Source organism: Undibacterium sp. Ji50W (assembly GCF_049340445.1).
Classification (GTDB): Bacteria; Pseudomonadota; Gammaproteobacteria; order Burkholderiales; family Burkholderiaceae_D; genus Undibacterium.
The window spans coordinates 1-115343 of the sequence record NZ_JBMPOX010000008.1 but is presented as its reverse complement, the minus strand read 5'-3'; the positions used below and the strand labels follow the sequence as shown (position 1 = coordinate 115343).

General features: G+C 51.7%; 110 protein-coding genes and 1 other RNA gene (1 of these 111 running past the window's edge). 57 read left to right on the top strand and 54 right to left on the bottom strand.

Going from position 1 to position 115343, the window contains the following annotated elements:
* The 3 genes from ACO0K9_RS13850 to ACO0K9_RS13840 form a co-directional block, all read left to right on the top strand.
* Nucleotides 1-294, top strand: the end of a protein-coding gene (locus tag ACO0K9_RS13850; protein ID WP_422985836.1) for a LysR family transcriptional regulator. 615 nt of this gene lie to the left of the window's left edge; the window shows 294 of its 909 coding nt (coding positions 616-909); its start codon lies off the left edge, out of view; its stop codon occupies nt 292-294.
* Between the two features lie 298 nt (nt 295-592).
* The gene (locus ACO0K9_RS13845) at nt 593-919 is read left to right on the top strand and encodes a YrhB domain-containing protein (RefSeq protein WP_422985834.1); all 327 of its coding nucleotides are present in this window, start codon (nt 593-595) and stop codon (nt 917-919) included.
* A gap of 14 nt (nt 920-933) precedes the next feature.
* Nucleotides 934-1320, top strand: coding sequence for a hypothetical protein (locus tag ACO0K9_RS13840; protein WP_422985832.1), 387 nt, complete (start codon nt 934-936; stop codon nt 1318-1320).
* 194 nt (nt 1321-1514) lie between these two features.
* On the opposite strand, the gene ACO0K9_RS13835 is transcribed toward ACO0K9_RS13840, so the two are convergent.
* Entirely contained in the window at nt 1515-1838 is a 324-nt protein-coding gene (locus tag ACO0K9_RS13835; RefSeq protein ID WP_422985830.1) for a hypothetical protein, read from the bottom strand.
* A gap of 150 nt (nt 1839-1988) precedes the next feature.
* Nucleotides 1989-2735 carry a glycerophosphodiester phosphodiesterase gene (gene ugpQ, locus ACO0K9_RS13830; protein ID WP_422985828.1) on the bottom strand — a complete coding sequence of 249 codons (747 nt, stop codon included), beginning with the start codon at nt 2733-2735 and terminating at the stop codon, nt 1989-1991.
* Nucleotides 2736-2969: 234 nt separating this feature from the next.
* On the opposite strand from ugpQ, the gene ACO0K9_RS13825 reads away from it, so the two are divergent.
* From ACO0K9_RS13825 to ACO0K9_RS13770, 12 genes are all read left to right on the top strand, one after another.
* Nucleotides 2970-4211: a CaiB/BaiF CoA transferase family protein gene (locus ACO0K9_RS13825; protein ID WP_422985826.1), complete on the top strand. Its 1242-nt coding sequence runs from the start codon at nt 2970-2972 to the stop codon at nt 4209-4211.
* A gap of 148 nt (nt 4212-4359) precedes the next feature.
* Nucleotides 4360-5484: a sensor histidine kinase gene (locus ACO0K9_RS13820; protein ID WP_422985824.1), complete on the top strand. Its 1125-nt coding sequence runs from the start codon at nt 4360-4362 to the stop codon at nt 5482-5484.
* A 24-nt stretch (nt 5485-5508) separates the two neighbouring features.
* Nucleotides 5509-6336, top strand: coding sequence for a LytR/AlgR family response regulator transcription factor (locus tag ACO0K9_RS13815; protein ID WP_422985822.1), 828 nt, complete (start codon nt 5509-5511; stop codon nt 6334-6336).
* 137 nt (nt 6337-6473) lie between these two features.
* Nucleotides 6474-6953, top strand: a complete 480-nt coding sequence (locus ACO0K9_RS13810; RefSeq protein WP_422985820.1) for a GNAT family N-acetyltransferase — start codon at nt 6474-6476, stop codon at nt 6951-6953.
* A 48-nt stretch (nt 6954-7001) separates the two neighbouring features.
* Nucleotides 7002-7907: a sulfurtransferase gene (locus tag ACO0K9_RS13805; protein WP_422985818.1), complete on the top strand. Its 906-nt coding sequence runs from the start codon at nt 7002-7004 to the stop codon at nt 7905-7907.
* 166 nt (nt 7908-8073) lie between these two features.
* Nucleotides 8074-10134 (top strand): M13 family metallopeptidase, encoded by a 2061-nt coding sequence (locus ACO0K9_RS13800; protein ID WP_422985816.1) that lies wholly within the window; start codon nt 8074-8076, stop codon nt 10132-10134.
* A gap of 192 nt (nt 10135-10326) precedes the next feature.
* Nucleotides 10327-10770 (top strand): hypothetical protein, encoded by a 444-nt coding sequence (locus ACO0K9_RS13795; RefSeq protein ID WP_422985814.1) that lies wholly within the window; start codon nt 10327-10329, stop codon nt 10768-10770.
* The gene (locus ACO0K9_RS13790) at nt 10770-11594 is read left to right on the top strand and encodes a DUF2145 domain-containing protein (protein ID WP_422985812.1); all 825 of its coding nucleotides are present in this window, start codon (nt 10770-10772) and stop codon (nt 11592-11594) included. The genes ACO0K9_RS13795 and ACO0K9_RS13790 overlap by 1 nt, the downstream gene beginning before the upstream one ends.
* Before the next feature lie 151 nt (nt 11595-11745).
* Complete coding sequence (locus ACO0K9_RS13785; protein ID WP_422985810.1) at nt 11746-13011, top strand: RNA polymerase sigma factor; 1266 nt, start codon at nt 11746-11748, stop codon at nt 13009-13011.
* Between the two features lie 105 nt (nt 13012-13116).
* Complete coding sequence (locus ACO0K9_RS13780) at nt 13117-13539, top strand: VOC family protein (RefSeq protein WP_422985808.1); 423 nt, start codon at nt 13117-13119, stop codon at nt 13537-13539.
* Between the two features lie 27 nt (nt 13540-13566).
* On the top strand, nt 13567-13911 hold the full coding sequence (locus ACO0K9_RS13775) for a YciI family protein (protein ID WP_422985806.1): 345 nt from the start codon (nt 13567-13569) through the stop codon (nt 13909-13911).
* A gap of 11 nt (nt 13912-13922) precedes the next feature.
* On the top strand, nt 13923-14327 hold the full coding sequence (locus ACO0K9_RS13770) for a VOC family protein (protein WP_422985804.1): 405 nt from the start codon (nt 13923-13925) through the stop codon (nt 14325-14327).
* Between the two features lie 71 nt (nt 14328-14398).
* On the opposite strand, the gene ACO0K9_RS13765 is transcribed toward ACO0K9_RS13770, so the two are convergent.
* Together ACO0K9_RS13765 and ACO0K9_RS13760 are read right to left on the bottom strand one after the other, a co-directional pair.
* Nucleotides 14399-14968: an NAD(P)H-dependent oxidoreductase gene (locus ACO0K9_RS13765; RefSeq protein WP_422985802.1), complete on the bottom strand. Its 570-nt coding sequence runs from the start codon at nt 14966-14968 to the stop codon at nt 14399-14401.
* Between the two features lie 77 nt (nt 14969-15045).
* Nucleotides 15046-15747, bottom strand: coding sequence for a pirin family protein (locus tag ACO0K9_RS13760; protein ID WP_422985800.1), 702 nt, complete (start codon nt 15745-15747; stop codon nt 15046-15048).
* Nucleotides 15748-15865: 118 nt separating this feature from the next.
* Here ACO0K9_RS13760 and ACO0K9_RS13755 point away from each other — a divergent pair, with 118 nt between their 5' ends.
* Both ACO0K9_RS13755 and gluQRS read left to right on the top strand, forming a co-directional pair.
* On the top strand, nt 15866-16783 hold the full coding sequence (locus tag ACO0K9_RS13755) for a LysR family transcriptional regulator (protein ID WP_422985798.1): 918 nt from the start codon (nt 15866-15868) through the stop codon (nt 16781-16783).
* A 9-nt stretch (nt 16784-16792) separates the two neighbouring features.
* On the top strand, nt 16793-17677 hold the full coding sequence (gene gluQRS, locus ACO0K9_RS13750; RefSeq protein WP_422985796.1) for a tRNA glutamyl-Q(34) synthetase GluQRS: 885 nt from the start codon (nt 16793-16795) through the stop codon (nt 17675-17677).
* A 112-nt stretch (nt 17678-17789) separates the two neighbouring features.
* Here the strand turns inward: gluQRS and ACO0K9_RS13745 are convergent, their stop codons facing one another.
* From ACO0K9_RS13745 to ACO0K9_RS13710, 8 genes are all read right to left on the bottom strand, one after another.
* Nucleotides 17790-18302, bottom strand: coding sequence for a hypothetical protein (locus tag ACO0K9_RS13745; RefSeq protein ID WP_422985794.1), 513 nt, complete (start codon nt 18300-18302; stop codon nt 17790-17792).
* A 287-nt stretch (nt 18303-18589) separates the two neighbouring features.
* Nucleotides 18590-19267, bottom strand: a complete 678-nt coding sequence (locus ACO0K9_RS13740) for a hypothetical protein (protein ID WP_422985793.1) — start codon at nt 19265-19267, stop codon at nt 18590-18592.
* Nucleotides 19268-19373: 106 nt separating this feature from the next.
* Nucleotides 19374-20786 carry a multicopper oxidase family protein gene (locus ACO0K9_RS13735; protein ID WP_422985791.1) on the bottom strand — a complete coding sequence of 471 codons (1413 nt, stop codon included), beginning with the start codon at nt 20784-20786 and terminating at the stop codon, nt 19374-19376.
* Nucleotides 20787-20839: 53 nt separating this feature from the next.
* Nucleotides 20840-22270, bottom strand: a complete 1431-nt coding sequence (locus tag ACO0K9_RS13730) for a TolC family protein (protein ID WP_422985789.1) — start codon at nt 22268-22270, stop codon at nt 20840-20842.
* Between the two features lie 104 nt (nt 22271-22374).
* On the bottom strand, nt 22375-22770 hold the full coding sequence (locus ACO0K9_RS13725) for a hypothetical protein (RefSeq protein ID WP_422985787.1): 396 nt from the start codon (nt 22768-22770) through the stop codon (nt 22375-22377).
* Nucleotides 22771-22859: 89 nt separating this feature from the next.
* The gene (locus ACO0K9_RS13720) at nt 22860-23264 is read right to left on the bottom strand and encodes a LysE/ArgO family amino acid transporter (protein ID WP_422985785.1); all 405 of its coding nucleotides are present in this window, start codon (nt 23262-23264) and stop codon (nt 22860-22862) included.
* Nucleotides 23265-23270: 6 nt separating this feature from the next.
* Nucleotides 23271-23465: a hypothetical protein gene (locus ACO0K9_RS13715; protein WP_422985783.1), complete on the bottom strand. Its 195-nt coding sequence runs from the start codon at nt 23463-23465 to the stop codon at nt 23271-23273.
* Nucleotides 23466-23560: 95 nt separating this feature from the next.
* Nucleotides 23561-23800: a hypothetical protein gene (locus ACO0K9_RS13710; RefSeq protein ID WP_422985781.1), complete on the bottom strand. Its 240-nt coding sequence runs from the start codon at nt 23798-23800 to the stop codon at nt 23561-23563.
* Here ACO0K9_RS13710 and argP point away from each other — a divergent pair.
* On the top strand, nt 23799-24701 hold the full coding sequence (gene argP, locus ACO0K9_RS13705) for an HTH-type transcriptional regulator ArgP (protein WP_422985779.1): 903 nt from the start codon (nt 23799-23801) through the stop codon (nt 24699-24701). The two genes, ACO0K9_RS13710 and argP, sit on opposite strands and share 2 nt — an antisense overlap.
* Here argP and ACO0K9_RS13700 read toward each other — a convergent pair.
* Nucleotides 24687-26012 carry a diguanylate cyclase gene (locus tag ACO0K9_RS13700; protein ID WP_422985777.1) on the bottom strand — a complete coding sequence of 442 codons (1326 nt, stop codon included), beginning with the start codon at nt 26010-26012 and terminating at the stop codon, nt 24687-24689. The genes argP and ACO0K9_RS13700 overlap by 15 nt on opposite strands.
* Before the next feature lie 9 nt (nt 26013-26021).
* On the bottom strand, nt 26022-27065 hold the full coding sequence (locus tag ACO0K9_RS13695; protein WP_422985776.1) for an ABC transporter substrate-binding protein: 1044 nt from the start codon (nt 27063-27065) through the stop codon (nt 26022-26024).
* A 522-nt stretch (nt 27066-27587) separates the two neighbouring features.
* On the opposite strand from ACO0K9_RS13695, the gene groES reads away from it, so the two are divergent.
* Nucleotides 27588-27878: a co-chaperone GroES gene (groES, locus tag ACO0K9_RS13690; RefSeq protein ID WP_110257032.1), complete on the top strand. Its 291-nt coding sequence runs from the start codon at nt 27588-27590 to the stop codon at nt 27876-27878.
* Between the two features lie 41 nt (nt 27879-27919).
* Entirely contained in the window at nt 27920-29572 is a 1653-nt protein-coding gene (gene groL / locus ACO0K9_RS13685) for a chaperonin GroEL (RefSeq protein WP_422985774.1), read from the top strand.
* A gap of 135 nt (nt 29573-29707) precedes the next feature.
* Here groL and ACO0K9_RS13680 read toward each other — a convergent pair whose 3' ends face one another.
* Entirely contained in the window at nt 29708-29905 is a 198-nt protein-coding gene (locus tag ACO0K9_RS13680; protein ID WP_422985772.1) for a hypothetical protein, read from the bottom strand.
* On the opposite strand from ACO0K9_RS13680, the gene ACO0K9_RS13675 reads away from it, so the two are divergent.
* Complete coding sequence (locus tag ACO0K9_RS13675) at nt 29904-31886, top strand: OPT family oligopeptide transporter (RefSeq protein WP_422985770.1); 1983 nt, start codon at nt 29904-29906, stop codon at nt 31884-31886. The two genes, ACO0K9_RS13680 and ACO0K9_RS13675, sit on opposite strands and share 2 nt — an antisense overlap.
* 45 nt (nt 31887-31931) lie before the next feature.
* Here the strand turns inward: ACO0K9_RS13675 and ACO0K9_RS13670 are convergent, their stop codons facing one another.
* Nucleotides 31932-32564: a tRNA-uridine aminocarboxypropyltransferase gene (locus tag ACO0K9_RS13670; RefSeq protein ID WP_422985768.1), complete on the bottom strand. Its 633-nt coding sequence runs from the start codon at nt 32562-32564 to the stop codon at nt 31932-31934.
* Nucleotides 32565-32675: 111 nt separating this feature from the next.
* Between ACO0K9_RS13670 and ACO0K9_RS13665 the strand changes: the two genes are divergently transcribed.
* On the top strand, nt 32676-33938 hold the full coding sequence (locus ACO0K9_RS13665) for a hypothetical protein (RefSeq protein ID WP_422985766.1): 1263 nt from the start codon (nt 32676-32678) through the stop codon (nt 33936-33938).
* Nucleotides 33939-33953: 15 nt separating this feature from the next.
* Here ACO0K9_RS13665 and ACO0K9_RS13660 read toward each other — a convergent pair whose 3' ends face one another.
* The 5 genes from ACO0K9_RS13660 to ACO0K9_RS13640 all read right to left on the bottom strand — a co-directional run bounded on the left by ACO0K9_RS13660 (nt 33954) and on the right by ACO0K9_RS13640 (nt 39919).
* Nucleotides 33954-35009 (bottom strand): rhomboid family intramembrane serine protease, encoded by a 1056-nt coding sequence (locus ACO0K9_RS13660; RefSeq protein WP_422985764.1) that lies wholly within the window; start codon nt 35007-35009, stop codon nt 33954-33956.
* 52 nt (nt 35010-35061) lie between these two features.
* Complete coding sequence (locus ACO0K9_RS13655) at nt 35062-36540, bottom strand: radical SAM protein (RefSeq protein ID WP_422985762.1); 1479 nt, start codon at nt 36538-36540, stop codon at nt 35062-35064.
* 105 nt (nt 36541-36645) lie between these two features.
* Nucleotides 36646-37410, bottom strand: a complete 765-nt coding sequence (locus ACO0K9_RS13650; protein WP_422985760.1) for a prolipoprotein diacylglyceryl transferase family protein — start codon at nt 37408-37410, stop codon at nt 36646-36648.
* A 94-nt stretch (nt 37411-37504) separates the two neighbouring features.
* A complete protein-coding gene (locus ACO0K9_RS13645; RefSeq protein WP_422985758.1) occupies nt 37505-37720 on the bottom strand; it encodes a hypothetical protein in 216 nt (71 codons plus the stop codon).
* A gap of 165 nt (nt 37721-37885) precedes the next feature.
* Entirely contained in the window at nt 37886-39919 is a 2034-nt protein-coding gene (locus tag ACO0K9_RS13640; protein WP_422985756.1) for a TonB family protein, read from the bottom strand.
* 332 nt (nt 39920-40251) lie between these two features.
* Between ACO0K9_RS13640 and ACO0K9_RS13635 the strand changes: the two genes are divergently transcribed.
* Entirely contained in the window at nt 40252-40845 is a 594-nt protein-coding gene (locus tag ACO0K9_RS13635; RefSeq protein WP_422985754.1) for a hypothetical protein, read from the top strand.
* Between the two features lie 149 nt (nt 40846-40994).
* A complete protein-coding gene (locus ACO0K9_RS13630) occupies nt 40995-41933 on the top strand; it encodes a 4-hydroxyproline epimerase (RefSeq protein WP_422985752.1) in 939 nt (312 codons plus the stop codon).
* A gap of 47 nt (nt 41934-41980) precedes the next feature.
* Here ACO0K9_RS13630 and ACO0K9_RS13625 read toward each other — a convergent pair whose 3' ends face one another.
* Nucleotides 41981-42826, bottom strand: coding sequence for a helix-turn-helix domain-containing protein (locus tag ACO0K9_RS13625; protein WP_422985750.1), 846 nt, complete (start codon nt 42824-42826; stop codon nt 41981-41983).
* Nucleotides 42827-43192: 366 nt separating this feature from the next.
* On the opposite strand from ACO0K9_RS13625, the gene ACO0K9_RS13620 reads away from it, so the two are divergent.
* Nucleotides 43193-43861 (top strand): GntR family transcriptional regulator, encoded by a 669-nt coding sequence (locus ACO0K9_RS13620; protein ID WP_186947439.1) that lies wholly within the window; start codon nt 43193-43195, stop codon nt 43859-43861.
* Nucleotides 43862-43863: 2 nt separating this feature from the next.
* Here ACO0K9_RS13620 and trxB read toward each other — a convergent pair whose 3' ends face one another.
* From trxB to mrtJ, 7 genes are all read right to left on the bottom strand, one after another.
* Complete coding sequence (gene trxB, locus ACO0K9_RS13615) at nt 43864-44859, bottom strand: thioredoxin-disulfide reductase (RefSeq protein WP_422985748.1); 996 nt, start codon at nt 44857-44859, stop codon at nt 43864-43866.
* Between the two features lie 26 nt (nt 44860-44885).
* Entirely contained in the window at nt 44886-46790 is a 1905-nt protein-coding gene (dsbD, locus tag ACO0K9_RS13610; protein ID WP_422985746.1) for a protein-disulfide reductase DsbD, read from the bottom strand.
* A gap of 129 nt (nt 46791-46919) precedes the next feature.
* On the bottom strand, nt 46920-48140 hold the full coding sequence (locus ACO0K9_RS13605) for a DUF3570 domain-containing protein (RefSeq protein ID WP_422985744.1): 1221 nt from the start codon (nt 48138-48140) through the stop codon (nt 46920-46922).
* A gap of 14 nt (nt 48141-48154) precedes the next feature.
* Nucleotides 48155-48406: a DUF4266 domain-containing protein gene (locus tag ACO0K9_RS13600; protein ID WP_422985742.1), complete on the bottom strand. Its 252-nt coding sequence runs from the start codon at nt 48404-48406 to the stop codon at nt 48155-48157.
* Entirely contained in the window at nt 48403-48924 is a 522-nt protein-coding gene (locus ACO0K9_RS13595) for a TlpA family protein disulfide reductase (RefSeq protein ID WP_422985740.1), read from the bottom strand. The genes ACO0K9_RS13600 and ACO0K9_RS13595 overlap by 4 nt, the downstream gene beginning before the upstream one ends.
* Nucleotides 48925-48981: 57 nt before the next feature.
* Nucleotides 48982-51168, bottom strand: coding sequence for a choice-of-anchor D domain-containing protein (locus ACO0K9_RS13590; protein ID WP_422985738.1), 2187 nt, complete (start codon nt 51166-51168; stop codon nt 48982-48984).
* 29 nt (nt 51169-51197) lie between these two features.
* Entirely contained in the window at nt 51198-51521 is a 324-nt protein-coding gene (gene mrtJ, locus ACO0K9_RS13585; RefSeq protein WP_422985736.1) for a JDVT-CTERM system glutamic-type intramembrane protease MrtJ, read from the bottom strand.
* A gap of 597 nt (nt 51522-52118) precedes the next feature.
* Here mrtJ and ACO0K9_RS13580 point away from each other — a divergent pair.
* The 5 genes from ACO0K9_RS13580 (at nt 52119) to ACO0K9_RS13560 (ending at nt 56038) form a co-directional block, all read left to right on the top strand.
* Nucleotides 52119-52721 carry an RNA polymerase sigma factor gene (locus ACO0K9_RS13580; RefSeq protein WP_422985734.1) on the top strand — a complete coding sequence of 201 codons (603 nt, stop codon included), beginning with the start codon at nt 52119-52121 and terminating at the stop codon, nt 52719-52721.
* Nucleotides 52718-53398 (top strand): zf-HC2 domain-containing protein, encoded by a 681-nt coding sequence (locus ACO0K9_RS13575; RefSeq protein ID WP_422985732.1) that lies wholly within the window; start codon nt 52718-52720, stop codon nt 53396-53398. Before ACO0K9_RS13580 ends, ACO0K9_RS13575 begins: the two co-directional genes overlap by 4 nt.
* On the top strand, nt 53395-54732 hold the full coding sequence (locus tag ACO0K9_RS13570; protein WP_422985730.1) for a S8 family peptidase: 1338 nt from the start codon (nt 53395-53397) through the stop codon (nt 54730-54732). Before ACO0K9_RS13575 ends, ACO0K9_RS13570 begins: the two co-directional genes overlap by 4 nt.
* 14 nt (nt 54733-54746) lie before the next feature.
* The gene (locus ACO0K9_RS13565; protein ID WP_422985728.1) at nt 54747-55469 is read left to right on the top strand and encodes a TorF family putative porin; all 723 of its coding nucleotides are present in this window, start codon (nt 54747-54749) and stop codon (nt 55467-55469) included.
* Nucleotides 55470-55609: 140 nt separating this feature from the next.
* Nucleotides 55610-56038, top strand: coding sequence for a hypothetical protein (locus ACO0K9_RS13560; RefSeq protein ID WP_422985726.1), 429 nt, complete (start codon nt 55610-55612; stop codon nt 56036-56038).
* 27 nt (nt 56039-56065) lie between these two features.
* Here the strand turns inward: ACO0K9_RS13560 and ACO0K9_RS13555 are convergent, their stop codons facing one another.
* Both ACO0K9_RS13555 and ylqF read right to left on the bottom strand, forming a co-directional pair.
* The gene (locus tag ACO0K9_RS13555) at nt 56066-56851 is read right to left on the bottom strand and encodes an enoyl-CoA hydratase (RefSeq protein ID WP_422985724.1); all 786 of its coding nucleotides are present in this window, start codon (nt 56849-56851) and stop codon (nt 56066-56068) included.
* Nucleotides 56848-57780: a ribosome biogenesis GTPase YlqF gene (gene ylqF / locus ACO0K9_RS13550; RefSeq protein WP_422985722.1), complete on the bottom strand. Its 933-nt coding sequence runs from the start codon at nt 57778-57780 to the stop codon at nt 56848-56850. The genes ACO0K9_RS13555 and ylqF overlap by 4 nt, the downstream gene beginning before the upstream one ends.
* Nucleotides 57781-58052: 272 nt before the next feature.
* Here ylqF and ACO0K9_RS13545 point away from each other — a divergent pair, with 272 nt between their 5' ends.
* Nucleotides 58053-58547, top strand: coding sequence for a DUF4952 domain-containing protein (locus tag ACO0K9_RS13545; RefSeq protein WP_422985720.1), 495 nt, complete (start codon nt 58053-58055; stop codon nt 58545-58547).
* On the opposite strand, the gene ACO0K9_RS13540 is transcribed toward ACO0K9_RS13545, so the two are convergent.
* Together ACO0K9_RS13540 and ACO0K9_RS13535 are read right to left on the bottom strand one after the other, a co-directional pair.
* Nucleotides 58544-59071: a nuclear transport factor 2 family protein gene (locus ACO0K9_RS13540; protein WP_422985718.1), complete on the bottom strand. Its 528-nt coding sequence runs from the start codon at nt 59069-59071 to the stop codon at nt 58544-58546. The genes ACO0K9_RS13545 and ACO0K9_RS13540 overlap by 4 nt on opposite strands.
* 53 nt (nt 59072-59124) lie before the next feature.
* The gene (locus ACO0K9_RS13535) at nt 59125-60063 is read right to left on the bottom strand and encodes a histone deacetylase family protein (protein ID WP_422985716.1); all 939 of its coding nucleotides are present in this window, start codon (nt 60061-60063) and stop codon (nt 59125-59127) included.
* Nucleotides 60064-60327: 264 nt separating this feature from the next.
* Here ACO0K9_RS13535 and ACO0K9_RS13530 point away from each other — a divergent pair, with 264 nt between their 5' ends.
* From ACO0K9_RS13530 to ACO0K9_RS13510, 5 genes are all read left to right on the top strand, one after another.
* The gene (locus ACO0K9_RS13530; protein WP_422985714.1) at nt 60328-61248 is read left to right on the top strand and encodes an AAA family ATPase; all 921 of its coding nucleotides are present in this window, start codon (nt 60328-60330) and stop codon (nt 61246-61248) included.
* On the top strand, nt 61235-62245 hold the full coding sequence (locus ACO0K9_RS13525; RefSeq protein ID WP_422985712.1) for a DUF58 domain-containing protein: 1011 nt from the start codon (nt 61235-61237) through the stop codon (nt 62243-62245). Before ACO0K9_RS13530 ends, ACO0K9_RS13525 begins: the two co-directional genes overlap by 14 nt.
* 5 nt (nt 62246-62250) lie before the next feature.
* Nucleotides 62251-64281, top strand: a complete 2031-nt coding sequence (locus tag ACO0K9_RS13520) for a transglutaminase TgpA family protein (RefSeq protein WP_422985710.1) — start codon at nt 62251-62253, stop codon at nt 64279-64281.
* A gap of 16 nt (nt 64282-64297) precedes the next feature.
* The gene (mltB, locus tag ACO0K9_RS13515; protein WP_422985708.1) at nt 64298-65434 is read left to right on the top strand and encodes a lytic murein transglycosylase B; all 1137 of its coding nucleotides are present in this window, start codon (nt 64298-64300) and stop codon (nt 65432-65434) included.
* Between the two features lie 312 nt (nt 65435-65746).
* Nucleotides 65747-66046, top strand: a complete 300-nt coding sequence (locus tag ACO0K9_RS13510) for a hypothetical protein (RefSeq protein WP_110257001.1) — start codon at nt 65747-65749, stop codon at nt 66044-66046.
* A gap of 283 nt (nt 66047-66329) precedes the next feature.
* Here the strand turns inward: ACO0K9_RS13510 and cysM are convergent, their stop codons facing one another.
* The 3 genes from cysM to ACO0K9_RS13495 form a co-directional block, all read right to left on the bottom strand.
* Nucleotides 66330-67232, bottom strand: a complete 903-nt coding sequence (gene cysM / locus ACO0K9_RS13505; RefSeq protein WP_422985706.1) for a cysteine synthase CysM — start codon at nt 67230-67232, stop codon at nt 66330-66332.
* Nucleotides 67233-67524: 292 nt separating this feature from the next.
* On the bottom strand, nt 67525-67977 hold the full coding sequence (locus ACO0K9_RS13500) for a ComEA family DNA-binding protein (protein WP_422985704.1): 453 nt from the start codon (nt 67975-67977) through the stop codon (nt 67525-67527).
* A 185-nt stretch (nt 67978-68162) separates the two neighbouring features.
* Nucleotides 68163-69167 (bottom strand): LysR family transcriptional regulator, encoded by a 1005-nt coding sequence (locus ACO0K9_RS13495; protein ID WP_422985702.1) that lies wholly within the window; start codon nt 69165-69167, stop codon nt 68163-68165.
* Nucleotides 69168-69238: 71 nt separating this feature from the next.
* Here ACO0K9_RS13495 and ACO0K9_RS13490 point away from each other — a divergent pair, with 71 nt between their 5' ends.
* Nucleotides 69239-69688 (top strand): DoxX family protein, encoded by a 450-nt coding sequence (locus ACO0K9_RS13490; RefSeq protein ID WP_422985700.1) that lies wholly within the window; start codon nt 69239-69241, stop codon nt 69686-69688.
* A 29-nt stretch (nt 69689-69717) separates the two neighbouring features.
* Nucleotides 69718-70521: a DODA-type extradiol aromatic ring-opening family dioxygenase gene (locus ACO0K9_RS13485; RefSeq protein ID WP_422985698.1), complete on the top strand. Its 804-nt coding sequence runs from the start codon at nt 69718-69720 to the stop codon at nt 70519-70521.
* Nucleotides 70522-70589: 68 nt separating this feature from the next.
* On the opposite strand, the gene rfaE1 is transcribed toward ACO0K9_RS13485, so the two are convergent.
* The 12 genes from rfaE1 to gyrA form a co-directional block, all read right to left on the bottom strand.
* Nucleotides 70590-71507 carry a D-glycero-beta-D-manno-heptose-7-phosphate kinase gene (gene rfaE1 / locus ACO0K9_RS13480; RefSeq protein ID WP_422985696.1) on the bottom strand — a complete coding sequence of 306 codons (918 nt, stop codon included), beginning with the start codon at nt 71505-71507 and terminating at the stop codon, nt 70590-70592.
* 43 nt (nt 71508-71550) lie between these two features.
* On the bottom strand, nt 71551-72930 hold the full coding sequence (locus ACO0K9_RS13475) for a UDP-glucose dehydrogenase family protein (protein WP_422985694.1): 1380 nt from the start codon (nt 72928-72930) through the stop codon (nt 71551-71553).
* A gap of 168 nt (nt 72931-73098) precedes the next feature.
* Nucleotides 73099-74274: a lipopolysaccharide assembly protein LapB gene (lapB, locus tag ACO0K9_RS13470; protein WP_422985692.1), complete on the bottom strand. Its 1176-nt coding sequence runs from the start codon at nt 74272-74274 to the stop codon at nt 73099-73101.
* Nucleotides 74275-74405: 131 nt separating this feature from the next.
* Nucleotides 74406-74720 (bottom strand): LapA family protein, encoded by a 315-nt coding sequence (locus ACO0K9_RS13465; RefSeq protein ID WP_422985690.1) that lies wholly within the window; start codon nt 74718-74720, stop codon nt 74406-74408.
* Nucleotides 74721-74976: 256 nt separating this feature from the next.
* Nucleotides 74977-75282 carry an integration host factor subunit beta gene (locus ACO0K9_RS13460; protein WP_110256992.1) on the bottom strand — a complete coding sequence of 102 codons (306 nt, stop codon included), beginning with the start codon at nt 75280-75282 and terminating at the stop codon, nt 74977-74979.
* A 25-nt stretch (nt 75283-75307) separates the two neighbouring features.
* Nucleotides 75308-77011 carry a 30S ribosomal protein S1 gene (gene rpsA / locus ACO0K9_RS13455; protein WP_422985688.1) on the bottom strand — a complete coding sequence of 568 codons (1704 nt, stop codon included), beginning with the start codon at nt 77009-77011 and terminating at the stop codon, nt 75308-75310.
* Between the two features lie 132 nt (nt 77012-77143).
* Nucleotides 77144-77821, bottom strand: coding sequence for a (d)CMP kinase (gene cmk / locus ACO0K9_RS13450; protein ID WP_422985686.1), 678 nt, complete (start codon nt 77819-77821; stop codon nt 77144-77146).
* Nucleotides 77822-77868: 47 nt separating this feature from the next.
* Complete coding sequence (gene aroA / locus ACO0K9_RS13445) at nt 77869-79206, bottom strand: 3-phosphoshikimate 1-carboxyvinyltransferase (RefSeq protein WP_422985684.1); 1338 nt, start codon at nt 79204-79206, stop codon at nt 77869-77871.
* Between the two features lie 84 nt (nt 79207-79290).
* A complete protein-coding gene (locus ACO0K9_RS13440) occupies nt 79291-80199 on the bottom strand; it encodes a prephenate dehydrogenase (RefSeq protein ID WP_422985682.1) in 909 nt (302 codons plus the stop codon).
* A 7-nt stretch (nt 80200-80206) separates the two neighbouring features.
* Entirely contained in the window at nt 80207-81280 is a 1074-nt protein-coding gene (pheA, locus tag ACO0K9_RS13435; protein WP_422985680.1) for a prephenate dehydratase, read from the bottom strand.
* A gap of 246 nt (nt 81281-81526) precedes the next feature.
* The gene (gene serC, locus ACO0K9_RS13430; RefSeq protein ID WP_422985678.1) at nt 81527-82630 is read right to left on the bottom strand and encodes a 3-phosphoserine/phosphohydroxythreonine transaminase; all 1104 of its coding nucleotides are present in this window, start codon (nt 82628-82630) and stop codon (nt 81527-81529) included.
* A gap of 21 nt (nt 82631-82651) precedes the next feature.
* Nucleotides 82652-85315, bottom strand: coding sequence for a DNA gyrase subunit A (gene gyrA, locus ACO0K9_RS13425; protein ID WP_422985676.1), 2664 nt, complete (start codon nt 85313-85315; stop codon nt 82652-82654).
* A gap of 271 nt (nt 85316-85586) precedes the next feature.
* Here gyrA and ACO0K9_RS13420 point away from each other — a divergent pair, with 271 nt between their 5' ends.
* From ACO0K9_RS13420 to ssrA, 5 genes are all read left to right on the top strand, one after another.
* On the top strand, nt 85587-86252 hold the full coding sequence (locus tag ACO0K9_RS13420) for an OmpA family protein (protein ID WP_422985674.1): 666 nt from the start codon (nt 85587-85589) through the stop codon (nt 86250-86252).
* 306 nt (nt 86253-86558) lie between these two features.
* Complete coding sequence (ompA, locus tag ACO0K9_RS13415; RefSeq protein ID WP_422985672.1) at nt 86559-87218, top strand: outer membrane protein OmpA; 660 nt, start codon at nt 86559-86561, stop codon at nt 87216-87218.
* Between the two features lie 205 nt (nt 87219-87423).
* The gene (gene ubiG / locus ACO0K9_RS13410) at nt 87424-88128 is read left to right on the top strand and encodes a bifunctional 2-polyprenyl-6-hydroxyphenol methylase/3-demethylubiquinol 3-O-methyltransferase UbiG (RefSeq protein ID WP_422985670.1); all 705 of its coding nucleotides are present in this window, start codon (nt 87424-87426) and stop codon (nt 88126-88128) included.
* 57 nt (nt 88129-88185) lie between these two features.
* Nucleotides 88186-88863 (top strand): HAD family hydrolase, encoded by a 678-nt coding sequence (locus tag ACO0K9_RS13405; RefSeq protein WP_422985668.1) that lies wholly within the window; start codon nt 88186-88188, stop codon nt 88861-88863.
* 44 nt (nt 88864-88907) lie between these two features.
* Nucleotides 88908-89267: a transfer-messenger RNA gene (gene ssrA / locus ACO0K9_RS13400) on the top strand.
* A 273-nt stretch (nt 89268-89540) separates the two neighbouring features.
* Here ssrA and ACO0K9_RS13395 read toward each other — a convergent pair.
* Nucleotides 89541-89954 (bottom strand): hypothetical protein, encoded by a 414-nt coding sequence (locus ACO0K9_RS13395; RefSeq protein WP_422985666.1) that lies wholly within the window; start codon nt 89952-89954, stop codon nt 89541-89543.
* 172 nt (nt 89955-90126) lie between these two features.
* On the bottom strand, nt 90127-91050 hold the full coding sequence (locus tag ACO0K9_RS13390; protein WP_422985664.1) for a DJ-1/PfpI family protein: 924 nt from the start codon (nt 91048-91050) through the stop codon (nt 90127-90129).
* A 116-nt stretch (nt 91051-91166) separates the two neighbouring features.
* Here ACO0K9_RS13390 and ACO0K9_RS13385 point away from each other — a divergent pair, with 116 nt between their 5' ends.
* From ACO0K9_RS13385 to ACO0K9_RS13370, 4 genes are all read left to right on the top strand, one after another.
* Nucleotides 91167-92306 carry a sensor histidine kinase gene (locus tag ACO0K9_RS13385; protein WP_422985662.1) on the top strand — a complete coding sequence of 380 codons (1140 nt, stop codon included), beginning with the start codon at nt 91167-91169 and terminating at the stop codon, nt 92304-92306.
* Nucleotides 92306-93055: a LytR/AlgR family response regulator transcription factor gene (locus ACO0K9_RS13380; RefSeq protein ID WP_422985660.1), complete on the top strand. Its 750-nt coding sequence runs from the start codon at nt 92306-92308 to the stop codon at nt 93053-93055. Before ACO0K9_RS13385 ends, ACO0K9_RS13380 begins: the two co-directional genes overlap by 1 nt.
* A gap of 270 nt (nt 93056-93325) precedes the next feature.
* Nucleotides 93326-94084 carry a hypothetical protein gene (locus ACO0K9_RS13375; RefSeq protein ID WP_422985658.1) on the top strand — a complete coding sequence of 253 codons (759 nt, stop codon included), beginning with the start codon at nt 93326-93328 and terminating at the stop codon, nt 94082-94084.
* A gap of 239 nt (nt 94085-94323) precedes the next feature.
* Nucleotides 94324-94662: a hypothetical protein gene (locus ACO0K9_RS13370; RefSeq protein ID WP_422985656.1), complete on the top strand. Its 339-nt coding sequence runs from the start codon at nt 94324-94326 to the stop codon at nt 94660-94662.
* 230 nt (nt 94663-94892) lie between these two features.
* Here the strand turns inward: ACO0K9_RS13370 and ACO0K9_RS13365 are convergent, their stop codons facing one another.
* Nucleotides 94893-95294 carry a surface-adhesin E family protein gene (locus ACO0K9_RS13365; RefSeq protein WP_422985654.1) on the bottom strand — a complete coding sequence of 134 codons (402 nt, stop codon included), beginning with the start codon at nt 95292-95294 and terminating at the stop codon, nt 94893-94895.
* A 1100-nt stretch (nt 95295-96394) separates the two neighbouring features.
* Here ACO0K9_RS13365 and ACO0K9_RS13360 point away from each other — a divergent pair.
* The 9 genes from ACO0K9_RS13360 (at nt 96395) to ACO0K9_RS13320 (ending at nt 109207) form a co-directional block, all read left to right on the top strand.
* Nucleotides 96395-96676, top strand: a complete 282-nt coding sequence (locus ACO0K9_RS13360; protein WP_422985652.1) for a type II toxin-antitoxin system RelE/ParE family toxin — start codon at nt 96395-96397, stop codon at nt 96674-96676.
* Nucleotides 96677-96686: 10 nt separating this feature from the next.
* Nucleotides 96687-96998, top strand: coding sequence for a HigA family addiction module antitoxin (locus ACO0K9_RS13355; protein WP_422985650.1), 312 nt, complete (start codon nt 96687-96689; stop codon nt 96996-96998).
* 581 nt (nt 96999-97579) lie between these two features.
* Nucleotides 97580-99148, top strand: a complete 1569-nt coding sequence (locus ACO0K9_RS13350) for a sensor domain-containing diguanylate cyclase (protein ID WP_422985648.1) — start codon at nt 97580-97582, stop codon at nt 99146-99148.
* A gap of 327 nt (nt 99149-99475) precedes the next feature.
* Nucleotides 99476-100930, top strand: a complete 1455-nt coding sequence (locus ACO0K9_RS13345) for a DUF3375 domain-containing protein (RefSeq protein WP_422985646.1) — start codon at nt 99476-99478, stop codon at nt 100928-100930.
* A 2-nt stretch (nt 100931-100932) separates the two neighbouring features.
* A complete protein-coding gene (locus ACO0K9_RS13340) occupies nt 100933-101592 on the top strand; it encodes a DUF4194 domain-containing protein (protein WP_422985644.1) in 660 nt (219 codons plus the stop codon).
* A gap of 4 nt (nt 101593-101596) precedes the next feature.
* Nucleotides 101597-104965: an ATP-binding protein gene (locus ACO0K9_RS13335; protein ID WP_422985642.1), complete on the top strand. Its 3369-nt coding sequence runs from the start codon at nt 101597-101599 to the stop codon at nt 104963-104965.
* Nucleotides 104962-106164: a Wadjet anti-phage system protein JetD domain-containing protein gene (locus ACO0K9_RS13330; protein ID WP_422985640.1), complete on the top strand. Its 1203-nt coding sequence runs from the start codon at nt 104962-104964 to the stop codon at nt 106162-106164. The genes ACO0K9_RS13335 and ACO0K9_RS13330 overlap by 4 nt, the downstream gene beginning before the upstream one ends.
* Nucleotides 106165-106176: 12 nt before the next feature.
* The gene (locus tag ACO0K9_RS13325; protein ID WP_422985638.1) at nt 106177-106785 is read left to right on the top strand and encodes a hypothetical protein; all 609 of its coding nucleotides are present in this window, start codon (nt 106177-106179) and stop codon (nt 106783-106785) included.
* Between the two features lie 385 nt (nt 106786-107170).
* The gene (locus ACO0K9_RS13320) at nt 107171-109207 is read left to right on the top strand and encodes a di-heme-cytochrome C peroxidase (RefSeq protein WP_422985636.1); all 2037 of its coding nucleotides are present in this window, start codon (nt 107171-107173) and stop codon (nt 109205-109207) included.
* 214 nt (nt 109208-109421) lie between these two features.
* On the opposite strand, the gene ACO0K9_RS13315 is transcribed toward ACO0K9_RS13320, so the two are convergent.
* The 3 genes from ACO0K9_RS13315 to ACO0K9_RS13305 all read right to left on the bottom strand — a co-directional run bounded on the left by ACO0K9_RS13315 (nt 109422) and on the right by ACO0K9_RS13305 (nt 113568).
* Entirely contained in the window at nt 109422-111287 is a 1866-nt protein-coding gene (locus tag ACO0K9_RS13315; RefSeq protein ID WP_422985634.1) for a hypothetical protein, read from the bottom strand.
* A gap of 16 nt (nt 111288-111303) precedes the next feature.
* A complete protein-coding gene (locus ACO0K9_RS13310) occupies nt 111304-112311 on the bottom strand; it encodes a ferritin-like domain-containing protein (RefSeq protein ID WP_422985632.1) in 1008 nt (335 codons plus the stop codon).
* A gap of 591 nt (nt 112312-112902) precedes the next feature.
* Entirely contained in the window at nt 112903-113568 is a 666-nt protein-coding gene (locus ACO0K9_RS13305) for a thioesterase II family protein (RefSeq protein ID WP_422985630.1), read from the bottom strand.
* 119 nt (nt 113569-113687) lie between these two features.
* Between ACO0K9_RS13305 and ACO0K9_RS13300 the strand changes: the two genes are divergently transcribed.
* Nucleotides 113688-114494: a 4'-phosphopantetheinyl transferase family protein gene (locus ACO0K9_RS13300; RefSeq protein ID WP_422985628.1), complete on the top strand. Its 807-nt coding sequence runs from the start codon at nt 113688-113690 to the stop codon at nt 114492-114494.
* Nucleotides 114495-115343 lie beyond the last annotated feature (849 nt).

Below are 115343 nucleotides of genomic sequence, written 5' to 3'. Positions count from 1 at the left end.
AAAATTGCCCCGAATAGAGTGATCGAACTGGGCTCCTACCACGCCATCCTGGGTTGTTGCGTCGCGGGTATGGGCGTTGCGCTGATTCCTGCGGCAGTGCTGGATACCTATACTGAGCGAAAACACCTCTCGGTGTACCCGCTCACAGGTAACGCCCGCACCATGAAGATCATGCTCATATGGCGCAAAGACGCACCGCAGCCAAAGATCCATGCGCTGGCCCAACTGCTTGCAGATAAACCAGATCAGATCACCCGTCCGGATACTGAAGAAGCGCAGGTTTCTTTTAAGTGAGGACGTAGCGCCCTTTGATGTCAACGCCCGTTCGCCGACATCCGCTAGCCCTCATCAGGAAATCCACGGCGCTAGAAGGGCTTTGGTGGGCAGATGACATGGCGGTCTTTACTGCGCGGCACGGGATCTTAAATTCATACATTTTCAATCCTGCGGGCGATTACGGGCTGCTACATCTTCAAAGCCCAGGGAAATAGTTTGGAATAGGCGTGATGCCTTGATTGACATGGGCGCGACTAGACTGATCTAATCGCACTTTCACGGATTAACCAAATACCTATTAGCGGGACACGCAACTATGAGAACTTTCGTTCAAGCTCGAAGAATTGCCGAGGCATGGGTTGAAATTATGGTGGGCGGGGACTGCGCCATCGACATATCGAAAACCAAGACAAAGCCATACGGCTGGCTTTTCTATTGGAACAGCAAAAAATATCTGGCCGATCCGACGAACCATATGGAAGCACTTGTCGGAAACGTTCCAATTTTCGTTGATCGCGTGAATGGTGAAGTCCTGCTCGCAGGCCCTGCTGGAATCGATTGGTTTGCGAAGTATGAGGTATCAATTCCGCCTGCACGGCTATTGATGACGCCCGAACCGGCTGTTTGGGACAATGTGGCTTGAAGGCACACGACAACATGACTTTTCCGAAAGACGCAAGTCTCGCAACGCTGGTAATGCGCCTCCGCGCTGCCACAGAAATGCAAGTGTTAGTTTGCAAAACAGTGCTTGAACCACTTTCAGATCAGCATCGACAGTGGTATGTGGAAAAATTTGAAGGTGACTCTTCATGGTCTGGATCATCGCTACTTTTTGACCCGATAGAAGTTGACCCAAAATACTCCGAATTAATTGAAGCTATTCGCCATGAAGCGAAAAACAAACTTAACGCCGGGGAGCTCGGCGATGGTCGACGTGGGCGATCTGGAAGAATGTGGAGCTGGATGAAAAACGAACTATATGCGCGCCACAAAATCATCTGGCGTACCCCCTTGGAAATGTCCCCGCCAATTGCGCTTTATTAGCCAACGTAGGAGCTAACATCAATATTTTTCGGTCTCGACATTCGTGCGATTACGTTTCACTAATCGCACCTACGCGGGCTACAAAATCTGACCTGGGTAAGCCCTAATTAATTTTCCTACAAACAAAAACCGCCAGCATGGGCTGGCGGTTGTGCTTTTGGCTTTGCTTTTACAGCAGCACGTATGACCAAAGCTTAATTCGTTGTCGCGCTTGCATTGTGTTTTTTGATACGAATTTTCCTGCTGGCGCGATTTTCTTCTTTTTCCAGTTTGGCGCGTTCGGCTCCGGTGACTACGCCGTCGGCTTTGGCGGCCTGCTTGTCGGCTTCAATTTTGGTTTCGCGTTTTTCCAGGTTGGTCGCTTCTTTTGCGGTCAATGTGCCACTTTCGATTCCTTTGGCAACGCGTTTTTGTTGCACTTCCTGGCGTTTATCGATATTCGGGGTATTGGTTTGTGCGAAGACAGAACCGGCGATCAGTGTGGCGACCAGTGCGGTAGCGAGTTGGATGGATTTCATGGTTTTTCCCTTTAAAAATTTTAGCGATCAGTTTTATTGTGGATGAGCAGGCAGCCCATGGTCCAATAACGATGCAGCGTTTTTTTCTGATGACAAGAAAAATGTAATCAGTGTAAGCACTCGTAACCACACTATTTCCATCAGGAAATTTTAGAAGTCAGCCGGTATCAAATCTATCCGGTCGGTGCAGAACGCATCCACTCCCCAATGCAGGATTTCTGTTGCCCGTTCTGGTGTGTTGACGGTATAGCAAAACACGCCATAACCGGCATCCTTGATTTCTTTGGTGGTTTCTGGCGTCAGGTATCTGTGGTTGGTGTGCAGGGCGCGGGCTGCCAGCTCTTGCAGGCTGGCTTTCCAGTCGGGTGTGACTTTATCCATCAAAAAACCACGCGGGATGGTGGGGGCCGCATGTTTGGCGGCCATCAGGGCGCTGAAAGAAAACGAAGAAAACAGCGGCAAATGTACTGCATCAATCACGGCCACATCGGCGAACAGGGCTTGCGTCTGTTCTGCCACCATCCTACCGGTTTCTTCTTGTGCGCCGGAGGAAGGTTTGATTTCCACATTCATCCAGATAGCATGCTGGCGACAAAAGCGCACGACATCTGCATACAGGGGGACGGGTTCGCCTTTGAAACTGTCGGCGAACCATTTGCCGGCATCCATTTTTTGCAAATCGGCGGCTGTGGTATCGGCCACGCGGCCGCTGCCGGGAACGGTTCTGCCAAATTCAGGGTCATGCATCAGCACAGGAACGCCATCCTTTGATAACATGACATCAAATTCCACGGCGGCAAAACCGTGTTCCCATCCGCAACGCATCGCTGCCAGGGTATTTTCTGGTGCCAGTATTCCGCCACCACGGTGGGCGATGACTTTAGGATAGGGCCACATAATGCGCTCCACATATCAACAAATAACCAAGGACTTACGCAAAATTGTCCCAGCAAGGCTATCGCTGAAGGAAACTGCCCTTGCAAGGGCAGTCCGTTACGTCGGCAGGCAACATGTTGCCTGAAACACCGACTACACCGTTGGCGACGAAGACAGTACTTTAGTACGGCAAGTCGCTGCAACGCAGCTGGGGCGGTTTTGCGTATGTCCGCAATAATGTAAGGATAATCGAAGATGCCAAGCTCGTCGCTACAAAAAACTGCCCTGGGCCATATCCGAGTGCTGGATTTGACGCGGGTACTGGCTGGTCCCTGGTGTGCGCAAAACCTGGCAGACCTGGGGGCAGAAGTCATCAAGGTTGAAAGACCCGGCAGTGGCGACGACACCCGTACATGGGGCCCGCCTTACCTGCGCGATGCTGAAGGCAACAATACGACAGAGGCCGCCTATTACCTGGCTGCGAACCGAGGCAAGCAGGCTATCACGGTGGATATTGCCACGGCTGAAGGCCAGCAAATTATCCGTGAACTGGCTGCCAAATCCGATGTGGTGCTGGAAAACTACAAGGTCGGCCAATTGAAAAAATATGGCCTCGATTATGCATCATTGAAATTGATCAAGCCCGACCTGGTGTATTGCTCCATCACCGGCTTTGGCCAGAATGGCCCCTATGCACACCGCGCCGGTTATGACTTTATCGTGCAAGGCATGGGCGGCTTCATGTCGCTGACGGGCGAACGCGACGACTTGCCCGGTGGCGGCCCACAAAAAGCCGGGGTTGCGATTGCCGACCTGATGACGGGTATGTATTCCACCATCGCCGTCATGGCGGCACTGACGCACAGAGACAGAACCGGTGAAGGCCAATACATAGACATGGCCTTGCTGGATGTGCAAGTTGCCATGCTGGCCAACATGAACATGAATTACCTGGCCAGCGGCAATGCCCCCAAACGCTGGGGCAATGCGCACCCGAATATCGTGCCTTACCAGACCTTTGCCACGGCCGATGGCCATATCATTGTCGCAGCAGGCAATGATGGGCAGTATAAAAAGTTTGTGCAGGCAGGTGGTCAGCCAGAACTGGCAGACGACCCGCGTTTCAGCAGCAACCCCAGCCGAGTCGCACACCGTGACGTGCTGGTGCCTGTGCTGGCAGAGATGGTCAGGCGCAAGACCAAGCAGGAATGGATCAGCCTGCTGGAAACAGCAGGCGTGCCTTGCGGCCCCATCAATACCCTGGATGAAGTATTTGAAAACCCGCAGGTGCAGGCGCGCGAGATGCAATTCAATCTGCCCCACCCCACCGCTGGCCAGGTCAGGTTGGTGGCCAGCCCGATGAAGTTGTCGGCAACGCCGGTCACTTATCCATCGGCACCGCCTTTGCTGGGCCAACATACCCAGACAATACTGACTGATCTGCTGGGCTATGACGAGCAACAACTGGCAGCGCTAAAAACCAGAAACATTATATAAAAGCAACTGTCATGCCACTGGCTCGTGTTTATTCGCGCCAGTTTGGCTGGCCTTTACGACAAAAAACACAGGCTTTATCCTGTTTGCCTGTTGCGTGGACAGCAGGCAGCGTAAGCTGCAAGCACGAAGATACCCGGCACAAGATGAAATGAACAACAAATTTTTGCACCAGACCCAAGCTTATTTACAGTCAAAATTAAAGCCCGAACATTACCAAAGCCTGGTAGGTGTTATCGGGGATATGCCACGCCTGATGGCCATCAACCTGGCTTGCAGTTTTGCGGTTACCTTTGTCTTGCGTGGTGGCGGGAGTCTGCTTCAAAACATCCTGTTTTCGATGTTCATAGGTTGCTCTGCCTATGTCCTGATCAAATTGTTCAAGCGGCTTTTTTGGGGAGCGGGCACGCCGAACACCATCGTTTTTTACCTGATGTGTGTGACGGTGGCGCCGCTTGCCTTGATTGTTGGGATGTTTATCGCAGCCCTTACATTTAATTATCCTCTGCCTGACATCAGCAAATTCAGATGGTCTTATATGGGCAGTTTTGTGACGCTGACATGTATCGTCAGTCTGATAGCGGCATGGTCATTCTGGAATCGTGGCAAGATGGCAGAGTTGCAGGCCTCTGCCGAAGCAGAAAAAGCCAAGAATTCAGTCATAGAAAAACAGGCCATGCAGGCACAACTGCAATTGCTGCAAGCCCAGATAGAGCCGCATATGCTGTTCAACACTCTGGCCAATCTGCAGGGCCTGATCGCTATCGACCCGCCACGCGCCCAGCACATGCTGGCACAACTGATTGTCTATCTGCGCAATACCCTGAGTTCATCCCGGGCAGAACAAACCACGCTGAAGCAGGAATTCACGCTGATGCAAGCCTATCTGGAATTGCTGGCCATACGCATGGGCAAGCGCCTGCATTACACCCTGGATTTGCCCGATGATTTGCAGCAGACTGCCATCGCCCCCATGCTGTTGCAACCCCTGGTGGAAAACGCCATCAAGCACGGACTGGAACCAAAAATGGAAGGCGGCAGCATCCACGTCGTCGCCGAAAAACACGGCACACAGTTACATCTGAAAATCATTGATACCGGCCTGGGCCTGCCCTTTAATTATGATGACAACAAGAACACCAGCAATGCCGACCAGCATATCGGCAATGCCAATATCCGCGATCGCCTGCAAGCCCTGTATGGGCCGCAAGCCAGCCTCAGCCTGCAAGCCAATCAACCCGAGGGGGCAATTGCCCATCTCACTATCCCTCTTTAACTGATTGAATGTGAGTACCTACCAATGACGACAACAGCCAAACGCGCCCTGATCGCCGAAGATGAACCGATACTTTCGCTGACCCTGCAAAAGATGCTGGAAAAACTCTGGCCCGAACTGGAATTGTGCGCCCTCGTCGAGAATGGCGTACATGCAGTGCAGGAAGCCCTGGACAAACAGCCTGACATCCTGTTCCTGGACATCAAGATGCCCGGCAAGACCGGGCTGGAAGTGGCGCAGGAGCTGGCCGAAGAATGGCCAGATAACAAGGCCTTCCCCCTGATCGTGTATGTGACGGCCTATGATGAATATGCGATACAAGCCTTTGAACATTCAGCATCCGATTACGTGCTGAAACCAGTCAGCGAAGAACGCCTGGCAAAGACTGTACAAAGATTGCAAGCCAGACTGGATGACGGCGCACAAAGGCCGAATGAGCTGGAACGTGTGCTGGAACAATTACGCCATCTGGTGCCGGGACAGTCACTGTCAGTTGGTACTAACACTGGCAACCAGGCAACACCAGAACGCCTGCGCATTATCCGCGCCGCCGTCGGCAACCAGATCCGCATGATACCGGTCGACGACGTACTGTATTTTGAAGCCACGGACAAATACATCAATGTCGTCACCAAGGAACATTCGTCCCTGATACGCAGCAGCCTGCGCGAATTATTGCCGCAACTGGACAGCAGCATCTTCTGGCAAATCCACCGCAGCACCGTGGTCAACACCCTGCACATACAGGTCGCCACCAAGGATGAAACGGGCAAGATCAGTCTGAAGTTGAAAGGTAGTGAAGACAAACTACAGGTGAGCAGAGTCTATGCACACCTGTTCCGCCAGATGTAATCAGGACTTACGCAAAACCGCCCCAGCTGCGTTGCAACTCCTCGCCGTACTATTCGTACTGTCTTCGTCGTCGCGCCTTGCTGGGACAATTTTGCGTAAGTCCTGATAAGATGTTTTCAAAATATAGAAAAGCGACTATGACGAACCAAAAAGACTTAAACGATTTGCAATGGCAATGCGTTAGCTTTGCCGAATTGAGCAATCTGCAATTGCATGCAATTTATCAGGCGCGCGCTGGCGTGTTTATCATTGAACAAAACTGCGTGTATCAGGATGTGGATGGCAAGGACCCGCTGTCGCATCACCTGACTGCCTGGACACCAGAAGGTGAAGTAGCCGCTTACTTGCGCATCGTGCCCGCCGGTATTGCCTTTACCGAAGCCTCGCTGGGACGCGTCATCAGCACCAAAGACTGGCGCGGCACCGGTGTTGGCAAAGCTTTAATTGCAAATGGCATCAAGGCTTTGCATACGCTTTACCCGGCAGCGAACATCCGCATAGGTGCCCAGGCTTACCTTGAAAAATTCTATGGCAGCTTTGGTTTTGAGACGGTTTCCGACATCTATCTGGAAGACGATATTCCCCATGTCGAGATGCTGTGGACCGCAAAAGCCTGATTAAATCGCTTATAATGCTGCCAAATCAATGACTTACTGAATTTCATCATGCCCGCTGTAATACAAACACCCGATAAACCTTACGTCAATATTTCTGCCTACAAGTTCATCACTTTCAATGACACCGCTGAAAAACGCCAGGTGTTTCTGGACAAATGCAAGGAACTCAATCTGAAGGGCACGATACTGCTGACGCCAGAAGGCATCAATATGTTCCTGGCCGGTTTGCGCCATGAAATTGATGCATATATGGATTGGCTGCACCAGGACCCGCGCTTTGCAGACGTGGTTGCCAAGGAAAGTTTTTCTGATCACCAGCCCTTCACCAAGATACTGGTCAAGCTGAAGGCAGAAATCATCACCATGCGCATGCCGCTGATCAAGCCGGAAGAAGGCCGCGCGCCCGCCGTCGATGCCCACACGCTGAAACGCTGGCTGGACCAGGGCCATGACGACCATGGCAAACCCGTGGTGATGGTCGATACCCGCAATGACTTTGAAGTGGATGTTGGCAGCTTTGACAATACGATCGATTACCGCATTGCCAAGTTCACCGAATTCCCGGCTGTCATTGAAGCCAACCGCGATGCCCTGAACGACAAGACTGTGGTGACTTTCTGTACCGGTGGCATACGCTGTGAAAAAGCCGCCATCCATATGCAGAATGTTGGCTTTGACAGCGTGTATCAACTGGAAGGCGGCATCCTCAAGTACTTTGAAGAAGTCGGTGGTGATCATTACCATGGCGATTGCTTTGTGTTTGACTACCGCACTGCACTCAATCCACAACTGGAAGCCACCGATACCAAACAATGCTTTGCCTGTCGCGCCGTCGTCACGCCGCGTGAGCAATTGTCCCCGTGGTATATATCTGGCAAATCTTGCCCGCATTGCAAGAAAGAATCGACTGGTGCCAGTGACCCGACCATATCAGCAGAAGCCACTGCCGGATAATCCGCCAGCAACTACAATATAAAGCGCATGTCTGATTCATTCAGACATGCGCTTTTTGCTTTCCATATTAAAACTAAGCTGGAACTAAGGTTCTGGTGACGGGTCAAAGACCTGTTGCCAGCGATTACCTGCTGACAGTCCAAACAAAAAATAGTCAGGGAACCATATGAAACTTCTTCTCCTCAGCACCCTCATCCTTGCCTTGCTGGCACCCGCCAGCCAGGCTGCCGATTCTGCACCAGGCAGTGCGGTAACCAAAACTGCCGCCCTGGGCTCTGGCATCAAGCCAGAAAACATGGACAAAGCAACGCGCGCGCAGGATGATTTTTACCGCTATGCACAAGGCGGCTGGCTGAAGGCGAATGAAATACCGTCCGACAAATCAGACTGGGGCACCTTCATGCAGGCTCGTGAAGATGTACAGCAGCAATTGCGCAGTATTGTCGAAGGTGCGGCAAAAGACGGCAATACAGCGCCTGGCACCGACAAGCAGAAAATCGGTGACCTGTATAACAGTTTCATGGATGAGAAAAAACTGAATGCACTCGGCATACAGTCACTGAAAACCGAATTGGCCAACATCGCCACGCTGTCAGACAAAAAATCGATACCGACACTGATCGCTCACTTCCACCAAATCGGTGTGACGACGCCGCTGCGCGTTGGCATTCATCAGGACAATAAAAATTCCAGTCAATATGTGGTGGGCGTTTCTCAGAGTGGGCTGGGCTTGCCAAACCGTGATTATTACCTGAAGCTGGATGATCCCAAAATGACGGATATCCGCAACAAATACCAGGCGCATATAGAAAAAATGCTGACACTGGCGGGTGAGAAGAATGCGGCCGACCAGGCCAAAAACATCGTCGCGCTGGAAGCTGAAATTGCCAAAGCGCAGTGGACGGCAGTCGAAAACCGTGACCCGGTCAAAAGCTACAACAAGTTTGCCATCAATGACTTGCCAGCACTGACGCCCGCTTACGATTGGCAAGTCTATCTGCAAGCCGCCGGCATGGCAGGCAAAATCAATGAACTGATCGTTCAACAACCAAGTTATATCAAAGGCTTGAATGAGAGTTTGAACACGAACACGCTCGACGCCTGGAAATCGTATTTCACCTGGCATCTGATCAACGGGTACGCACCTTTCCTGTCATCCGATTTTGTGAATTCAGATTTTGCCTTCAAAGGTGCACTGATTGCCGGTATCCAGGAAAACCGTACCCGCGACAAACGCGGTGTGGCACTGGTCGACCAGGTGCTGGGTGAAGCAGTGGGCAAGGCCTATGTAGAAAAATACTCTTCCCCTGAAGTCAAACAGCGTACCGAAAAAATGGTGCGCTATTTCCTGGCGGCGTTCAAACAAAGCATAGGTACGCTGGACTGGATGAGTGAGGAAACCAAAAAGCAGGCACAGATCAAATTATCCAAGATCAGTGTCAAGATCGGCTACCCGAACAAATGGCTGGATTATTCCAAACTGACTATCCGCAGCGATGACCTGGTTGGCAACCTGATGCGCGCGCGTGCCTTCGCCCACGAAAGAGAAGTGGCAAAGCTGGGCAAACCGATCGACCGCGAAGAATGGCATATGACGCCACAAACAGTAAATGCCTATTACAGTCCGGAGATGAATGAAATAGTGTTCCCGGCGGCACGCCTGCAATCGCCGCTGTTTGATGTGAATGCCGAAGATGCCTTCAATTATGGCGCACTGGGTATTTCCATTGGCCATGAAATCAGTCACGCCTTTGATGACCAGGGTTCACAATACGATGGCGATGGCAATCTGCGTAACTGGTGGACCGCCGAAGACAAGGAAAAATTCAAGAACAAAACCAGGGCGCTGGTCGAGCAATACAATGGCTACAGCCCGGTGTCTGGCTATTTCCTCAACGGTGAGCTGACGCTGGGTGAAAACATTGCCGACAATGCCGGTATTGTCATGGCCCTGCGTGCCTACAAACTGTCGCTGGAAGGCAAACCGGCACCGGTGATCGATGGCTGGACAGCAGAACAGCGCCTGTTCATGGGCCTGGCACAGGCCAGACGCAACAAATCAAGCGAACAGCGTGCGGTTACCCTGGTCAAGACCGATCCCCATTCACCTGGAGAATTCCGCGTCAACGGCAGCATGGTCAATCACCCGGATTTCTATACATCCTTTGACGTCAAACCCGGTGACAAGATGTACCTGACACCAGAAAAACGCGTCGCCATCTGGTAAATCAACCAGGTGTCCTGATGCAACAAGCAAAGGGCCGGAGTTTTCCGGCCCTTTGTGCATTTGCCATGTCGGCACTCGCAAAGGCATCGTATTTCGCTACCTTTTCTGTAACTATTTGCTACTAAAGACAAATTGCTTGTTCTTTTGTGGTCTCATCATACAGTGAGGTCTTACATCAACGAAGGAGATACCGTGTCAACACGATTGCAAAGATTTGCCCGCAGTACAGTCCTGATTACTTCCCTGGTGACATCCAGCCTGTTTGTCACCCAGGCGCAGGCTGGTGATTGTCTGTCATGCGGTCCATCGAACGGTTCCGAAGCCCTGTCCGCAGGCGTTGGCATCGTCATGCTGGGCAGCATGTCGATGGTGGTGGGTTCTGGCGTGGTGGTCGTTGACAGCGTAAAAGCAGCTGCCGATGGTGTCACCGTGGTATTGAAAGGTTCAACCCAGGCAGCCAGCGCGACCGTCAAGCTGTCTGGCAAGGGCATAGAAAAAGCCGCCTTGGTGAGCGGTGCAGTGATAGAAGTCAGCGCCACCGCTACCGGCTATCTGCTGGTCAGTGCCGGCCAGGCACTCGCATTCATACCGAATGAAGTCGGTAGTGCGCTCATGCATCACAGCAAGGTGCAATGATGCAGCGCCCGGTACTGAGACGGCTACAGACAGGTGGCAGCGCCTGGATCAGGGTTTGCCTGCTGCTGGCCTGTCTGGCGTTCAGCCTGCCGTCCTTTGCCGGACGCCCTTGTGAAGACAGTGCGCTTGACCCCAGAAAGGCCATGAAGGCACTGGAACTGGCGCAAAAAACCAAACTCAGGCTGGATGACAGCAAGGCAGAAATCGCCATCATCGCCAGGGTTGGCCAGGATTTATCCAAATACAAGCTGCGCTATTCCCATCTGGGGCTGATACAGCATTTGCCTGATGGCACCTGGTCAGTCATGCATGAATTGAACCAGTGTGGCACGGCCAATTCCGACCTGTTTCGTGAAGGCCTGGGCAATTTCTTCCTGGATGACATGTTCGCCTTTGAAACCCTGATTCTCATCCCTGGCCCGGAACTGCAGCAAAGCCTCAAACTTGTCATGGCCAATGGTCGTGCCAAGGGCTTGCATGCGGCCCGCTACAATATGTTGTCTTATCCGTTTTCAACGACTTACCAAAACTCCAATCAATGGGCGCTGGAAGTCATTGCTGCGGCCCAAGCCACGGACATGCAGATAGAAACCCGCAGTCAGGCCCAGGCCTGGCTGAAAGCGGCAGCCTACCAGCCAGATACCTTGCAAATCTCCGCCGCCACCCGGCTGGGGGCACGCCTGTTCAGGGCCAATGTGAGCTTTGATGATCACCCCTTCGATCGTCGCATGGCGGGTCAGATCGATACCGTGACCGTTGAATCTATCGTCAGGTTCATGATGGCCAAAGACCCGAAAACAGAAAAACTGGTATTTGGTTTGTAGCAGTCATCTCATCGGAGCATGTCAGGTGACATGCTCCCTCCTGATAGTGTTACACTTCTGACCACCCGGACGAGTGCATTCCACCACTGTCGCATAGCCATGTGCTTGCCTCGGTCTGGCTTGATACTCACAGCCATGGGTGATCCAGGTGATGACGGCAAGCAGCAATCCCCAGCACGAACAGTTCAAACAACGCGTTCAGGATATATACCAGCGCGACAGCCGGCGCGTCTTCGCGACGCTGGTACATTTGCTGGGCGATTTCGACCTGGCAGAAGAAGCCCTGCATGAAGCCTTCAAAGCCGCACTGGAACAATGGCCAGAAAAAGGTATGCCCGATCACCCGCACACCTGGCTGGTATCGGCAGGACGCTACAAGGCCATCGACAGCATTCGCCGGCAAAGACGTTTTGATCCGCTGGACCAGCATATCGATACGGTAGAAGCACTGGCAGATGAAAGTGCCCTGCCCGGTGAAGCAGAAATCATGGAAGACGACCGGCTGCGCCTGATCTTTACCTGCTGCCACCCGGCACTGGCAGCAGATGCCCAGGTCGCCCTGACCCTGCGTGAAGTGTGCGGCCTGACGACAGAAGAAATCGCCCACGCCTTCCTGACCCCGGCACCGACGCTGGCGCAACGCATCGTACGCGCCAAGGCAAAAATCCGTGATGCGAATATTCCCTACCAGGTGCCAGAAAAAGCCGACTTGCCAGCGCGCCTGCACAGCGTGTTGCGGGTGATTTACCTGGTCTTCAATGAAGCTTATTCCAGCTCTGCCGGTGCATCGGCCCTGCGTCCTGACCTGGCTGCAGAAGCGATACGCCTGGCAAGACTGCTGGAAGAATTATTGCCCGAACCCGAAGTCAGCGGCTTGCTGGCACTGATGCTCTTGCATGAATCCCGCCGCCCTGCCCGCACCGATACCCAGGGTGAGCTGATCGCGCTGGAACAGCAAGACCGGCAATTGTGGAACCAGGCTTTGATCGCCGAAGGATCAGTGCTGGTGGAACAGGCTTTGCGCTCAGGCCGCTTTGGTGCTTACAGCCTGCAGGCTGCCATTTCTGCCGTGCATGCAGAAGCAGCCAGCTATACCGATACTGACTGGCCGCAGATAGTCGGCTTATATGACGCCCTGCTGCGTGTCGAAGCCAGCCCCATCATCGAATTGAATCGTGCGATTGCCCTATCCATGTGCAGCGGCGGATTGAAAACAGGCTTGCAACTGGTGGAAAGTCTGTTGCAAAATAATGAAATGCAAAACTACCACCTGGCCCATGCCGCCAGGGCAGATTTGCAGCGACGCAGTGGCAATGTACAGCAGGCAAGATTATCCTATGCGCAGGCCCTGACCCTGTGCAAGCAGGAACCAGAACATCGTTTTTTGCAAAACAAGCTGGCTGAAATAAAAAAATAAAAATATTTGAATTGCTGTCGATTTGCTGTCTCGCCAATCGACTATTAGATGTGGAGACGCTTTCACGCCCCTTTTTGAAATCAACTAATTAAGGAATTAATAATCATGCCACATCCTATCGCTTATCTGAGTTTTAACGGCAACTGCAAGGAAGCCATGTATTTTTACGAACAAACCCTGGGCGGTAAAATCACCGTCATGATGAGTGGTGCAGAATCCCCCATGGCGGCCATGATGCCGCCAGAATCCGCGCACCGCATCTTGCATGCCCGTCTTGAATTGCCAGATGGTGGCTTGCTGTACGCTGGTGATTGCCCGCAGCACATACCATATGAAGGTATCAAAGGTGTGACGTTCTGCCTGAATTACGATACGACTGAAGAAGCCACACGGATCTTCAATGCGCTGGCAGAAGGCGGCAAAATCACCATGCCGGTACAACCCGCATTCTGGGCAAAATCCTGGGGCATGCTGGAGGATAAATATGGCACACCCTGGAATATCAACGGCGTTTTGCTGCCTATCTGATTTTGTTTCATCCTTGCTGGAGCCTCTATGAAATACCTATGTCTGGTATATCTCGACAATGAGCACTGGAATGCCTGCCCGGATGAAAAATGCGCGGGGTATGCCCAGGGCTTGATGGACAGTGGCCATATGCTGGCTGCCGAACCCCTGCACCCTGTACATACAGCAACCACGGTCAGGGTAAGAAACGGACAATTGTCTGTGACTGATGGCCCATTTGCCGAAACCAAGGAAATGTTGGCTGGCTTCTATCTCATCGATGCCAGGGATCTGAATGAAGCCATACAACTGGCTGCAAAAATCCCGCCGGCACAGCATGGCAGCATAGAAGTGCGCCCGGTGCGGACTTTGAACTTGCCAGCAACCATTTAAAGGAAAAGAGTATGCATAAGCAAATCTATATCAACATGTCGGTCAAGGACTTGCCACGTTCCAAAGCATTCTTTAGCAGCCTGGGCTACAGTTTTGAACCGAAATTCAGCAATGACAAGGGTGTCTGCATGATACTGGGTGAAAACCTGTACGCCATGCTATTGGTGGAAGAATTTTTTGCCAGCTTCACCACCAAACCTGTCAGTGACGCCAGGGAGCAAACTGAAGTCCTGATTGCTCTGCCTTGCGACAGCCGTGAACACGTAGACAGCTTGATCGCCAAAGCCAAAGCTGCCGGTGCGACCGTCCCGACAGAACCGCAAGACCAGGGTTTCATGTATGACTGCGGCTTTCACGACCTTGATGGCCACGGTTGGGGATTGTTTTATATGGTGCCTGAAGGCGAATGCAAATAACAGTACATCACAACAACAAAACCGGCACGCAGCCGGTTTTGTTCATTGCCACTACAAACACTGAAACGGACTTAAGCCAACTTCTTCGCCACTTCAGCAATACGCTTGCCAAACAGTTTCGCTGTTTCCAGGTCACCAGGCAACGGACCTTCTTCCGGTGAAGAATCGGATGGGGATTGCGTCATCAAACCACTGAAGCTGGCAAGGTAATTGACGTCATTGCGCTGTGCCGCCTTGCTGTTGGCTGGCATCAGGCCTGTGCCAACCCAGATCATGGAATGTTGCTGTGACAGCGTGAACAGGTAATGCAGGGTCGACAGTTTATCGCCATTCATCGACGCAGAATTGGTAAATCCTGCAGCGATCTTGTCTTTCCAGACCTGGCTATACCAAGGTTTGGAAGATGCATCGGCAAATTTCTTGAACTGCCAGGATACGCTACCCATGTAGGTAGGTGAACCAAACACGATGGCATTCGCTGCCGCCAGGCTGGCCCATTGTGCGTCAGTGATATTACCTTCGGCATCAATCTTGATCAGTTCTGCATCGGCACCCGCTGCCGCAGCACCCGCATGCACCGCTTCAGCTGCCTTGGTGGTGTGGCCGTAACCTGAATGATAAATAATGGCGACTTTAGTCATGTTCTTACTCCTAATGTTGGAAAATAATAGACGGACACAGGCACTACTGCTGGAGTAGCGCCTGTGTCCGTTGTCAATCAGTGAGGTAAATCAAATACCAGCACTTCTGCCTGCTTGCCCTGCTCCAGGATGAGTTTTTCTTCATCCTGTATTTTTACGGCATCGCCTTCCTTCAGGCTCAAACCGTTGACTGTCAACTCACCGCGTGCCACATGCACATAGGTCAGGCGGTCTGCTGCCAGTGCCACTTCCTGCCTTTGCCCTGCATCGAACAAACCTATCTGCAGACTGGCGTTCTGGCGGATTTTGATGGAGCCATCCGCACCGTCACCCGATGCCACCAGGCGCAAGCGGCCCTGTTTTTCTTCACGGCTGAATTCTTTTTCGCCGTACAGTGGTTCACCGCCCACTTGATCTGGCTGTATCCAGATTTGCAGCAGACGCGTATGTTCGGTATTGGCCGGATTAAATTCCGAATGACGCACGCCGGTACCTGCACTCATGTATTGCACATTACCCGGACGTATCGTACTGCCATTACCCATACTGTCTTTATGGGCAATCGCACCTTCCAGCACATAGGTAATGATTTCCATGTTCTGGTGGGGATGGGTACCAAAACCCATCGCCGGGGCGATCCAGTCATCATTGATGACACGCAGCGGACCAAAACCCATATGTTGTGGGTCATAATATTCAGCAAATGAAAAACTGTGATGCGATTTGAGCCAACCGTGCTCGGCATGGCCGCGTTCTTGTGACGATCTAAGCGTAATCATATAAGTCCTTTCAAAATTCCTGAATATTGTTTTCAGGCGATGAACGTACTATATACAAACAAAAACAATCAGATAAGGGTAGAATTTTCTACATCTCATTCAAATTTTTTGAACAATCATGAACCTCACTCTGGAAGCTCTGCAAATTCTCGATGCGATAGACCGTAAAGGCAGCTTTGCGGCGGCTGCTGCTGCACTGGACAAGGTACCGTCCGCCATCACCTACAGCATACGTAAGCTGGAAGAAGACCTGGATGTCCTGCTCTATGACAGGCGCGGCCATCGTGCCAAACTGACCATTGCAGGTGAAGAATTGCTACTGCAAGGGCGTCATCTGCTGAACAGCGCGCAAGAACTGGAAAATCGTGTCAAACGCGCCGCCAGTGGCTGGGAGGCGGAACTGCGCATCGTCATTGATGGCATCATACAATTCGATGACATGATCCCGCTGATCAAGGAATTTGAACAACAGAGCTGTGGCACACGCATCCGTATCAGTCATGAGATTTTGTCTGGCGTCTGGGAAGCCATGGTATCTGGCCGCGCCGACCTGGCCATAGGGGCAGCCTACTATGGGCCAGATGCCATACGCATGCGCGGTGAATTTCAAACCCGCCCGCTGGGTAGTCTGGATTGGGTATTTGCGGTGGCCCCGCAACATCCGCTGGCGCAGGCGGAAGGATTGTTGACGCCAGCCATCTTGCAGGCACACCGGGCGATTGCCGTTGGTGACACCGGCCTGACCCTGCCTTCCATGACGGCCGGTTTGTTAAGCGGACAAGATACGCTGACCGTCCCCACCCTGCAAGCCAAACTGGCGGCCCAACTGGCAGGGCTGGGTTGCGGGCACTTGCCGCGCAGGCTGGCTTTGCCCCATTTGCGCAGCGGTGCCCTGATAGAAAAAAAGACCGAGGCCATCCGTCCGCCGGAAGAAAATTGCCTGGTCTGGCGCAGCGCCAACAAAGGCAAGGCTCTGGGATGGTTTTTACAAAAGTTGCAAGACCCTATCGCGCAACGCATGCTGATCGGTAATTGAAGAACATTCATGCAAGCAAAACAAGTGTACACAGGACGATTTGCCCCTTCACCAACCGGCCCGCTGCACATGGGTTCCCTGGTTGCCGCCATGGCCAGTTACCTGGATGCCAAAGCCCATGATGGCCAATGGCTGCTGCGCATGGAAGACCTGGATTTTGACCGCAACGTCAAAGCTGCAGATCAGCAAATCATCGCGTCGCTGCAACGCAGCGGCATGCAGTGGGATGGAGAGATCACCTGGCAAAGCCAGCGCCAGCCGCTGTATGAAGCGGCCTTGCAACAATTGGGCGACACGGTCTACCCCTGCGCCTGCTCCCGCAAGGAAATCGCCGACTCGCGCCTGCGTCTCGGCGAAGCTGCCAGCCAGATTTATCCCGGCACCTGCCGTCATGGCCTGGCTGCCGGAAAAATTGCCAGGGCCTGGCGCCTGCGCGTACCGGATGACATCATTCGCTTTGAAGACCGCCTGTGTGGAACACAGACACAAGACCTGGGTCATGAAGTTGGTGACTTTATACTGAAGCGGGCGGACGGTTTCTGGGCCTACCAACTAGCGGTGGTGGTAGATGACGCCGCCCAGCAGATTACCCATGTGGTACGCGGTGCCGATCTGATTGATTCGACTGCCAGGCAAATTTATTTGCAAGGCCTGCTGAACTTGCCGACTCCGGCTTATCTGCATGTGCCGGTGGTCACCAATGCCCTGGGTGAAAAACTGTCGAAACAAACCGGCGCGCTGGCGTTTGATCGTGGCGACAACGATGTCTTGCACGAAGCCCTGCTACCGGCAGCACAATTTCTGGGCTTGAAACTGACTTCGGCAGTTGAAGATATTCCCACTTTCTGGCAAGCAGCGATTCAGGCGTGGAAAGAAAAAATATGGATGAAATAAATGCTGATTGCTATCAATGACAAGGGCCGCAATGCGGCCCTTAATTAACTTACCAGATTAGCTTGCCAGGTCAGCACTAAATTCAACGCAGAATTCAACACTTAATTAACGCTTAATCCCTGTCATGTCCGCGGCCATGTTCATAGCCACGTCCATGATCGTCACCACGACGGTCTTCATCACGGCGGTCGCCGCGTCTGTCGTCGCGCCTTTCGTCACGTCTGTAATCGCCATGCCTGTCATTACGCCTGTCGTCATATTCGCGATAATAACCATCGCGATAGCGCGGCACAACCTGGGTGTTGTACCAATTCTCCTGTACGAAATACACCTGACGATCACAGGCATTGTAGCGATAGCAGTTCTTGTCCCATTTATTTCTATGGCCAGGTGGCACGACCAGATACATCGGAGGCTGCACCACATCGACCCTGCGCACTATACGGGGTTCACGATAATACACTTGTGGCTGGGGGAAATTGCCGATATCAACGTGGCCGTAAAACCCGGGCTGTCCAAATTGAACGGATACACCAACGTTCTGCGCCTGTGAATGACTGCTCATCAATAATGCGGCGCTGGCAGCAGCATAAAACAGCGCCTTTTTTATTGAAGTATTTTTCATGATGTCTTCCATTTCGTCAAACAAGAACTCATTTCTATTGATCAAATAAGTTCTCTATAAGTTTGCTAAAGCGACAGCAGCATCAAGGCAAACTGACTTGTTGATACTCAGTGGACTGTTACAGTCTACTAATGCCTATAACGCTTGAAGTCGCAATCTGTTGACCGCATGACGCAAACACCGCATTCATACAAAAGCCTGCACTGAACAAATTTTCTGGTCTGTACGCTAGCCAACAAACGAAATTAAAACGAAATTAAAACGAAATTATCTTGTGTCCACAGCATTTATTTCACTGGAAAATCTTCAGCCCATTGCTGCCCTTTGGCATCCAGTACGGGACGACGACCGGCCGCTAATTTCACGCCCAGTTGGGCCATCGTCGTGCGATGCGATAAACAGACGTAGCGCGCATCACGATTGGCAAATTTTCGCTTCATGACACATTCAAGCTGATTGGCACCACTGACATCTTCATAGGCACTTTCCACACGTTCCGGCAAGGCAGTCACATAACGCAACACCAGTTGCGCCGACATGCCGCGATAAGCCGGGTCTTTCTTGCCTGCTTGATGCATGTAGTTGATAGCGTCCTTGAGCGCTGCATAGGCATAGTCATATTTTTTGATATCGGCAATACCTGTATTCGACCTTGTTTCACTACTACCATTTTTTCTGGTGAACGTCACTGTCCATTCTGAATTATCTATCAGCAGATCTTCAAAACAGGCAAGGCGGTTATTCGCTTCTTCCGCCAGCGTTTTCAATGCATCGACATTGCCACCGGATGCCTGTTTACGGTTTTTGTTCAACCAATCCTGAAAGTCGGCACGCAGGGGTTGGGCTGTCAACAAACTACAATCATCCAGATCAATTTGTTCAGCATGTGCCTGACTGCACAGCATCAGAAAAAGAGGAAAGAAAAGAAGGAAGCAGATTTTGTACAATGCGGGGATTGTTTTCATTTTGTTCTTCTCGGATGGACGTATCATCAAAAATAATAAAGCCGGGGCTAACGGCTTTATCATTCTTTTACTTTTCGTCACAAATCAGACAGAAAAACACATTTCCTCAATGTCCGCCATGGCCTTGCGGCTTCCTGACCTGCACTTCCACTTCTGGCGTGGCAGATTTGCCATGTTTCATCCCGGCGTGTGCATCTACCGGCTGGCGCGGGGCTTCTGCAACGGGGCCGGTATATTCATAAGCCACGGTGCCTTTGGGATGCCGGTACCAGCCCGGGTCTTTATAATCGCCCGGCTTCTGGTCTTTGCGCACCTTGACCACGCTGAACATGCCGCCCATTTCCAGGCCACCAAATGGTCCCTCACCTGTCATCATGGGGATCGTGTTATCCGGCAATGGCATTTCCATTGTGCCCATGTCAGCCATGCCCTTGTCACCCATGGTCATATACGCTGGAATGAGCTTGTTGATCTTGTCGGCCACGTCTTTATGATCGATACCTATCATGGTCGGTACGGTGTGTCCCATGGCGTTCATGGTGTGATGGCTCTTGTGGCAATGCAGGGACCAGTCGCCTTCTTCATCTGCAATAAATTCAAGCTGACGCATCTGGCCAACGGCAATATCGGTCGTCACTTCTGGCCAGCGTGCTGTCCTGGGTACCGGGCCGCCATCCGTGCCCGTCACCGTGAATTCATGGCCATGAATATGGATGGGGTGATTGGTCATGGTCAGGTTGCCGACACGTATTCTGACCCTGTCGTTCTTGCGTACATTCAGGGTGTCAATGCCGGGGAAGATGCGGCTATTCCACGACCATAAATTGAAGTCTGTCATGGTCACGATATTTGGTTTGAATGCGCCCGGTTCTATGTCATAGGCGCTCAGCAAAAAGATGAAGTCCCGGTCGACTTCGTCAATCTGCGGATGTTTTCCTTTGGGATGGGTGATCCATGAACCCATCATGCCCATGGCCATTTGCGTCATTTCGTCGGCGTGCGGGTGATACATGAAAGTGCCGGGACGACGTGCTACAAATTCATACACAAAGGTCTTGCCAGGTTGTATTGATGGCTGGGTCAGGCCGGATACGCCATCCATGCCATTCGGCAGGCGCTGGCCGTGCCAGTGCATGCTGGTATGTTCCGGCAAACGGTTGGTGACAAAAATGCGTACGCGATCACCCTCCACCACTTCTATCGTCGGACCAGGGCTTTGGCCGTTATACCCCCACAGATTGGCTATCATGCCGGGTGCCATTTCACGCACGACAGCTTCGGCCACCAGATGGAATTCCTTGACGCCATTGTTCATGCGCCACGGCAGGGTCCAGCCATTCAGGGTTACCACCGGATTATAGGGGCGGCCATTTTTGGGTTGCAGCGGCGGCATGGTGTCCGCGCTGGTTTGGTTAACTGCTTCAGGCAAGCTTGCCAGCGCCACCTTGCTCACGGCTGTCGCCGCCAAAGCACCACCGGCAATGCCGGCGAATTTAAAAAAATCTCTTCTTGAGTTCATGGTATTTCTTTCTCATCAGCTAGTCATCAGCTTGTCATCAGCACATCAGCGCATCAATGCGCTGCATCTGCCGGGGCAGATGATGATATGGGGTTCAGTGTGCCAGTTGTCGGGATTGAGGGGCGGCCCAGCAGTTCTGCCTGCAAGGCGGCATCTGCCAGCCAGAATTGTTGTTCTGCGTTGATGGCCGCCAGCACGCTATTGATCTGCTCACAGGTGTCGGCCAGCAATTCAAAAACGCTGATGAACATGCCGTTGTAGCGCAACTGGTTTTCTGCAGAAATGCGCTTGCGCAGTGGCAGTATGTCATCCCGGTATTGTCGGGCGATGTCGTACATGCTGCGATAGGCAGAATAACTGACGCGCAAATGTGAACCCGCATTGTTGACCGTATCTTGCAGGCGATAACTGGCCGCCAGGGTATTCGCATTCATTGCCGTTCTTTGGGCGTCGCCCCAATCAAATAAGGGCAGGCTGAGACTGACCTCGACACCGCGCTTGATCTCACTATGCCCGCCTGCATCAAAGACAGTATTGCGCCTGACACCCAGTTCTATATCAGTAAAGCTATTGACCAGGTTCAGGCCCTGGCGGGCTGCGGCGGCGTCCAGTTCCTGCCTGGCCAGTTGGATATCGAGACGGTTTTTTGTGGCTTGCGGGCCTATAGTTTCAGCTGCCAGCGGTGTGGCTGGCAGATCGGGCAAGCGCTGTGGCAGCTTGAGGACTTTTTCCTGGGCGTCATTCAAGCCCAACAGGCGTACCAGTTCTTCACGCGTGGCCAGGCTGTTATGGCTGGCAAGACTGAACTGGGCCACGGCATCTGCCTGGAACGCCTGTTGACGTGCGGCCTGAAGGGTATTGAAATTGCCAGCCTTGTGCATACGCCGGGCCAGCTCGGCACTGGCATCGGCGGCATCAACTACCTGCCTGGCATAGTCCAGGCTTTGCTGTGCCGCTACCGCCTTGACCCAGGCGACCCGCACTTCGCTGACACGGTCTATCACATCCAGGCTTAAGCGCGTCTGCGCCTGCCCCAGACTGTGTCGCGCCATGCTCTGTCTTTGCGGCAGACTGAGCAGATCAAGCAGGCCCACACTGATCAGTCGGCCAATTTCCAGCTCACCAGCTTGCCGGTTACGTTCGAAATTGAACACGGGGTTGGCAATACGTGCGCTCTGTACCACATTCGCCCCATTGGCCTGGTGTTGCGCCAGTAAAGCTTGCAGGGCCGGGCTGTTCAACAGTGCGATTTGCACGGCAGCGTCTTGCGACAGTGGATCACGCAAGAGGATTGCAGCCTTGTCTTGCCGGTCTTTTTGCTGTTCCGGCTTACTGGCCAGTGCCAGTTGCCCCTGGGTATAAGCGGGATAGCGCTGATTGATTTGTTGTGTACTTTGGTCGATATCAAAACTGGCACAGCCACCAAGCAGCAAGATGGCCGCGCTCAGAACTGGAATGCGATAGCGATAATGAAATTGAGACATGAAGTCCTCGCAGAAAACGTGTTTCACCCGTCATGACGGGTGGTATGAGATGGCATAGATAGCATAAGCTGACGCTGGCACACAGATGCGCCGGTCAGCAAAGTTCAGATCAGGGTCAACCTGGGAGGGCGTTCCAGCAAGGCTGGTGATACGGAAGCAGGCAGGGAAACCGGCAGCGATTGTGCATCGCTATGAAAGGGAATAAAAACCATGCCCTGCGCCGCAGGCATCAGGGCAATGCCCATGCAACAAGGTGCGGACGATTTGCAATTGCCGTGGGCCGAGGTGGTCTTGCCAACGCGGTCATAGGCAGATTTGGCATCTGCCTGTTTGGCTATCTGAGGCTGGCAATGTTCATTGTCAGCCGTGCTGGTGCTGGCCAGGGCCTGGCTGGCCGGCATATCCATGGCGCACGCCATCCTGCTGGCGACCGCAAACCCTTGCAGGGGCAGCAAGACCAGCAACATGCATGCAATCAAATAACGCCAGGTGGATTTCATGCACGGAAGTTATCACAAATCTGCATGTTCAACAAATGGGCCGTACAAAGTTGCACGCCAAGTTGACCCCAAGCTGACACCAAACAGCATCAGGCCAGCGCCAGATTCGCTGCCAGCAAGAGCATGATGACACCAATCAAGGTATCCATCACCTGCCAGGCAAGGGGACGGGCAAACAGCGGGGCCAGCAAGCGTGCGCCAAAGCCCAGGGCAGCGAACCAGAGCGTGGCGTTCAGGACCGCACCCAGGGCAAACCAGTATTTGCCATCACCTGGCTGCTGCCCACCGATGGCCCCCAGCAAGACCACGGTATCCAGATAGGTATGCGGATTGAGCAAGGTCGCCCCCAGCACCGCCAGGGCTGCCTTGCCTGCAGTCAAACTTATATCGCCAGTTGCAGTCACCAGACTTTGCTGACGGAATGCTGCGCGCAGGGAACGCACGCCATACCAGACCAGAAACGCCGCCCCACCCCAGCGCGCCAGCGCCAGCAAGAAGGGCTAGCTATTGATCATGCCACCTATGCCCGCCACACCTGCCAGTATCAGCAATATTTCACAGGCAATACAAATCATCACCGTCAGCCCCACATGCTGACGACGCAGCCCCATGCGCAAGACATGCGCATTTTGTGAACCAATTGCCATGATCAGCCCGGCACTCATGCCCATGCCCTTGAGTATAAAAGTCAACATTCTCTTGCTCCTGTTTGTTTCATGTTTGTTCCATGCTGGAATTCTGGGCAAGAAAGGCATTAAAATGAAGTTAATTTAAAATATTTACGAATTCATTAAAATTTCTTAACTTCAATTAAAAACTTGATTTGAAACTCCTTGAGTAAAATTAACGTATTGGCATCAAATACAATGATTTCCTTCTCTTTGCTCTGTGGTGTAGCAAGGAATTCGAACAACATGTTGTTCGCTTGCGGAACGATGATTTTTTGCAAAAAATCATTCCTTCCTCCGTGCCTCTGTGTTGAGAGGTCTTTACCAGAAATCCCCAAAGCCCATAAATAAAACACCGCCATGCAACCCCGACTCGACAGCCGCCAATGCGAAGCCTTCCTCAGCGTGATTGACCACGGCAGTCTGGAACAGGCGGCGCAAGCCCTGAACCTGACCAGCTCGGCCATTTCCCAGCGCATCAAGGCATTGGAAATGGAATTGGGGAACACCTTGCTGGTACGCAGCCGCCCCTGCCGTGCCACCCATGCCGGGCAAAGGCTGGTGCAACACTTGCGCCGGGTGGCCGAGCTTGAACAGGATTTGCAAACAGAATTCGCCGGGCAGCAAAGCGCGGCCATCCGCATTGCGATTGCCGTCAATGCAGATAGCCTGGACAGCTGGTTTCTGCCTGCCATGTCAGAATTTTTGATCGCAGAAAACATCCTGCTCGAAGTGCTGATCGATGATCAGGACCATACCCATGATCTGCTGGAAAGTGGCATGGTACTCGGCTGTATCTCTGCCGAAGTGCAAGCCATGCGTGGTTGCCAGGCGACGCCACTGGGCATCATGCGTTATCTGCCGGTTGCCAGCCAGGCTTATTGTGAACGCTGGTTTCCACATGGGATGACGCGTGAAGCCATGCGCCATGCACCGGTGCTGACCTTCAATCGCAAAGACAAATTGCAGTCACAAATATTGCTGGAGCATTTCGGCCTGCAAGAAAATGCCTGCCCGACCCATTTTTTACCTGCCACCACACCATACAACCGTGGCATTCTGTTGGGGCTGGCCTGGGGCGTCATTCCGGAGATAATGCTGCGTACCCTGCCGGGGCAGGAAAACCTGGTCCGGCTGATGCCGGAACATCCGGTCGATGTCAATCTGTACTGGCATAGCTGGAAGGTGCAGACACCGAGGTTGACGCGCATGTCTGAGCTGTTGATACGGCAGGCAAGAACCGTACTGTTACAGCTCGCTTAGGGTAGCGGGATGGATTTCTGGAACGATGCGCTGATCATTCCTGTCATCCCTGTCATCCCTGTCATCCCTGTCATCCCTGGGCTGGACCTGATTGCGCCCATGTGATTTGGAAAAATACAGCCATTGATCAGCACGGTGAACCAGGGTTTCAACGGTATCCCCCGCGCGCAGTTCGGCCACCCCAAAACTGGCTGTGATGTGCAGGCTGTAGCCATCGGCCAAGCTGATCGCCATCAGTTCTACTTGTTCGCGAATGCGGGTGGCGGCGTCGATAGCGGCTTTCAACCCGGTTTCTGGCAGTATGATCATGAATTCTTCGCCACCATAACGGACTACCCAGTCCACCTCGGCCCGCAATTCCTTTTCAAGACTTTGCGCAAAGCTCACCAGGACCTTGTCGCCGACAGCATGGCCATACTGGTCATTCACATTCTTGAAAAAATCAATGTCGCAAAACACCACGCACAAATCACGGCCATAACGCACTGCCCTTTGTATTTCAGCCGGCATGCGTTCATTGAACAGCAGGCGGTTATAACATCCTGTCAGGCCATCGGTGATGGATAATTGCTTCAGCGTCTGCATGGCTGTTTCCAGTTGCCTGGTGCGCTCTGATACCAGCGCATCCTGGTTGGCGATGTGCTTTTCTATACTGCTCTGCATGGTATGGAAGCCATCCACGACCAGGTCAATTTCGTTGTACACATGGCCAGGCTCAAGCTCTAATTCCAGCCTGGTGGAAATTTTATTCGCCTGCAGGTTTTTGACGAAATCAGCCAGTTGACGCATGGGGCGTTCCAGGTCGCGCCGTAAAATCGCAGCGACTGCCAAAAAAATAAAAATCGACAACACCAGCACACCCAGCACCACGATAATCAGGCTGCGCCATAGTTCATTTTTCAGCATGCTTCTGTCAACCACAAACTCGGCAGTACCAACTGGTTTTGCAGCGTCAATCGGTGACGGAATATCAAACATAATATGCTCGCCATTTGGGGTACGACTGGCATCACCACCGATAAATTCCTGACCGGTATTGGCGCGTATCACCACATACGCGATCGAGGTATTTTTGAGTATCAGCTTGATCTGTTTTTGTATGGTCTGTGGCTCAATATCCCAGATGGCAACTGACAGCAAAGGCAGATGCGCATGCGCCACATCATTCACCGTCATGTTGAAATTATGCTCTATCGCCCGATAATTCAGCCAGGCCTGCAAGCCGCTGATCGCCACCACGCACAAAATCACCCACTTGAAGACACGGCGTATCAACAAGCTGGCGATGGATTGTAAGGGTGTGACGTTCATTTGAATGAGCTACTTATTTTCCAATAATTGGCGAAAACTGAAATTATATTTTTTCACTGCAGGGTTTAAGACCTTGCTGAATTTTTTGAAATCCACGCGTGAGAAATTCATGTCGCCAAACATGCCCTCGAAACGGCGCGCCTCTTCTGGCGTAAATAAAATAAACATGGAACGTTCCAGTTCCAGTCCTTCCTTGATAAAATCCTTGCCATGATGATAGTCATACAACATCACCAGGCTAAAAGCCCCGGCAATGAAGTGGCCACCGGACAAGGCCGTCAGCGACCCTGATTCCAGTGCCGCCAGTGCCTCGGACGAGGTATTGATGGCGCTGAAACCGGCATCAAGCCCCGGCTTGCCGCCACGCGCACGCCAGCTTTCCATCGCACCGAATGCCATCAGGTCGCTGCCCGTCCAGACCAGCCGCGTCTGCGGATAACGCTGATACAGCCACACACTTTGCTCCTGCGCCTTGACCCTGCTCCATTCACCATACACCACCTGATCCAGCACCACATCTTTGGCTTCCGCTACCGCCCGGCGCATGCCTTCGGTACGTTTATATGACGTAGTGGTGGCACGGTCACCAGCTATCGCCAGCAAATGCAACTTGCCGTCAGCGGCCATCCATTTTTCAGCACGCCCACGTTCTATCAGTTTGCCTGCGGTGACATACCCGGCCTCTTCGGCCATAGGTTCCAGGCTGCCCAACCAGTGTTTATGGATCTGGCGCGGGTGACCAACTATGTCCCGTTCGCTCGGCTTGGTAATGCCACTGTAGGCAAAGAAAGTCTTGATACTGGCTGCATCCAGTATACGCACTACTTCTGGCCCCATGCCATAATCATTCGTCAGCACAACATAATCGGGACGTTTTGCAGCCGGACGGGCTGCAATCTGCCTGGCAAATTCCAAAGGTTTAAGATGATCGCGCTCGGCATACAAGACTTCCAGCTTGATACCCAGGCTGCCGGCGGCTGCAGCCATACTGTTGGTCGCAGTGACCCAATAGATTTCATCTGATTTTCCGGGGTTCAGGAAAGTGACCGACATAGCCAATGCTGAAGCAGGCAACCCCATCGCAACAACACAGCAGAACGCTGCACAAAACCGTAACCACCACATCTCACTGCCTCCGCGCACCCGGTCTGCCAGGCTGATTCAGCCGCACTGCTCATTTGCCCCACAGGCATCAAGCATGTGCACCGGTTTTAGTTATCCAGGCGATTTGCCCGCCACGTGCACCGGTAGCCTAAACATTTCGCTTAATTTATAGGCAGTATTTTCGATGATTTACTGCAACAAAAGCACCAGCGTTACAAAAACTCACATTTTCTATGCGGCAATATTTCAATGATGCAACTAAATTAATTATCTAAAGTGCATTTAAATGCATGGTTTTGACATTATAAATGCATGATTTCTAAGGAAATTTTAATTTAGTCCATTTTCCAGTCTTGAAAAGCATAGAGCTCGCCCATATACTTAGCACTCGTTGGGAGAGAGTGCTAACAAGTCTCTCCCCAGCTTAATTGAATTCCAATAGTAATTACTCGCAAATTTAAAGGAGCTTGTATGAACCTTCGTCCCCTGCACGATCGCCTGATCGTGAAACGCCTGGATCAAGAAACAAAAACCGCATCCGGTATCGTTCTGCCTGACGCCGCTGCTGAAAAGCCAGATCAAGGTGAAGTACTGGCTGTTGGTCCTGGCAAACTGCTGGACAACGGTACTGTGCGCGCCCTGGACGTTAAAGTTGGCGACCGCGTTTTGTTCGGTAAATATTCTGGTCAGGCTGTCAAAGTTGACGGCAACGAAGTTCTGGTGATGCGTGAAGAAGATATCTTCGCGGTCGTACAGAAGTAATCGGCATCCACGATATCAATTAAAGAATTCGGAGAATTAATATGGCAGCTAAACAAGTAATTTTTGGTGATGACGCCCGTGCGAAAATCGTCAATGGTGTCAACATCCTGGCAAACGCAGTAAAAGTCACCCTGGGCCCTAAAGGCCGTAACGTTGTTCTGGAACGCTCTTTCGGCGCACCCACAGTAACCAAAGACGGTGTCTCGGTTGCTAAAGAGATCGAACTGAAAGACAGGCTGGAAAACATGGGTGCGCAACTGGTGAAAGAAGTGGCTTCCCGCACTTCTGACAACGCCGGTGACGGTACAACCACAGCGACTGTTCTGGCACAAGCCATCGTTCGCGAAGGTTTCAAATATGTAGCAGCTGGCTTCAACCCAACTGACTTGAAACGCGGTATCGACAAAGCGGTAACAGCCATCGTTGCTGAAATCAAAACACTGTCCAAGCCAACCACTACCAACAAAGAAATCGCTCAAGTTGGTTCCATCTCTGCCAACTCTGATGCCAACATCGGGGACATCATTGCCAAAGCAATGGACAAAGTCGGCAAAGAAGGCGTGATCACTGTTGAAGACGGCAAATCCCTGGACAACGAACTCGACATCGTTGAAGGTATGCAGTTTGACCGTGGCTATCTGTCACCCTACTTCATCAACAATCCAGAAAAACAATCTGTTATCCTGGAAAACCCGTTCGTCCTGTTGTTCGACAAAAAAATCTCGAACATCCGTGACTTGTTGCCAATACTGGAACAAGTTGCAAAATCCGGTCGCCCACTGCTGATCATCGCTGAAGATGTAGACGGCGAAGCGCTGGCTACTCTGGTTGTCAACAACATCCGTGGCATCCTGAAAACTGCTGCTGTTAAAGCACCAGGCTTCGGCGACCGTCGCAAAGCCATGCTGGAAGACATCGCTATCCTGACCGGTGGTCAAGTGATTGCTGAAGAAGTTGGCCTGACTCTGGAAAAAGCAACGCTGGCTGATCTGGGCCAAGCTAAACGTATCGAAATCGGTAAAGAAAACACGACCGTTATCGATGGCGCTGGCCAGGCTGTTGGTATCGAAGCACGCGTTAAACAAATCCGCGCGCAAATCGAAGAAGCAACTTCTGACTACGACCGTGAAAAACTGCAAGAACGCGTTGCCAAACTGGCAGGCGGTGTTGCTGTGATCAAGGTTGGTGCTGCAACTGAAGTTGAAATGAAAGAGAAAAAAGCCCGCGTTGAAGATGCTCTGCACGCAACTCGCGCTGCCGTAGAAGAAGGCGTTGTTCCTGGCGGTGGCGTTGCCCTGCTGCGCGCACGTCAAGCTGCTGGCGACATCAAAGGTGACAATGCGGATCAAGAAGCCGGTATCAAACTGGTTCTGAAAGCAATCGAAGCACCTTTGCGTGAAATCGTAGCTAACGCCGGTGGCGAACCTAGTGTTGTTGTGAACGCCATCATCAATGGCAAAGGCAACTACGGCTTCAACGCTGCCAATGACACCTACGGTGACATGATAGAAATGGGTATCCTGGACCCAGCCAAAGTAACACGCTCTGCATTGCAAAATGCAGCATCTGTTGCCGGCCTGATCCTGACTACCGATGCACTGGTTGCTGAATTGCCTGACGACAAAGCAGGCGGCGGCATGGGTGGTGATATGGGTGGCATGGGCGGTATGGGTGGTATGGGCGGCATGATGTAATAGCTACTGCGCTACTCCCACGGAGTCGCATTGCTCAAAAGCCCCGCAACGCAAGTTGCGGGGCTTTTTGTTATTAGTTTTGATCTACCTATCCAGCGCCACGATGTAGATTGAATGGCAAACAAATTTCCCCCTTCAAAACAATTCAACAAACTTTTTCTTTCGGCGCTTGACAGAAAACATCTGCGGCTTGGATACTGCCGCACCTGAAAGAAAATTTTCATATTGAAGAGCCAGTGTTTCAAATTTGCAATGATCTTGTGAATAAGCAGCACTTGCCAGCGGCTGATATTCAAGCATATCAATTCCGACAACCTGTTTTGGAGACAACATGGCGCTGCAACAATTAAGCGACGAGCAGATCCGGACCTGGACTCGCGCCCAAAAGGACGAGTGGTGGTTCACCAATATTTACCGTGGCGACATGGCACAGCTGACCATACGCTCGGCATTCACCGGTTTTCTGCTGGGCGGCATCTTGTCGGCCACCGCTTTATATATTGGTGCCAAAACTGGTATCACCATCGGTGTTGGCCTGACATCCGTCATTCTGGCATTTGCGATTTTCAAGATACTCGCCAACCTGGGTATCGCCAAGGATTTCACCATCCTCGAAAACAACTGCACGCAATCCATCGCCACTGCGGCCGGTTACATGACGATGCCGCTCAATACCGTGCTGTCCGCCTATATGCTGATCAGCGGCACCGTGGTCACCTGGTGGCACCTGGTGGTGTGGATGAGCGTCTGCTCCATCCTGGGTGTGCTGGTTGCCTTCCCCATGAAGCGCCGCTTCATCAATGAAGACCAACTGCCCTTCCCCGAAGGCCGTGCCTGTGGCGTGGTGCTGGACGCCGTGTATACCGGCGAAGCCGCCAGCGGCATGTACAAGGCACGCCTGATGGCCTTTACCGCCATGTGGACAGCGATATACCAGATGCTCACCAGCGATGGCTGGATGAAGCTGATCCAGTTCAAAATCCTGCGCATGGATAAATGGACCAGCATGACCGAAGCCTGGCATTTCCAGGAACGCATCGATCACTACTATTACACCGCCGCCGTCAAATATGATTTGCTGATCCCCAAAATCCTTGGCACAGATTTCCGTGCTTTGGGTCTGCGCCTGACCCTCGATGCCGCCATGCTGGGCGTCGGTGGCCTGATGGGCATACGTGTCGCCAGCAGCGTCTTACTGGGTACCATCATCAACTTCGTGTTCCTGGCGCCATGGATGATACAGCGCGGCGACATCATTGAACGGATAGCACCGAGTGGCAAGATCGTACCTATCTCGCGTACGGAAATCGTCAACCAGTGGGGCTTGTGGTGGGCGGTGTCGATGATGGTGGTGGCATCCTTCATCAGCCTGGCTGCCAAGCCCGAACTGTTCACCAGCATCTTCAAAAAGGCAGACAAGAATAAAGTCGCCGACAAGGGCAGCAACATCCTGGACCATATCGAAGTGCCGCTCATCATTTCCTATATCGGCATCCCCATCTTCAGTGTACTGGCGGCCTGGACCACGCATGCCTTCTTTGGCGTGCCATGGTTTATGTCCATCATCACCCTGCCGCTGGTATTCATCCTCACCATCATCTGCGCCAATGCAATGGCACTGACATCCTGGACACCCACCAGCACCCTGTCAAAAATCACCCAGTTCAGCATGGGCGCGATTGACAGTGCCAACCCGGCCAACAACCTGATCCCTGCCGGCATGACGGCAGAAGTAGCGTCGAATGCATCCAACCTGCTGTCTGACATCAAACCCGGTTACATGCTGGGTGCCAAACCAAGACAACAAGCCATAGGCCATATCATCGGTATCTTCTCTGGCGGACTGGCTTGCGTACCCTTGTACTTCCTGCTGTTCTTGCCGCCTGATGCAAATGGCATACGCTCCACCGCCACCATCGTGTCCGACAAGTTTGCCTTCCCTGGTGCGATGCAATGGAAAGGCGTGGCAGAACTGATCGCCAAAGGCTTCAGCAGCCTGCCATCCTCTGCCATTACCGCCATTATCGTGGCGGCAGTCGCTGCCACCATCATCGAAGTCGCGCGCATCTTCACCAAGGGCCGCTTCCCGCTGTCCGCCGTCTCCATCGGCCTGGGCGTCATCCTGCCACCAGAATCCTGCCTGGCCATGTGGATAGGTGCCGCCATCTTCTGGTGGATGGGCCGCCGCCATACGCAAGCCGGTACCAAGGGACATGATTTCTGGGTAGAGGGATGTGAACCTATCTGCGCTGGTTTGATTTCTGGTGCTGCATTGATAGGTATAGGGAATGCGATTATCAATGTGCTGATTTGATGCGGTCCTGAAACTTTGAGCCCCGCTTTTCGCGGGGCTCTGCCTTTAAGGATTTATCTGCAGCGGTCTGAACCCCATCTGCTGCCCCACAAACCCGTCAAAGGCCCGCAACAGCGGCAAATACTTCCCCTCATCCTGCTCAAGCTGCATCAGCGCATAACAAACCGCCTCCAGCGTCGATAACTGATCCGGTGCATGCGCCTTGCGTATGCGGTAGTGGGAGGCTGGCATGTCTTGCAGGCTAAAACGTGGCAGTTGTTGCAGTAGTGGATTCAGGTATAGCATCTTGCGACTTTTACGCCAGGTGGCGTCGAGTATCACCAGCCGCAGATTGCATGGCACCTGTCCCTGCAACACAAACTCTGGTGCTTCATACCGCAAGTCATCTGCATCATTTTGCGTGGTGGATGGGTATAGCAAGACGGGTAGTTGATTGCCTGCATGCAGCAGGGATTGCAGCTGCTGTTCTTCAAATTGTTCCCCTTCTACCAGACTGGCCATCTGCAGGCAAAGATGCAGCAGGCGAGCGCTGCCCTTGGCATTGTTCACTTCCAGCGGGTGCTGCAAGATCAGCACAGCCGGGACATTGGCAATACTTGTTACCCATTGGCAAATACAGGCAGTGACAGGTCTGCGGCACTGCGGGCAGAGGCTACGTTTGGTGGGTGGATTCAGCATGTCAACATTGTGAAGGATTGTTATTTTATCAGCAAGCCCAGGGCGGTTTAAGCCCGGCAGTGATGGCTTCGTCTATCATGAACGGATACCTTGATGCTTTCTACCCTCTTTATGAAAATTCCTCTTTTACTGGCCACCGGCCTACTGCTTGTGACCAGTGCCTGCGGCGGTGGCGGTGGTTCCACGGCAGCAACGACAAGCACTACCACCACTACAGGAACAACGACCGGTACAACCACAGGCACGACCACGGGTACAACGACCGGTACGACCACGGGTACGACGACAGGTACCACCACTGGCACAACGACTGGCACGACTGTCGCCACGCTAGAGAAAAAAGCTGCAGCCCTGGTAGTCAAACTGGGCAAGCCCTCACGCTTCCTGGTGGGGCTGGGTACGACAGAGCTGGCCGATATCCAGAAACAGGCTATTACCCCCGACATTTATGATCAATACCTGGTGGGCGTGGGCGATGGGTCCTGGCCGACCTGGAACAGCCCTTCTGGTGCCTATGTGCAGATCGTCGCCAAAAATGCCGATGCCTTGGGGGCAGTGCCCATGTTCACGCTGTATCAGATGGCCAGCAATGGGGACGGTAACCTGAGCGGCCTGAGCAATACCACCTTCATGAAAAATTACTGGAACAATGTGCGCCTGCTATTCCAGCAATTGAAGACTTATGGCAAACCCGCGCTGGTGAATTTTGAGCCTGATTTTTGGGGTTATACCCAAAGGGCATCCAATAATGCGGACCCGTCGACCGTATTTGCGCTGGTGAATATTGATGCTGATTGCAGCACGCTGCAAAACAGCGTGACCGGCATCGCCCAATGCCTGATGCAAATCGCCAGGAAATATGCGCCGAATGCCTATGTCGGTTTCCCGCCCGCGCTGTTTGGTGACCTGCACACCACGGCCTTGTCGTATATGCAGAAACTGGGGGCAGACAAAGCTGATTTTATCGTCATGCAAACCCTGGACCGGGATGCCGGCTGTTTTGAAAATACCCCACAGGTTTCGTATTGCACACGCCTGGATACCCCCTGGTACTGGGATGAAGCGAATATTACTTCACCCAATTTCAAGGAACATTTTGCGCTGGCCAAAACCTATTACCAGGGCCTGCAATTGCCGGTCTTGTGGTGGCAGACACCACTGGGCGTACCCTCCAGCCAGTTTGGATCAGCCCTGAAATGGCGCGATAACCGCGTGCGCTATTTCCTCACGCATACCAGCGAGATGGTGGCAGTCGGCGGCATCGGTGCGGTGTTCAGCCCCGGTGAAGTCAACCAGACCAATATCAATACCGATGGCGGTCAGTTCAAGACTTATTCATCCAGCTATCTGGCAAAACCAACTGCCCTGCCCTGATCAACGATGCGGGAGTCAGGGCACTGGTGTTGCCCTCCCCTGTATCATCTTGCGTATGGACTCAAGCGTCGTGGCAAATGCTCCCGCGACATCAGGTCTTGCATTATCTGATAATAATCTGGCGGCAGGAACCAATCCAAAAATCACCAGGGGTGCGTCGGCAGTCACCAGCACCAGCGTTCGGCTATCGCCATCATCGATGGCTGCCCATCCCAGACCAGTCTCTTGCACCAGTGCGTCAGCAAAAACAATTTCCAGCGCATCTTGTTCATGCTGTGGCCGCTCAGCAAGTAGCTTTTGATTCAATATCGCGTCGATGATGTTGAGCTTACCGGCGACGGTATCAAATTTATGCCTGGCATCGGGCAGATAGTGTTCCCTCACCCACGACCTTTGCGCTTCAATTTTCAAGATATCTGCAGACGACAGATAGACCAGGTTTTGTTTTTTGGATAAATTGATATTCTCTGGCGCTTTCGCCACTTTCGTCGTATCAATCAACCGGGTTTCAAGATAAGCCCAGACTACCCCCACCAGAAGGCCCGCCAGATGCGCCCAGTTTGCAATAGGGCCTAATAATCCGGTCCAGCACAGGACCAGCCAGGCCAGCATCATGTGCACGGTTTCCTTGCGCATGCCGGAATTAAAACTTTTATCGAATCGCCCACGTATCCACATATAGCCAAACAAGCCATACACGACACCAGACATGCCACCAAAAAACGGGCTTTGCGAAACAACATACTGCGCGAGATTGGACACCACTGCGGTAGCAGCTACAAAGCCTATATAAAATCTTGCGCCTTTTTCCCTGTCAATCCGACGTCCCAAATCCCACACCCACAACATATTGAAAATAATATGCATCACGTTGAAGTGGATAAATATGGGAGTAATCAGGCGCCAAATCTGTCCCGACAACACGTCAGACAAACCAGGATGATCAGGGTCGGCAATAAACAGAATTCGCAAAAATTCTTCCGACTCACCCAGATGGGATAACAGGGCAACCACAACACAGATGCCGATCAATGCGATTGAGGTAATGGAATACGGTTTTAATTTTTGCATCGTGTATTTTCAAAAAAACGGAAATTATTGTCAGCCCACAAGCAATATGTGCTCAACTAATATCTGCGACCGGAATATACTTAAATTTCAATTTTCCAGGCAACCTGTCAAGACTTTGCCGTTTAATGCTGCTGCGTATTTCTTGCAGGTGGCTAGGTTCTCTGTATAGTAAGTTATAACTCTCAAATGGAATCATCCTTCCATCGGGTAGAGCAAAATGTATGCATGACTTTTTCAGTGCGCGGACATCAAGTGAATAAGCATCCATGAATTGAACTATCAATACGCGGAACACGTTGTCATATTTGAGGTTTTGTGGCGCAGAAATCAATGGCAGGCAACACATCAACTCAGACAGGCAATTTGCCTGCGACTCAGGAGAATGATTTGTGGAGAAAAGTTTAAATATCTGATCCTTCATTCCATTCTTTAAATTTTCATCCCGCTCAAAGACGATAGTATTTCCGCTTCCTTCAACCAGTGACTGCGGATCAAGATAGCGCGTCAACGGGACCGTCTTCTCTTCAGTTTTCAGTGCATACGCCATTGCCAGTGTGTCCGGGTTGCAAGGTACCGGCACAATATCTTTCAGGCTAAATACACTGCATTGCTCCGATATTTTCCTACGGATTTCCGATACTGTTAATCGATGCAGACGTGCATCATAGTTCTCAACACGTCCTGCATCCTGTATCGGTTGCAAGGTGACACCGCGTACACATTTCTGCGTAAGGGCGAAGTTGATGATGTCACCTATCTCGTCATCATTTAAACCTTTTTTTAAGGTCACAACCAGGGTGGTCGACAGGTTTAAGGCATTTAAATTCTCTAACGCCTGCTGCCGTATGCGACGCAAGTCGGCACCCCGAAGTGCCTTATGCACTTCTGCACGAAAGGAATCAAACTGTAAGTACACTTCAATACCCGGTGCATAAGTAGCAAGCCTTTCGACAAAAGCCGTATCTTGTGCCAAAACTATGCCATTGGTGTTGATCATTACATGCTTGATCGGGCGCTTCTTTACCTCGTCAAGAATTTCCCAAAATTGTGGATGCAAAGTTGGCTCACCACCTGACAATTGCATGACGTCTGCTTCGCCTTCGTTGGCGACGACCGCATCCAGCATAAGAACAATTTCAGCAAGCGTTTTGTGCTGTTCGCGATGTGTACCACTCTCGGCATAACAGACAGGGCAATTCAAATTGCAATTGTCTGTGATTTCGACTATGGACAGGCAAGAATGCTGCATGTGATCGGGGCATAAGCCGCAATCGTATGGGCAGCCATATTCCATGCTGGTATTAAATATTTTTGGCATTTCGGGATGCTTAACGAATACTTCGCGACACAATCTGTAGTATTCAACGTCATCACTGACAAGGACACGTTCAGTTCCATGTGCGCTACACCATTTATCCATAAAGACTTTATCGTCCTTGAAGATAATTTTTGCTTCTACCGGATGCAAACAGGTAGAACAAACAGAGCTTGTCGTGTCATAAAAAAGGTAAGGTCGACTTTTCCGGGTCATCTTGTTTTCTTCCTTTATTATTCAGTACCTGGTTGATTTTTAATCTTCACACTGGACCATACTTGCCAATATCTGCATTTGTATTCGAAAAACTTGGTCCAATGCTTACTCTGCTGTTTTTATCAACTTCAACTTGGATAACTGACGCACAAGCAAAGGCAGGTAAATAACAAGTGCTAAGGCACACAATAGTTGTATGCCGCTAAGGTATGCAAAGTAATAGTAGGGCGCAGGCTTTATGCTGTCGGCGAACAATCGCCATATCAGATAGCCAGCTAAATACAACTTGAACATAAGTCCAGCCTGCGCTTGCAGAATCGGACGAAATCGCAATAAATAACCACCCCATGCCAAAACAAAAAGCATGTCATAAATTTGAGTTGGATGTCGTTCAATGCCGTCACCAAAATCTATACCCCATGGTAACGAAGTCGCATTTCCGTAAGTACCATCATTCAGGCCTGCAAGCAAACAACCGACACGGCCAATGACTGTACCAATCATCAAAGGTAATACAAAATTATCGCCTGTCGACTGTGTTTGACTGAGAATGACTTTTGCAATTTCGACGCCCAACAAGCCTCCGAGCAAGCCACCAACGATAGACTGCCCTGAAATCAGGCTGTTGAGGTTGGAAGAAACAGCGTTCAGAAGCTGTGGATATTCCATCCAGAATGCAGCCTTGTTGCCAATTGCCGCACCTGATATACAGCCAATAATGACTCCATAATGTCCGGGGGAGAGCATACCCGATTGCCGCTGCCCCACTCTTTGCAGGCGATAAACTTGTACACCGACGGCGATGGCAAGCCATTCAAAAACAAAATGGATTGCATGGGCGGTGTCCGCAGAAAATACGTAAAACTTCATTGTGCGTATCAATCAGACGAGATGTCTGGAAACCTTAGCAGGCTTATCTGCATAGGAATTAATGAGTGAACAGAGAAAAGAAAAATGCCAAACCTTAATTTGATTCCTGGTCTTTTTTCATTGAAGAAGAAATTTTCTCGACCAATTTGTATAAAAGAATGCAGATGGCCAGGCCGACGACACCCAAGCCAAGTGCCATCAAATTAATAGAAATCAAGCCCACTGTTACGCCAAATAAGCCACAGGCACCAAAACCGACCACAAGTACGAAACAGACAAGAATCAGTAGAACACGAAAGATGTTTTTCATCATTGCCACCTTCATACCAGAAACATTTCCAAAATTACATCATAACGTATTTTCTTGCCAATATCTATGAAAACACATGGCACAGCGCTGCGTGCCGGTATTTCGACATACATTCCGACAAGTACATCAACGCTTTATAGATGGTAAATGTTCTGTTATCTACGCCTAGCGCAACTCTTCAATAATCCTCAACTTCTCATCAAAATTCCAGATGCGACGAATTTCTATGACGTCGTAGCGGGCCGCGATATTGGGCGGGAAGGCGGCGTATTTGGCGTTCAGGCGGATGATTCGGCGGGCGGCCTCGTCGATATCAGCACGTCCGCTGGAGCGGTTGATGGTGATGTCTTCTATGCTGCCGTCGCTGCGTATGGAAACGGTCACTACCGGGTCGCCACGGGCGCGGTCTTTGGATACTTGTGAATAGTTCAGATTGCCATTGCGCTCGATTTTCTGTTTCCAGCTATCGATGTACAGCTGCACCGGCACGTCTTTGTCCATGCTGCCAAACACGCTGCGGCGGCGTGGTTTATCTTCGCTATTACTGCTGGCTGCGGGTGGTGATCCACGTAACAGATCCAGGCCGCGTGCCTGTTCGCGCGCGCGGTTGGCCAGGTCACTGCCCAACAAACTCTTCGGTAATACAAAGGCACCTGCCTTGTCACCGTTCGATGTGCTGCCGCCAGGATTGCTGCCACTGGCATTGGCGTTGGGGCCTGTGCTTTGTCCCTGGTTCTGGTTGGCTGCGGCGGCATTGGCGGCGGAAGTAGCGGCAGCATTTGCGGCTGCGGCGTTGGCGGCTGCATTCGCGGCTGCTGTTGCTGCTGCGGCAGCGTTAGCAGCGGCCAGCTTGGTAGCGGCGGCTTGCGCCAGTTCACGCTCGCCCTGTTCGGCGGCGACCTGTTCGGCACGCTGGCGGGCCTGTTCTTCGGTTTTTTGACGGGCGGCCAGTTCTTCTGTTCTCTGTTTTGCCAGTTGTTCTTCGGCCTTGGTTTTGGCTAGCTGTTCATCCGCCTGTTTTTGCCGGGCCACTGCGGCTTGCTGGCGCTGTTCTTCCTGCTTGCGCGCTTCCATTGCCAGTTGTTGTTCACGGGCTTGCTGTTCGCGCTGCTGCTGTTCTCGCAGTTGTTGTTCTTTTTGCGCTTGCAACTGCTGGGCTGCCTTAGCTGCTTGATCTGCTTGCGTGGCCTGGGCCAGTTGTACTTGCTGGCGCTGCTCTTCCTGTTGCTTTTGTTCGACCTGGCGTTTTTGCTCTGCCAGTTTTACTTCTTCAGCACGGGCAGCGTCTTGTTGCGCACGGCGGTTCTGTTCCTCTGCTTCCAGCTGTTTTTGCAAAGCCAGTGCAGCCGCCAGTTGACGCGTTGCTTCATCGGCCTGTTTGCGATTGTCTTCATCCAGTTGTTTGGCCAGTTGCTGGTTCTGCTTGGTCGCATCGGCTGCATTTTGCTGGGCCAGTTCTTCAACTTGCTTGCGCATCTTTTCTTCACGCAGTTTGCGTTTCTTTTCTTGCTCGGCTGCGCGGGCAATTTTTTCCTGTTCCTGCTCCTGGTCTATGCCTTCCTGCGTCATGTCATCGAACTGTTTTTTGGGTTCGGTTTCAGCTTCTGCTTTTTTGGGGATTTCATCCGGATTGGGTATGGCCACGACAAAGCTGTCGTCATGAAAGGCGTCCTGGGTGATCAGGCGCGGTACATCCGGTGCCTGTACCTTGCGGGTTTTTGCTACGGGTGGTGCTGCATCTGTGGTGTTTTTCTTGCTGGCACGCTGCTTGTTAGCCGCTTTGGCCGGCACAAGGGCTGGCACTGGTGCAGCTTTTTGCGGCGCCACCAGTTGTATGCCAGCTACTGCCTGCTTGCTTTCATTGCGCTCGGTCGCTGTCACTGGCGGCACAGGTGCCGGTGGTGTCGCTGACGGAACCGTAGGCAAAGGCGGAGCGACCGGAGCCGAAGCAAGCGCTGAACTGACGGGATTGACCGGACTGGCTGGCGGATTGTCAGCCGGGGCCGGGGCCGATGGTGCTACCGGATTGGCAATTTGTATGCTGATGGCAGGCGTTTCTGCCCTGCGCTTGTTCCATGGGGCTTCCAGCTCGGGCAAACCAAGGCCAGGCAAACCAAATTGGAGTGAGAGCACAAATGCATGTATCAATAGCGAGATGATCAAACCGCCGGTCAGGCGTTTTTTGATCTCCTCAGGCATCGTGTGCTCATTTTTGTTTGGAAACAGATTCATGCAACAAGTATAAAAATTCCTTCAGTCTGCCGGGATTATCGCACGGCAAATTTACGACCCCTACTTTACCATCTGTCAGCCGGGCTGAGGATGATATATTCTTTGACCAACGCTAGCATGAACATCTGGTAAACCCGGCTTCTTTACACGCCAGGATGGCTGAAGTTGCTATCGTTTCGTCAATGCTTACAGAACTGGTTCGAAAACACCGTAATCAAGAAAAAACGCAAGAAAAAGCGCCAGAAGTAGCGCAAGAATAAACTCAACAAGAAATTCAAAATACGCAAAAGGAAACCGCTATGAACTTCAAATCCGTCATATTTGCTTTTTGTGCATTATTTTTTGTCACAGCCCCTATCCAGGCAGAAGTGGTCAATGTCAGTCCCAACGGCTTTCTGATACGACATGAAGTACAGTTGAATGTTCCCGCTGAACAAGCCTATGAGCTGATGGTAAACCAGGTAAGCCTGTGGTGGAACCCATCTCACACTTATTCACAGAATGCGAAAAACCTGAGCATCGATGCGCGCCCCGGTGGCTGCTTTTGCGAAAAACTGCCAAATGGTGGCGGTGTGCAGCATTTGAGCGTGGTGTTTGTCGCCCCCGGCAAAACCCTGCGCATGACAGGTGCTTTGGGCCCGATGCAAGGGTCCGGCCTGGCGGGCAGCATGACCTGGGATTTCAGTGCCATTAAACCCGCAAAAGCGATCGCAGGAGCCGCAACAGAAGCGTCAGCAGACACCAGCAAAGCCGTCAGCAAGCTAGTGCTAACGTATAGCGTCGGCGGTTACATGTTAGGTGGCTTTGACAAAATGGCACCGGGCGCCGACGGCATGCTGGCTGAGCAGGTGGGTCGTTATAAAAACCTGGTGAATACAGGTAAGCCGGATTAATTCGCCAGTGTTTGCAGTGTTTGTATTGTGCTGATTTCGTCACAGCCGGTTTGATTTCATGTCAAGACAATGGCGACGTGCATACACTATGCTGAAGGCTGCTTATCCTCTATTACGGCACTATTGCGCCACTATCCCTGCAAAACGACATGAAGAAAATAATAGTCATAGATTCTCATACCGGCGGCGAACCTACCCGCATCATCGTCGATGGTGGACCGGATCTGGGGCTAGGCAGCATGGCCGAACGTCTACATGTCTTTCGCGCGCAGTTTGATCATTACCGCCGGGCGACTGTGTGTGAACCACGCGGTTCGGATGTCATCGTCGGCGCACTGGCCTGCACACCACAAGACCCTTCCTGTACCGCGGCGGTCATCTTCTTCAATAACGTCGCTTACCTTGGCATGTGCGGTCACGGCATGATAGGTTTCATTGTCACGCTGGCACATCAGGGCAGGATAGGCACAGGCAAGCACCGCATAGAAACTCCGGTGGGCATTGTCGAGGCAGAACTGCATGCAGACCACAGCGTGACGGTGCACAATGTAGCGTCCTATCGCTATCGTCAAGCCGTACAGGTGGATATAGCTGGCCATGGCCTGGTCACAGGTGATATTGCCTGGGGCGGTAACTGGTTTTTCCTCATCAATCAGCATGGACAAAACCTGCTGCTGGACAATGTCGATGTGCTGACCGACTTTAGCTGGCGTGTCAGGACAGCGCTGGAAGCCAATTACATCACTGGCGACGGTGGCGCGCTGATAGATCACATAGAATTATTCGGCGCACCTGCCTCTGCAGAAAATCACAGCCGCAACTTTGTACTTTGCCCCGGCAAGGCCTATGACCGTTCACCTTGCGGCACAGGCACCAGTGCCAAACTGGCCTGTCTGGCGGCGGATGGCAAACTGGCAGAGGGCCAGGTCTGGCGTCAGGAAAGCATCATCGGCAGCGTGTTTGAAGCATCTTACCGTATTGCGTCTGACGGCAAGCTGTTACCCAGTCTGCGCGGCAGTGCCTTTGTCAATGCAGAAGCCAGCCTGCTGCTGGATGAACGCGATCCTTTTGTGTGGGGCATACGCTAAGCCAATCACTAGACTAATCGCCAGGCCAATGCAACTTGTTGCATGCATCATCCCCTATGCACCACATCCCGGTAATCACTGGGGGTCATCCCTACTGTCGCCTTGAAGATACGCGAAAACGCACTGTGGTCCTGATAACCACAGGCAACGGCGACATCGGTAATGCTCAGCGTGGATTCTGCCAGCATGCTGGATGCGGCGTCCAGGCGTATCTTGACCATCATCTGGCGTGGTGTCAGTGAAAATATCTTGTGGAAATTACGTTCCAGCTGGGCCACTGACAAACCGGTCAACTGCACCAGGTCTGCTATGGCAACCGTCTGCGTATAATTTTGATGTAAATGTTTGACCGCGGCGGCAATTTTGGCATACACGGGGTGGCGCTGATCCGGCATGGCCAGGTCGCGTGATATGCCGGTCATGCCAACGATCTGGTGACGTGCATCGCGTAGCGGGATTTTTTGGGTCAGGCACCAGCCGGGTGAACGGTTCGGATACAAATGCAGTTCCAACTGGTCATGAATTTCTTTTTTGCCGCCCAATACTAGCGCATCTTGCGCTGCATAGCTGGCAGCCAGTGAAGCGGGAAACAGCTGCTCTGCCCGTTTGCCTAACAAAGCTTGCTTGTCACGCATACCGCAACGCCGCACCAGGGTATGGTTCACCACCAGATAGCGCCCTTCCAGGTCTTTGACAAAAAACACGATGTCGGACAGCACATCGAACAAGGCTTCAGAAAAAAATACATTCGCCAACTGGCTGGCCAATTGCTGGCGTTTTTCCTGTGCAGGAAAAGCAGATGCATGCAGTGTCAATTGATCACTCCACAGTAAAGCAGGATGTACCCAAAACCATCTGGCTGGCACTGCCAGCAACACTAACCAGCAAGGCATGCGCCACGATGTATTTTGTGTAATCCAAAATAGAAAAGACATTCACTATAAAGCCTGGCAGTGCTGCCAAGGTATTTGACGCCGACTTGAAACAACTTCACTTTAAATATATTAATATTATATTTAAAAAATGAAGCATAGCGTAAAACCCGGCACACCAAGCATAAGTATGCTGATTTCTACATAAATTATGGGAAAATCTCCACAACGCAAGGCAAATTCGTGCAAATGGATATATTCCAATATGATAAAAATCGTTAATTCACACAGGAAAACACGCAGAATTTGATAACAACCCTTTTTTACAAGGTAAAATTCGTATTCAAATAGGTAAAATCCATACAAAATACAGAACATGGATATCTGATGCTTGCTACTTCTGAAAAAATTCTGACTTTCACTCCCAAGCTGCGCGCAGCCGACGTGGCTTATGACGCCATCGAAAGTATGATCGTCACGCTGCAACTGAAACCGGGGTCACCGGTGGTGGAATCCGAACTGGTGGAAAGAACTGGCCTGGGGCGCACGCCATTGCGCGAAGCCCTGATGCGCATGTCATCGAATGGCCTGATTTTGCAAATGCCGCGCCGTGGTTTGATCATCAGCGATATTGAGGCGGCCGAGCACATGACGCTGATAGAAACCCGCCGCGTCATCGAACGCCTGATTGCCGCCAGCGCCGCCCGTCGCGCCACGCCACAACATCGCAAAGACATCATAGAATGCGCCGATAAAATGCTGGTTGCCGCCAAGCGCAATGACTTGAATGACTACATGGCCGCCGACCAGGCACTGGACCATGTGGTGCATGAAGCCTGCCGCAACCCGTCTGCAGTGTCTGCCGTGGTCCCGCTGATCATCAAGTGCCGCCGCTTCTGGTATGCCTTCCAGCACGAAGGCGATATCGAAGAAGGCGCGCGCTGCCATATGCTGGTCGCCAAAGCGATTGCAAAAGGCAATGAGGAACAGTCAGCCAAGGCGGCTGACGGTCTGATGGATTATCTCGAATCCTTCGCACGCAAAGTCATCGGCTAAATTTATTGTTCCAAAAAGCGCTGCGCATCCAGCGCTGCCATGCAACCGGTGCCGGCACTGGTGATCGCCTGGCGATACACATGATCCTGCACATCACCGGCAGCAAACACGCCAGGCACATTGGTGGCGGTTGCCATGCCTTCGGTACCGGTACGGGTCTTGATGTAGCCGTTATGCATTTCCAGTTGGCCTTCAAAAATGCTGGTGTTAGGCTTGTGACCAATCGCGATGAAAACACCGTGCACGGTAATGGGTGTCACCGTGCCATTGGCTGCCTTGACCTTGATACCGGTCACGCCAGATGCATCTCCAACCACTTCATCCAGTGTGTGGTTCCATTTGACTTCGATCTTGCCTTCGGCCACTTTGGCCATCAAACGGTCGATCAGGATGGCTTCGGCACGGAACTTTTCACGACGATGAATCACCGTCACCTTGCTTGCAATATTTGACAGGTACAGCGCTTCTTCCACCGCCGTATTACCACCACCCACCACCGCCACTTCTTTACCGCGATAGAAAAAACCATCACAGGTAGCGCAGGCAGATACACCCTTGCCCATGAAGGCTTGCTCAGACGGCAGGCCCAGGTATTGGGCAGATGCGCCGGTGGCGATAATCAATGAATCACAAGTGTATTGCGCCTGGTCACCAATCAGGCGTATCGGTTTTTCATCCAGCTTGGCGGTGTGGATGTAATCAAAAATGATCTCGGTATTGAAGCGTTCTGCATGTTGCAGGAAACGCTGCATCAGCTCCGGGCCTTGTACGCCCATGGGGTCGGCAGGCCAGTTTTCCACGTCCGTGGTCGTCATCAGTTGGCCGCCTTGCTCGACCCCGGTGATCAGCACCGGTTTCAGGTTGGCACGGGCTGCATACACGGCAGCAGAATAACCCGCGGGGCCAGAGCCAAGAATTAATACATGAGCGTGCTTTGGTGTCGTTGTCGTTGTCGATGTTGGTGTCGATGTTGGTGTCGATGTTGGTGTATTGGTCATGCTACGCAATCTGGAATAAGATGATTTTACAGCGCAAAATGGCGCGACAAATGTTGCACGAAGCGTTCAGGTTCCAGGTAGCCGATGATGCGGCTGTCCGGCACTTCCTTGCCGCTGCGGTCAAACAGGATGATGCCTGGCGGGCCAAACAAGGAAAAACGTTTCATCAGCGCTTTTTCCATATCGCTGTTGGCAGTCACATCCACTTGCAGCAGGCGCACCTGTTTCAGTTGTTCGCTGACCTTGGGTTCGGAGAAGGTGAAACGTTCCATCTCTTTGCAGGACACACACCAGTCGGCATAAAAATCCAGTATCACAGGTGTCTTGGTTGCAGCCAAAGCGGCATCCAGTTCTGCAATGCTTTTGATGCGGGTAAATTTATTTTCCGCATGATTTCCCGATGAACCCGCATCCGCCATCTGCGCAGTATTCGCTACCCCGCGCAAATGGGCCAAAGGTTGCAATACATCCTTGCCATCGCTGGCGGCACCGATGAGTTCAAACAAGCCCAGGAACAGGAAAGTAATGCCCAATGCCTTTGCGACATACGCTCGCAATGCTGCGCCCGCAGGCAATGCGTCAAATACATGCAAAAAGACTGCGCACAGGATCGCAAAACCACCCCAGACCGCCATCATGATCTTCACCGGGAAAACCGGGCTGACCATCCAGATAGCAACGGCAATCAACAACAGACCGAACAGTTTCTTGACCTGGTTCATCCAGGCACCGGCACGTGGCAACAGGCTGCCGGCAGAGATGCCCGTCAACAGCAATGGCACGCTCATGCCTACCGCCATGGAAAACAGCGCCCAGGCACCGATCAATACATTACGGGTCTGGCTGATGTACAGCAAGGCACCGGCCAGCGGCCCGGCCACGCACGGGCCAACAATCAATGCCGACAATGCGCCCATCACAAACACGCCAAGGAACTTGCCGCCGCTGAAATTACCACTGGCCTGGCTCAAACGGCTTTGCAGGCCGCCAGGCAATTGCAATTGATAGACATCAAACATGGACAGCGCCAGACCAAGCAGCAAGGCACCAAAGGTCAGCAAGACCCAGGGCTTTTGCAAAGCCCCTGCCAGGCCTTCACCAGCCAGGCCGGCAGCCACGCCCAGCAAGGTATACACCAGCGCCATGCCCAGGCAATACGCCAGCGCCAGCATGAAACCACGGCCACGCGAGACATTGCCTTCACCCACAATAATCGACGACAAAATCGGCACCATGGGCAGTACACAAGGAGTGAACGACAGCAGCAAACCAAATACCAGGAATGCCATGCCTATGCGCCACAGGCTGCCACTTTGCAAGGTGCGCTGGGCCAGTGAGCTATCGTCTTCCTTGTGGCCAGATTCGCTGGCGGCTGGGGCTGCGGCTGCAATTGGCGCAACTGATGTTGACGACGCTGCTGGCGCAGTTGTTGGCGTAGCTGCTGGCACTGGCGCAGCCTGCTCTACAGGCTGGAGCGATAATTTACCGGGAACCGAGGTATCAACCCGATAGTGTTGTTCTGCCGGTGGATAGCACAGGCCAGCATCGGCACAACCCTGATAACCTACCTTCAATGTAAACACCTGTGCCGCTTTGGTGATGGGTAATTCCACCAGCAGGCGGCCGGCATAGGTTTCCACTTCCTTGTTGAAAGTGGTATCAAATTTGCGTATGCCGTCCGGCAACTTGGGTTCACCCAGGATGACGCCCGCTTCAACTGCATTGAAACTCAGACGCTCACGGTAGAGATGGTAATCCTTGGCTATCGTCCAGGACAGCACCAGGGTTTTCGCATCACGCAGCTCGGCTTGTAACTGGAAAGCCCGTTCCGGGTCCAGGAAATCATCTGCTGCCGCTGCCTGCTGTGATAAACCACACATCAGCAAGAGCAGCAATGCAGAAAACCATTTATAGAAAAAATTATGTTTCATTCAAACTCCCGATTTTTTTGGGGCGATAAACCCATGGGCAAGTTTGCGGATGCAGGATAGTCAGGGCATAGACCGTCCCGCACCACGCAAGGCGCAAGGAAACGGCAATCATCGATTGCCGTCAGGCACCTACCACTGCTTGCTGATGCCCAGTTGTATGCTTTGCGCCTCCAACGCAGCCAGTCCCGGGCTACCCTTGTGGAACAGACGCCAGTTGCCGCGCTGTTCATAGTTTTCCAGTTTCACGTCTACCGTCCAGTCACGCGTCAGTTGTTTGGCCACTTTGATACCAAAAGTCAGTGCACCAAAGCCTGACAGGCGCTGATCGGCAGAGTTTAGCTGGTTGGAAGAAAACACAAAACCGGGCGGGAATGGTGCGCCCAGTTTGGCGTCATAGACCGGGTCAAAATAGAAACTGGCCGCACTTTGTGAATACATGCGCAGCGAAGGCGTGACCGTCCAGCCTTGCGACAAGGGCTGTACATATTCCGCGGTCAGGGTATGTGCCTTCACATCATAGCTGTCGCTGTAATAGCGGTAACTGAAACGACCGGTGCCACCTGTTTCCAGGAAGTGATGATTCCAGCGTGCCAGCAGGGTGGTCTGGTTACGTTCTCGGGGACGGTTATCCAGCGCCTTGTAAGGGTCGGAAAAATAACCTTCGCCACGGCTATGACTGAACGTCAATTGCGCGATATCTTGCGCAGTAATCACCTGCGTCACACCCGCCATGAGGCTGATGGTTTTTTTTGTTTCATTTTTGACGATCAGGTTGGTAGGGTTGATGCGGTCATGGCTGCCACCCAGGCCAGCGGTCCAAGTGGTGTTCTTGTCTTCACTGGAATACGTGCCGGTCAGCGACAAGGCACGTGACTCGTAATCATGTTCAGTTGAATAGGCGGTACCCACTGTCAGGCTGGCACGCGGGAAGTAACGAGTGAATGCTACATCACCGGCAGTACGCTGGTCATTCATGCGTGAAGCACCTGAAATCGCGGTGTGGTAACGCGGCGATGCGCCGGATACATCATCCGACGTCAGGGTGGCATCCAGCGACCATTCTGAACCCAGAGGGGTAATCAGGGACAGTGAAGGAGAATTGGCAGTAATGCGTTTCAACCCATCCTGTTTTTCTTCATAGTTCAGGTACTTGAGACTGAGGCTGGCATGTTCTGGCGGCGTTTCGGCACGGGCTACGCCCAGGCCGGGCAGCAACAGGGCTGCAGTCAGCAAGGCAGCACCTATGGCTTGCGATTCCACAGCAGCCGGGTTAACTGAAACTGGGTTGACTGAAGCTGACGATGTTTCAGATAAAGTCGAAACAGAAAGAGGGGCAGTTATTTTATTCATGTCGGAGTTCTCTCTTAGTTGCAACCACAACCACCACCGCCCACACCGGCACCACCGGATGCCGCTTCACGGCTGGTGTAGATGTGTTCGCTGTAACGGGATTCAAGCTTGTCGCCTTCAAATGTCATTGCTGGCTTTGCCAGATTGCCTTTTTCCCATGGCTGCACGACCTTGATCAGGCTGCATCCGGAGGTGGCAAGTACACTGCCGCCCACCAGTAACAGGCAGGCAGTTTTTTTAAACATGCGGTTCAGGCGTGACTTCATTTGATGACTCCCAGCGAAGATTTTATTTTTGCTTCCAGTGCGCTCTTGTCGGCATCCTTGAAGCCCGCATGTTCAAACAGGACTTTCCCATCCGGACCTATCAGCACACTGCTGGGCATACCTTTGACGCCATAGCTGCGTGGCGTGGCTCCGGCGGGGTCAAATGCCACCACAAAGCGGGCCGGCGTGGTCGCCAGGAACTGGCGTGCATCGTCATTTTTCTGATCCAGGTTGACGCCGATAATTTGCAAACCCTGGGCACCGTATTTCGCTTGCAATTCATTCATCCAGGGAAAAGACTGGCGGCAAGGGCCACACCATGAAGCCCAGAAATCCAGGTACACCAGCTTGCCCTGATACTTCGCCAGACTGACATTTCCTTCAGCACCACTCAGCTCAAATGCGGGTGCGGCACTACCTTTGTCGAGTGCTATTGCCGAGCTGACTACCAGTGTGGCTGCCAGGCCAGACAATATCTGGCTTAGCCGTTTTTTATTTATGCGTAATGTGAATTTCATCGTTCTACCTGTTTTCTTTTAATTCAGAAAAGCCGGACCGCAGTCCGGCTTCCATAATTACTTTTGCGTTGCACCTTGGCGCGCCTGACGTCTACGCCAGAGGATGACCGCTGCAGCCAGCATCACCAGGATAGGCAACATCGGGTCATTGCCATCACGGGCAACCGAGCAACCGCCACCGCCTTCATTTCTGGGTGCATTGCCAGTCACAACAGGCACTGTGCTGGCCACCGCAGTGCCTGCCAGGGAAATGCTCCAGGTCGCGGTAGTGTCAGATGAACTGATGACGACACTGCCGTTGTTGGTACCGGCGTTTGCCGGTGCATAACTCACCACCAGTTCACACGAGGTATTCGCCTGCAGGCTGAACGGGAAGCGTGGGCAGGATGCGCTATCCACCACTGCAGCGTACGGCCCGGTAAAGGCAGCATTGGTCAGGGCAATAGCGCTGGTGCTTGGGTTGCTGAGCGTGAAGCGTTTGACCAGATTGGCACTGCCTATGGTGGCGGAACCGAAATCAAAAGATTGCGGATTAATGTTCAGCGTCACCGTCTTGACCGGGATGGCAATGCCGGTACCAGCCAGATGCACACTCAGTTGTGTACCGCCATCGGTCACTACCAGCACGTCTGCGATTTTACCGCCAGCGCTGGTTGGCTTGAACGTTGTGTCTATGGTGCAGCTGGCCGCTGGGCTGACTGTGCCATTGACGGCGCAAGTACCTGCCAGAGCAAAGTCATTGAGCTGGCTGCCGTTCAATACCAGGCTGGTAATCTTCAAGGCAGCCGTACCGGTGTTGCTGAGCGTAGTCGTATGCTTGACAGAACTGACACCTACCTGGGTATCTGTGAACTGCACGGTGCTGGTATCGGACAGTACTGGCTTGGCGACTGCCTGGCTGGTTGCCGTGCCGGTGATGGCCACTTGCAATGCGGCGGCATTCGAGCTCACAGCCAGACTGGCACTGGCGTCACCTTCCGTCGCCGGGGTGAATACCACAGGGACATTACAGCTGGCACCCACTGCAAGACTGCTGCCGCAGGTATTGCCGGCACCGATCACTATCGCAGAGGAACCGCTGACTTTGACAGATGACAGTGTCAGCACCACATTGCCGGTGTTTGACAAACTGATCTGCTGCGTCACCGGATTACCGCCCACGGTCTGCGCACCAAAGGCAAGCACGCTAGGCGTGGCGCTGATGGCAGGTGTGGCAGCAGCGCCGCTACCAGCCAGGCTGATGACGACACTACCGTTCGAGGCATTCGAGGCGATATTCAGTGCGGCAGCAAAAGCGCCTGCTGCGGCAGGGGTAGCCTGCACAGTCACTGTACATTGGCCACCGGCAGCAACGGCTGTCTGTGTGCTGCAGCTACCGCCCAGGGTAAAGATGCTTGCATTCGCACCAGTGAGGCCGATGGAGCTGAAATTCAAGGCTGCCTGACCGCTGTTGCTGATGGTGATAGTCTGCGCTGCCGATGCGGCATTGACCAGTACTGAACCAAAGTTCAGACTGGTGGCTGACACTGCCACACCTGCCTGGGCGGCAGCATTGCCGGTACCACTGAGGCTGACCAGGCTGGTGCCACCCGTCGCGTTGTGACTGATGCTGATGCTGGTGGTGCGCGTGCCTTGTGCGGTCGGCTTGAAGGTCGCCAGCACGGTACAGGTTGCGCTAGGGGCCAGTGCAGCACCCACTGCGCAGCTGCCGCCAGCCAGGCTGAAGTCGCCGCTGGTACCACCAGTCAGCGCAATGGCCGTGAGGTTCAATGCAGCGGAACCGGTATTGCTAACCGTCGTGCTGAGCGCAGTGCTGGTCTGGCCTATGGTGGTGCCATTGAAGACCAGGCTGGCTGGAGAAACTGTTGCGATCGGGCCGGCAACTACGCCAGGGTTACCAATGAATGCGGCCAGATCTGCGATTTCTGCCTGGCTGAATTTATTGTTATACAAAGTGCCCATGCCGCCTTTGTTCTGGGCCCAGGCATTGCTGATTTCCGTCGGATTATTCGCGCCGCGCAAAATGCCGTTGACGTTATTGGCGGGACTGGCACCGTGGCAGGCAGTACAACTGGTACCACCAGAAACCGGGCCATTCAGGTACAGGCTCTTGCCATTCAAGGCATCGGCGGCGTAGGCGGCCGACATGCCGGTTGCCAGTTCAAACGCGATGCTGGCACTTAAGGCCACACCCAACACACCAGCCTGTCGCACTAAGCGAGTAAAACGAAAATTCAACTTCATCATAGTTTCCCTTCAATGATTAAAATAGGTCACTGCATGCACACACCAAGAGCCATTCCATTGAAGACAGCATGCAGTAGCGCGCACAGTCGCCAATCACGCGTCCACTGGTACAGCATCGCCAGCAACAGTCCTGGCAAAAAAGTCGCTACCACCATCGCCCAGCCCGCTGCCACGTGCAGCGCGCTGAATACCGTCGCCGAAATCAACACCGGCAACCAGCTTGCGTTGATACCGGATTGCCGCAACCGCCCTGTCAGGTATTGCTGTAGACCGGCACGCACAACCAGTTCTTCCAGTACCGGTGCCAGCAGCAAGAGCCGCAACAACACTTCCACATCCGGTGCGCGCATTTGATTTCCACACATTGCATGCTGAACAAAAAAAGGAAAAATCACGTTCACCTGTTCAAGCATTCACTGTCCTGCAATGCTGGTTTCAAAAAATCGCGCATCTTTTGTGCGACCTGAAATACGATCTGAAATGTGACCAGAGACAGCGTCTTTTTTTTGTTTCGATTTAAAAAAAAGAGACCTCTCCGGTTGTTTCAAGCGGTTAATGCGTCAATCATTCAAATAGGTTCAAAGAAAAATGAAATATTTTTTGATGCACGCAAAAACCGCATCGCAGCACCACGCAATGCGTAATATGTAATACGTAATACGCAGTGTTTTGCGAAAGTTGAATTGGGAGATAAAAAGACAGAAATGAAAAAATGTGTGGCCAAAAAAAACGCTAAAGCAGTCATACCGGCATACCGATGCGCTACAATCATTCATCAATCCCGATACCCGTTACGACAATTAAAATCAAGCATCCGGCTTGAATGTCCAGCCTGCTGTGTTTTAGGCAAGGCCTATCACCAAGCGACTATAAGCAAATTTTTTTAACATGCAATGAACCTTTTCCACCCGATCAGGTATTAACGTTTCATCGAGGAGAGCGCAGGCATGTTTGAGAATTGGGGATGGCGAGGTAAAACAGACAACAAGCGTCCAACTACCCCGGAAGCACATGAAGTTCAGTTGATCGCCTCGATTGCCAATGCCGATCGGCAGGCGTTTGAGGCTTTGTATCGCGTGTACTTTGGCAGGCTGGCACGCTTTCTTGACAAGATGACACGTGACACGCACCTGATAGAAGAGATAGTCAACGATACGATGTTGGTGGTCTGGCAAAAAGCCCATACCTTTAACCAGACATCGAAGGTATCTACCTGGATATTTGCGATAGCCTATCGTCAGGCATTAAAGGCCATACAGACATTTGATGCAGCAGTGGAATCCAATTTTGAACATCATGCGGCAGAATCCCGCTATGAACCCGAACACCAGATGTCTGCCCAACAACTGGAAGGTGACCTGAACCGTGCCCTGCGTGCTCTGCCCATGGAGCAGCGCGTGGTCGTCAGCCTCACTTATTATCATGAGATGGGATACAAGGAAATTGCTGAAACCATGGAATGCCCGGTCAACACCGTCAAAACCCGGATGTTCCACGCAAGACAGCGTTTGAGATTCATGCTTTCCGACAGCATGGAGGAAATATTATGAACATGAAAACAAGCCAGTCCTATCCGTCTGACGAGGCAGCGCATGCCATCGTCCAGGACTTGCTGCCCTGGTATGTCGTCAATACCCTGCAGCCTGACGAAAAACAGTTAGTACAAAAACATTTGCAAACATGTACAGCGTGCAAGCATGACCTGCAATGGCAAATTGACCTGCAAGCCAGCGAACCGGCTACAAGCAGCGCACCCGACCTTGATCGTGCCCTCGCCCGCCTGTTGCCAAGACTGGATACACAAAATAAACAGGTGCAAGCAGCCAGCGTCACAGCAAATAATAACCTGCTGGCGCGCTTGCGAGCCTTATTGCCAGCAAATGCTAACCGGTCCATGGGCTGGGTCATGGCGGCACAGACGGCCATCATCGTCGGGCTGGTGGCACATCTGGTTCTGCCCGTGCAAGACAATACCAGTTATCATGTGCTGGGCAGCGGCGAACGCTCGTCCGGCAATATTGTCGTCATCTTCAAACCGGAAACTACAGTCAAAGATATACAACGCATCATGTCACTGAATGACGCCCGCATCATTGATGGCCCCACGGTCACCAATGCCTATCTGCTCAATGTCCCTGACGACAGGTTGACGCAAAGCATGGACGAGTTACGCTCTGAACCGGTGATTGAACTGGTGGAATCCCTGCAAGCCGGAGGTGCCAAATGAATAAGCCCGGTAAGCCTCGCTGGATCAGGCTGTGGCTCAGAATCGGGCTTGCTGCCTTGCTGGCACTGGCAGCGGGACTGAGCACATCAACAGTCAGTGCCCGCAACGACAACGACGCCGAACCGGTGATGCAGAAAGAGCCGGAAGCCAAACGCCGGCTGCTGGTGATGCTGCATCTGCCAGCACCACATTTTCGCCCGGATGTCAGTTATAGCGGTGGTTACAGCAATGATGTCAGCCGCACCGCCCGCCGCCGTATCGCCGAAGAACTGGCGCGTGTGCATGGCCTGAAACTGCTGGAAGACTGGCCCATGCCAGTCCTGAATGTGGATTGCTTTGTGATGGAAGAAACCGAGACCACGTCCGAAGCCCAGATAATGGAAATACTCAGCAAGGACGCCCGCGTCGCCTGGGTACAGACCATCAATACCTTTGATGCGCAAGCCAAGAATGACCCCTTGTTCCCGGTGCAACCGGCCAACAAATACTGGCAGCTTGATGATGTACGCAAAATTGCCACTGGCCGCAATGTGGTGGTGGCCGTCATCGACAGTGGCGTGGAAATCAAACACCCCGATCTGGTCGGACAAATCTCACTGAACCAGAATTTCATCGACGGCAACCCCTATGTAGGCGAAACCCACGGCACTGGTGTGGCCGGCGTGATCGCTGCGCGCGCCGGAAATGGCATAGGCATAGAAGGCATAGCGCCCGACACCCGTGTCATGGCCCTGAGAGCTTGCTGGCAAGAGCCGGAAAATAAAACCAGATGCAATAGCTTCACCCTGGGCAAGGCATTGAATTTCGCCCTGACGCAAGGCGTGCAGGTGATTAACATGAGCCTGTCCGGCCCGCCGGACCGCTTGCTGAAGCAATTGCTGGATGCTGCTATTTCCCGCAACATCAAGATCGTTGGTGCCATGGACCCCAAGCGTGCAGATGGCGGCTTCCCGGCCTCGCACCCCGGGGTGTTTGCGGTGGCAGACAGCAAGACCACATTGCTGGCGAATGACATTCTGGTCGCCCCAGGGCGTGATATACCGACCACGGCACCGGGTGCGCGCTGGAATTTTGTGTCAGGCTCATCCTATTCAGCGGCACATATTTCGGGGATGATGGCATTGCTCAGCGAACTGAAACCATCGGCCAGCCTGGCGCAGGTACGTGCGGATCTGGTGGTCAATCCGGTCAACCAGAGCGATGCCAACATCAGCGGGCAGGTCAATCTGTGTGCCACTCTGCACAGGGTCACGCACAAATGTGCGTGTTCATGTCAACTGGCCACCCCTGCTGCCAGTGCGCTGCCATCCACAACCCTGGCCACCCATCCATAAGTGATGCAAGATTGATGGCCACTCATAAAGGTGCGGTATTGCTTAAATTTTGTGCGATTTTCATCCTTACCCTGTTTGCTTTTGAAGGCAAGGCCTACGCACAGGTCAGTGGCAGCGTGACGCTGGTGTCTGATTATTCTTATCGTGGCATTTCTCTCAGTGATGGACAGGCGGTGCCACAGTTGAACCTGGTTTATGATAGCCCGGATGGCTGGTATGCTGGTGCCTTTGGTTCAAAAGTCCGGGTCTATAGCTGGACTAGCGATGGCGAACAGATTTTGCTGTACTCCGGTCTTTCACGCCGCCTCGGCCTGGCTTCGGGAATGATCTGGGAAGCGGGTGTCACCGGTTCCCTGTTCCCGAACGCCACCAGCCTCAACTATGGAGAAATATTCACCGGCATCATGATGGATAATCTCAGTGCCAGAATTTACTATTCACCTGACTACATAGGCTTAAGCATGAAAAGCCTGTACCTCGAAGCAAATGCGGATTATGCCTTGCACGAGCGTATTGACGTATTCTCCCACATAGGCTGGCTGACCTATCCAGATGCCAAGGCTGGCCAGGTTGCCAATAACCGCCTTGATGCGCGCATAGGATTTGGTGTCAATTTTTCATCCTGGAAGCTGCAACTGGCTTACGGCACAACGAAGCAGCGGCACACCTATAGTGCGGTCAGATACCAAAGCCCCGCACGCAGCAACCTGGTCTTCAGCGCCAGTTACCTGTTCTGATTTTTTGGCCATCTCCCTCTCCATCAGCAATCTGCAGGATAAAAATGGCTGAATGATTCTTGCGATGTAGTCAGATTGCAATCAAAAAGCAGCCCAAAGCTGCCCAAATCTTTAGCAGCACAGGGTATAATCTCGCCCTTATGGCTTTCCAACCTTTCATTTCCAAACCTAATCCTCACGCCATCGCACTGGCAACGGTGCTGTATGGTTTGCTGTATTTCGTGTTTATTACGGCACTGAAGGTATCGATGAGTCCGGCCGTGGATGCGGGTAGCAGCGATACAGGTCTGTGGGGTAACCAGATTTTCATGACCATTTTTGGCTTCATGCAATACCTGCTGCCTGGTCTGGTGGTGGGTTACCTGGCGCGACGTTCGCCCATGATGCATGGTTACCTGCTGGGAATTGCCACCACTGCACTGGTGTATACCTATGCCAGCGTGGCCTATAGCGATACGCCAGATTCCCTGCCTAGCACCTACACCGTGTTATATACCTGCTTTGTGGCGGGGGTATGGTGTTCGCTGGGGGCGATTATTGGTGATCACTTCAGTTCACGTAATCAGTAGAGCTTGGTACTCCACTTAGTACTGCGCCTACTTCCAGACCGGTGGGCGTTTTTCCAGGAAAGCCTGCACACCTTCCCGTGCTGTCTCATCCATCATATTGCAAGCCATGGTTTGCCCGGCCAGTTGATAGGCTGCATCGATCCCCATTTCCAGCTGTTTGTAGAATAATTGCTTGCCCATGCTGATTGCCAGCGCCGGTTTGGCGATGATGCTGGCGGCCAGTGCGGCCACGCAGGCGTCGAGCTGTTCAGGGCTGACCACGCGATTGATCAGGCCCCGCTGCATTGCCGTCCGGGCATCGATGAAATCACCAGTCAGCAGCATTTCCATCGCCTGTTTGCGTGAGACATTGCGCGACAGCGCAACCGCAGGCGTGGAACAGAACAAGCCTACATTCACGCCAGAGACTGCAAAGCTGGCATCCTCACTGGCCACCGCCAGATCACACATGCCCACCAGTTGACAACCGGCAGCCGTTGCCAGGCCCTGCACACGGGCGATCACCGGCTGCGGCAATTTCTGGATAGCCAGCATCAGTTTGCTGCATTGCTGGAACAGGGTCTTGTAATAGTCTTCTGCCGGATGAGCCTGCATTTGCCGGAGATCATGCCCCGCACAAAATGCCTTGCCGTCAGCCGCCAATACGATCACGCGTACGGCGTCATCCAGCGCAATGGCTTTGAATTCAGCCAGCAAAGCGGCCAGCATTTCTTCTGAAAGCGGGTTGAAACGTTCGCCCCGGTTCAGGGTCAGGGTGGTGACACCTGCTGCATCATTGCGCAATACCCAGGGCGTGTCCGCTGCAAGATTCATTCAGCGTCTTCCGGTTCTGGCTCCATGCCGGTCTGCACGCTCTTGCCTTGCCCCAGCAAAACGGGTGGCACATAGGTCGCCAGCAAATGCTCGCGGCTGGCCGGTGTTTCCAGGCTGACGCGTCCCAGTGCGCCACTGCGGTAATCCAGCAGCAAGGTATGGGAAGCCTTTTCAAAATCCCAGTCACCACCTTTAAGCTTATAGCCACGTTTTTTGGCCACGCCTTCAATCACAGAGACGGCATCGATGCCTTCTACCGAAAAGCCATAGCGCGCTGTGATGAATTTCGGATAATGGATCAGCAATTGCTCGGCCAAAAAGGTGGCAATTTCTTCTTCTATCAGCGCATTCACACCGACTGCATGGCTGGCAGCCAGCATCAGGCCGTCAGTAGGGTGTTCTATCTTGGGCCAGAGCATGCCGGGGGTGTCAGTCAAGATCATGTTCTTGCCCAGGTACAGGCGTTGCTGGGTCTTGGTCACGGCCGGTTCATCACCAACATTGGCGACACGTTTTTTGAGCAAGGCATTCATCAGCGTCGATTTGCCGACATTGGGTATGCCCATGATCATCATGCGTAAGGGCTTTGTCGGCACGCCGCGATGCGGGGCCAGCTTCAGGGCCAGACCAGGGACTTTGGCAACATCTGATGGCTTTTTGCAGCTCAGGGCGACGGCGAACACGCCCTTCTGGGCATTGTAGAAATCCAGCCAGGCTTTGGTAGCATTGGGGTCGGCCAGGTCGGCCTTGTTCAAAATCTTCAGGCAGGGGCGCTGGCGGAAGTTGCGCAGCGACTCTACCATGGGGTTGCATGAGGCTTGTGGAATGCGGGCATCCTGCACTTCTATCACCAGATCGGTGTTTTCCATGGTTTCCGCCGCCTTCTTGCGGGCGGCGTTCATGTGGCCGGGGAACCATTGTATGGACATGCTTATTCTTCTTTTTAGCAAAAACAAAGCGATATTGTACGGAAGTCTGCCCTGCTTGCGCCGGAAGTTTCTCTTCTTCTGCCACTGCAAGCACAAAAGCATATAGGTATGACAACATTCATCCTGTTTCCTTTATAAGAAACTGGGTAAATTAACTATACTTACGCGGAGGCGTGTCCGCATACCGTTTGGACATACTCTCGTTATTGTCATAGCACATAGGCAGCTGTGTTCAAGATGAACAATAAGCAAAAAAAATTACTGGCGACTTCATGCACACTGCTCCACCAGCCTTACGCGTATTCAAGATGGCCGTATCAGGCATTATGTGTTTGATGCTGTCTGTCTGCATGAACCTGGCCCAGGCAGCAAACCCGAATGCGCCCGACGGCGCACCTGTCTGCGTCGATTTTTTACAGCAAATAGCGAAAAAACCTGCTTCACTTGAATTCATGTCTTGCGAAGCGACGATGCTGGCACAAATCCATGTCCTGCGTGTCAGGTACCGTGTTGCCGGGCCAGCGGCTGCCAGGGTAGAAGATTATTTTGTCACGCAAGCACACATGGGAAGGATGAAACGTGCTTGCTGTCTCTGGGAAACCCTCCCCAGCCGGCAGCACCCTGGCAGCGGGCGTTTTGCCAGCGGCCATGAATTTGATTACAGCATCAGCATGGCTTCGGAAGAAACCCTGGTCAGCCGCCGTGCAGACTGGCCAAAGATCAAATGGTTTTATGTGATGGTCGAGTTGCCGCTGGAGTCTCCTTAGGGCTTGGGAGCGGCCTTTTGTTCAGCGTTTTTCTCGTCGAGTTTTTTGACGCCGGCAGCCAGGTAATCCGTCAATTCATTCGGTACCGTCAGCGATAGCTGGTAATGCATGATTTCCAGCCCCTGCGCAGTCTGCTGGATGACGCCGCTTGCCTGGCAGATCCCCATCTGGGTGTGTAGCTGTTCATCAAACCAGATCCAGCGGCCGTCTTCGGAAAAACTGATATGGCGATTAAACGACTTGAAAGCCCAGGCGGAGGGGCGCTCGAAAAAACGTTTGGCCCAGACCTTGAATTCATCACGCGTCCAGCGTTCGGTCTGGTCGGTACCAATGTACACGCCCTCTTTTGCCATCTTGTCGAAATAACTGAGGCGTGCATGGGCGGCATCGTCATGCCATTCATCGATAAAGCGGGCGATTTTTTCGGTCAGCACGGTGCGTTCATCGACGACCTGCGCGCATGCGCAGGTATAGCCAAGTGCCAGGCTAAGTACCAAAAACGGCGCTGCAAAGAGTTTTTTCATCGACTGGCTCACTCAATCCTGATGCTGTACAGTTGATCAAACGGATACATGCATCAATCCAGATCAGCCAGCACTTTGAGATGGGCAACCACACTTCTGCCCAGGGCCGACAGGTTGTAGCCGCCTTCCAGGCAACTGACGATGCGTTTATTGGAAAATTCTTTGGCAATGCCCATGATTTCCCGCGTGAGCCACGCATAATCAGCTTCCACCAGGCCCAGTTGCCCCATGTCGTCTTCGCGATGGGCATCGAAACCGGCCGAGATGAAAATCATTTCCGGTTCAAACTCACGCAAGGCTGGCAACCATTTTTCAGTGACCAACTGTCTTACCACATCACCATAGCTATGCGCTGGCACTGGCACATTCACCATATTGCTGGCTGGATGATCGGTACCGGTATACGGATAAAACGGATGCTGGAAAAAACTGACCATCAATACCCGCTCATCATTGCGGAAAGCTTCTTCGGTGCCGTTGCCATGATGCACATCAAAATCAACAATGGCGACACGCTTGAGGCCACGTGCCTCCAGCGCATGTTTGGCCGCTACCGCGACATTGTTGAACATGCAAAAACCCATGGCTTCGCCTGGTGTGGCGTGGTGGCCGGGTGGACGTATGGAGCAAAAAGCGTTTTCCACTTCACCATCCAGCACGGCATCGGTGGCAGCCACGGCTGCACCTGCTGCCCGCAACGAAGCGCGCCAGGTGTAGGCGTTCAGGCAGGTGTCCGCATCCAGCGGAAAGTGATCGTAGCCGGATTGCTCGGACGGACAATTCTCACGTATGCGGAAAATCGCGTCTTCGGTATGCACCCTTGCCAGGGCAGCTACACTGGCCTGGGGTGCATCGCGGTGGTCAAGAAAATCACTGATACGACTGGCGATCAACTGATCGTCTATGGCTTGCAGGCGTTCCGGTGACTCAGGATGCCAGGAGCCCATTTCATGGCGTTTGCAGTCAGCATGGGTGTAATACGCAGTAGTCATGTCTCTTTGCCAGGCCCTGGAAAAATCACCCCGATGGCTTTGCCGAACCGGAGAAATTTTACGTCTCACCTGTTTATCTTATCTGTCTTGGCATCAGTTTCACCCTATTTCACCGATTTTGCAAACCTGCACGCTGAAAACTTTTCGCCTCGCGCAACAGTTTGCGGCATTTCCGTTTACACTGTCTGGGGTAGACAAAAGCAATGTGGCAAGGCTTGACACACCGGATTTGTATCAGGTCTGAGCGTTTAATTGAGGGAAAAAATGTTTTCCAAAGTACATAAAGTAGCAAAACAGGTCAATGGCATCATCATAGGCAAAGAGCAGCAGATTCGCCAGGCACTGGTCTGCCTGCTGGCCGGTGGCCATTTGCTGATCGAGGATTTACCCGGTGTCGGCAAAACCACACTGGCCCATGCGCTGGCTATTTCCCTGGGCCTGAAGTTCAACCGCCTGCAATTTACCAGCGATCTGTTACCGGCAGATGTCATCGGTATTTCGATTTTTGATCGGGAAAAATCACAGTTCGTGTTTCACCCTGGCCCCGTGTTTACCCAGGTTTTGCTGGCCGATGAAATCAATCGTGCCACCCCGAAAACCCAGTCTTCCCTGCTGGAAGCCATGGAAGAGCGGCAGGTCTCGACCGAAGGCCAGACCCGCATGCTGCCTCAGCCATTTTTTGTGATTGCGACGCAAAACCCGGCGCATCAGGTGGGCACCTTTGCCTTGCCTGAATCGCAACTGGACCGCTTTCTGATGTGTCTGTCACTGGGCTACCCGGATGCAGCGGCAGAGCGCGCATTGTTGCTGGGCGAAGACAGGCGCAGCCTGCTGGCCACCTTGCCAGCCGTCATGCAGGCAGAAGAACTGATGCAGGCGCAACAGCAGTTGCGGCAGATCCATACCTCGGCCCCGCTGATCGATTATGTACAGGCCTTGGCGCACGCCACCCGCCAGGGTGACCTGTTTGCCGAGGGCATGAGCCCGCGCGCCTCTATCGCCCTGTTGCAGGCTGCCCGTGCCTGGGCCGCGCTTGAGGGGCGTGACCATGTCTTGCCGGAAGATGTGCAGGCGGTACTGATACCGGTGATAGCCCATCGCCTGCGACCACTGAAATCCACCACCGGGAAAGTCAGTGCCAGCAGTGAATTGCTGGCGCAACTGATGAAGCGTGTCAGCGTCTGATAGTGCCGTCTTTATCTTCAGTCCCCAGACCATGCTGACCGCCATCAAGAAAAAGCTGAGAAAAATCATTTTCCTGGAAAATAAACCGGAAAGCGGTGAAATTTTCCTCAAGCAGCGTCGCGTGTTCACCTTGCCCAGCAAGGCCGGCTGGTCCTATGTGGTTTTATTGATGATCCTGTTTGTGACGGCAACCAATTACAGCCTGAACCTGGGTTTTGCCCTGACTTTTGTGTTGGGCGGCATCGCCCTGGTGAATACCTTCTTTGGCTTTCGCAATTTGGCTTACCTGCATTTATTGGCCGGTCCCAGCAAATCGGTGTTCGCCGGTGAAGAAACCGAATATACAGTCTTTCTGATTAATCGCCGGCCGATACAGCGGTACGCGATCTGGGTTGGTTTTGCCGGCCATCCCGACAAGGCCGTGGATATTTCGCCGAACAGCCAGACGGCCGTACAACTGAGCTGCCCGACCCAGACACGCGGCCTGCAGGCCATTCCCAGAGTACGTTTGCAGACCTGGTTTCCGCTGGGGCTGTTACGCGCCTGGTGTACCTGGCTGCCAGATGCCCAGGCCATCGTCTATCCACAACCGGAACAGAATCCACCACCGCTGCCGGTTTCTGGCAAAGCCAAAAACGAAGTGCAGGGTCACGCCGGCGAAGAGGATTTTTCCGGGGTGCGCGCCTACCAGCCCGGCGACCCGATGAAACACCTGGCTTGGAAACATATCGCCAGGGTCGACACGTCCCTGGGCGGGCAACTGGTAACGAAACAATTTTCTGGCGGTTCTGGCAGTGATGTCGTGATCGATTTCTCTGCCTTGCCCACCCATATGGATACCGAATTGAAACTGTCGCGCATGACCAGTTGGGTACTGGAAGCAGATCAGCATGGCCTGACGTTTGGATTCCGCCTGGGCCAGACCGACCTGCCCCCGGCGCAGGGCCCGGAACACTGCGAAACCTGTCTGCGCGCGCTGGCGCTGTATGACTTATGAAGATCATGCCATCTCTGCGACTTCGTCCCACGCGGTTTCGTCCAACGCAGTTTCATCCCATTCTGTCGCGTGACAAATCCGACACGCTGCTGCTGATCTTTGCTTGCGTTTGCGTGCTGTTACCGCATACAGCACATATCACATGGTGGGTCAGCGCGGCTTCTGCCCTGTTGCTGACCTGGCGCGGCTGGCTGACACTGAATGGCAAACGGCTGCCGCCAGCATTGCTGTTGCTGCCCATTGCCCTGCTCATGATGGGTGGTGTTTTTCTCACGCATAAAACCTTCTTCGGACGCGAAGCCGGCGTGACCATGCTGGTCTTGCTGCTGACTTGCAAGCTGCTGGAAATGCATGCCAAGCGTGATTTGTTCGTGGTGATTTTCCTGGGTTTCTTTTTGTTGCTGACCAGTTTTTTCTATCAGCAAACCATAGGTACTGCCCTGATCACCATGCTGGCGCTATGCTTATTGCTGACGGCGCAACTGTCCTTTCATTACACAGGCGTAATACCACCTTTGAAACAAAGGTTGAAACTCGGTGCCAGTATTCTGGGATTGGCGATACCGGTAACGATTATCGCCTTCCTGCTGTTCCCGCGCATACAGGGTCCATTATGGGGTTTGCCAGGGGATGCGCAAAGCGGGCGCACCGGCCTGTCGGGTTCCATGGCACCCGGCAATATCAGTGAACTGGTGCTGTCGGAAGATATTGCTTTCCGGGTCCGCTTCAACCAAGCGGTGCCGCAAAAATCCCTGCTTTACTGGCGCGGCGTGGTCATGACTGATTTTGATGGCCGCACCTGGTCGCAGGACGAAAAAGCCGGGCCGGTTTCCAAACACCACGCCGTCTTCAGCGGCAACAAGATACGCCAGGAAATCATCCTCGAACCCAATGGCCAAAACTGGATGTTTGCCCTCGATGTGGCCGCCGGTCAGCCGCAAATAGAAGGGGCGCCCATCACCAGCAGCCTGGTGAATGCACGAATGGAAATACGCAATGCGCGCAACATCAGCCAAAGACTGCGCTATGAAGTTGAGTCCTACCCGGTCTACAAGCTGGAAACCAATGCTGACCAGAATACCCTGCTTGCAGCCCTGGACCTGCCAGAAGGCTATAACCCGCGTACCATGGCTTTTGCCAACAAGCTGCGTGCCAGCTATCAGGATAATCAGCAATTGATAGGCGCCGTGCTGAACCACTTCCGGCGCGAGGCATTTTCTTATACGCTGGAACCATCCCGCTTAGGTCTGCACAGCGTGGATGAATTCCTGTTTGATACCAAGGCCGGATTTTGTGAACATTATTCCAGCGCCTTTGTGATACTGATGCGCGCCGCCAAGATACCGGCACGGGTCGTCACCGGCTATCAGGGCGGTGCCATGAATACAGTCGATGATTACTTTGAAATCAGGCAATCTGACGCCCATGCCTGGGCTGAAGTCTGGCTCGAAGGCCAGGGCTGGGTGCGGGTTGACCCCACTGCGGCAGTAGCGCCGGAACGCGTGATGCAATCACTGAATTATGCCGTACCACGTCGTGGCCTGGCCGGGTTGGTGAATCTGGGGCCAACCGGCATCTCACTCTTGAATGTGGCACGCATGCAATGGGATGCCATCAATAATTCCTGGAACCAGTGGGTGCTGAACTACAATCAGGGCTCGCAAAGAAACCTGCTGAATTCGCTGGGTTTTCTGGATGTGGACTGGGCCCAGATCACCCTGCTGTTTTTTATTGTAGCCAGCCTGGTCATAGGCCTGATGGCCCTGCCCTTGATGCGTAACCAGCAGCGTACAAGTGCACTTGATAAGGTATACTTTTCTTTCTGTCGCAAAATGGCAAGAAAAACCGCAGCGCGAGAAATGCACGAAGGCCCGCAAGCCTATCTGCAACGTTTGCGGACTGTATTGCCCGCTACTGAAGTGACGAGCGTGGAACGCTTTTTATTGCTGTATGCGGCTACTCGCTACGGTAAAATCTCTGAGCCGGAAACCCTGGTGGTCCGGCGTTTAAAAACTTTGCTGGCTGAATGCCGCTAATTTTCGATACCGAATTTTGAACTATTCTTATTCTTCTATTGCAGGCCGCTTGTTGACGCTGATCGTCAGCTCCCTGCTTCTTGCTCCGCATGCGCAAGCCACGGCAACAAAAAAACCCAGGAAAGCCAACACAGCAGCCAGCACGACAGCCAGTGCATCCGCTGCCAGTGACAATCCGTCCATCAAAAAAGATGACGTGCATTTTGACCAATGGAAAGAAGTCTCTGCCTTCATCAGCAAAATGGTCAGCAAGCATGGCTTTGTTGAGGCTGATTTGGTCGCCACCTTCAAGCAGGTGCGTTATGTGGAACAGACCCGGCAATTGATGCGCCCGGCACCACCAGGCCGCCCAAAAAACTGGAAGGCCTACCGCGCGCGCTTTGTTGAACCTTACCGGATTGAAGCTGGCGTTGCCTTCTGGGACAAATATGCCGATGACCTGGCGCGCGCCGAACAGCAATATGGCGTGCCGGCAGAAATCATCGTCGGCATCATCGGTGTAGAAACCATCTTTGGCAAACAGACTGGCAGTTTCCGTGTCATGGATGCACTGACGACGCTGGCCTTTGATTATCCCGATACACCGACACGTGATGCCCGCATGCAGTTCTTCCAGTCCGAACTGGAAAACATGTTGCTGATGGCACGCGAATCCTCGCTCGATCCTTTCGTGTTCAAAGGCTCGTATGCGGGTGCCATAGGTTGGCCGCAATTCATGCCTGGCAGTATCAGGAAGTATGCAGTGGACTTTGATGGTGATGGCAAAATCAATCTGACCGACTCACCCGTCGATGCCATAGGCAGTGTGGCCCATTACCTGGCAGAACATGGCTGGAAGAAAAATTTACCGGTGGCATTTCCGGCAACGCTCCTGAGTCATGACAAATCAGAGGCACTTTCCCATGCTATAGGGAAAGGTTTGGCTGCCAGTTTCCAGTTGCAGGACTTAAAAACCCTGGTCAGCACCGCCAGCAGCGATGCTCCCACCGACGTTTTGTACGGCTTGATTGACTTGCAAAATGGCACTGATGCCACAGAGTACTGGTTGGGAACCGAGAATTTCTACGCAATCACCCGCTACAACCGTAGCTACTTTTACGCGATGTCGGTGTTCGACCTCGGTCGTGTGATTGCTGCGACCAGAGGAAAATAAGAGACTTAACGATATTTAACAGAAGATAAATCAGGTTTTGCTGTATGTTTAAAGAAGAGAGGTTAAAAAGTAATATTGTTTTTGTGAATTAATTTTCTTAATAAACATTGCTAATCGGTATGTTTTAAACTAGAGTAATGTTATCTAGTTGATACATTTACGTATGAATAAGGCAATGTGTCAAGAGATTTAACAATGGTTTGCTATTTTTCTGATAAGCAAATTCTATTTTAAAGATACAATATTACCGTTTGATTAATTTTTTATTGAAGCAACTATTTCGGCGTCAATAAACTAAACAGCGAGGTAATTATGGCAAATCTGACCCAGCTTGAATCCGATGAAATCGACTATGATCCAAACAATCTGTTGGATACTCTGATCAAGCAATTGCATTTGAAAAATGATGCTGCACTTTCACGGGCATTAGAAGTTGCACCACCAGTAATCAGTAAAATCAGGCATCGTCGCCTGCCGGTTGGCGCATCACTGCTGATCCGCATGCATGAAATCAGCGATGTCAGTATCAAGGAATTGCGTGAATTGATGGGCGACCGTCGTGCGAAATTCCGTATCAGCGACAAACAATTCAAACCAAAAGACGCAGCATAATTTTGTTTTGATTTGGTAGTTGCTTGGTTTAAAGCTTTAAATCAACGGCTATTGCATATTGAAAAATACCGAAAGCGCTCCACAAGTGCGATTTCGGTATTTTTTTACGGCCATAATCGACGCAAAACAGAATCAAATCTGCTTGCGTGTGTTGTTGTGCGTAGTTTAAAACCTTGCGTCACCGTCAGCCATAGTAATACCACAGCTTTATGACAGGCTTGTGAAACATCAAAACAGCGCGTGCACTGAAGCCACAGCAACAGCGCAGCTATTCATCCCGCCATCAGGCTGGGAAAACGCCCGTAGATAAATAGCGGTCACCACGGTCACACACCACAAAGACGATCGTGGCGTTTTCTACATTCTGTGCAATTCTCAGGGCAATTTCGCAGGCGCCTGCGGCAGAAATACCACAAAAAATACCTTCTTCAATCGCCATGCGACGCGCCATGTGTTCTGCATCTGACTGACTGACCGACTCCACCTGGTCAACCCTGGCCTTGTCAAAAATCTTGGGCATATACGCTTCTGGCCATTTGCGTATACCGGGAATCTGCGAGCCTTCTTCAGGCTGCGCGCCCACAATCTGTATCTGCGGATTTTGCTCTTTCAGGTAGGCCGACACGCCCATGATAGTACCGGTGGTACCCATAGCGCTGACGAAGTGGGTCACCTGACCCTTGGTATCACGCCAGATTTCCGGCCCTGTGGTTTCATAGTGGGCCAGTGGATTATCGGGATTGGCAAACTGGTCAAGGATCACGCCACGGCCCTCAATTTGCATTTGCTCGGCCAGGTCGCGTGCATATTCCATGCCGCCAGTCTTGGGTGTCAGGATAATCTGCGCGCCATAGGCGGCCATACTTTGGCGGCGCTCTATGCTCAGATTTTCCGGCATCAGCAAGACCATCTTGTAACCACGCATGGCAGCTGCCATGGCCAGCGCAATCCCGGTATTGCCACTGGTTGCTTCAATCAAGGTATCGCCTGGCTTGATGCGGCCACGTTCTTCTGCCCGCTTGATCATCGATAATGCTGGCCTGTCCTTGACGGAACCGGCTGGATTATTCCCTTCCAGCTTACCCAGGATGACATTGTTGCGACGCTGGTTTTCAGCACCGGGTATTCTCTGCAACATGACAAGCGGGGTATTGCCAATAGTATCTTCGATGGTCAAATAAGACATAGTGAGCTGCTATAAAGAATCAAACGCTTATTCTAATCCCAGTTACCTATAGATGCTTGCCGTATAAGCCAGTCAATGCAGGGACAGCACCACCAGCACCGGCTGCAAACACTGGTCGATAGCCTGATTCCCCTATGAAAATCAGGTACTCCCATGAGTTGGATAAGATCGCGGGCAGCTTATACAGAATTTAAATAAGCAAATAAGCAAAGAAAAAACCTCTGATTTGTCATCAGAGGTTTTTGGTGTCGACTACCTGATCAAGATACACACAGGTAGTCCGCACAATCACTTATTTCTTGGTTTCCTTGGCACTGGCCGATGCTTTGGCTGATGCCGATGCCGATGCAGATGCTGACGGTGCTGGTGCCGAGGCAGCAGGTGCAGACGCCGAGGCGGATGCAGAAGCCTTGTCAGCTTTGGCTGGCTTGGACGCTTTCTCTGCGCTGGCTGCAGGTTTGGCAGCAGCACCAGCTTTCGCCTGGCCGTTAACAGTCAAACCGGCTTCCGACAATTTGGTGGAATTCTTTTCGCCTATGCCTTTGACGCGTTTTTCAAAGTCAGCCCAATCCTTGAAGCTACCGTTTTTTGTACGCTCTTCGATAATCGCTTTGGATTTGGCTGGCCCTATACCTTTGATACCATCCAGTGCAGCCTGATCACCTTTGTTGGCATCCACATCAGCAAATGCAAAACCCGAAGCCGCCAACAAAGCCAGCATAGCAAACATCAATTTCTTAAACATGCGAATACTCCCTCTTAATTTGAACAAACATTGATTGAACAACTGTTTTTATTCAGACGCATAGTCTGGATTGAATTCCTTCCCTGCAGGTCTATCAACGGCGCAGCCAGCAAGTCGTTGACAAGTATTTCACAGATTTCTTTGAAGGATATTGCTGATGCAGGGATTTATTTTGCTATTCCAGATCAAGCCTGTGACTGATCGCCGAGCTTTTCAATCAGAAAATCAATAAAACAGCGCAGCTTGGGCGGCATCTGGCGTCGGCTGGCATACACAGCGAACAAATGACCGGAAAAACCGGGGCCATGATTACTGACCTGGACCAGGCGTCCAGATGCAAGATCGTCAGCCACCAGCCAGGCTGGCAAAAAAGCCGCGCCCATGCCGGCGAGCACACAGTGGTAACTAAGCGTGGTGTCACTCGACTTCATGACCGCATCCAGCTTGAAAGGCACGGCATCTGCCGTTGCAGGGAATTTCAAGCGTTCCAACTGCACATAGTTGGGGAAAATCGTGGCAACCGACAAGGGCTCTGCCGTATCGGTCGCCGCCTTCAAGCTGCGCAGATAGACGGGTGTAGCGACCAGATAAAAAGGCACGCTGCAAAGGCGTCTTGCAATCAGGTTGGGCGATGGTTCGGCCGTGGCACGCAAGCCCAGATCAAAACCGGCAGCAACCAGGTCTACCATGTGATTATCCAGGTGCAGATCCAGTCGTATTTCTGGATAGCGCTGACGGAATTCTGTCAGCAGACTGGCAAAACTGGCGGTGGCACACCAGACCGGGGCACTGATTTTCAATTCACCACGCGGTGGCCCACTTTCTTGCGCAACGGCGGCGATGGCAGCATCCAGGATATCCAGCGCCTGCCTGCCCTGTTCAAAGAAAGTCTTGCCGGCTTCGGTCAGGCTCATGCTGCGGCTTGTCCGGTTCAATAACCTGGCTCCCAGTTGACGCTCCAACCTGGCGATGTGCTTGCTGACCATAGGGGCGGCCATGCCCAGCCTGTCGGCGGCCGTGAAGCTGCCCGATTCGATGATTTCGCGAAAGACCCTGATGCCATTGAGTTCAAGTTCATCCATATGCTGCTGCCAATTGCTGCTCCCGGCCAATGTTGTCTGTTTTGGAAATGATTCAATGACTTTACCACCATCGATTTCCAAATTGGAAAACATTATGATCTTCAACATCAAAGCTGCTCCTGTACCCCCTTAACCCCCTTCGTTATCAGAATCAACATTTTTATGGAAAAGAGCCTACCATGACCACCAGCACATCCACTTCTACCTCGCTAACCAGTACACCCGCCGCTACCGGTAAGACATTGCGCATCAGCCTGTGGATAGCACAGATACTGCTCGCATTTGTGTTTTGCGCAGCAGGTATGACTAAACTTACCACCCCCATCGCCGCACTGAGCCAGATGATGCCTTGGACGGGTCAATACTCTGAAAATTTCGTACGCATTATTGGTCTGATCGACATCGCTGGCGGTCTGGGTATGCTACTGCCGGCGCTGACCCGCATACTGCCCAGCATGGGGATATTGGCAACGGCTGCCAGTATCGTCTTGCAACTGCTTGCCATTGCCTTTCATAGCTCCCGAGGTGAACTGTCGGTCTTACCATTGAATTTTGTATTGCTGGCACTATGTGTATTTGTACTGTGGGGCCGTAGCAAACGTGTCCCCATCCTGCCACGTACTTTATAGATTGTTGCAGAACCAAGGAATTTTCAACCATGCGTTTACCTACTTATTTTATTTCTCACGGCGGTGGCCCCTGGCCATATATGGATGACTTGCGCGCCCGCATGCACATCCTGGAAGCTTCTCTGGTCGATATTCCACGCCAGTTGCCGCAAGAGCCAAAAGCCTTGCTGATGATATCGGCACATTGGGAAGAAACTGATTTCCGCGTCATGAGCAATCCTCAACCGCCGATGGTGTATGACTATGGCGGTTTCCCGGCCCATACTTACAAGGTCAGCTACCCTGCCCCCGGCTCGCCGGTATTGGCAGAGCGGGTTATGGCCCTGCTCACGGCGGCAGGCCTGCCGACGCAGGCAGATGCCAATCGCGGCTTTGATCACGGCACTTTTGCGCCACTGGCAGTGATGTATCCCGAAGCACAGATGCCGGTAGTCCAGGTATCGCTGAAAACCGGGCTGGACCCGGAACAACATCTGGCTCTGGGTCGTGCGCTGGCACCTTTGCGGGATGAAGGCGTGCTGATCATAGGCAGCGGGCTCAGCTATCACAATCTCAGGTATTTTGGCCCGCAGGCAAAAGAGCCCTCTTCCCAGTTTGATCACTGGCTACAACAGACCCTGTTGGAATCCACTCCGGAAGACCGGGTGGAACACCTGATCAACTGGGCAAAAGCACCAGCGGCACGTATTGCCCACCCCAGGGAAGATCATTTATTGCCACTGATGGTGGCGGTCGGTGCGGCACAGAACGAAGCCGGAGCCTGCGTCTATCATGAAGAGAATATGTTTGGTGGCGTGGTGGCGTCGAGTTTTCGTTTTGGCGCAATAAAGTAAAATTTGCACAAAAATAAAAGGACGGCCCGATTTGATCAGCCCGTCCTTTTTAGCATGAAAAACTGTGCTTATATTGCAGTACCAGCGAACAGCTCTTCCTTAGTCACAGTTGCCGTACCAAGCTTGCCCACCACGATGCCACCGGCACGGTTGGCAATCGCTACCGCATCTTGCATGGACATGCCATTTGCCAGCATCACGGCCATGGTGGCGATGACGGTATCACCGGCGCCGGACACATCAAACACTTCTCTTGCCATGGCAGGTACGTGAGAGATTCTTTCTTCGGTGAACAGGGTCATGCCTTCTTCAGAGCGGGTCAGCAGCAAACCCTGCAGACGCAAATCACGCCGCAGTTGCTGTGCCTTGGTGGTCAATTCTTCTTCACTGTGCCAGTCGCCGATGATCTGTCTGAGTTCTGACTTGTTGGGGGTCAGCAGGCTGGCACCGGCATAGCGATGGAAATCACTCCCCTTGGGATCAACCAGCACCAGTTTGCCAGCAGCGTTGGCGGCTTCTATCATGGCGCTGACATTCACCAGGCTGCCCTTGGCATAATCAGACAAGACAATCACATCAAAACCTGCCAGCAATGAATTGAAGCGATTCAGCTTGTCACGCAATACTGGTTCCGTTGGGCGTTCTTCAAAATCGATGCGCAGCAATTGCTGCTGACGACCTATCACCCGCAGTTTGATGATGGTGGAAATCTGCGGGTCGCGGATCAGGTATCCCTGTATGCCAGATGTTTCCAGCAGGCTTTCAACGCTGTTACCGGCATCGTCGTCACCAACGATGCCCATCAGGGCGGCTTGCGCGCCCAGCGCCACGGCATTGCGCGCCACATTGGCGGCACCGCCCAGACGTTCTTCGCGTTTTTCCACGCGCACGATGGGGACTGGTGCTTCAGGCGAAATACGGTTGACTTCACCAAACCAGTAGCGGTCCAGCATCACGTCGCCAGCCACCAGGATTTTTTTACTCATTGCTGTCCTTACTCTCGTTCTCGTCCTTGATCTGCAGGCTTATTTATTGGTCGGCACGGGTCAGCACGGAACGGCCTATGCCATGGTATTCAATCCCCAGTTCGGTCATGACGGTTGGTTCAAACAGGTTGCGACCGTCAAAAATCACTGGCTGTTTCAGGCGTGCCTTGACTTCATCAAAGTCAGGGCTGCGGAAGGCCTTCCATTCAGTGACGATGGCCAGCGCATCGGCATCCACCAGGGCATCCATGGGGTTGGCAGCATAACGTATCGAGGCCAGTAATTCTGGCGCATCATAGAAATCCAGTTCCAACACACGCTTGGCTTCCTGCATGGAGACCGGGTCATACACCGCCACGGTTGCGCCCTGACGCAATAACTCGCCCAGCAGCACACGCGAAGAAGCGGCACGCATGTCATCCGTATTCGGTTTGAATGCCAGGCCCCAGATGGCGAAATGACGACCACTCAGATTGTCGCCAAAGCGTTGCTGTATCTTGTTGCCCAGCACTTGCTTCTGACGCGCATTGACAGCTTCCACTGCCTGCAGGATCAACAGGTTCAAGCCATAGTCTTGTGCCGTGCGTTCTAGCGCCTGTACATCTTTAGGGAAGCAGGAACCGCCATAGCCGCAACCGGCATACAAAAAGCTGTGGCCTATGCGCGGGTCAGAACCTATGCCATGGCGCACTGCTTCGATATCGGCACCAACATGGTCAGCCAGGTTGGCCAGCTCATTCATGAAGGAGATACGGGTCGCCAGCATGGCATTTGCTGCGTATTTGGTGAACTCGGCCGAACGCACGTCCATCCAGTAAGTACGTTCATGATTGCGGTTGAAAGGTGCATACAGTTTTTTCATCTGGCTGCGTGCTTTTTCACCCTGCGGTGTCTGGTCGCAACCGATGACGATACGGTCAGGGCGCATGAAGTCTTCGACCGCTGCGCCTTCCTTCAAAAATTCGGGATTCGATACCACAGAGAATTCTCCCGCAACAGAACGTGTTGCCAATTCTGCAGAAATAGCCGCACTGACGCGATCAGCCGTGCCCACCGGTACGGTAGATTTATCGACGACGACCTTGAAGCCAGTCATGTATTTACCGATGTTTTTTGCCGCAGCCACCACATATTGCAAATCGGCAGAACCATCTTCATCCGGCGGGGTACCCACGGCGATGAATTGTACGTCGCCATGCCTGACGCTGGCTTCTACATCAGTAGAAAACTGTATGCGGCCAGCAGCACGATTGCGTGCCACGATTTCTTCCAGGCCCGGTTCATGGATAGGGATGCCACCGTGGTTGAGGATATCAATCTTGCGCTGGTCAACATCCAGGCAAAATACGTCGTTCCCCAATTCAGCCAGGCAGGCACCTGTGACCAGACCGACATAACCTGTACCAATAATTGTGATTTTCATTTTTTGATCACCATATAAAAATAAGTCACGCTGCTTATCTCACTATCCGACTGTCCGGCACGTTCACTTCACAGCACTTATTCAAGATTCTTCACAGTACATCCCTGCTTCTGCATGGTGCGCATCACAAAAAAATCTGACCATGCTTAGCTCAGATGCAGGGCTTCGTTAATTCATTACGTTCAATTCTTCCGTGCGACGTGGCGGATAGGTTTCCCATTTGCTGCAACCCGGGCAATGCCAGTAAAACTGTCTTGCCTTGAAACCGCAATGCGAACACTGATAACGTGCCAGTTTCTGCGCATAGCCATGCACCAGATTTTTAACCACAGCCAGTTCAGGGCGGACTTCTGGCGGTGCTGACATCAGGCGTGCATCGAGCAATTTATCCAGGCCCAGCAAGGTCGGTGTGCGACGCAATTCATCGCTGACCAGCAAATGAACTGCATCAATGCCTTCCAGTTCCTGGGTGGCCTTGAAGACGACTTCCAGCAAATCTATCGATGGCGCTTCGGCCAGGTAATTTTTCAACAGGTTCAAGCCTTCTTGTGGCCGCTCAAGCTTACGATACCCGTCCATCAAACGTTGGGCTACCAGGGCGACATGCGGCACGCTTTGCTGCTCAACCCGACGCCAGGTCAGGACGGCTCTTTCCACATCACCATTGGCCAGGAACACATCGCCCATCAGGATAATCGCACGTACATTATGGCGATCAGTAGCCAGCGCCCGGTCCAGCATGGCCAGTGCTGCATCGGCATTGGTGTGCACCAGTTCATCCTGGGCGATTTCGCAATAGAACTGGGCGACTTCTTTTTGCCGTCCACCTGCGCCACATTCCTGCAAGGCATTCGCCGCTTCAATTGCACGCGCCCATTCTTTTTCGCGCTGGTAGATTTCCAGCAGCGCCCGCCTGGCCTGTGCTTCAAACGGGCCATTCACGAGCTGGTTGTAGGTTTCTTCGGCCCTGTCCAGCAAACCGGCTTTCAGGTAATCCTGCCCCAGTTCATACATGGCCTGGATCTTTTGCTCGTTCGGCAGATCTGGCCTGGCCAGCAGGTTTTGGTGGACACGAATGGCACGCTCGGTTTCGCCACGACGGCGGAAAAGATTGCCAAGGGCAAAATGCAGGTCCACGGCTTCTGGATCGAGCCTGACGATATCAATGAAGGCGTCAATTGCCTTGTCCGGCTGGTCATTCAGGAGGAAGTTCAAACCCTTGAAATAGCCACGCGGCAGGCTGCGCGATTCCGAGATCAGTTGCCGGATATCGATACGAGCTGCGACCCAGCCCAGTGTAAAAAACAGGGGTATACCCAGCAACCACCAAATTTCAAATTCCATATGTATTTTTTCTTGTTGAACAGGCCAGGCACTAAGACTGGGTAAGCTACTTATTGCTTGCTGCGGTCGGTATATCCCTTGTACAGGCATTTCAAGCCGCCTGCAGGTACACTGCCGCAGCGGCGCGTGTTTCAGGTATTGCGAATGCTATCAGCTGGCGGTGCCTGTGTGCTTGCCCTTTGCGCAGCTTCACGCTCTTTTTCAATTTCAGCCAGGGTTTTCTTGTGTTTTGACAAATCCCGGCGATGACGAAACACCATGGGCACCATCGCCAACGCGCCCAGCGTAGCGCCGGCAACAAAGAAAATCAGCAGCATGATGACCAGCGGTGCCGATTGCTGGTAACCAAAGAAGTATTGCAGGGTGACAATCTGATCATTTTTCAGGGCAAAGCCAAAGAAAAAGACAAACAGCACCGCCGTGAGAAACCTGGAGATATATTTCATGTATGCATCCTTGAAGATAAACAGGAACAAAACCCGGCTATCAGGCTGATTTACGCACAGTTGCGCCAGCCTTGCTCCATCTGCCCATTATGCCACTGCCACACTGGCATGGTGGGGCTGTCACGGTAGTCATCATTTGATAAAAGTGCATTGTACTGAAAAAAAACGGCATATCGGAGTACCGATATGCCGTTTTTATTTTTACATCGCTTGCGAAGCCCGATAATCCAAACTCAATACCCGAACTCAAGAGAGTTCAGTCATCGTGTATAGGCTGCCCGACCATGGCATCGACACGCTCGCGCAATTCCTTGCCTGGTTTAAAGTGTGGCACCCGTTTTTCAGGCACCATCACCTTGTCACCCGATTTGGGATTACGGCCTATGCGTGGTGGACGACTGTTCAGAGCAAAGCTGCCAAAACCACGAATCTCTATGCGCTGCCCGGTTGCGAGGGCATCCGACATGGCGTCGAGTATGGTTTTAACAGCGATATCCACATCTTTTGCTACCAGTTGCGGATATCGCTCTGCCAGACGAGCTATCAGCTCCGACTTAGTCATACGAATAAAACCTTATGACTTAAGCTTAGTTTTTATTGTCGAGCTTGGCTTTCAACAAAGCGCCCAGGCTGGTTGTGCCGGATGCTGCGTTGGAATCAGTAGTGGACATTTTTTGCATGGCTTCTTGTGTTTCAACGCTATCTTTAGCTTTGATAGACAATTGGATACCACGTGCTTTGCGGTCAATGTTCAATACCAGGGCTTCAACGCTGTCGCCGACTTTCAGGTGTGTACCGGCATCTTCCACGCGGTCGCGGGAGATTTCGGATGCACGCAAGTAGCCTTCTACGTCGTCTGCCAACTGGATGACTGCGCCTTTGGCTTCAACAGATTTAACTGTACCAATGACTACTGCACCTTTGTCATTCATTGCGCAGTAGTTGTTGAATGGGTCACCTTCCAGTTGTTTGACGCCCAGGGAAACGCGCTCACGCTCAACATCAATAGCCAGAACTATAGCTTCCAGTTCGTCACCTTTCTTGAAGCGACGTACGGCTTCTTCGCCGGTTTCGTTCCAGGACAGATCAGACAAATGTACCAGACCGTCGATATTGCCAGACAAACCGATAAATACGCCGAAGTCAGTGATGGACTTGATCGCGCCACGAACTTTGTCACCTTTCTTGTGGTTGATCGCGAAATCATCCCAAGGATTGGCTTTGCACTGTTTCATGCCCAGGCTGATACGACGACGTTCTTCGTCGATTTCCAGAACCATGACTTCAACTTCGTCGCCCAATTGAACAACTTTGTTTGGTGCAACGTTTTTGTTAGTCCAGTCCATTTCGGAAACGTGAACCAGGCCTTCGATACCTTGTTCGACTTCAACGAACGCGCCGTAGTCGGTCAGGTTGGTTACTTTACCGAACAGACGTGTGTTCGCTGGGTAACGACGGGACAAACCTGTCCATGGGTCGTCGCCCAATTGTTTTACACCCAGGGATACACGGTTTTTCTCTTGGTCGAATTTCAATACTTTTGCAGTGATTTCCTGACCAACTGTCAACACCTCGGAAGGGTGACGTACACGACGCCATGCCAGATCGGTGATATGCAACAAACCATCGATACCGCCCAGATCAACGAACGCGCCGTAGTCGGTGATGTTTTTAACAACACCAGTAACCACTGTGCCTTCTTTCAGGGTTTCCATCAGTTTTTGACGCTCTTCGCCCATGGACGCTTCAACAACAGCGCGGCGGGACAGCACAACGTTGTTACGTTTGCGGTCGAGCTTGATGACTTTGAATTCCATGGTTTTGCCTTCGTAAGGAGTTGTATCCTTAACTGGGCGTGTATCAACCAAAGAACCTGGCAGGAAAGCGCGGATGCCGTTCGTCAGAACAGTCAGACCACCTTTGACTTTGCCATTTACTGTACCAGTAACGATCTCGCCAGACTCCAGCGCTTTTTCCAGCGCGAGCCAGGAAGCCAGACGTTTAGCTTTGTCACGGGACAAAATAGTGTCGCCGAAACCGTTTTCCAGCGAATCAATCGCTACGGAAACGAAATCGCCGATATTAACTTCCAGGTCGCCCTGGTCGTTTTTGAATTCTTCAACAGGGATAAAGGCTTCAGACTTCAAGCCAGCGTTAACGATCACGAAGTTGTGGTCGATACGGACGACTTCAGCAGAAATCACTTCACCGGAACGCATATCCTGGCGTGACAGGGATTCTTCGAACAAAGCTGCGAAGCTATCTGCACCGGTTGCGAAATCTTGGGACATGAAAACAGTAGACATAGTATTTACGAGTTAGCCGGAACAGAACAAAGGCACTGTTTACCGGGTTAGGTTAAACATCCCTTTGACAACCTTGCGTTATCAAAGGCACTTATTGCAACACATTGAGCGGGAGGATTAAGAAACGATGCTTTTCTGTGCTTGCGCATACCAGACCAGCACTTTATTGACTGCTTCTTCAGCAGTTAATTCAGAAGTATCCAGGATGATCGCGTCTGGCGCAGGCTTGAGTGGCGCTGTTGCACGGGCACTATCCCTTGCATCACGTTCCATCAAATCTTTTACCAAGTTTTCCATATTAGCAGAAATTCCCTTTTCAATCAATTGCTTATATCGACGGCTTGCGCGCGCCTCGGCACTTGCTGTCAAGAAAACTTTCAAGCTGGCATCAGGGAAGATGACGGTTCCCATATCGCGTCCATCCGCCACCAGCCCGGGCGTATAGCGAAAAGCCACCTGCAAATCAACCAGGGCCTGGCGCACTGCCGGTAAAACCGCAATGCGCGAGGCGGCGACACCGACTTCTTCTGCCCTGACGGCATCGGTGACATCATCATCTTCCAGAAAAACATGGCCGTGCACGAAGCGGCAGGGCAAAGTTCTTGCCATTAAAGCAATGGCAGCTTCATCATCCAGGGCGATACCCTGACGGCCAGCCATTAAAGCGGTCAGGCGGTACAGGGCACCGGAATCAAGGTAATGAAACCCCAGGTGCTTGGCCACCCTGTGCGCCACCGTGCCCTTGCCCGAGGCGGTGGGACCATCAATAGTGATAACAGGACTACGCGTAGTCATAAATGCAAAAAAGCCCTATAAAACAAAATCAAACAAGATCAAACCAATTAAAACAAATCTTTGTGATTAATCTTGGCAAACACCTCAAAATAATCAGGGAAGGTCTTTGCCACGCATTTTGGATCGTTGATGCGCATAGTAGCACCACGGCGGGCATGACCATCCAAACTTGCCAAAGAGAAACACATTGCCATGCGATGATCGTCGTAGGTATCTATCGTCGCCGGTAAAATCTGTGCTGGTGGCGTGACCTTCATATAATCAGCTCCCTCCTCCACCGTTGCGCCCAGCTTGCGTAATTCGGTTGCCATGGCGGACAGACGGTCCGTTTCCTTGACGCGCCAGCTGGCGATATTGCGCAAGGTCGTGGTGCCATTGGCGTACAAGGCAGCCACGGCAATCGTCATGGCGGCATCGGGGATATGGTTAAAGTCCATATCAATGGCCTGCAAGACGCCATTTGAGCTGGCTTCTATCCAATTATCGCCACGGGTGATGGTTGCGCCCATTTTTTCCAGTGCTTCGGCAAAGCGTACGTCGCCCTGTATGCTGGCCCTGCCGACACCTTCAACCCGGATAGGTCCGCCCGCAATCGCACCCGCAGCCAGGAAGTAAGATGCAGAGGATGCGTCGCCTTCCACATGGATGACGCCAGGCGACACATAGTGCTGGCCCATCTTTACTGTAAAAGCCTGCCAGCCATCACGCTCTACCGTCACACCAAATTTTTGCATGAGGTTCAGGGTGATTTCTATGTAAGGCTTGGAAATCAGCTCGCCGATGACTTCTATCGTCACGTCATGTTCACGCGCCATCAGCGGTGCTGCCATCAGCAGTGCCGTCAAAAACTGGCTGGAGACATTACCCTTGACTTGCAGGCGCTGGGCATGGATATGGCCACGGCGTATATGCAAAGGCGGGTAACCCGGGTTGCCGGTATATTCAATTTGCGCACCGGCGTGGTTCAGCGCATCAACCAGGTCGCCAATCGGGCGTTCGTGCATGCGGTGAACGCCATGGATGGTGTAATCGCCACCCAGGACCGCCAAAGCGCCGACCAGCGGACGTATGGCAGTACCGGCGTTACCCATGAACAAATCAGCCTGATGCCTGGGGAACTGCCCTTTGACGCCCTGCACCGTGTAATTTTGCGTATCACCATCCTGCTCCCAATGCACACCGAGCTGGTTCAGCGCGTTCAGCATGACCAGGGTGTCATCCGATGCCAGCAAATCCAGGATCTGGGTCTTGCCTTCGGCCAGTGCCGCCAGCAACAGCGTACGGTTGGAAATGCTTTTTGAACCCGGCAACTTGACTGTGCCCTGCACCTGCATGACAGGTTGCAGATCGATGTGGTGTGGATAATGTTTGCTTGCTTGTGTCATGGTTTTGTTTTCAATTCTGATCTGAACGTTGAAGCTTGAAGGCTCACGCTTCAAGCACGGGTTAAAGAAACGCCAATAGCGTGCTCAATCCCCACCTTCACGTTGCTGTTTCTCGGCTGCCTCGATGGCACTGATCCAGTTATGCCGCGCACGCTGGGCATTGGCGTAAATTCCTTCAATACCGGCACTGTCCGCTTCCACCAGGTGCTGGCGCAGGATGGACAGTCTGGCGGTATAAGAATCCAGTTCCTGCAACATCGCGGCACGGTTCGCCAGGCTGATGTCGCGCCACATTTCCGGCGATGAACCGGCGATGCGGGTAAAGTCCCTGAAGCCACTAGCCGCATACTGGAACAAGGTATCGGCATGCGGCTTGCGGGCAATGTCATCCACCAATGCATAAGCCAGCAAATGCGGCAAATGACTGACGGCGGCAAACACGGCGTCATGCGCCGCGGGCTCCAGATGATGGATGATGGCACCACATTGCTGCCAGGCCCAGGCTACTCTTGCCACATCGGCATCCGTGTTTTCCGGCAGGCGGGTGATGACGGCTTTTTTACCAACATACAAATCCACCAGTGCAGCTTCTGGCCCGTTCAACTCACGCCCGGCAATGGGGTGGGCCGGTACAAATTGCGCAATCTTTTCACCCAGGCTGGCGCGTGCCGCTGCCACGACGTCGGCCTTGGTGCTGCCAGCGTCCGTCACTATCGTGCCCGTCTGCAGGTGCGGGTAAATCGCGGTCAATATCGCGCCGGTTTGTGCCACTGGTGCGGCAATCAAGACCAGGTCACAATTGCGCAACGCCTGTTCAGCATTGGCCGCAATGTCATCAATGATGCCCAGTTGTTGCGCTTTTTCCAGCGAAGCCTGGCTGCGCCCTACCCCGACTATATGCTCCACTGCCCCCGCCTTTTTCAAGGCCAGGGCAAACGAACCACCGATCAAACCTACACCAAAAATGGCGATGCGTTGAAAAGCCTTTTGCATCACGACCTCACAAAGTGCAAGGGTAAGAACCCAGCACTTTGAAGAAGGCTGCCTTGTCATTCAGCTCGGCCATGGCGGCGGCCACCTTGCCATCCATGACATGGCCTTCTACGTCGACATAGAAATAATATTCCCAATTGCCGGTACGTGCAGGACGTGACTCAAAACGGGTCATGGAGACACCGTGTTTTTCCAGCGGTGCCAGCAGGTTGTAGACAGCACCGGCTTTGTTTGGTGTAGCCAGTACGATGGAAGTCTGGTCTTTGCCGCTAGGCGTGGTCTGCAGACGGCCAATGACAGCAAAACGGGTACGGTTATGCGGATCGTCCTGGATATGTGCAGAGACGATGCCCAGGTTGTACTGGTGACCGGCAATCTCGCTGGCGATGGCGGCAACGGTAAAATCACCGCTGGCCATGCGTGCCGCTTCTGCGTTGGAAGCAACTGCGTGTCTTTCCACATGCGGATAATGCTGGTTCAACCAGGCCTGACACTGCGCCAATGCCTGCGAATGGGCGCAGATGCGACTTATGCCTTCCATATTGCCAGACTTGGTCATCAGACTGTGCTGGACAGGTATCGCCAGTTCACCACTGATGGCCAGGCTGGTTTGCAACAGCAGATCAAGGGTACGGTTGATCGCCCCTTCCGATGAATTTTCGATAGGCACGACACCAAAATCGGCGGTGCCGGCTTCGGTCGCACGGAAGACTTCATCAATCGAGACGCAAGGCAAAGCCTGTATTGCATGGCCGAATTGTTTGTAGACAGCCTGTTCACTGAAAGTGCCGACAGGCCCCAGGAAAGCCACGACTACGCGACGTTCCAGCGCACGGCAAGCCGACATGATTTCGCGGAAAATCAGTTGTATATCGTCGCTAAGCAAGGGGCCGGGATTGCGTTCCGCCACGCCACGCAAGACTTGCGCTTCACGTTCAGGGCGAAACACCGGCGCATTGGTTTCAGCTTTGACGTGACCGACTTCTTCAGCCACACGGGCGCGCTGATTCAGCAAATCCAGGATTTGTGCATCGATGGCATCGATCTTGATGCGCAACGGGAGTAATTTATTGTCGCTCATACTGTACCTAAAAACCGTGTTTGATAAGGTGTGGGCATGGCTGGCAGTGTTCTACCATGCTATGCCAGATCATACTTTGCTACTCGCCGGGCTTTTGATCCGGTTTGTCAGCGCCACGGTTTCCAGGTGATGGTGTTGTGCCATGCTCAGAAAGGGCTGACTGGAGCGAATATGACGTGATTAATAACGTGAATAATTAATAACGTGAATAAAACGTGAATAAAAATGATTGTAATGCAAGCGTGCTCAGGAATGCTTGCGGGCAAATTCCTGCATAAAGCTGATCAATGCCTGTACGCCTTCAATTGGCATGGCGTTATAAATTGAGGCGCGCATACCGCCTACTGATTTATGGCCTTTCAATTGCAGCAAGCCGCTGGCCTTGGCTTCTGCCAGAAATGCTGCATTCAGGCTTTCGTCTTTCAAGAAAAACGGCACATTCATGCGGGAACGGCTGTTTTTCTCCACGCGATTTTCATAGAACGCTGTGGAATCCAGGTATGCATACAACAAGCTGGACTTGGCGATATTCCTTTGCTCCATCGCTGTCACACCACCCTGTTTTTTCAACCACTGGAACACCAGGCCAGCAATGTAAATCGCGTAGGTCGGCGGCGTGTTGTACATGGAATCATTGTCAGCAACAATTTTCCAGTCAAAGGCCGATGGGCAGATTGGCAAGGCATGGCCGAGCAAATCTTCACGCACGATGACGATAGTCAACCCCGCCGGGCCGATATTCTTTTGCGCGCCACCAAAGATGACACCGTATTTCGATACATCGATCACACGCGACAATATATGCGAAGACATGTCGGCAACGATCGGTGCATCACCGGTTTCTGCAGCGATATCCGGCGCAAACTGGTATTCAACCCCATCGATGGTTTCGTTGGTGCACAGATGCACATAGGCGGCATCCGGTGTCAGCTTCCAGCTGTCACGTGCAGGCACGCCGGTATAGCGGCTGGCTTCACCAGAAGCCGCAATATGCACATTGCCATATTTTTTTGCTTCCTTGATGGACTTGCCCGTCCAGGAACCGGTATGGATGAAATCTGCCGTTGCCGGTTGTGGCTTGCGCCCCATCAGGTTCATGGGAACGATGGCGTTTTCGCCCAGACCACCACCTTGCAGGAACAGGATTTTATAATTGTCCGGCACCGCCAGCAGCTCACGCAAATCACTTTGCGCAGCGGCGAGGATGGACATGAATTCAGGTCCGCGATGGCTCATTTCCATGACGGACATGCCACTGCCATGCCAGTCAAGCATTTCGGCAGCGGCTTGCTGCAATACCTCTTTCGGCAAAACTGCCGGACCTGCAGAGAAATTGTAGATCGTCGTCATCTTCGTCATCTTATTTATGCATTACTCCGCGGCATCGGCTTCTGGTGCGCTGCCTTCTGCATCACTGGCACCGGCATCACCTGCTTCCAGGGCTGCGTCCACATCGGCATCCGTTTCAACGATACGTTGCAGGCCAGACAGTTTGGTTCCATCTTCAACGGCAATCAGGGTTACACCCTGTGTTGCACGGCCCATTTCACGGATTTCAGAAACACGGGTACGGATCAGGACACCGCCGGTAGTAATCAGCATGATTTCATCAGTGGTTTCCACCAGTGTTGCCGCTACCACCTTGCCATTGCGTTCAGATGTCTGAATCGCGATCATGCCCTTGGTGCCGCGGCCATGACGGGTGTATTCAGTAATCGGTGTCCGTTTACCAAAGCCATTTTCAGTTGCCGTCAACACGGATTGCTGTTCGTTTTCAGCCACCAGCAGTGCAATGACTTGCTGGCCTTCATCCAGGTTCATACCACGTACGCCACGGGCGGTACGGCCCATAGGACGGACATCGTTTTCATCAAAGCGTACTGCCTTGCCGGAATCAGAGAACAGCATGACATCATGCTTGCCATCGGTCAGCGCTGCGCCGATGAGGAAATCGCCTTCATCCAGGTCGACCGCGATAATGCCGGCTTTACGCGGGTTACTGAAATCAGTCAAAGGTGTTTTCTTGACTGTACCCAGGCTGGTGGACATGAAGACATAATGGTCTTCAGGGAAAGTGCGGTTGTCGCCGGACAAAGGCAGGATCACGGTGATTTTTTCACCGTCCTGCAATGGGAACATGTTGACGATAGGCTTGCCGCGTGAAGTACGCGAGCCTTGTGGCACTTCCCATACCTTCAGCCAGTACATACGGCCACGGTTGCTGAAGCACAAGATGTAGTCATGGGTATTGGCCACGAACAATTGTTCGATCCAGTCATCATCCTTGGTTGCTGTCGCCTGCTTGCCACGGCCACCGCGTTTTTGCGCACGGTATTCGGACAATGGTTGCGACTTCATGTAACCGGTATGCGACAGTGTCACGACCATGTCTTGCGGTGTGATCAGGTCTTCTGTACCCAGGTCGGTGGCGTTATGGGTGATTTCTGAACGGCGCACATCTTTATTGCCTTCGCCGTATTCATTGCGGGCCAGGGTCAGTTCATCTGTGATGATGACGGTGACGCGTTCTGGCTTGGACAAGATGTCCAGCAAATCGGCGATTTCTGCCATCACGTCTTTGTATTCATTGACGATCTTGTCTTGTTCCAGACCGGTCAGGCGTTGCAAACGCATTTGCAGGATTTCTTGCGCCTGGTCGTCAGACAATTTATACAGGCCGTCCGGCTGTATGCCGTAATGCTTGGGCAAGTTCTCTGGTCGGAAAGCGTCGATACCACCAGAATTGTCAGCCGCAGTACGCACCAGCATCTCGCGCACCATGGAACTATCCCAGGCGCGGGTCATCAATTCCTGTTTCGCAATCGGTGGTGTCGGTGCTGCACGGATGATGGCGATAAAGTCATCGATATTCGCCAGCGCAACGGCCAGGCCTTCCAGCACATGGCCACGTTCACGCGCCTTGCGCAGTTCAAACAAGGTGCGGCGTGTGACCACTTCACGACGGTGCGACAGGAAGCAGGACAGCATTTCCTTCAGGTTCAGCAACTTAGGCTGGCCATTCACCAGCGCCACCATATTCATGCCAAAGGTGTCTTGCAACTGCGTTTGCTTGTACAGATTATTCAGTACCACATCCGGCACTTCGCCACGTTTCAGCTCGATGACGACGCGCATGCCGGATTTATCGGATTCGTCGCGGATATCAGAAATACCATCGAGCTTTTTGTCACGCACCAGTTCAGCAATACGTTCCAGCAGGGATTTTTTATTGACCTGGTAAGGCAGCTCATCCACGATCAGTGCCGTGCGGTTTTCTTTGCCAAATTCTTCAAAGTGAGTCTTGGCGCGCATGACCACGCGACCACGGCCAGTGCGATACCCATCACGCACACCAGACACACCATAAATAATTCCGCCAGTAGGAAAATCTGGCGCCGGGATGATCTCGATCAGTTCATCGATCGTGCAATCGCTATTGCGCAAGACATGCAGGGCACCGTTGATGATCTCGGTAATATTATGTGGCGGGATATTCGTCGCCATACCGACCGCGATACCGGATGCGCCATTGATCAACAGATTCGGGATACGGGTAGGCAGAACCGAAGGTTCTCTTTCTTTACCGTCATAGTTGGGGACGAAATCGACTGTTTCTTTTTCGATATCAGCCAGGATTTCATTGGCAATCTTGTCCAGGCGGCACTCGGTATAACGCATCGCGGCGGCATTATCGCCATCGACAGAACCGAAGTTACCCTGACCATCAACCAGGGTATACCGCAGGGAAAAATCCTGCGCCATACGCACCAGCGTGTCGTAAATGGAGGCATCGCCATGGGGATGGTACTTACCCATGACTTCACCGACCACGCGCGCGCATTTGACGAAGGGGCGGTTATAGACATTGTTCATTTCGTGCATCGCGAACAAGACGCGACGATGCACAGGCTTTAAGCCATCACGCACATCCGGCAAAGCTCGACCTACGATCACGCTCATCGCGTAATCGAGATAGCTTTTGCGCATTTCTTCTTCAAGGGAAATCGGGAGTGTTTCTTTTGCGAATTGATCCATTGGCGGGCCGGCAAATTAGAGCTTGGTTAATTGGTAACGTCTTTCACAAAGTCTGACGTTTAACTCTTGATTCTAACATGCCTCCCCCACTGAATTCCATTTATAGCAATTAAGTCAGCTAAACCTGCAACCAGGGCACGTTGACCTGACAGGCTGTCAGCGGACAACACTGTCATTCAAATGACAGCCTTCACATAAATTTATATGATTTAATCAAAAGCATAATAAAAAACATCTGACAAAATAATCAACACCCCCCACGGAGACCACCATGTTAAAAAAATTGACAGCCCTTTGCGTGCTCGCAGCATTCGCCCTGCCCGTCTCAACAGTCCTTGCCCAAACCAGCACCGCTGCAGCAGCATCAGCACAAAACGCTGAACCTCCCGCGTCTGCCGCCTCAGCCACTACGGCGGTAACGCCCCCAGTGCCGGTGATACCACCTGTCCCACCTGTCCCACCTGCGCCACCTGTGCCACCTGTGCCATCTGTGCCATCTGTGCCATCTGTGCCATCTGTGCCACCGGCACCACCACCCAAGCGTTGTGATTTTGCCATTGCCCTGCAAAGTGATGAAATTTTTGAACACAAGAAATCGCTACAGTTACCTATACTCAATAGCAAGGGTAAAGAGCGCATCGATAATGAAGTCATGGGCAAGCTGGCAAACTGCATCAAAGTTGACCTGATTGTCGTGAGTGGTCATACCGACCTGATCGGCAGCCATGCGCAAACCCAAAAATTATCTGAAAAGAATGCCAATGTGGTGGTCGCCTACCTTGGCAGCAAGGGCTTGAATGCCGCCATGGATACCATGGGCATGGGCAAAACCCAACAAATCAAGTCTTGCGATGACAAATTGCCAAAAGCAAAACTGACAGAATGTCTTGCACCAAACCGGCGCATAGTCATCGAAGGACGTGGCCTGGCCAAATAATTGCAGTGGGGAAACCCATCTAATTTCTAGTCAGAAATCAAACATTTTTGCTTCAAAACTGGTATTAGCTTGCCGAAACACACATTTCGTTGTCAAAATACGACATATTTAACTAACTGTAACTTTGCCGATTTAACAATTTTCGTCTTAGTAATGATGATTATGGCAAAATAGAACGCATGTTGATTTATGGCAGTGAAGATGTTTGACGAAATAGTAATGTCATCATCGCCGTGTTAATATCTGGTTTTATGCAGTAATTCGCGCAGTTCATCTGCGGTAATAATCTCACCCGAGAGGAGAAATATGAAAAATTTAGTCAAGCTCGTTATCGCAGCGTCCGCAGTTGCATCCTTTTCTGCTTCCGCACAGCAAGATATCAAAGCCAACACACCTTACAGCGCTTATGTGCAAGATGGCCGTGGTGTAATTGCTCGTGATCCATTTGGTCTGTGCTGGCGCACTGGCTACTGGACACCGGCTGATGCGGTTCCAGGTTGCGACGCACCATTAGTACAACCAGCACCACCGGCAGCACCTGCGCCTGTGGTTGCACCTCCAGTCGTAGCTCCAGTTACACCGCCGCCACCACCACCAGCACCGACTTCTGAGAAAGTAACGTTTGCTGCTGACGCTTTCTTTGATTTCGACAAAGCTGTTCTGAAACCAGAAGCGAAAGTCAAACTGGATGACATGGCATCGAAACTGAAAGCCATCAATCTGGAAGTCGTGATCGCTGTTGGTCATACTGACTCTGTTGGCTCTGATGAATACAACCAAAAATTGTCTGTCCGTCGCGCTGAAGCTGTCAAAGCTTACCTGGTAAGCAAAGGTATTGAAGCGAACCGTGTGTACACTGAAGGTAAAGGCGAAAAACAACCAGTTGCAGACAACAAAACTGCAGATGGCCGCGCCAAAAACCGCCGTGTAGAAATCGAAGTTGTTGGTACACGCAACCTGAAGTAATTCAGCACCAGGCAAAACTCGTTTTGCTGCCAAAAACCCCGCATTTGCGGGGTTTTTTGTTTATTGGCTGTACATAAAGACCCTTATCCTCTACCCCGGCAATAATTTAGCTTTGCTGATCTTAGCCCCATGCGACCAGGGCTTGAATAGCCTACAATACGACTTTTGCAGTTTGTGCCCATGCGGGCATTTCCAGGTAAACACCATGTCCACTTTGAACGCTGATCCCGCAGAAATCCAAAAATTTAGTGAGCTGGCCCATCGCTGGTGGGACCCTGCTTCCGAATTCCGCCCTTTGCATGAAATCAATCCCCTGCGGCTGGAATGGATCAATCAGTTGGCACCCCTGGCTGGCAAGCGCGTCATCGACGTCGGTTGTGGCGGCGGTATCCTGGCAGAATCCATGGCAAAAAAGGGAGCCGATGTCACCGGCATAGACCTGTCCGACAAGGCCCTGAAAGTGGCGGACCTGCATGGTCTGGAATCTGGCATCAGTGTGCGTTATCAAAAAATTGCCGCCGAAGACATGGCCGAAGCAGAAGCCGGACAGTTTGATATCGTCACCTGCATGGAAATGCTGGAACACGTGCCCGACCCGGCGTCCATCATCAAAGCCTGCACCAAGATGGTCAAACCCGGCGGCCATGTATTCTTTTCCACCCTGAACCGCAACTTCAAATCGTATTTGTTTGCCGTCATCGGCGCAGAATACCTGCTGCAAATGTTACCAAGGGGTACGCATGACTATGCCAAATTCATCACCCCGGCAGAATTGTCGCAAGACATCCGTAACGCCGGGTTACAAATACAATCCATGAAGGGCTTGAGTTATAACCCCCTGACCCAAATCTATTCTTTGAACGCAGACACCAGCGTCAATTACCTGGTCGCCTGCACACGTCCAGAGTGAATTGAATAACCGCGCACCCTGTGCCGCCAGCCCAGGGAGCCATCTTGATTTTTTCCTATGCAAACACCTCAAGCAATCCTTTTTGACCTGGACGGCACCCTGGCAGACACGGCCCCCGACCTGGCAGCCGCCATCAACGTCATGCGTACCAAACGCCAGTTAGCGCCAGCCCACTATCAAAGCCTGCGGCCACATGCGTCTGCTGGTGCCAGGGGTTTGCTGGGTGCCGGGTTCAACATCACCCCGGAACACCCTGATTTCATCGCCATGCGCGAAGAATTCCTGAACCAGTATGAAGCCGCCCTGGTGGTGCACAGCACCCTGTTCAAACAGGTACCCGATCTGCTCAGGGGACTGGATGTATTGGGCGTCAGTTGGGGTATCGTCACCAACAAGGCCATGCGCTTTACCCTGCCAATTATCCCGCTGCTGGACTTGCAAGAGGCGCGCTGTGTGGTTTCCGGCGACACCACCCCCCATTCCAAACCCCACCCTGCCCCCTTGCTGGAAGCTGCAAGGCAACTGGGTGTACGTTCAGAAAACTGCTGGTACGTCGGTGATGACCTGCGCGACATCCAGGCCGCCGAAGCCGCCGGCATGACCAGCATTGCCGCCGCCTGGGGTTATTGCGGTGCCACCGAACCCAAGCACTGGAAAGCCGACGCCATCATCGACAGCCCGCTGGAATTGCTGGAACTGGTACGCGCCAAACATTTACAGGCCGTCAGCTCTTGAATCTTACGCCCACAGCCACATATGAGATATACTAGCAATGCTTAGGGGTCGACCAGGTTTCGACAGGGGTTGCAAAGCAGCGCAGGGCATACCGAGGCCAGACTACCTCGTAAATACAATCTGAACTATATAACTGCAAACGATAACTCGTACGCATTAGCCGCTTAATACCGGCTAACCTTACACCACTTCGTCCATAGGGTGGGCTGGCAACAGCAGTAAGGACATTCATATGGAATCGTCTTGAGCCGGGTTACTTGACTCTCGATTAAATAATAGGTAACTCGTCTTGCCGCAGCGTGTGCGTCCGCGTCGGCTGGATTAAATCAAATGGCAGCACTAAGTATGTAGAACTGTCTGTAGAGTGCTTCTGGACGCGGGTTCGATTCCCGCCGACTCCACCATCATTTTTCGACCAGGAAGTTGCTGGTTCATGTGGGTTGTTGCGGGTTATAGCTAACTTGCAACAACTATTTTTTTGTCGAAATTTGGCTGTTTCCTTCGCTACCCAGTCAGAAAAACAAACCCGCCATTAAGAATCATTTAAAAATCAATGACTTAATTGTGGACTTCGGTTTGAAAAGACAGCTTATTTTGGTTTTTTCGATCGGCTTGTATTTGGTATGAACCGGTTGCATTCAGCACAGGCTGCCTTCACCCGATTCATGCACTGCAATTTATTCTTGGGTTCCGGGTTTAACTTGACAGGAATTTTCGAAGGCCACGATATCCTCGATCCGGTAGAGAACCTTGCAGCCGATCTTAAGATAGGACAAACCCGTGTTCTCGGAGCCCCAGCGCTGAAGCCGTGACGCCGAGCATAGCCAACGGTCGGCCAGCATATCTTCGGATAGCAGGGTTCGCGGCTTACTGGATGTGGTCGTAAAGATTTTCCCGTGACTGTCAGGCACCTTCTTATGCGAGCGACTCGATGCCAGGTTGCGCTCTTCTGACTTTTCGATGCGCCTCAATGCACCCTTAAGAATTTTTCCGATTTCTTCTCCTCTTTGATCAGATGTCATATCTTTGGGATTCATGCTCATGCGTCCTACATCGACTTCGATTGGCATTGGCTTCTTCTTGGCGATCATAACTGGAGGCTCCCTATGAAATCTTCAGTTTCTCTCGCTTTGGCGGCGCAACTCTCTAAACTTATCGATTCCAACAACGACACTGCGGCCCAAGGTACGCTGCGTCATTGACGTCGGGATGGAACAAATCCCTCAGGAGAGGGCTAAACCTTGGGTATCAGTCACATCGCAACTATCCGACCAAAAACCTTGCAGGGCTCGCGTCAAATAGTTCTTTGTGGGCGCTCATGCAGAAATAGTAGGTCCGCCCCCGGTAAACGGATGTTGGCGCCGTCGCCTTGGCGACATCCATGTCGCACACTGCGCAAAGCGGATGGCGGTCTGTCGAAACGCGCCGCTTGGCGTAGGCCAGGTTGGAATCCGGGTTCAGCCAACCCTGTCCCTGATATTCCAGCGTATTGGCTGTGTTGATCGCGACGGTGCGACCGAAATACCGTTCCACGACGTGGAGAGCGAGGTCGATTCCGGACGAAAGGCCACCCGAACTTGCGAGCTTGCCTGACTCAACATAGCGGGCGCCTCGTTTGAGCGAGATGTCGGGAAACTCCATCGCGAATTGCGTATAGGCGCCATGATGTGTCGTGGCTGCACTTCCGGACAAGAGACCGGTTTTAGCGAGCAGAAAAGCGCCTGTACAGACCGACATCGTGAGATCAGCGGTCCGCGTTGCATTCACGATCCAGGCAAGCACCGCCTCGCTAGGGGCGCTCTGTGCAGGGATAACGATGACTTTAGGAGGGGGTGCCGTGGCAAACGTATAGTTGGGGACGATCGTCATTCCGCCGCTAGCCGTGATCGGGGCCGCGGTTTCTGCAACCGTATATGGCTTAAACGCCAGCTGGGTCGCGCTTCCGGGAATGCTGACGTTTTCAAAAACCTCCCACGGCCCGGCAAAATCGATGACGACGGCGCCGTCGGAGAGCAGGAAGGCGACCGGGATGCTGCCTTCGGCGGGCGGATGAAGCGGATTGAGCTTCGCAGGTGCATGCTTATCGCCTGCGCCTGAGGCGGTTTGCGGCTTGGCATTGCCAGTTCCGGGAAATGCCACTGTCAGCCCCATGGCCGTTGAAATACGAAAAAGGTCGCGTCTGTTCATTCTTTGTCCTCGGATATGCGGTAAATGATTTTCATGGTCTTCCTTATCAATTGATGAAGAGCAGCCAGTTTCCCATCCCTGTCCCGCATGCACGAGGCGCTTGGCTGCAGGTTCTCGTGGATTCGCTGCAAATCGTCGCTGGCCGTGGCATTTTCCCTTATGATTACTCCATGAAAACAAGCACCTATCCTTCGACCAATTCATGGCGCTACGTGGCAGGGGCCTGGCTGGCCCTCGCCCTGTTCGATGCGACCCAGACCGTCGTCACCATGCAGACAATGGGTATGCACCATGCCTGGGTGACGCTCTTTGCCGTGACGGCCGCATCCTGGGCGGTGTGGGTGCTGGCAACCCCTGCGGTGCTCGCTCTGTTGCAACGCTTTCCCCTGCGGACCAAGCAAGTCACGCCTTGGGGTGTGCATGCTGCAGCATGCATGGTGATAGGCGTGGTATGGGCCACATGGGCCGCGCTGCTGGAGCACGCGACAAACCCCCTGGCTTATTCTTCCGGCCCCGGCGCATTTGCAGATATTTGGCAGGCAAAGTTTCTCGGCAACCTGGTTGGCGACGTCATCCTTTATGGCGCTATCATGACGCTCAGCATGACGCTGGAAGCTTACAAACGCCTGGCGCAGCAGCAGGCGGCCAGCGCACGCCTCTCAGAATTGCTGGCGCAAACGCAACTCGCCGCGCTCAGGCTGCAAATCGAGCCGCATTTCATCTTCAATTCCTTGAATGCCGTCACCGGACTGATCCGAGAAGAAAAGGGCAACGTGGCGATTGCCATGATCGCCGCCCTGGGTGACCTGTTGCGCCGCGTGACCGACCAGTCGGACCGTCAATTCGTGGCCCTGGAAGAGGAAATTGCCTTCCTGCGTAAATACCTGGATATACAGCAGATGCGCTTTGCCGAACGGCTGCGTTACCATATGGATATTCCAGACGAGCTCATGCAGGCGCAGGTGCCTGATTTCATTTTGCAACCGCTGGTAGAAAACGCCATCAAACACGGCATTGCCAAGCGCGCCAAAGGCGGCGAGTTGAGGGTGCTTGCGACACGCGACGGCGCGTTGTTGACGCTGAGCGTCTATAACGATGGCGCGCTCTTGCCAGAGCAAATCCGGGACGGGGTGGGCATCTCCAACGCGCGTCAGCGCCTGATGATGCTATATGGGAACGAGCAGACGTTGACGTTGCAAAACCGGGCTGGGAGCGGCGTGCTGGCAACGGTTACCGTACCGTATCGCGAGATTTGATGAATAACAGCAATTTCCCATTGCGGGCCCTAATTGTCGACGACGAGCCGCTCGCGCGCAGCAACCTCGCCGTGTTGCTGGCCCGCGATGCTGGCATATTACTGGTTGGGCAATGCAGTTCGGCTGAGGACGCCTTGGCGGTGATCCCGGTTGCCAAACCCGACCTGGTGTTTCTCGACGTGGAAATGCCGGAATGCGACGGCTTTGAACTGTTAGAACGCATCGGACCTTCGCCGGATTTTGCAATTGTCTTTGTCACCGCCCACCATCAGTTTTCCTTGCGCGCGTTTGAAGTAGGGGCGCTCGACTATTTATTGAAACCCTTCGATGACCAGCGCTTTGAGCGCGTCCTGGCGCGCGTAAAAGAGCGACTGCGCGTTCCCGGCGAAACCCGACGTTTCATCATCAAGAACGGCAGCACGCTCGATGTCGTCAAGTTTTCGGACATCGACTGGATAGAGGCAAGCGATTATTATTCGACGCTCCATGCAGGCGACAAAACACATATGCTGCGCCGCAGCCTGGCGGATTTGGACATGCTATTGGCACCGCAGGGATTTTGCCGGATTCATCGTTCGGCCATCGTCAATCTCGATCGTGTACGCGCGCTGGAAATACGCGAGGACGGAGAATACGAGATAGTCTTGCAGTGTGCGCAGCGGTTGCGCATGAGCCGACGCTATCGGAAGCAGATTCTGAAGCAGCTTGGATCGACGTTGGATAATTTCCATCCCGGCGTTAGGAATTGAATCAACGGTCAATTGCAACCTACAGTGCGATTTCAAAATAGCACCGTTCTCATTGGATGCGTCGATGGAGAGTTTGTTGGAGAGCTTGAGCAAGTCGGTGGGCGTGGCGCTTTGGAATGAATTGCGGAATCAGGAATAGGCGAGGGATACTAACGAAAGGCTAGCGGTGAGAGAAAGATGTGATTCGCCTATGCTAGAATCAATGTTATGTCAATATCAATGGATTGACTTTTCAAAGTCATATGTCAGCTTCAATGAGCGGGGTACTAAATGCAATATAGTCAGGATGACTTGACCTTTTCTGCGCGTTGGTCCAATCGACCCTTCACTGGCCGTCAATATATTGATTGGGTAATTGGTTGCCTAAAGAACTTGGCACTAGTAAATGATGCGCTTACATCGTTATATATCCTTTCGGACGTGCCCGAAGGTGGTATTTTGATATCTGCGAAAGACGCTCGACTTGAGTCGCTTATCATTTCTAGTCTGGACCATAGTCGTACCTATATTGCTTCTGCAGGTGAAAAATTTGTGCCTGGAAGTGACCGCAACAAATTTACGTTGGATTCTAGATGTGGACTGGGGTTTCACACAGGGTTTTGCACTACTCTTGAGCCAGAGGTTCCAGGTATTACGATTTTGATGAACGCTGGGCGCGCCTTGCCAAATTTATCAGATCACTTAACGATTATATTCTCTAAGGATTCTGAATTTGTTCAAGATGCTAAGAAGATTTTTTTGAGTATGACAGAATATATTAAACCTAACGATGCCACAATTTGGCGAACATCGGTTTCTCCGTATCCTAAGCAACCGATCGGAGATCGGAAAGTCGGGTGGTTAACTTATTTTGATGATAAGGGAATTGTGGAATTACTTCCAAATGATATACGCACGGAATTTGTAGCAAATGGAGTCATTGTTCAGGCTTCTGATTACCCCCCCAGTCCTGGCGATAAAGTGCAGATTAATTCTATTTTGCAGATATTTAACGCATTGAAACCCCATGGAGTTTTGAACAAGCAATAATATTTGGGTATCCTTTTCACTACAACTTTTTCCGAGTGGTGAATCATTTGCGTCCGCGATTAAGTCGAACAAACAGCTTTTGGAGGTCAAAAATTTCATCGACACCTCCCGCTCAATGTTCTCGGCCGACATTGTGGGAAGTGGTCAATTTGCATTCAGGGCATTTCTAATTCAGGTGGACAACCACCAGTCGCAAGACGCGTTGTCGATTCAGTTTTTTCATCACGATAAACTTACTGATGAACAAAAAAGCAGAATTCGGAAAATTCGCGGTCATGATTAAATCGAAGGATGGTGGTGGTGTTATAAACGGTGGCCGATTCAAGCCATCTTCGGTGGTCCAACAGGTTCAGCAGGCACTCGGTGACTTCAAAGTAAGTCGTCTCACGGGGTCAGTGGACAAGTTCAATCAAAAAACCCACGACATGTGCTGGAGACGCTACAAGGCCAGACCTGCCAACGGTTCAGCTAAAAACCCGGCAGAAACGATTGCGAATTTCTGTTCTTACGATGAGTCTCACGAAGACTATCTTTTTTTCGCTGCCACATCTACAATCTTCTTGCCCAAGTCTGTTTGAAAATCAACGCCGTTCAAGTCTTTCTCGCGCAGGCACTTTACTCACACCCGAACGAATTTCTCACGTGTCAAAGTGACACCATTAGCCTCATAAAAACACAGGTCTGATGATAAGCCACCGTAGTATTTCCATTCGACACGTGACGGCTGCGCATTGACCGAATTAACCATTACGAGCAGAAAAATGAATCGGGCAAAAAAAGACATGAGGTACCTTAGTAAGATTATCTTCTACTTAACACCACACCAAACGTGTAGCCGTGCTTCATACAAATCGTTCGGCATAAATTCCTGCCATTCTTTAAAGTACTCTTCCATTTTATTTATCGCCTTCATATTATCAAATGTTGGTGTGATCGGCCTCATAGCCAATTGCCGATACTTCCGCTCAGAACAATCAATCTCATAAAGGTTTAGAAGCCCGCCACCAAAATCTTTCATGGGTAACGGCCCTTCCTGATTCGCAATCTGCCTCTCCCATAGCTTGACGTTGCCGTTTCTCAGGCGAGTTATACTTGTTTGGTCTACGTAATATTTCTCCCCAATTCGACCTGCACCCTCAAAGTAAAGTTGCCAATCAGCTGCCTTGACGCAAGTGCAAATGAAAAGAAACACAATGCAGATGTATTTCATCATCGATTCCAATTCTTATTTAAATTCACTGTTACTCTGCTGCTCAGAAGTGGCGATTCTAATGAGCAAGGTTAAAGACCTTATCCGGGGTGTAAGCAATATTAGTTCTAATCAAGCCGATTACATTGCAAGCTTAATTGAGGAACTTCCCAAATCGGATAATAAAATGATAATAGATGTTATTGAAAGACTTCATTTTTGGCTAAAAAAATAGATATTTTTCTGCAACTCGCCAGCAACTTGGTGTTTGAGTATGTTGACTGAAAAATTTGCACCGATGCATAAATGCAGTAACTATCGCAGTAAATTTATCGACACTGCCTCAAGAGCCTTAATTGACGGTCTTTTAGGTTCCCGCCGACACCAGAATACAAAAAGCCATCCAATTTATTGGGTGGCTTTTTTATATTTTGCGAAATCTAAGAATCAATCAATTAATAGAACTAATTGGCTCCGACGTTAACATTACTCGCCGCGAAAGTTGGATCGATCAGGGATTAGACATTTCGATCGAAGAGTGGATTGAGGTTGTACGCGCTGACCCAAAAATGCGCTTTGATTTCGAATTTCAGACGCAAATTGGCTCAAGTCATATTGATTCTGACAAAAGCCTGGCAACCTGGACGGGACATCCTCTTCATACAGATGATCGACCTGCAGCCAGCATGTGGTACCACCATGGCAACATCATGACAAAGAGCCCAGACGTAGAGCTCATGAAAAAAATGTGAACACTTGCGCAAAAATGGGCACAAAAGTGCTTGGACCAGATGACGAGCAATACGACAAAGATGGTCAAATGATACCGCATAACAAAGTCTTTCCAGTATCTGTACCGGTCGCAGTGACTGCAAAGGAAATATGTTACCCGCCAGAGCAGGGACTAGAGATAGTTAAAGCCCCCTGGTGGCGCTTTTGGTAAAACACGGTGACGTAAATCGTGGCGATATCAACTCTAAGAAGCACCAGACTAAGCTGAAGGGAAATAGTGGCGTGTGGCAGTCAATTATGGCAGGCCCCAGCACGAAAAATTCTGCAGAAAACTCTTGATCAAATTGGATTAAGATTTATACTGAATTTATCGCTTATCGATAAACAGCATGACAATACAATCATTTAAATGTGGCGAAACACAAAAACTTTTCGAGGGGTTTCGCATACCTAGATTTGTATCTTTTCAGTCTGTTGCCGAACGGAAGTTACAAATAATGGATAGTGCTGTCACTCTTGACGCTCTTAGGTCACCACCCGGCAACAGGCTGGAACCATTACGTGGCGATCGTTTGGGGCAACACAGTATCAGAATTAATGACCAATTTCGAATTTGTTTTATCTGGACCAACCAAGGCCCAACGCAAGTCGAAATTGTTGATTACCATTAGGAGTTTCATTATGTCTACATTTAAAAACAGAATGCGACCAATTCATCCAGGCGAGATATTACTGGAGGAATACTTGCTCCCGTTAGATATGTCTCCGCACGCACTCGCATTGAAGTTAAACGTAACGCCAGGGCGTATCAATGAAATCGTCAAACAAGAGCGTGGAATAACTGTAGATACCGCCATGCGCCTGGCTAGATATTTTGGCGGCGATGCGCATACATGGCTAAATCTTCAAACCGCATTTGACTTAAAAATGGCAGAAGCATCACATACCATTCATTTAGCTGAAATCGTCCCTAGAGAGATAGCCAACCATTAGTCTTGAAATTTCATTTCTTTGTACACAATGAAATGAAGTTCCTTACTGATTTTTTTGGTGAGCACCGATAAGGCATGCTCCAGATTTCTTGCCCCTACTTCGTTTGATCTTATTATGAATCGCGATGATCCGAAAATTCCAAGAACGCCAGGATACTACGCCAATAGTTCATCCTCACTATATTTCCCCCAAACTAACAGACCCTGAGAAACTCACCATCCGAATCGCGTAACGAGACACCGCAGGCACAAAACTGCAAAATATTGCAAATTGACAATCACTTATAGATGACGCGCATATTGACGCGTGATATAAGATTTTTACAGTCGCAGTGCGAGATAATAATGGCCAGGCCATAACCATCAATCACATTCGACAACGTGCCAGGCTACAAAGTAGTAGTCATTGTTTTAGATTAATTTGTATCAAAACCCAATGATTCGCCCCCATAGCCCCGACAAGTCGCAAGACGTATGCATTGCAAACTTTGTCAGTATGGTTCTGGGTGCCATCGTCCCCCAGGCTTATGTAATAACTGAGGTCACTGCAGCAAAAATACATTGCACCTTTATTGACCATTTATGAACCCTCCAACAACACTGAGCAACGCGTCTGCTTCAACGCCCAGGTTGTCGTTGACGTGGCTGGCCATGGGGTTTGTGATTTTTGTTTGTGCGTCACTGATATGCATAGATGGCGGGCGTAGCTGGACTGCCAGAAAAAATCAATTGCGTGAGATGCAGGTGTCCACGGCCAATATGGCGCGCGCGATAGCACAACACGCTGACGACACCATCAAAGCCGCAGACACTGCGCTTCTGGGAATTGACGAACGAATCCAGACTGACGGGGCTACCCCTGCCGCCCTGGAGCGACTTCACCATCTGCTGGTACGCAAAACGGCCGAACTCTCTCAGTTGAAGGGCCTGTTCATTTACGACGAAAATGGTAACTCGGTAGTGAGTTCGCTGGCTTCCACACCTGCAAACATGAATAACGCAGATAGTGACTATTTCATCTACCACCGCACGCATCAGGACAAAAACTCATATATAGGCCCACCAATACGCAGTCGTTCCAGCGGGAGTTGGATTATGACTTTGTCGCACAGAATTAATCATGAGGATGGCAGTTTTGCGGGTGTGGTCCTGGCCGCGATAGAAATTGATTATTTCAATAAATTCTATGACAGCTTTGATATTGGCGAATCGGGGGCAATCGTTCTGGTATCCAATAGTGGCAACCTGATGACTCGCCGACCGCTGTTGCCGGACTCCATCGGCAAGAATATGCAGTCAACCACGGTTTTTAAAGAAAGCAGGGTTAAAGCATCCGGGACGTTCACTGTCAAATCAGCACAGGATGGTGTAAAGCGACTCAACAGCTTCCGGCGTCTGGACAAGTACCCTTTGTTTGTCTCAGCGGCTGTATCGGAAGATGAAATTCTTGCCGACTGGCTGACAGATACGTATTTACATTCTGCTGGCGTAGCGCTACTCGTCATCGCACTGGGCTCCATTGGCTTTTATCTGATCGGGCAAATGAAATTGCGCCTCAATGCAGAAGCGGAAGTCATCAGGGCACGCGATGCAATGATCGTCCTGAATAAAACGCTGGAAAAACTGTCGCTGCAGGATGCGCTGACCGAATTGGCCAACCGGCGCAATTTTGACATTACCCTGGAAGAAGAATTTAGCCGTGCTACCCGGAATGCCAGTTCACTGGCTCTGATCATGATTGATGTTGATCACTTTAAGCAATACAACGATCTTTACGGCCATGCCGCTGGCGATGAATGTCTGCGCAAAATCAGTCAGGCAGTCAAATCTTGCCAGAATCGTGCTGGCGACCTGACAGCACGTTATGGCGGTGAAGAACTGGCCGTTATTCTGCCCACTACTGATGTCGAAGGCGCGCTAATCATAGCCGAAAAAATCCGCACCGCAATCCACAATCTGGGAATCTCACATGCAGGTAGCGAGGCCGGCATCGTCACCGTCAGCGCTGGAGTGGACGCGATGATTCCCGTCAAGGATGTGAACAAGCCCATTGAATTGATTGAAGCCGCAGACAACGCACTTTACGCAGCCAAAAAAAGCGGACGCAATCGTGTTTGCAGCAATTTCAATATGATGAGTGCGGCCAGTTAAGTGAAAGTGGTCGCAGGAGTTGTTGCAAGTGGTTCTCAGTGACTGAGATAGGGCATATTTTGATGCTTTGATCAGAATGTTTGAGCAAGCCCTGGAAAACATCTCATATCCCCCTGATAAACAAGTTCAATCATAGTGGGACAGGCTTGAGAAAGAATCTATCACTTGCCACCGCTTTGGCTATGGCATGGGCGACGAAATGGATGATTTACTTGCCAACTATGAAATCAAATGAAGCATCATTACCAAATTAACATGGCAGCATCCTTCCTTATGCAGTAGGATAATTGTCCTTCAATATATGATTCGAATAGCGAGCAATCCCGCATGTCCCTGGACTTTACTACCCTGTCCGCCCTGCGCACTCATCACCCTGCCTGGCGCTTGCTATGTTCTGACCATGCACCTTTGATTGCCAGTTTTTTGCATCGTATCTTTGTCGTCCCCAATGTACGTGTTGTGAATGCCGCCGATCTGGCTGAAATGCTGGAAGACGAGTTGTTTGCATTGCGTGAGCGCCTGGGTGAAAACGAGTTCCCCAAGCGGGCGCAGGAATATTTGAATGACTGGGCCAGTCCGGACAAGGCATGGCTGCGTAAATTCTATCAACAGGGGTCAGATGAAGCGCAATTTGACCTGACACCAGCAACAGAAAAAGCAATCAACTGGCTAGGTAACCTGACTGAGCGCAGCTTCGTCGGCACAGAATCACGCTTGCTGACATTGTTTGATTTGCTTAAGCAAATGAGCGAAGGCAGCGAAGCTGACCCCGCAAAGCGCGTCGCAGAGCTACAAAAGAAGCGTGAAGATATTGATGCAGAGATCAGCCGTGCCTTGAGTGGCGATCTGGGTTTGCTGGATGACACGGCGATCAAGGATCGTTTTCAGCAATTCATGCAAATTTCACGTGATCTCTTGACTGATTTTCGTGAAGTTGAATACAATTTCCGTCAGCTTGACCGCAGGGTGCGTGAGCATATTGCTTTGTGGGAGGGATCCAAAGGTGCGTTGCTGGAACAGATCATGGGCGAACGTGATGCGATCAGCGACTCGGATCAGGGTAAGAGTTTTCGTGCCTTTTGGGATTTTTTGATGTCCAGCCGCCGCCAGGAAGAACTGACGCAGCTACTGGATCGCGTTTTGAATTTGACGCCCGTACTGGAACTGGCCCCCGGCCCGCGTACCAGACGAGTACACTATGACTGGCTGGAAGCTGGTGAGCATACGCAACGCACAGTCGCACAATTATCGCAACAGTTAAGGCGTTTTCTGGATGACCAGACCTGGCTGGAAAATCGCCGCATCATGGATATATTGCGTGGCATAGAATCCAAGTCATTGGCTCTGCGCCAGCAGCAGCCAACGGGCGAATTTACCAGCATAGATGAATTGACAGCTGAGATAGAATTGCCGATGGAACGCCCTTTGCACATGCCCTCTTTTAAACCTGTCGTTGCGGACCTGATATTGCAGGCGGGGGAAGCCGACCTTGATACCAATGCCTTGTACAATCACTTCACCATAGACAAAGCAGAGTTAATGCTGCACATACGCCATGCGCTGCAATTGCAATCGCAAGCGACGTTGCAAGAAATCACCATCAAGCATCCCTTGCAGCATGGCCTGGCAGAATTGATCAGTTATCTGCATTTGGGAAGCGAGTCCTTCAATACCGTTATCGATGAAGATCATACTGAAACCATAGGCTGGAATGCGGTCACGGCCCAAGGCAAGCAGGTGCAAAAACAGGCTACCCTGCCACGTGTCATTTTTGTGAGGTGAGCGTGGAAGCGCATACTATCAATAGCCAATCTACATCCGATCAGGACAGTGCCTTACCCCCGCTACTGATCAATTTACTCAAAACAGTACTGTATCGTGAAGATGACGAGCAATTGTGGGGTGCTTTATTGAAGCTGCAAGCGAGGGTACGTGACTATGTTGCGGTGCTCAATCTTGATCTGGTGCTTGATGAAGCAGAAGGCTACGCCTTTCTCAAAAGCCGCCCTGAGCCAGGCGAGCAGGAAGCAAAAACCAAAACCAGGGTACCGCGCCTGGTAGCGCGACGCCCCCTGTCATTTCCTGTCAGTCTGTTATTGGCTTTGCTCAGAAAAAGGCTGGCAGAATTTGATGCCAGTGGTGGTGACACCCGTCTGGTTTTGAGCAAGGACGATATCGCCGGACTAATGCGTGTGTTTTTGCCCGACAGCAGTAACGAGGCCCGGCTGGTTGATCAGGTGGAAACCCATATCAACAAGGTGATAGACCTTGGCTTCGTGCGCAAATTAAAAACGGGCAACAATCCACAGAATTATGAGGTGCGACGTATACTGAAAGCCTTTGTCGATGCGCAATGGCTGGCCGACTTTGATGTGCGGTTAGCCAGCTACCAGGCGCAACTTGCAGGTGAGGAACCTGTGCAGGACAATAGCAATGATGAATGATGTGATGCAATTAAACAGTGAATTCATGGCAGAGGCAGAGCTGTCAGGCTTTCGCCTGCACAGGCTGGAAGTGCTGAACTGGGGCACTTTTGACAGCAAGGTCTGGACACTGCATCTGGATGGAAAAAATGGTCTGCTGACAGGCGACATCGGTTCAGGCAAATCCACTCTGGTCGATGCGATCACCACTTTGCTGGTGCCAGCACAAAAAGCGGCGTACAACAAGGCCGCTGGCGCTGACAGCCGAGAGAGAAATTTGCGCTCGTATGTGCTGGGCTATTTCAAATCAGAACGTAATGAAGTCAGTGGTGTTGCCAGGCCGGTTTCACTGCGCAAGGATAATAGTTATTCCGTGATATTGGCTGTTTTTCGCAACGCTGGTTTTGACCAGACCGTGACACTGGCACAGATGTTCTGGATGAAAGAGCCGCATGGCCAACCTGCCCGCTTTTATGTCGGGGCAGAAAAAGATCTTTCTATCGCAACTGACTTTGCCAATTTTGATGCAGACATCAATAAATTACGCAAAAGACTACGTGCATCAGGCGCGGATGTAGAAGAGACTTTTCCTAAATATGCGGCTTGGTTCAGGCGGCGTTTTGGTATAGAAAATGATCAGGCGCTGGAGTTATTCCATCAGACTGTATCGATGAAATCTGTCGGTAACCTGACCGACTTTGTACGTACCCACATGCTGGAGCCCTTTGATGTAGTCAGTCGTACCGATGCGCTGATTTCTCACTTTGAAGATTTAAATCGTGCCCACGAAGCAGTATTGAAGGCAAAGCGGCAGACCAATATGCTGACACCACTGGTCGCAGATTATGAATTGCATATCGTCAAGGCGGCAGAAATCGAACAATTGAAGCAATGCCGCGAAGGCTTGCCCAGTCATTTCGCCAGTTTGAAATTGCACTTGCTGACGCAACGTCTTGCGCATTTGGGAGAAGAATGGCTCCAACACAATGCGCAGATCAGGCAGTTGGAATTGCAACGTGAAAAGCAGAGTTTTGAGATTGACGACATCATCATTGCTATTGCTCACAATGGTGGAGATCGACTGGCAAAAATCGAGGCAGAGATAAGAGAAAAAGAAATCCTGCGCGAAAATCGCAAGAACAAGGCGGACCGTTATCGCCAGTTGTTAAGCGAACTCGGTGAAAAGCCAGCCGGCCAGCAGCACGATTTTCTGGATCAAAACCAGGCTTTGCGTTTATTGGCTGCGGACTTGAAGACTGATGAAGGTCGCCTGCAAAATACGCATACAGAACATGGCGTTACGTTCAGGCAAGTCAAAATTGGAAGAGACGAATTGCAGACAGAAATCAACAGTCTGAAGCGCCGCCCCAATAATATCGACAGCAAGCAGATCAAGATACGTGAACTCTTGTGCGATGCGCTGGCCATCGCAGAGGATGAAATGCCCTTTTGCGGTGAATTGATACAAATCCGCGATAACGAGCAAGAATGGGAAGGTGCAGCTGAGAGACTCATGCGTGGCTTTGCCCTGTCCATGCTGGTGCCAGAAAAGTACTATCGGCAAGTTGCAGAATGGGTCAACAGTAATCATCTGTACGGGCGCTTCGTGTATTTCCGTGTACATCAGCAAAGACGTGGCAACCTGCCTGCCACTCATGCTGATTCACTGACCAGGAAACTCGCCATCAAACCTGATTCTGCATTCTATGAATGGCTGGAACGTGAGCTGCTGCACCGCTTTGATGTGGCCTGTTGCGCAAGTCAGGCGCAATTCCGCCAGGAGGCCAGGGCAATTACCATGGCCGGGCAAATCAAAGATCCCAGTGGCCGCCACGAGAAAGATGATAGCCACAGCATCAGTGACCGCAGCCGTTATGTACTGGGTTGGTCCAATGCCCCCAAGCTTGCAGCTTTGGAAAAGAAAGGCCGCCAACTGGAAGCCGATATGCACCGCGTCATGAAGTTGATGAACGACGCCAAAGCCGCACAAAACGCAACAAAAGCCAAGATTAGCGCTCTCGACAAACTGGAAGAATTCAAGGATTTTGAAGAAATCAACTGGACAGGCCTGGTCGCAGAGATTGCCAATCTGCAGCTTGAAAGGCAAAGGCTGGAAGCTGCCTCTGATGTACTGCAGTCATTGAACCAGGATTTAAAAAATGCCAGGCATGCACTGAAAGAACTGGAAGCCCAGCTTGACGATTTCAAGAGTAAGCGTTCCATCAATAATAACAATAGAGAACTGGCCGAGAACTTGCAGAGCGCAGCACTGGCAGTGCTACAACGCTTCACACCAAAAAATGATGTAAGCCTACTCCTTGAGAAATTACGTAACCAGGCTTTGGGCAAGCATACGCTCACGGTTGAATCATGCGATCCACAAGAGCAGGAGGTTCGCAGTTTCATACAGAAAAATTTAGAGGCGGAAGACGATAAGCTGAGGAAACTGGCTAAAAAGGTCGGAGAAGCCATGTTCATGTTCAAGGCAGAGTTCAAGCTTGAGACCGCTGATTTTGATTCCCACGTTGATGCCGGGTTTGAATACAAGAACCTTCTGGAGCAATTGAATCGCGACGACTTGCCACGCTTTGAAGCACGTTTCAAAGAAATGCTAAACGTCAATACTATCAATGAATTGGCCAATTTCAATGCGCAATTGGCACGGGAACGTGAAACCATCAAAGAACGCATTGCGCATATCAACCAGTCACTGATACAGATTGACTATAACCCTGGCCGCTACATCATCGTAGAGTCACAAATCAGCCCGGATGCCGACATACGCGATTTTCAGGCTGATTTGCGGGCCTGTACCGAGGGTACTTTAAGCGGTTCAGATGAAGCACAGTATTCAGAGACCAAATTCTTGCAAGTGAAGGCCATCATAGACCGCTTTCGCGGACGTGAGGGTTTGTCAGAACAAGACAAACGCTGGACTGGCAAAGTAACAGATGTGCGCAACTGGTTCCTGTTCGCCGCCAGTGAAAGATGGCGCAGCAACGACGGCGAGTATGAACATTATTCAGATTCGGGCGGTAAGTCAGGCGGTCAAAAAGAAAAACTGGCCTACACCATTTTGGCTGCCAGCCTGGCCTATCAATTTGGTCTCGGTTGGGACAGGCAACGTTCGCGTTCATTCCGCTTTGTGGTGATTGATGAAGCGTTTGGACGTGGCTCTGACGAATCAGCACAATATGGCTTGAATCTGTTTCAGCAACTGAATCTGCAATTATTGATTGTCACGCCATTGCAAAAAATCCATATTATTGAACCTTATGTATCCAGTGTCGGTTATGTCCACAACGAAGATGGCCAGGCATCCAAATTGCGTAATTTATCGATAGAAGAATATCGCGAGCAAAAAATGCATATGCTGGTGGATGCACTGACATGAGCTGGACTGGGCCATCAGAACTAAAAGCCCAGTTGCATCGTCTATGGGAACGTGGCGATTTATCGCGCATGCAGTTGGCGCCAGACGTGCACTTCCCTCTGCGCTTGATTTTGAAAGTGCCGACATCCAGCGATGTAAGTGGTCGCTTTGACGCTGTGCGGCAATGGATTGCAGAACTGACTGTAGCGCCCCACATACGCATAGAGTGGCGCGAAGTACGCCACCGCGTACATGGCTTGCAACGTCTGCCCTATCAAGTGTGGGTAGACAGCCTGGATGCGGCTTTAGCTGTAGCAGGCAGAAAACGAGAAGCTGCACGTTTTCAATTGATGTTTGATGACACACTTCATAAACTCCCGGCCTTGCAATCGTGGCTAAAGAAACGGCCTATGCAGGCGCTGGAATTATATGATCGCTGGCCACAGTTGCTAGCCATTGTCACATGGTTATGTGCACATCCACGCCCTGCGATTTATCTGCGTCAGGTAGATATTGCTGGTATACACAGCAAATTCATCGAGGCAAATCGTGCCGTATTATCAGAGTTGCTGGATCTGGCACTAACTCCAGATGCCATTGATGAGCACTACACAGGGAGCAGCCAGTTCGCGGCGCGATATGGATTTCTGGACAAGCCATTACGCTTGCGCTTTAGGGTACTTGACCAGCGTATGCAAATTTTAGCTGGCATCAGTCACCCGGACATCACCCTGGACGCAGACAGCTTTGCCCGTCTTGACTTATCTGGCAAGACTGTTTTTATTACCGAGAATGAGACCAATTTCCTGGCTTTTCCTAAAGTCGCTAATGCCATCGTTATTTTTGGCGCGGGCTATGGCTGGGACGCACTGGTACCCGCACAATGGTTGCATAACTGCACAATGTATTATTGGGGAGATATCGATACGCATGGCTTCGCGATTCTCAACCAGTTGCGTGAACATTTCCGGCATGTTACTTCATTTTTAATGGATAGGGAAAGTCTGCTGAGTCATGAAATGCATTGGTGTGAGGAGGGTAATCAAGTCACACATGATCTGCACATGCTAAACGCTGAAGAGCTTTCTGTGTTTGAAGACTTGCGTAACCAACGTCTGGGAAAAAACCTGAGACTGGAACAAGAACGCATACAATTTGAGTATGTAATGAATAAATTATTCAAAATTACCAATGCACCACAGATACAGAATCAAGCCTGAACATTATCGTCAATGACAACAGAACTTCGATTTTATCTCGCCGCCTGGATCAGCTACTGCATCCTGTGTACGTGGCTATATCTTTCCGACCGTAGCGCCTTTCCCTTGCAAGGCTACAAATTATTTCTGCTCGTGCCATGGAAACTGATCACTTTCAGCATTGCCGCAATTGGGATTACTGTGGTTGCACCTTATACCGCTGATCCTACCTGGGATTATTTTGATGCTGCCATGATGTCCGCGTTAACATTCTTGACTGCACCATGGGCGACGGGAACTATTTATTTGGGAATAAGGGGCAAGGCCAGGGTCAGGCATGTACTGATCGCTATTGGTTTGTGGATGTTTTCTGCGAGCTGGTGTTATGACCTGTATCTTTTAATCAGGGATGGCCACTACCCGATTACCTGGGACGCAAATATTTATGCGTCGTCCGTGCTTTATCTGAGCGCGGGTCTGTTGTGGAATCTTGAATATAGAACTGGCCGGGGAGTGACATTTTCTTTTCTTGAGCCAGAATTTCCTGGCCGCCCGCAGCAAACGGGTTTTACCAAAATCGCCTTGTTTGGTCTGCCTTTTATGATTCTTGCTATCTGTTGTATTGGCTATTTTCTTATCTAAAGACAGAAAAACCATGTGCATGAAAGCGCCCTGGGTACTGCCAGATGCGATTTCTATAGACTGGGTAATTGTCGTGTCCTTGAAAAAAATTTCCAGACGGCTTTGCCATTGACCACGGAAAATGACACGTCACTGCCAACAAAGTTGATCACACCAGCATGGGCGCTAGCATTAACGACGTCAACTGCGGAAGCGACGGTTTAGCCAGTCAGCATTTTGATGGTGGCATTGACGTCTGCCCTGACATGTGTTGCTAAAAATATACATTTATTGCAAGTTGTACAGTAATCTGACAAAAAGAATTAAAATATCAGCATGATAAAAATACAATCATAAACAACTCCAATTCACCGGATTTCTCGCGTCTCTCTACTCAGGCGGCATCATGAAATTTCCAAAAATAAAATTCAAAATATGGCATGGCTTCTTGCTGCTCATTTTGCTATTCATCATTCCACCTTTGATCATCACCTTGTCACAAAGCTGGGAAGTGTCTGACAGTGACCCAGATCGTGGTGCAGTCCCGGTCAAGCAAGATGTGTTCGGTGACAGCGCGGGCAAGATTGTGTATCTGGAGCAAAACTGGAAGCCTGAGCAAAGCCTGTGGTTTTACACCACGACCCAGGGTTCTAATTTATTGCCTTATGATTTTTTCCTGGTGCTGGAACAGGCTGACAAACCTGCGCTGTTTCGCAGTGACGAAAACATCAACCGCTTCCGCTATCTACCGCAGAAAAAGACATCCAGCAATCCGGATGCCTTGCCCGTGGGCTTTGTCAAAGACAATTACCTGGGAAAAAATTATATGGGATTTACCTGTGCGGCTTGTCATACCGGGCAAATCAATTTCAAAGGTACGGGCATGCGTATCGATGGTGGCCCGGCCAGTGCAGACATGGCGGGTTTCCTGAAAGGGCTGACCGATGCGATGGTGGCAGTCAGGGATAAACCGGACGTGCAAAAACGCTTTGTCCAGGCTGTCATGCAAAACGGCGCATATGGCAGTGAGGCAGATGTCATCGCCGATATCAAAACCTATACGCTGCGTCTGACCAGCTATAACATCATCAACCACAGCCCTGTCGAATATGGCTATGCAAGGCTGGATGCGTTTGGCCGCATCTATAACCGCACGCTGGAGCATTTACTGAACCGCCAGCAATTAAAAGAAGTGCTGGACGATATCCTGACCGAGGATGAGGTGAACACTGCGCTGGCGGGTATAGGCCAGGACATCAGCTCTGCTGATCGCGACAAGATCATGGAAAGAGTGGCCACCTCTGCCCAGAACATCGTCAAGCTCAGGAAAGAATTATTCATCAAGGCGGATGCGCCTGTCAGTTACCCATTCTTGTGGGATATTGCCCAGCATGATTATGTGCAATGGAATGGCCTTGGGGCGAATGGTGGACTGGGCCCATTGGGTCGCAATACCGGTGAAGTGATTGGTGTCTTTGGCTCGCTGGACTGGCATGAAAGCAGTCGTTTCTCGCTGACTTCATTGATTTCTGGCCAGGGCTGGACCAAGAAGGTCATAGAATTTGACAGCTCCATCAATACCCAGAATTTGCGCCGTATAGAAGACCAGCTGACTGAATTGCAGTCACCGCAATGGCCACAAGAGATCTTGGGCAAACTGGACCAAACCCGCATCAAGCGCGGTGACAAACTGTTTGCCAGTTATTGCGCCAGTTGCCATGCAGAGATAGATCGCAGTTCCGCACAACGCCGTGTGGTGGCCCATATGTCGAAGCTGGAAGAAGTCGGCACCGATCCGACCATGGCAAACAATAGTATCAAATACGAAGGTTATTCCGGCATCTTGCGTAATCAATATGTGAGTGCGGGCGTGGGTAATGTCTTGCTCGACAAAAAAGCACCTATCGCTGCCCTGCTGACCAAGGCGACTTTGGGGGTAGTGACGACACCAGATGCAGACAAGGGCTTCATACGCCGCTGGTCAGAATGGTTGCACAATATCATTCAGGCCTTGTTCGGCAATGAAATCCATGATTCCAACAAGCATGGCAATTACAACCCCGATACAACCATGACACCCTATTCTTCCCTGCAAGCCTACAAGGGGCGCTCACTGAATGGTATCTGGGCAACCGGGCCTTATCTGCACAATGGGTCGGTGCCTACCTTGTATGATTTATTGCTGCCAGCAAGCTGCCCTGCCGATCAAAAAGATGCTGAATGCCGGCCTGAAAAATTTCTGGTGGGTTCACGTGAGTTTGACGTGGAAAAAGTTGGCCTGAAAAGTAGCGGCTATGAAGGTTTTACTTTCGATACCAGATTGAATGGCAATCGCAATACAGGCCATGAATACGGTACCAAGGCCCCCAAAGAAGCTGGTGATTTGCCTATGCTGACGAAAGAACAAAGGCTGGACTTGCTGGAATATTTGAAGGCCCAGTAAGCATCATTGCCAGGCCGGTGTTGATACTGCCATCAACACCGGTGTTTAACCACAGCAGCCCAGGTAGAAATAGGAATAACCAGATCACTCTATGCCTATGCCCATGCCATAACACAATAAAATCCATGCAAAAAGCCACCATTTTCAGGTGGCTTTTTTTCATGTGGCTTTTCATTGTTCATGCCAAAACTGTTTCTGCATCCTTCTCAAAAAACTATTTCTTGTCAGGGCTACGCAAGGACCGGCTCAATTGTGCGAAGTACGGCAAGCTTTCTGGTTCTTGCTTAAGCTTGCTGGCAGCCAATGCCGCTGTCGCGACTTGTTTGCTCGCTGTGCTAGTTGTGCTTGCAACGGCTTCTGTGGCAATCTCGGCAGCAGGTCTGTCGAGAAATTTGTAGAGCAAGCTGCGCTGCCCTGCCGTCAGGTCACGGGTTACCGGCATGAACAAATAGCTTTCAAATGCAGCCGGTGCAGTCAGGCGGTGCAGTATGGAGGCATAGCTATGTATCTGTGCCGGATTGGCCAGATCGAGCCAGTTATCCATGCAGGGGGCCATGGCATTCCAGTTGATCAGCACATGTTTGTAAACATTGTCCCAGGTAGCAGGCAAGGCGGCGATGTCATTGTCGGCAGCACGTACGCGCACATAGGCGTAGGTATAGGTCTGGGTACTCAGGCCAGCTTCTGGTGCAGGCATGTTCTTGCCAGCTACGGGGATATAGGCATACACCTGGCCCTTGCTGGCATCGGCACTGACACTCAACCTACCTTCGCCGTCGGTCTGCAGGTTTTGCGTGGCGGTCACTTCGCTGCCACTTGCCGACATCTGGAACAAGGTGACATCACTGACCTGGAACAGCGGTTTGCCATGCTTATACGTCTGGAATTTGACTGAATTGGCCGGCCCCTGGTCGAGATACAGATTCGGTGTGCGCGGTATCAGGCGCAAGGGGGCTTCAGCCAGCAAGACCTTGCCATCGGCAGTGCGCAATTCCCAGTCAGCCTGCGCGGCTTCGCTGGCATGATTGATATTGAGGTTGACTATACCTGAGCCGGCCTCATAGGCGGCACGGTCATACTGATTGTAGTTGAGACTACCCAGCAAATATTCTTTCTTGTTTTGCCTGTCGACTGCAAAGAGTTGCAATGTTCCCCAGTCAAGTTTTTTCAAATCGGCGCCGGTTTCACTGACGCTATTGGATAAGTCCAGACTGACCTGGTTTTTGTCCAGACGTGCATGGGCCGCAGCAAACAGTGGTTTTGCCTTGGGGAGTGGCGGCAATAGCGCCCTGTCACCTGGCTCATGCATGGGTTCACCCTTGCGCCAGACACCAATGGTGCCGACTATCAAGCTACGGGCCGGGTTGGGTTGAAAGCCACCAGCCATCAATTTGTCATATAGCAGGCCAGACTGGATGTCACCAGACCCTGGGATTGCATTGCTGAGTGTGGGGTCATCAAAATAAATGGTGTGATAGGCATTGAAACTGATGACGATGCCTTCTGCATCAGCTTCTTGCAAGGCATGCTGCAAGGCCGCCAGGGCAGCACTTTTATGACTATCAATTTTTAAGCCTGCTGTTGCGAAGGAGGTTTGCCAGTTCACTGAAGCGCCACCAGCGGTATAGCCAAATGAATTGCGTGAGAAATTGATATACCGCGCAGTAAAGCGTTCATTACGCGGTGCCGCAATGCGGCAACCACCATCAATGCCAAAACTGATGGCATCGAAAAACAGTTGTGATGTGCAGGCGCCATAAGGTTCCAGATCTATCAGCATGGCATTCAGGTTGCACGGTGCGCCGCAGAGTTTGTCTGTCGTGACCAAACCATGGCCAAGATCAACAGACGACACGAAAGCGTCAAAGAACTTCACTCTATGGGTGCCATGTGGATTCCAGTTGCCATCTGTTTTGACGGCCTCAATGGCGCTCTGGCGAAACTGGCTCATGGTCTCGGGCGGTGTCAACACCGTTTGAGACTTGTCCTCGTTATAAAAATTTGGATAGTTATTAGTGACGATGGGGTCCCAGGAAATTTGCCCCTTGAAATGTATGCGCGGTATTTGCAGGATACTCATGCTGTTCTCTCCCGTTTCAGATTTTCTTGTAGATGAAGGCTGGCCCGGCGACCTTGTGCTTGTCTGCCAGGGGCGCGTGCAAAGCCTGGATGGCAGCCATGCGTAAATCAAACATCTTGCGCACCGCTATCCCCAGTTGTGCTGCATTGCCATTCAACGCCAGGTTCAAGGAATCGACCATGGCGCTATAGGCGATGGTGCACGCTTCTTGCGCTTGCCTGGCAGCGGTCGGTTCTTTAGAAAAATCATGCAATTGCGGATCAGCAATGGCGGGATAGACCTTGGTATAGTCCACACCCAAAGGCCCGCCCCAGGAAAAACCCTGTTTGGAATCGCTACTGGTCAGTACCTGGTCGCGATAAATTTCTTCAAAGCGATAGAAGTGCGCCAGTTCCTTGCCAAAGTCCAGCGGGCTGTCACTTGCGCCCTCGCCTTCGGAAACGATGACCTGGATAGCCTTGTGCGCATCCGCATAATTGTTCACCGCAAATAACTGACCAGGGAAAAATTGCTTGTCGACGATCTGGTTACGATCAACATGCCAGGCTGCGGCGGGCAAGGTTTTCAGGTAGGCATCCAGGGCTTCATAGAACTCGCCTATGGTGACGGCTTTGGTGACTGCCAGCTCCAGCATTTTGAGTTGCGGGAAAACGATGGGGTCAACCGGTGTTTCTATATTCATGCCCTGTTGCATGGCGGGCTTGCCAAAGGGCAGAATATGCAGGGTCAGTACCTGGCCATCATGACCGATATCACCAGGCAAGGGGCCGGGATAAGTGGGCGCATTCAGCTTGGGGCTGCCACCCAGGGCATTGAGGATATTCGCCCCCAGGCAGAGATGGATCATTTCCTGATGGGTAATCGATTGCAGGCGCGCCATGGCTGGCGCATTGCTACCCGGCAGTATCGTCAATTGTGCATACAGATACGGCGGCAAAGTACCAAATTCAACATTGATGGCCGTCTGCAGCATGGCCTGCGCCTCGGCAATGCTGGTAATAGGGGATAGCTTTAAACGTATCATGTTTCCCCCTCGCATACATCAAGATAAGCGATAGAAATGTGCGTATTCATATGACTTTCTCCTTTTACTGAAGAACCTATGACAAAAATAAAGACTGCCGGTGCGGCAATCGCGGGTTTGCCTCATGCGGTTTGCGCAAACTGCAGGCAATGCTTACAGTGCTTAAGTGGAATAATTCAACTGCTGAAGCAGCTTAGAACCCGCTTACGATCTTACTGCGCGAGCGTGATCGGGGCTCATGTGCTGCTCAAAATGCTCATGTACTACAGTACATTCCGCTTTTTGCGCTGCTCTTCACTCCCGCTGACGCTCGCTCGCTACAGATCGTAAACAGGTTCTTAGGAAGGAAAGGTAAAATTAATATTTTAACTTTACTATATGATAATAATTTTGCACTAACTATTTTGACAAATTTGCATTAATGAGACATTTGTCAACATTTTTTAAACATGCGCTATTGTTGTCCGTGTTGTCCGGCACGGGGAACTGCCATCAGCGCTTCGAAGGGCAATGGCTTGTTGGCATCAAAAGGAAGTGATGAAGATTAGGGCTAGGCAGTCACATCCTGCCCATAAGCAGAATCCAGGAAAATCAGGCGATCAGGGCTTGCACTGTTTGAATCTCATCAAACAGGAAAAAATGTCCTCCGTCAAACAGATGTACTTCAGGCGCACGGACAAAACAGTCAGCCCAGGCCAAACCATCGGCCAAGGCTATCCTGTCATCCTTGCCCAGCAAGATATGTACTGGACCATCGTAGTCACGCTGGCTGCCATCGCTATACGCTTCTGCTGCGCCTATGTCAGCGCGTAGTATGGGTTCAAACAATTCCACCAATTGCGGTTCGGCCAGCACTTCTGCTGATATGCCGCCCCTATTCGCCACCCATTCCAGAAATTCTTTCTGCGGCAGTTCTGCATGGTGTTGCAATACGCGACTATGGGGTGCCGCAGCACCAGACAGCAGCAGCCTTGCTGGCAGACTGGCACCCAGTTCCACCAGACGATCCAGCATGGCCAGCGCGATATAGGCTCCCATGCTATGACCAAACAGCACATAGGGGCTGCCAGCAGTAGCGCGCAAGGTGGGTTCCAGCAAGGCCGATACCATCTCCGGAATGCTATGCATCAGCGGCAGGCGCATGCTGCTGCCGTGGCCGGGCGGGTCCAGCGTAATCCATTCATGCATATGCTCACGTGCCAGTCTGGCGTAGCTATGGCTGCTACCCCCTGCAAACGGATAGGCGATAATTTTCAATGCAATTTCCTTTTTATTGTTTGCCGTAAGACTGGATTAAAATTGCAGCACTTGCTCAGGCATTTGTTTTGCATGACAGACAAAAAAATATAATGCCGCAAAAACCAGAAAAACACACCATGCCTGAAGTTACACCACCATCATCGATCACAATGGCACCCGGAATATGGGTAGCCAGTCTGACACAGTTGCGTGAATACCGGTCCGGCTTACAAGACCTATTGAGCAGCGCCGAAAAGGCTCGCTGCCAACGTTATCTGCGCCAAGATGACAGGGACCGCTATCTGGGCGGGCGTGCCCTGGTCAAACTGGCTGTCGCCACCAACACAGGTGTGCCGGTACAGGATATGTCCATTGTGCTAGCGGCGTCCGGCAAGCCCGCTATCGTTTTTACACGACACGCATCACCACCACCACCAAGCATCAGCATTTCTCATGCCGGTGAACTGATCATCGTTGCTCTTGGCAATATGTCAGACATCGGTGTCGATGTGGAATTATTACATTATGATGTCAACCTGGATGAGCTGATGTCCGTGGTCTGTAGCGCCAGTGAAATCACAGAGGTGAATCGCCTGGACAGCAAAAGCAGGACGCAAAAGTTTTACGAATTCTGGGTACTGAAAGAAGCTTACCTGAAAGCGACCGGTGATGGGCTTTCTGCCGATGCACGGCGACTGATATTCAGTGTCGATGCGGCATCAGGCGTCAGCCTGCTTCAGGGTCTGGATAATCGGGCCGATGTCACTTGGGATTTTTTACTGCATCAATACGACAATCAACATGTGATGGCACTGGCGAGCAGGCGGTTGCACGTCGTTGGGGAAAGTCTAAGCGATGGCAAAGCTGCTGGTACCTCAGGTAAATTGTCATGCATGGATGCAGAAGCTTTGCTGAAGAGTTACTGCTTCCGCAATAAGACTTAGTGTTTGATCTGGTTCCATCAGGGAATCAGTTTTTTCTGGCTCCGGTCAAGGTGGTTTTTGGTTGATCTGCGTCGCTCATATTATCGTTGCTCCAGCTTAGGCTGAAGGCTACCGGACCGGCGCTCCAGTGGCGTTGTTTTTGTGCCGTACTTTGATTGAAACGATTGCTCTTCGTGGATACAAGCCGGGTCTCGGCCCGGCGGCCGAATTCCTTTCTTTGCTTCGCCAAAGAACGGAATCAAAGAAAGGCGACCGCAGACTCGCTCCCTGCGGGAGTACCCATTTATGTAGTGCAAAAAATGGGAAGGTCCGAAACTCGCTACGCTCAGACACCGGACCTTCTTTTTCCATTTTCTGCACTACACAAATGGCTTCGTCCCAAGCGGATTAGAGTCAAAGACAACTACAAGGTCAAAAGCAACTACAACTTCAAAAACAACTGCAACCCCCACACCAACGTTAATTGACGGCATTCAAATAAATATGAATGAGATTGTATTGACGTTGTTTTTGACGTTGCTGTTGCAGTTGACCTTAATCCGCTTGGGACGATGTAATTTGTGCTTCACAGAAAATGGAAAAAGAAGATCCGATGTCTGAGCGAAGCGAGTTTCGAAGCTTTCCCATTTTTTGTGATGCACAAATTGTGCTGGAGCGTAGCGCAAGCACCCAAAGGGCAAGTCTGCGGTCGCCTTTTCTTTGGATACTTTATTTTGGCGAAGCCCCTCCATGTCAGGATAGATGTCGCGTCATCAGAAATCTAACCCGTTGGAGAGCGAAAGGCAGAGTAAGATGAAACGAGTACGCTATACGGCAGAACAAAAGGAATGGGTAATTCAACAAATGATA

Excerpts from the sequence above, each read along its gene's own strand:
- ACO0K9_RS13845 (WP_422985834.1), top strand. The coding sequence starts at position 593 with ATGAGAACTTTCGTTCAAGCTCGAAGAATTGCCGAGGCATGGGTTGAA.
- ACO0K9_RS13840 (WP_422985832.1), top strand. The coding sequence starts at position 934 with ATGACTTTTCCGAAAGACGCAAGTCTCGCAACGCTGGTAATGCGCCTC.
- ACO0K9_RS13835 (WP_422985830.1), bottom strand. The coding sequence starts at position 1,838 with ATGAAATCCATCCAACTCGCTACCGCACTGGTCGCCACACTGATCGCC.
- ugpQ (WP_422985828.1), bottom strand. The coding sequence starts at position 2,735 with ATGTGGCCCTATCCTAAAGTCATCGCCCACCGTGGTGGCGGAATACTG.
- ACO0K9_RS13825 (WP_422985826.1), top strand. The coding sequence starts at position 2,970 with ATGCCAAGCTCGTCGCTACAAAAAACTGCCCTGGGCCATATCCGAGTG.
- ACO0K9_RS13820 (WP_422985824.1), top strand. The coding sequence starts at position 4,360 with ATGAACAACAAATTTTTGCACCAGACCCAAGCTTATTTACAGTCAAAA.
- ACO0K9_RS13815 (WP_422985822.1), top strand. The coding sequence starts at position 5,509 with ATGACGACAACAGCCAAACGCGCCCTGATCGCCGAAGATGAACCGATA.
- ACO0K9_RS13810 (WP_422985820.1), top strand. The coding sequence starts at position 6,474 with ATGACGAACCAAAAAGACTTAAACGATTTGCAATGGCAATGCGTTAGC.
- ACO0K9_RS13805 (WP_422985818.1), top strand. The coding sequence starts at position 7,002 with ATGCCCGCTGTAATACAAACACCCGATAAACCTTACGTCAATATTTCT.
- ACO0K9_RS13800 (WP_422985816.1), top strand. The coding sequence starts at position 8,074 with ATGAAACTTCTTCTCCTCAGCACCCTCATCCTTGCCTTGCTGGCACCC.
- ACO0K9_RS13790 (WP_422985812.1), top strand. The coding sequence starts at position 10,770 with ATGCAGCGCCCGGTACTGAGACGGCTACAGACAGGTGGCAGCGCCTGG.
- ACO0K9_RS13785 (WP_422985810.1), top strand. The coding sequence starts at position 11,746 with ATGACGGCAAGCAGCAATCCCCAGCACGAACAGTTCAAACAACGCGTT.
- ACO0K9_RS13780 (WP_422985808.1), top strand. The coding sequence starts at position 13,117 with ATGCCACATCCTATCGCTTATCTGAGTTTTAACGGCAACTGCAAGGAA.
- ACO0K9_RS13775 (WP_422985806.1), top strand. The coding sequence starts at position 13,567 with ATGAAATACCTATGTCTGGTATATCTCGACAATGAGCACTGGAATGCC.
- ACO0K9_RS13770 (WP_422985804.1), top strand. The coding sequence starts at position 13,923 with ATGCATAAGCAAATCTATATCAACATGTCGGTCAAGGACTTGCCACGT.
- ACO0K9_RS13765 (WP_422985802.1), bottom strand. The coding sequence starts at position 14,968 with ATGACTAAAGTCGCCATTATTTATCATTCAGGTTACGGCCACACCACC.
- ACO0K9_RS13760 (WP_422985800.1), bottom strand. The coding sequence starts at position 15,747 with ATGATTACGCTTAGATCGTCACAAGAACGCGGCCATGCCGAGCACGGT.
- ACO0K9_RS13755 (WP_422985798.1), top strand. The coding sequence starts at position 15,866 with ATGAACCTCACTCTGGAAGCTCTGCAAATTCTCGATGCGATAGACCGT.
- gluQRS (WP_422985796.1), top strand. The coding sequence starts at position 16,793 with ATGCAAGCAAAACAAGTGTACACAGGACGATTTGCCCCTTCACCAACC.
- ACO0K9_RS13745 (WP_422985794.1), bottom strand. The coding sequence starts at position 18,302 with ATGAAAAATACTTCAATAAAAAAGGCGCTGTTTTATGCTGCTGCCAGC.
- ACO0K9_RS13740 (WP_422985793.1), bottom strand. The coding sequence starts at position 19,267 with ATGAAAACAATCCCCGCATTGTACAAAATCTGCTTCCTTCTTTTCTTT.
- ACO0K9_RS13735 (WP_422985791.1), bottom strand. The coding sequence starts at position 20,786 with ATGAACTCAAGAAGAGATTTTTTTAAATTCGCCGGCATTGCCGGTGGT.
- ACO0K9_RS13730 (WP_422985789.1), bottom strand. The coding sequence starts at position 22,270 with ATGTCTCAATTTCATTATCGCTATCGCATTCCAGTTCTGAGCGCGGCC.
- ACO0K9_RS13725 (WP_422985787.1), bottom strand. The coding sequence starts at position 22,770 with ATGAAATCCACCTGGCGTTATTTGATTGCATGCATGTTGCTGGTCTTG.
- ACO0K9_RS13715 (WP_422985783.1), bottom strand. The coding sequence starts at position 23,465 with ATGTTGACTTTTATACTCAAGGGCATGGGCATGAGTGCCGGGCTGATC.
- argP (WP_422985779.1), top strand. The coding sequence starts at position 23,799 with ATGCAACCCCGACTCGACAGCCGCCAATGCGAAGCCTTCCTCAGCGTG.
- ACO0K9_RS13710 (WP_422985781.1), bottom strand. The coding sequence starts at position 23,800 with ATGGCGGTGTTTTATTTATGGGCTTTGGGGATTTCTGGTAAAGACCTC.
- ACO0K9_RS13700 (WP_422985777.1), bottom strand. The coding sequence starts at position 26,012 with ATGAACGTCACACCCTTACAATCCATCGCCAGCTTGTTGATACGCCGT.
- ACO0K9_RS13695 (WP_422985776.1), bottom strand. The coding sequence starts at position 27,065 with ATGTCGGTCACTTTCCTGAACCCCGGAAAATCAGATGAAATCTATTGG.
- groES (WP_110257032.1), top strand. The coding sequence starts at position 27,588 with ATGAACCTTCGTCCCCTGCACGATCGCCTGATCGTGAAACGCCTGGAT.
- groL (WP_422985774.1), top strand. The coding sequence starts at position 27,920 with ATGGCAGCTAAACAAGTAATTTTTGGTGATGACGCCCGTGCGAAAATC.
- ACO0K9_RS13675 (WP_422985770.1), top strand. The coding sequence starts at position 29,904 with ATGGCGCTGCAACAATTAAGCGACGAGCAGATCCGGACCTGGACTCGC.
- ACO0K9_RS13680 (WP_422985772.1), bottom strand. The coding sequence starts at position 29,905 with ATGTTGTCTCCAAAACAGGTTGTCGGAATTGATATGCTTGAATATCAG.
- ACO0K9_RS13670 (WP_422985768.1), bottom strand. The coding sequence starts at position 32,564 with ATGCTGAATCCACCCACCAAACGTAGCCTCTGCCCGCAGTGCCGCAGA.
- ACO0K9_RS13665 (WP_422985766.1), top strand. The coding sequence starts at position 32,676 with ATGAAAATTCCTCTTTTACTGGCCACCGGCCTACTGCTTGTGACCAGT.
- ACO0K9_RS13660 (WP_422985764.1), bottom strand. The coding sequence starts at position 35,009 with ATGCAAAAATTAAAACCGTATTCCATTACCTCAATCGCATTGATCGGC.
- ACO0K9_RS13655 (WP_422985762.1), bottom strand. The coding sequence starts at position 36,540 with ATGACCCGGAAAAGTCGACCTTACCTTTTTTATGACACGACAAGCTCT.
- ACO0K9_RS13650 (WP_422985760.1), bottom strand. The coding sequence starts at position 37,410 with ATGAAGTTTTACGTATTTTCTGCGGACACCGCCCATGCAATCCATTTT.
- ACO0K9_RS13645 (WP_422985758.1), bottom strand. The coding sequence starts at position 37,720 with ATGAAAAACATCTTTCGTGTTCTACTGATTCTTGTCTGTTTCGTACTT.
- ACO0K9_RS13640 (WP_422985756.1), bottom strand. The coding sequence starts at position 39,919 with ATGCCTGAGGAGATCAAAAAACGCCTGACCGGCGGTTTGATCATCTCG.
- ACO0K9_RS13635 (WP_422985754.1), top strand. The coding sequence starts at position 40,252 with ATGAACTTCAAATCCGTCATATTTGCTTTTTGTGCATTATTTTTTGTC.
- ACO0K9_RS13630 (WP_422985752.1), top strand. The coding sequence starts at position 40,995 with ATGAAGAAAATAATAGTCATAGATTCTCATACCGGCGGCGAACCTACC.
- ACO0K9_RS13625 (WP_422985750.1), bottom strand. The coding sequence starts at position 42,826 with ATGCCTTGCTGGTTAGTGTTGCTGGCAGTGCCAGCCAGATGGTTTTGG.
- ACO0K9_RS13620 (WP_186947439.1), top strand. The coding sequence starts at position 43,193 with ATGCTTGCTACTTCTGAAAAAATTCTGACTTTCACTCCCAAGCTGCGC.
- trxB (WP_422985748.1), bottom strand. The coding sequence starts at position 44,859 with ATGACCAATACACCAACATCGACACCAACATCGACACCAACATCGACA.
- dsbD (WP_422985746.1), bottom strand. The coding sequence starts at position 46,790 with ATGAAACATAATTTTTTCTATAAATGGTTTTCTGCATTGCTGCTCTTG.
- ACO0K9_RS13605 (WP_422985744.1), bottom strand. The coding sequence starts at position 48,140 with ATGAATAAAATAACTGCCCCTCTTTCTGTTTCGACTTTATCTGAAACA.
- ACO0K9_RS13600 (WP_422985742.1), bottom strand. The coding sequence starts at position 48,406 with ATGAAGTCACGCCTGAACCGCATGTTTAAAAAAACTGCCTGCCTGTTA.
- ACO0K9_RS13595 (WP_422985740.1), bottom strand. The coding sequence starts at position 48,924 with ATGAAATTCACATTACGCATAAATAAAAAACGGCTAAGCCAGATATTG.
- ACO0K9_RS13590 (WP_422985738.1), bottom strand. The coding sequence starts at position 51,168 with ATGAAGTTGAATTTTCGTTTTACTCGCTTAGTGCGACAGGCTGGTGTG.
- mrtJ (WP_422985736.1), bottom strand. The coding sequence starts at position 51,521 with ATGCGCGCACCGGATGTGGAAGTGTTGTTGCGGCTCTTGCTGCTGGCA.
- ACO0K9_RS13580 (WP_422985734.1), top strand. The coding sequence starts at position 52,119 with ATGTTTGAGAATTGGGGATGGCGAGGTAAAACAGACAACAAGCGTCCA.
- ACO0K9_RS13575 (WP_422985732.1), top strand. The coding sequence starts at position 52,718 with ATGAACATGAAAACAAGCCAGTCCTATCCGTCTGACGAGGCAGCGCAT.
- ACO0K9_RS13570 (WP_422985730.1), top strand. The coding sequence starts at position 53,395 with ATGAATAAGCCCGGTAAGCCTCGCTGGATCAGGCTGTGGCTCAGAATC.
- ACO0K9_RS13565 (WP_422985728.1), top strand. The coding sequence starts at position 54,747 with ATGGCCACTCATAAAGGTGCGGTATTGCTTAAATTTTGTGCGATTTTC.
- ACO0K9_RS13560 (WP_422985726.1), top strand. The coding sequence starts at position 55,610 with ATGGCTTTCCAACCTTTCATTTCCAAACCTAATCCTCACGCCATCGCA.
- ACO0K9_RS13555 (WP_422985724.1), bottom strand. The coding sequence starts at position 56,851 with ATGAATCTTGCAGCGGACACGCCCTGGGTATTGCGCAATGATGCAGCA.
- ylqF (WP_422985722.1), bottom strand. The coding sequence starts at position 57,780 with ATGTCCATACAATGGTTCCCCGGCCACATGAACGCCGCCCGCAAGAAG.
- ACO0K9_RS13545 (WP_422985720.1), top strand. The coding sequence starts at position 58,053 with ATGCACACTGCTCCACCAGCCTTACGCGTATTCAAGATGGCCGTATCA.
- ACO0K9_RS13540 (WP_422985718.1), bottom strand. The coding sequence starts at position 59,071 with ATGAAAAAACTCTTTGCAGCGCCGTTTTTGGTACTTAGCCTGGCACTT.
- ACO0K9_RS13535 (WP_422985716.1), bottom strand. The coding sequence starts at position 60,063 with ATGACTACTGCGTATTACACCCATGCTGACTGCAAACGCCATGAAATG.
- ACO0K9_RS13530 (WP_422985714.1), top strand. The coding sequence starts at position 60,328 with ATGTTTTCCAAAGTACATAAAGTAGCAAAACAGGTCAATGGCATCATC.
- ACO0K9_RS13520 (WP_422985710.1), top strand. The coding sequence starts at position 62,251 with ATGCCATCTCTGCGACTTCGTCCCACGCGGTTTCGTCCAACGCAGTTT.
- ACO0K9_RS13510 (WP_110257001.1), top strand. The coding sequence starts at position 65,747 with ATGGCAAATCTGACCCAGCTTGAATCCGATGAAATCGACTATGATCCA.
- cysM (WP_422985706.1), bottom strand. The coding sequence starts at position 67,232 with ATGTCTTATTTGACCATCGAAGATACTATTGGCAATACCCCGCTTGTC.
- ACO0K9_RS13500 (WP_422985704.1), bottom strand. The coding sequence starts at position 67,977 with ATGTTTAAGAAATTGATGTTTGCTATGCTGGCTTTGTTGGCGGCTTCG.
- ACO0K9_RS13495 (WP_422985702.1), bottom strand. The coding sequence starts at position 69,167 with ATGTTGAAGATCATAATGTTTTCCAATTTGGAAATCGATGGTGGTAAA.
- ACO0K9_RS13490 (WP_422985700.1), top strand. The coding sequence starts at position 69,239 with ATGACCACCAGCACATCCACTTCTACCTCGCTAACCAGTACACCCGCC.
- ACO0K9_RS13485 (WP_422985698.1), top strand. The coding sequence starts at position 69,718 with ATGCGTTTACCTACTTATTTTATTTCTCACGGCGGTGGCCCCTGGCCA.
- rfaE1 (WP_422985696.1), bottom strand. The coding sequence starts at position 71,507 with ATGAGTAAAAAAATCCTGGTGGCTGGCGACGTGATGCTGGACCGCTAC.
- ACO0K9_RS13475 (WP_422985694.1), bottom strand. The coding sequence starts at position 72,930 with ATGAAAATCACAATTATTGGTACAGGTTATGTCGGTCTGGTCACAGGT.
- lapB (WP_422985692.1), bottom strand. The coding sequence starts at position 74,274 with ATGGAATTTGAAATTTGGTGGTTGCTGGGTATACCCCTGTTTTTTACA.
- ACO0K9_RS13465 (WP_422985690.1), bottom strand. The coding sequence starts at position 74,720 with ATGAAATATATCTCCAGGTTTCTCACGGCGGTGCTGTTTGTCTTTTTC.
- ACO0K9_RS13460 (WP_110256992.1), bottom strand. The coding sequence starts at position 75,282 with ATGACTAAGTCGGAGCTGATAGCTCGTCTGGCAGAGCGATATCCGCAA.
- rpsA (WP_422985688.1), bottom strand. The coding sequence starts at position 77,011 with ATGTCCCAAGATTTCGCAACCGGTGCAGATAGCTTCGCAGCTTTGTTC.
- cmk (WP_422985686.1), bottom strand. The coding sequence starts at position 77,821 with ATGACTACGCGTAGTCCTGTTATCACTATTGATGGTCCCACCGCCTCG.
- aroA (WP_422985684.1), bottom strand. The coding sequence starts at position 79,206 with ATGACACAAGCAAGCAAACATTATCCACACCACATCGATCTGCAACCT.
- ACO0K9_RS13440 (WP_422985682.1), bottom strand. The coding sequence starts at position 80,199 with ATGCAAAAGGCTTTTCAACGCATCGCCATTTTTGGTGTAGGTTTGATC.
- pheA (WP_422985680.1), bottom strand. The coding sequence starts at position 81,280 with ATGAGCGACAATAAATTACTCCCGTTGCGCATCAAGATCGATGCCATC.
- serC (WP_422985678.1), bottom strand. The coding sequence starts at position 82,630 with ATGACGACGATCTACAATTTCTCTGCAGGTCCGGCAGTTTTGCCGAAA.
- gyrA (WP_422985676.1), bottom strand. The coding sequence starts at position 85,315 with ATGGATCAATTCGCAAAAGAAACACTCCCGATTTCCCTTGAAGAAGAA.
- ACO0K9_RS13420 (WP_422985674.1), top strand. The coding sequence starts at position 85,587 with ATGTTAAAAAAATTGACAGCCCTTTGCGTGCTCGCAGCATTCGCCCTG.
- ompA (WP_422985672.1), top strand. The coding sequence starts at position 86,559 with ATGAAAAATTTAGTCAAGCTCGTTATCGCAGCGTCCGCAGTTGCATCC.
- ubiG (WP_422985670.1), top strand. The coding sequence starts at position 87,424 with ATGTCCACTTTGAACGCTGATCCCGCAGAAATCCAAAAATTTAGTGAG.
- ACO0K9_RS13405 (WP_422985668.1), top strand. The coding sequence starts at position 88,186 with ATGCAAACACCTCAAGCAATCCTTTTTGACCTGGACGGCACCCTGGCA.
- ACO0K9_RS13395 (WP_422985666.1), bottom strand. The coding sequence starts at position 89,954 with ATGATCGCCAAGAAGAAGCCAATGCCAATCGAAGTCGATGTAGGACGC.
- ACO0K9_RS13390 (WP_422985664.1), bottom strand. The coding sequence starts at position 91,050 with ATGAACAGACGCGACCTTTTTCGTATTTCAACGGCCATGGGGCTGACA.
- ACO0K9_RS13380 (WP_422985660.1), top strand. The coding sequence starts at position 92,306 with ATGAATAACAGCAATTTCCCATTGCGGGCCCTAATTGTCGACGACGAG.
- ACO0K9_RS13375 (WP_422985658.1), top strand. The coding sequence starts at position 93,326 with ATGCAATATAGTCAGGATGACTTGACCTTTTCTGCGCGTTGGTCCAAT.
- ACO0K9_RS13370 (WP_422985656.1), top strand. The coding sequence starts at position 94,324 with ATGAACAAAAAAGCAGAATTCGGAAAATTCGCGGTCATGATTAAATCG.
- ACO0K9_RS13365 (WP_422985654.1), bottom strand. The coding sequence starts at position 95,294 with ATGAAATACATCTGCATTGTGTTTCTTTTCATTTGCACTTGCGTCAAG.
- ACO0K9_RS13360 (WP_422985652.1), top strand. The coding sequence starts at position 96,395 with ATGACAATACAATCATTTAAATGTGGCGAAACACAAAAACTTTTCGAG.
- ACO0K9_RS13355 (WP_422985650.1), top strand. The coding sequence starts at position 96,687 with ATGTCTACATTTAAAAACAGAATGCGACCAATTCATCCAGGCGAGATA.
- ACO0K9_RS13350 (WP_422985648.1), top strand. The coding sequence starts at position 97,580 with ATGAACCCTCCAACAACACTGAGCAACGCGTCTGCTTCAACGCCCAGG.
- ACO0K9_RS13345 (WP_422985646.1), top strand. The coding sequence starts at position 99,476 with ATGTCCCTGGACTTTACTACCCTGTCCGCCCTGCGCACTCATCACCCT.
- ACO0K9_RS13335 (WP_422985642.1), top strand. The coding sequence starts at position 101,597 with ATGCAATTAAACAGTGAATTCATGGCAGAGGCAGAGCTGTCAGGCTTT.
- ACO0K9_RS13330 (WP_422985640.1), top strand. The coding sequence starts at position 104,962 with ATGAGCTGGACTGGGCCATCAGAACTAAAAGCCCAGTTGCATCGTCTA.
- ACO0K9_RS13325 (WP_422985638.1), top strand. The coding sequence starts at position 106,177 with ATGACAACAGAACTTCGATTTTATCTCGCCGCCTGGATCAGCTACTGC.
- ACO0K9_RS13320 (WP_422985636.1), top strand. The coding sequence starts at position 107,171 with ATGAAATTTCCAAAAATAAAATTCAAAATATGGCATGGCTTCTTGCTG.
- ACO0K9_RS13315 (WP_422985634.1), bottom strand. The coding sequence starts at position 111,287 with ATGAGTATCCTGCAAATACCGCGCATACATTTCAAGGGGCAAATTTCC.
- ACO0K9_RS13310 (WP_422985632.1), bottom strand. The coding sequence starts at position 112,311 with ATGATACGTTTAAAGCTATCCCCTATTACCAGCATTGCCGAGGCGCAG.
- ACO0K9_RS13300 (WP_422985628.1), top strand. The coding sequence starts at position 113,688 with ATGCCTGAAGTTACACCACCATCATCGATCACAATGGCACCCGGAATA.